Source organism: Rhodoferax antarcticus ANT.BR, assembly GCF_001938565.1.
GTDB classification, from domain to species: Bacteria; Pseudomonadota; Gammaproteobacteria; order Burkholderiales; family Burkholderiaceae_C; genus Rhodoferax; species Rhodoferax antarcticus.
On sequence record NZ_MSYM01000008.1, the window covers coordinates 56,758 to 172,100 of the forward strand.

Genomic DNA, 115,343 nt, shown 5'->3' on the forward strand with positions numbered 1-115,343 from the left:
AGGGTGCCGCATGCACTTCTATACCGCGCCGACCCAATGAACGGACGCACGCTAGAAAGCTGCGGGTATCGTCCCCCATGACAAGGACTTTGGGTGGTGACGCCATGCGCAGAGTCTAGCGGACAACTATCCGCGCTTGAACGATTTGAGCCAGGCCCAGCCACAGTATGCAGCCCACTTGAACGAGAACCTGGCACCTAGCGCCTGGCGTGCGAAACCCAGGCATGCAGCAGGCTGGTTGTGACTTGCGCAATGCAGTGCCAGCCGCCGCAAGAGGTCGCCCTCATGCGCCAGACACAACTGCGTTATGGCCGGCGACTTGACAGTCACTGCAATGTGCTGACTGACCATTGCGGCCACCAGCCAGCGCTCCTGCTGTGAAAAGCTAGTTGAAACATTGACGCGCCGGGACGGGTCAGGAACATGGTGCTGGCACACCACACGCGGGCTAAACGCAATAGATTGGGCTGCATCGGTCGCGCGCCAGAAAAAATCCCGGTCCTCCTCGTAGCTGACACGGCTCCAGAAGCCATCGCCCATGCGGTCGAGCAGCGTCTTGCGAAGTGTCAGCATATTCATGTGGCCGAAACCGCCGCTACGACAAAGCTGCTCGGTTGTGATTGTGTAGATCTCAGCTACCAACTCAGGCAACCCAGAACAGATAGAAGTCAGACCGGGCAGCCAATCGTCGCTAATCCGCCCGTCAACATGAACTGCACGCTGATTGCCAATGAACAGTTCCAGCTCAGGACGTGCAGTGAACAACTGAATCAACCGCTCCGCATGCTTAGAGTCAGTCCACAGATCGTCGTCGTCACAAAATGCCAACAAAGCGCCACTAGCCTGACTCAGGCCGTGGTTACGCACCGCTGAAGGCCCTGAAGACGTGACTGCATCCGTGGGGGCAACTTCGATCAGCCGAAAACGGGTATCCAGTTGACACCAGGCAGCGCGCAGCGCCTGCCGGTTGGCCGCGTCAGACCCATCGTCGAGGACCAGCACCTCCATGGTCCGGCAGCTTTGCTGCTGCAAATGCTTCAGGCACCGCAGCAGCAGATCGGCACGGTTACGGGTTGGAACAATGACCGACAGCAACACGCGCAACACCCCCTTAAATCCGGTTCCAGAGTCGACCCAAAGGCTGTAAGACTCGTAGCCAAAGGGGCACTCTACGAGTCAGTTTGGGCGCCCCACCATGGCCAGCCAACCCGTCAGCCAAACCCAGCAAGCAGGCGTTGGCCTTGTCCTTCTGCCCTTGCTTTGTCAATTTGTTGGCCATGACCAAAGTACGGTCAATATACCGAGCGCGCAAAAAGCGCCTGTGGGGCTTGGGTACATGCGTCAATGCGAAGAAGACGGCGTTTCGAGTTGTCAAATAAAAAAAATAGGGAGGACGCCGATACATGTCCCCTTCAAAACAGGCGTGCTCAACACGGGCTTCCAGCGCAATATGGGTACACCAACCAGCCGTCATGAGCCGCGCACCATAATCGTCATCGTCGTAGTACGCAAACAGGCGGTCGTCGAGCAGGCCAACCTGCCGAACGGCTGACACACGCAGCAGCAAGGCAGTGCCGACAGCCCAAACCCGACCCTTGTGCTTTTCAAGAAAAGCTGGGGCATCCGCCAAAGTTGCAGGACGCAGGGTGTCAATGGCGATCCAATCATGCGCAGCGCCACAGAAGTCCACGGTATCAGGGTTGCCCATGCGAACAATCACCGGCGAAACCGCACCACACGCGGGGTTGACTTGCATACAGGCGACCAAGCATGCGATAGTGCCGGCAGGAACAACAGTGTCGTTGTTAAGCAGCCAGACATAATCAAAATCGTGGTCAAGGGCGTATTGAATGTTGGCATTCTGACCGCCGGTAAAGCCGGTATTCACTGGATTAAATAGAACGTCAACCAGAGGGTGTTCCAGGTTTTTAAGAACATTGGTTTCCACGGAGTTAGAACCGTTATCAATGACGCGAATGGCAACCTGAATGCCCGCGGGCACGTGATCTGCCAACAATGTGTTGACGCATTGAATAGTGCTATCGGATCCATTCCAATTCAATATGCTAACGAGTACTTTTATCATGATAAATATAACACGAATCGCATCAGCGCATCGCTAAAAAAGTAATGTTTAGCTTCTTTATTAAATGGCCCGCTTTGATTTATCCACCCGTGCCAGATACCAAGCTTCAATGCATGCGCGGTGGCGGTATCATTACCGATGACAAGCAATTGCTTTTTGGCAAGTCTCAGATTCCAGTAGATAAGTTTCAATGTGTTCAGCCGACTAGCATGCTTTTTTGCGATAGCAATGGAGTTTCTGTGGGTATAGTAGTAATAATGAGGCTTTCTGGGGTGGGTTGGGCTCGCATGCCAAACATACGCCTCGAAAACCACAGCGTTACTAAATCCACAAGAAATGGCCCGCAGAGCATAGTCGGTATCTTCGGCGTATGCAAACAGTCTCTCATCTAGATAGCCAAGAGTCTTAATGCATGACAGACGAACAAGTAGCGCTGTGCCCCAAATAATAACCTTATTAGGATAATCCTGTTGCATTTTGCGCGCTACGTCAACATCAGTGTATTCGTGGGAACCCGTTCGAGTGTCATTTAGAATACTGATGACATGTTGAGGGCCGTGCGGTAGCGTATTGTTCAACAGTATCGGACTCACAAGCGCACTTTCACGGTGGCCATCTGCATAATCAACCAGACGTTCAAGACAGTTTGGTTGATTTATAGCATCATTGTTAAGCAGCCAAACATAGTCGAAACCTTGATCCAATGCCCATTTAACAACTCGGTTATGCCCACCGGCAAATCCAAGATTTACCAAGCTAGAAATGACTTTAATATGGCGTACCGTCTGAAGTGTAGCAAGCGATTCTGGCGTTGACTCGTTGTCTAACACCACAATTTGATGACTGACAGATGTAATTAGTTGCAGCGAGTGAACACACGCAATGGTATCTGAAGTATTTTTCCAGTTGAGAATACTAATACATACCCGAGGTTTGTGATTGATGATTACCATATTTTCCTCAACAGCCGCTGCCACTTGGTCGCCAAGAAGAATGTCAGTTGCTCTTTTGTAAGGGCATCGTTCTTCTTCAGCCAGTTTAGGTTCGCCATTGTGTATGCGGCGTTGTCACGAATCTTGTATAGATTTGAGTTCTTCGGAAGACCAGCTGTAATAGTACCGTTAAACCTATGGAGATGCTTCGCCGGGACAATATAATCGTCCAACCTCGAGGATCTAACATGTCCCCAATTATTTGAGCTTTTGTTATTCTCAATTCTATTGCGTAATCTTTTTTCTAGTTGCTGTGCGGATCGGTATTGAAAATGATAAATCAGAAGTTTTCTTGGTGAAATTTTGAGTAACGGCGAGCGACCCTTGACCTGAGTCGTGTTCAGTCGTAGGCCTTCAGAGAATTTAAAAATCCTTGGCTCACCGTAATTCAGCAAATAGTAAGGCCGCTGTTCCGCAGCAGGCTTAGAGCGATCAAAGTCAAGGCTGATGTCTTTTTCAGTGAAGTAGAACTGGGCGGTATTGTGTTCAATGCAGTTAAAGTTGTGAGTCGTCGCAAACTCAATCACTTGCGTTTGTGATTCTGTGTAGATCTCGTCTCCGTCGAGTATGGCAAACCAATCGCTATGGCTGAAAATCTCGGAATGCCTATATACCATCTCATATTTAAGATCGTCTGAGTATGTTTCATCGAGTTTACTGACCGATAATCTGTCTGAAGCAAACCGCTGCGCGACCTCAAAGGTGTCGTCCTTTGAGTTGTTGTCAAATATAAATATTTTGCTGAAGCCACCGTATCGAAGGAGCGATTCAATCGTTTGACCTAGAATGTCAGCCTCATCCTTGACTATCATGAATCCCCAGATATTCATTTAATATACTTTATTTTGTTAAGGAGTTTTTTTCAATATTTCTGGATAAGGCCAAGTCTAATAATCAGGTTTAGTTCAATTTCTTCTTCAAAAAATCAATTATGGTCGACTCAAGTCCATCAGGCCTTTTGGAGAAGTGCCATGTTAGCAACAACCAGGTTGTGTAGATAACAGCACCCAACATCACATTGGCCACCAAAATGGCAATGTTCGAGGAAAATGGGTTGCCCCAAGTGACCAATATGAGGTACATAGTGATTGCGCCAGCGAACGGCCTCAAGAGTGAGCCTAACGTCGATCGTAATAGGATCCCAGTGTATGTCCGCGCGGCAATCATCATCAAAACGGACTGCACCAAACCACTGGCTATGCGAGCGATCATCAGACCTTCCAGATGATAAATCGGCGTCAGTATAAAAGCTAACGCGACAAATGCCAGAAATTCGATCCAGACAATACGACTTTGCACCCGGACATGACCCGCAACGTTAAGCAGCGTACTGAGTGGTGATGTGAGATATTGCCCTACTCCTATGATGGCAAAACCTGCCACAAAAGGTGTGGCGCCAAGCCATTGCTGACCCAACAATAATGGCGTAAATTGTTCGCTAACCGCAGCCATTCCAAAACCAAGTGGCATGGTAATGCTGTTGACACTACTGAGTGTTTTCAATGTAGCTGCTTTGGCTCTTTCCCAGTCATGTCGCATAGCGGTCAAGATGGGATACAGTGGCCGCGTCAGCGCTGGACCTAATTCACCAGCAGGCAACTGACCAATATCTGCACCGACGGAGTACAAGCCATACTCCTGGGTACTGCCAATTCGACCAGCCATAAGTTGGTCTGATTTACGCAAGAAGAATCCTCCGATACCCGTAACCATAAGCCATTTGGAAATAGCCCATATATCGCCTATTTTGGAAACACACCATTTAGGCCGATAAGGATGCAAGTAATAGGAGAGCACCCACTCGACCACAAAACCGGCAACAATACCGGCAACTAGACCTCGGTAGTCGCGGAAATACAATGCGGTCAATAGAGTGACCGATACCGAGATTAGTTTTGTGTAGATCGACAGTTTGAATTCAACCGCAAACTGTAGGTCACGATACGCCAAAGACATTCCTATATTGGAAAAGCCCATAAACACTTGACAAACACAGACTATAAGTAGCACTTGTGTGACACGTGGCTCGTTAAAATACTCAGCAGCGAATGGAGAAACCGCAGCCAAAGCCAGTGCCATGACGATACCTTGCAAACCGCGCAAGGTCCATGCTGAATTAATTTGATCAGTCGTTGCCTCTTTTCCTAGTCGCACCAATGCAGCACCGGCACCAGTATTTAGAAAGGTTTCTACCAGTCCAACAACGAGGAAAGCCATTGAAACCACGCCATAGTCTTGTGGCTGGAGAACTCGGGCCAGAATTACTGTACTTAGCAATCCGATAGTTTTGCCTGTCCAGCGCATGCCGACAGCCCAGACGGCACCTCTCATCAGGCTGACCTTAAGGTCGTCTGTATTTTCCAAATGGCTGTTTGACATTACTATTTACTGCGCATTGGCAGGAGACGGCTTGATAGTTGACGCACTAATGGCGTTTTACTAAAATTTGATCTGTGATAATCGCCATACTATCTGTCGCAAAGGGTTAGGTAACTGAATAATGCGGCATTTCCATACAAACCTTTGGTCGTTTAGCGTCAAGTGGGGCTGTTTCAAAGCTTCCGCAGCAAGTTGAAATTCGCCCTCTGCGAATGCCGCATTAAAGGCCTGTGCGCTGTGACGCTGTATGGCCTGAACAATCTCCGGTTCAAATCTTCTTGCTCCTTCATGCGTCGCCAAAGCGTGCCGTAAAACTTTTGCGGCACCCAGGTGGGTTCTCACAGTGCTGTCTGACTGGCTGCCAGAGTGATATCGCACTCTGGCAAGCACCCTGCGGCAAAGTGCCGTCTGTCCTTTGGACAACGCGCGGAGATTAAATTCCCAGTCCTCAGTTATTACCCTTCTAAATTCTGGGTTAAAACCGCCAATAGATTCATAAAACGATTTGCGGATGGTCATACCCGTCACCCACATGCACGGATACCGAATAGATTTGATATAAAGGTCTGGGTCGCCCACATAGAAACCATCGTCGAGATGAGAGCCATCAAAATACCCTTCAGGGGCGGCAAAAAATTTATCGGGGTACCAGGGTCGAGCGTCAAAGGTTGAAAAATTAACATAACAAAGATCGATCTTCGGATGGGAAGTCAACCAATTGCCAACCAGCTCGCAATAGTCTGGTTCTAACAGATCATCGGAATCGCAAAAGGCAACAAATTCTGAGCTTGTAGCGGCTATACCAGTGTTGCGGGCTCTTTGAACGCCCTGATTGGTGGTCCGGATGTAGCGCACGCTGCCCGCAAACCGCTGCACCACTTGCGCGGTGTCGTCGGTAGAGCCGTCGTCAACTACTATGATTTCGTCGAACGGAACAGATTGATTACTAGCACTGCGTAGCGCCTGTTCTATTAAAGGTGCACGGTTGTATGCAGGGATGATCAGGCTAAGCATTGATATTCGGTTGTTAAGTGATCGTGGCGACGGTTTTCAGCCAGTCGTTTCGGATGATCAGCAACTTGCCATTCTGGGTGAGTTCTGGCGGGGCCCAGATGATGTTCCAGGTGACTTCATCGCCAATCTTGTCGCGCAGGTATTGCAACACGCGTGCATCGTCCCAACTAAAGCCGGGGCCGCGCGCCAGCCGCACCGTGATGGCGTCAGCGGCGGTTTGGATGAATTGGTAGCTGTCGAGCCCGTCAATCCAGCGCATCACTAAGGTCAGGCCTGGCATGGGTACTTTGCGACCTCCGGGAAAGTGCAGCACGTCACCCGCACGGCCATCCACCGGGCCGATGCGCGGCCAGCAGACGCCCGTGGCTGATGGCTCACGGCTATGCCAATGCACGCGGTCACCCGTCTCATACCGGATGAAGGGCATGGCCAAGTTGGAAAACAGGGTAGCCACAGCGCGACCAGTTTGACCCAGCGCCTGTATTTGCTGATTTTGATCGTCCAGCACCTCCAAAATGCCACGGTGAAAGGACAGGTGCAGGCCGTCTTGTTCCGGGCCTTCGCAGGCATGCAGGCCGCCGTCGTTCAAGCCGTATTGGTCAAGCACCTTGACGCCCAGCACGTGCTGGATGCGTTCCCGCACTTCTGGGCGCATAACCTCGGCGGTGCAGACCACGCCCTTCAGGGCGGCAGGCTTGGCATTGAGTTGGGCCAGGTACTCGCACAACTCGCGAATGGAGTTGGGGTAGCCGTAAATCAGTCGAATTTTGTTGAAGTGTGGTGAGGCCACCAGGGCTTTGGCGCGCTCCAGGGTCATGTTGGAACCGCTGTTGACCCAGCGGTTGATGACCTTGTCACGCAAGGTGCGCTTGTCACTCAGCCCCACACCAACGGATTCGCCACCCACTACCAAAAACGGATCGCCTATGTTGTAACCCGCCCACGACCAACCCACATACATGTGCGCCCAGGCTAGCTGTTCATCAATGTCAGTCATCCGAAAGATGATCGGCCGCCCGGTGCTGCCACCGGTGCGGGCCGGGGTGCTTTTAACGCTGGGGTCAGTGGTGGTGAGCGCGTCTAGGTTGTCACGCACATGGTCTTTGGTTAGCAGCGGCAACTGCTGTAGGTCGGCAATGGTTTTGATCGCACGTGGGTCGTCAATCACACCTTGCCAATGGCTGCGGTAGAAAGGAACGTGCTGCCAACTGTAAGCGATGATTTTTTGCAGTTGCTCTTCTTGAAACTGCTGAATCTGGGCGGGAGTCCAGTTGGTTCGCCCTTTGATTTGTGTAAACAGCCCAATGCGCTTTGGCACTGCGGCAACGATCATGGCCTTATGGAACAGGGAGTTCATTTAATTCGCTATATTTTTCGACTGAAGCACGGAACGTGATGCAGTCTAGTTTAAGTCTATGCTAGTCAATTTGACTTGGACAACCATCTCCACGACCACCACTGCAATGCCGCCAAACCGCTGCTGACTGCCAAAAAAGCGATGCCAAATCTCAACATCAAATCAACCCCTTGAGCGTAATGTGTCCGGCCAGTGCTCAACAAGAACTGGAACGCTGAGAAAACGCTTCCGTCTTTGACAATCGTGTGCTCAGTGCCGACCCAATACAACGTAGCGGCCCCGATGGCCGCCAGCGCTGCCAGAATGACGAGCGTTTTGACTCGTTGTGCGCCTGCCAAAACAGCAGCCGTGGCGCTAGCAACGAAACAGCTTAGAAATAGCGCTGCAGCAAGCGCGCTAGCGGCCCAGAAACTTGCGTTGCTTGCAATCAGCTCAGTGAGGTTGTCCGTTACAGCCCATTGCAGCACAACCAAATACAGTGGCCATGACATCACGCCACTGATAACGACCCAATAGAGCACATCAGCTAGCGAGCGCGGGCGCAGAATGGCGCGCACGCACAATGCAGCACCTACCAGTTGCAGCATGATCGCCACGTGCAGCGCGACGTACCTGCCCAGCATTTCCCACTCCCAGGGCCAATCCAATACGGGAGAGCCAACGATGTCAAACAGGCTTTCCATGGGCACACTCACCCGCAGCAGCCACCAACTCAAGACGCCGTGAACGGCCAAAACGGCTGGAAGCATCATTAGCCACTTTCGTCGCCCTGGCAGGACAAGCAGGAAAACAGCGTTGCTAGCACCATAGGCGACTAACGCCAGCCCCAACGCAGACAAGCCCCCCCAAAAACTCGAGTGAAGTAGCTCACGCAGGTTGTAGGGGCCGCCCGGCAAATGGCATACAACAAAGATCAAGACACTGAGTGCCAGAACGGCCATCACGTGGATGCGGTAATTGGGTGCAGTCACGTGCGGTCGACTACGCAGGGCCACCTTGGCTTGATGCGCTGGCAAGCTTTCAGTTTGAATTTGTGGATGGCTACGGTCACTGAGCGAGCTACCGAATGAGGCAAGCACCAACGCCAAAACCAGCGGGGTGGTGTCACCGTGATAACCAACAACATAAACACGAAAGAATTCAAGTACCAAAAGCGCTGCAAAAACCCCACCGACCCAACCGGCTGGTGAGACACGAATAACACCATTCAGGTGTTTACCTACCCAAAACAAGGCGCCAATAGCCAGGGCTTCAAAAGCACTTGGAGAAATGTCTTTGGTGATACCCCACCAGAATATGTATGAGAAGGGTGCCAGTGTGAAAGTGGCGCCTGCCGGTTGACCTCTGTAGGGGGTCAATACCGTCACCAGAAGTGCCACCACGGCAACCCCGAAAACAATCAGCGGTGTTCTTTTGGTGGCATTGGCAGCTAACCAATACCCGACGAAAAGTCCGCCAACGATCCCCAACAGCGTTTCGCGGCGCAGGCTGCCATAGGCCACGAATATTTCAAGGATGACTGCCAAACTGCCTGGAATCAATACATTGAGCCAGCGTGGTTGTAGCCAATTTGCGCGCAACATGGCCATGCCAGCAAGCACGGCGGCCAAAGCATGCTGAAACAAGCGCATCAGTTCAAAAGTTGGGGCAACGACAACAGACTTGATGTGATTACGGAGTTCACCGACATCCAACGTGGGCACAAATGGAAACGACTCATAACAAAACCAGACGGCGACAAGCAGCATGGCGTAGCGGTCTTGTTGCCCACTGCTGGAACGCTGGAGATGATCGAACATCAAGCGAACGCGTTTGAATGCCAGAACACCAAAAACCATGCCAACCGCATTCCACAACACATCTGACAAAGCAGCAGTGCGACTGGGCAAGTACAGTTGCATCAATTGGATGCCCACTCCCAGTACAAGCCACGCGACTAGACACGCCAACAAAAGTCTGCCACGCCCCCGGAAGCAGGCATCCAATCCGACGCCAAGCGGTATAAAAAGCAAGAAGTTGTCATTCGCATCAGCGAGATGACGAAACATACGCCACTCATCAAAAAACTGTGCGATGGGCTTGGCTTCAGACTGGAAGTCAAATGGAAACAGCGACCCATAAACAATGAATGCAACTGACGCCCACAACAAGACCCACCAGTTGAATCCGCCATGCGCTTGCTGGCTGTCAGGTTGATGATTGAGGATTGATTTTTTCAACATTGGCGTTCTGAAAAAATGTCGGCAAGGGCACCAACGGTACAAAAAAGATCTGAAGGCAAACTGTCACGGTTATGCCAGTTGCTGCCTATAGTAGCGACCCACATGAGTTTTCTAAAACGTGCTCGCAGACGGTCGTCGTGAAAATCAATAGCCTGCCCGGCCTGATCAGCATCATTGTTTCAGTAGTTTTTTGGGTCTGTACAAGCAATGACCATGCCTTCGCGCAGCCTTTGCAAATACAGAGTGGTACCAAAACCTTCCAGGTTGGGCCTCAAAGAAATATAAAAACAATAGCAGAAGCTGCAAGATTGGTAAAGCCTGGAACGACTATTGAGGTTGACTCTGGCGTTTATGCAGGTGATGTCGCAGTGTGGCAAAGGGACAACATAACACTACGCGCCGTGGGCGGCAGAGTGCGCTTGCAGGCCAACGGCGCCGCTGCCGAGGGCAAAGGTATCTGGGTCGTTCGTGCCAAAGGCATGCGCGTGGAAGGTTTTGACTTTGAAGGCGCGATAGTGCCAAGCCGCAACGGCGCGGGTATTCGGCTGGATTCAGGCTCCCTGATTGTGAAAGACTGCGGTTTTTTCCTTAACGAGATCGGCCTGCTGACCAACAACGACCCCGATACGGTGTTGGAGGTGGAAGACAGCGAATTTGCCTACAACATGCGCCCAGACGGGCACAACCACAACCTGTACGTCGGGGCAATTGCTCGGCTCTCTGTCACGGGCAGCTACTTCCACCACGCAACCGTTGGCCATTTGCTCAAAAGCCGCGCTGCGGTAAACCACATTTTTTACAACCGATTGACCGACGAGGATGGCGGGCGGGCCAGCTACGAGTTGGAGTTCCCGAACGGCGGGGTGGCTTATGTGGTGGGTAACCAGATCCAGCAAGGCCCAGGAACTGAGAACCGGACCTTAATCTCGTTTGGAGCAGAGGGCTACATACGGGCCAACAACGCGCTTTACTTGGTGGGGAACACACTGGTGGACGATTTTGGTAGCTGGGGTCAGTGGCTTGCCATCAGGCCGCCCACGCAACGTGGCCCGAACGGCACCGCAGCCCGGGTAACGGTCAAAGCCATGAACAATTTGTTGGTGGGTGGTGGGCAATTGAAGTTGGACCTGCCTGCTGACCTTCGCAACAATGTCAATGTGTCCAAAAGTGTCTTTGTAGATCCAACCCGGCATGATTACCGCTTGCGCAATCCAGCCCACCCGCCCATGCAACCCGTGGACCCTGACACAGCCAACGGCGTTGACCTGCGGCCCAAGCGGGAATACGTACCCCTGCGACAGACGCGCGACCTGTGAGTCCGAAGAAAAATCGCATTGACCTACCATGCCCCCTCCCGCGAACGCGACCCGACAAAGTCTGATCTTTGTTCGCATGTGCAGCGGCTTGCTTCACAGTGCGCTTTATTGCAGTTCACGAAAATTAGAGTGCTTTTGAAGGGGTGAATATGGCAACGCTAACCATACGCAATTTTGATGATGATCTGAAATCGACCCTGCGGGTGCAAGCGGCGCACCATAGGAAATCTATGGAAGAAGAAGTGCGTAGCATCTTGCGCCAGGCGTTGACGCAGGTTACGCCAACCACAACGGGTTTGTGCACGCGTTTGGCAGCTCGCTTTCAGGCGGTAGCTACAGATTTTTCTATTCCGCCCAGGGCCTTGCCACGCCCCCCCATTAAATTGGGATGAGCCAGCATGATGTTGCCCGATACCAATGTCTTGTCTGAATTCATGCGGCCAGCACCTTCTCAAGAAGTCGGGGCTTGGCTTGATTCGCAGGACTCTACGCGGGTGTGGGTAGGTGCCGTGACCCGCGCCGACATTGAGTTGGGAGGCCTTGCTGCCCGATGGGCTCCGCGAACGCAGACTGCATGTTCAACACCTCGGCCAACATTTTTTTGAGAAAGTCCATGCGCTTGCCGAAGCTTGTTAATCGGCATCTCAGCGAGCATTGCTTGTGCCTTTGCTATGGCTCGCGCATGAACTTGTGACGACATACCCGTGCACAATTCAGAACAGTAAAAAGCATTTTATTAACATATAATTTACTGAATTGACGTATATCGGTAAACTATATGTTATGTCAAAAGCATCTTCCGCCCTTAGCCAAATGCCACCATCAACGGTTGCGGCGCTTGCGCAGCTTGGGGCCGACCTGGCAGTTGCCAGGCTTCGCCGCAAAGAATCGCTCAAAACTTGGGCAAAACGCATGGGCATCAGCGTGCCTACCCTTTTGCGCCTAGAGGCAGGTGAGCCCAGCGTGAGCTTGGGTGTACTGGCGACCGCGCTCTGGCTCATTGGCCGCGACCAGGCGCTGGCAACGCTAGCCACACCAAAGGAAGACCGGGGCGCACTTGAGCTAGACGTGCGTCAGGCTGAAGATCTTGGCAGGGCGCGGGTGCGCGCAACGACCCGGGCAAAAATGAAAAAGGCCGCCATGCGACAAACCCAGCCGGAGGGTGAGGCCGGCCCATGAGACACGACAACCTGTACCTGTGGGTCCTGATAGACCCGGCGGCGCCGCGCTACGTTGGCAGGCTGAGATTGGTCGACGCTGGCAAGGGCGTCTCCCTTCAATATGGGACCGATTGGCTGGCCAGTGGATTCCCGCTCAGCGAAGACCTGTTGCTCGTTGACATCGAGCAGTTGCCTCGCTTCAAGGGCATGGCTGTCGGTGCCGTGGACGACGCCCGGCCCGACCGCTGGGGCGAGCGCGTGATTCAATACTTGGACAGGCCTGCACGTTTGTCCATCATGGAGTATCTGTTCTATGCTGGTGACGACCGCTTCGGTGCACTTGGCGTATCAACGTCGGCCGACACCTACTTGCCGCGCACCAGAAGCCCGCTGCCACGGCTTGCACAAGCTCAAGCGTTGAGTGAAATCGTCCACAAGGTGAGTGCCAAGGAGCCGGTCAACGACATGGAACGCAAGATGCTGTCCGCTGGTGGCAGCTTCGGTGGGGCCAAGCCCAAGGCGCTCATCGACATTGCGGGTGAGCAATGGGTCATCAAGTTTTTCAACAATGAGCCGATCGACGTGCCGCTCATCGAGCATGCGTCGATGACTCTTGCCAAGTTGGCGGGCATCACGGTGGCAGAAACGCAAGTGGTGCCGCTCGTCGGTGAGCATGCGTTGGCGGTGCGCCGTTTTGACAGGAATGGCACCCAGCGCATCCATTGCATCTCGGCGGGCACCGCTTTGCGCGCCGAGACCGTTGCGGGCCAAGAGCCACAGATGGGCTACCCGGGACTGGCGCAGCTGCTGCGGCGCGCGGGCGTAGCGCAGGAGGGTCTCAACCTGCTCGACATGCAGGAGCTCTTTCGCCGCATGGTGTTCAACATCCTGATCGACAACACCGATGACCACGAGAAAAACCACACGCTGATGGTGGTTGAGCCGACGCGCCAGGGTAGGTATCGGCTGGCCCCTGCCTACGACGTGCTAACCACAAACTCAGGGCAGGGGTACCAGGAGTTCACTGTTGGGGATGACCAGCGGGACTCGACGCTGAGCAACGCCATGTCGCAGTGCGAACTTTTTGGTTTCATTGCGGCTCAGGCCGCAGCCGAGGTGGTCCGTGTCATTCAAGTGGTGGATGGGTGGCGCAAGCACTTTGCGCAATGTGGCGTCTCTGACACCGACCTAGAGAGCCTGGCAGAACGCATCGACGGTGATCAGTTGCTGAGCCAAAGGCAGGCTTTCAATCCCGCAGATTATGCAGCGCCCGTGCGCCAGAGGCGTAGGAGCCCGTTTGCAAAGTAGCAGGCGTTTTGAGGCAGGTTGCTATGAGATGTTTGGACAGATCGATGGATATTTTTGATAGCTGCTTGCGCTTATTGCATAAGGGCTAGAAGCCTTTTTTGTATATAAATCTACGCCAGAGCTGCCTGACGCTGACTGAGCAGAAAAGTGCGGTCAATCTGGCCAGCCAGCGCATCAATGTCGGCCCGGCTGACACCCACCTGCACAAAATGCAGCTGCCACCGGCCGACGGTGTCACAGACCTTTTTGATCTCCTGCCTGGCCTCGTCCTATTTTTGTGCCTCACAAGCCTGGCGTTATGGCGGGTGAGTTGGGGCGCCGTCCGTGACCACCCGCTGGCGCCTGCCATTGCGGGGGCTATTGCAGGTTTTTGGATGGTTGGGTTGTTTGATAGCCTTCTGGACGTGCCCCGCGTGGCGTTTTGGTATTACTTTTTGGTGCTGATTGCAGTGCTACACCAGCCGGATCACTCCCACCCACTATTAGCGCCGCGAATGCCACCCGGTAAAGTCTGAACTTTGTTTACAACGGCGGCATTTAGTTTCACACTGCGCGGTTTTCCACCTCACGAAAGCCAACCATGTTGATCGGACTCCCCAAAGAAATCAAAAACCATGAATATCGCGTCGGTCTGACGCCTGCCAGTGTGCGCGAGCTCACCAGCCGCGGCCACCAGGTGCAGGTGCAGACCGGCGCGGGTGCCGCCATTGGACTGACTGACGCGCAATACCTGGTTGCCGGTGCCACACTGGCCGCCACTGCGGCAGAGATATTTGCCGGCGCCGACATGATCGTGAAAGTGAAAGAGCCACAGCCGCATGAGTGCGCCATGCTGCGCCCTGGGCAAATTCTGTACACCTATCTGCACCTGGCCCCCGACCCGGATCAAACTGCGGCGCTAATTAAATCTGGCGCGGTGTGCATTGCGTACGAAACCATCACCGGCCCCGGCGGCGGCCTGCCGCTGCTGGCCCCCATGAGCGAGGTCGCCGGGCGTATGGCGGTGCAGGCGGGTGCCGCACACCTGGAAAAGTCAAAAGGCGGCATGGGCATTTTGCTGGGCGGCGTGCCGGGTGTGCCGGCTGGCCATGTGGTGATTTTGGGTGCGGGGGTGGTGGGTACCCATGCGCTGCAGATGGCCGTAGGCATGGGCGCCCGCGTGACTGTGCTGGACAAGAGCGTGGACCGCCTGCGCGCGCTGGACCTGGTGTTTGGCAACCGCATTCACACCGTGTATTCCAACGCGCAGAGCGTGGAAGACGCGGTGTTGGACGCTGACCTGTTGGTAGGCGGCGTGCTGATCCCTGGTGCGGCGGCCCCCAAACTGGTCACCCGCGGCATGATTGGCCGCATGAAAAAGGGGGCGGTGGTGGTGGATGTGGCCATTGACCAGGGTGGCTGCTTTGAGACATCACACGCCACCACCCATGCTGAGCCCACCTACATGGTGGACGGCGTAGTGCATTACTGCGTGGCCAACATGCCCGGCGCCGTGGCGCGCACCAGCACCTTCGCCCTGAACAACGCCACCATTGGTCACGCAGTCGCCCTGGCCGACAAGGGCTGGAAGCAGGCCCTGAAAGACAACGCGCACATGAAAGCGGGCTTGAACGTGTGCAATGGCCAGGTCACCTACGAGGCGGTGGCCAAAGATTTGGGCTATGCGCATGTGAGCGCGGACAGCTTGCTGGGCTAAATTAAACCTGAGGGCAGTCGGCGCGCTTCAGAATGGCTTTTGTGAACGCAGGAAACTCGTCAAGCTTCTGGGTGCTTGCAAAGAAGTCAGGGATCAATACGCATAATGGTTGGATGAAACGTGAACCTATCCTGATGACTCTGGCGCTGTTCGCGGCGCTGTCAGCCGCAACGGCCCACGCCGATCTGGCCAGCACCATTGCCCAAGTTAAACCCGCCATCGCCATCGTGGGCACTTACAAAGCCACCAACAGCCCGCGCTTTGCCTTGCACGGCACCGGGTTTGTGGTGGCAGACGCGGGCCAGACGCAGGGCAACAAGCTGGTGACCAACGCCCATGTGCTGCAGCGGCCTGCCGAGGCTGACGCCGAAGCCACCTTGGTGGTGCAATTGCGCACCAGCGACAACAACTGGCAAACGCGCGCGGCCAAAGTGCTGGAGGTGGATGGCGCCCATGACCTAGCCTTGCTGCGCTTTGAGGGGCCGGCACACCCCGCTTTCCCAGTGGGTAACTCAGACGCTGTGCGAGAGGGGCAGTCGGTGGCGTTCATGGGTTTCCCGATTGGTGGGGCGCTGGGCTTTTCGCCGGTGACACACCGCGCCACGATTTCGTCCATTGCCGCTGCAGCGCTGCCCACAGCCACGGCCAGCCAGCTCAATCCCCGGGCCATTCGCAGCTTGCGCGGCAACAAGCCATTTGACATTTTTCAGCTTGACGGCACGGCTTACCCGGGCAACAGCGGCGGCCCCTTGTTTGACCCGGACAGTGGCGAAGTGTTGGGCGTGGTGAACATGGTTTTGCTCAAGAGCACGCGCGAATCAGCGCTAAGCCAGCCCTCGGGCATCAGCTACGCGATTCCGTCAAGGTTTGTGCTGGCGTTGCTGCAGCGCCATGCGGGCGATTAGGCTGAATCAGGCAGGAAGCGACTGGCGTTGTCCAAATCCTCATGCGTGGTGCCGGCCTGCATTGCGCTTACGAACTTGCGCCAAGCCAGGTCGGGCTCGGCCAACTGAAAACCGTAAAAGCCGGGTGAGCCGTTGGCCCGCTCGAGCACTGCCTTGGCTTGGCTGAAAGATTTTTCTGATTTGCCCAGCTGAATCGAGGCTTCACCCCAGCAGCCCAGAGGCAGCGGCACCTGGGAGTACACCTGAAAACCATGCAGCGACAGATCGACCACCAGCAGTTGATAAGTGCACTCTCGGGCCGACTCCATGACCTTAAAAACCCCCGGGCATTGGACCGAGTAGCGCTGGTGACTGCGCTCGGACGCCTGCGCTACCCTTTTACGCAAGGTCGGTAGCACCGGCTGAAAAGCCGACAGGTTGTAAATGGCGTGCAAAAGCTGTTTTTTATGGTCGTCAAGTTTGGCAAAGACCTGGGTGTGCTGGTTAAAAAAGTAGTCCAGCAGCGCAGGTGTCATCACCGGATCGTTGGTGGTGAAGTAGCGCCGGGTGGGCAGGACAATGTTGGGCATGACCGCTTCAACAAAGTAGTGATGCATGTTGCGGCGCAGCGTTTTGCTGGCATACACCTGCTTGAACAGGGCAGGAGCCGTTTTGAGGTCAAGTGCGGCCCCAACTGCTGGCGCCCCGTTGGCGAAGTCGTAGTTGTCCACCGATTTCTCGCTCAGGCGCTGAAAAAACAGCAGCGACTCATACATCTCGATGCGGTTCGGGTTGACCGCAATCACCAAGTGCCGGGTGTCAAAGAAGGTCGTGCAGTAGTTGTACATGAACTTCATCAACGGAAAAAGAATTGTGCCGCCGGTTTTGCGGAACTTGGGGTGCACCGCCAGAGCAGACACCTCGGCAATCTGCCCCTTGAGCGCGCGTACCTGGCTGAGGTCAAAAATGGCTTGCAGCGGAAAACCAAACAGGCTTTCGCGGATGAGAGACAAGGTGCCGACCACTTCGCCGTCATATTTGGCGCACAAGGTCGTGGTGGTGGGCAGCGCGTGGTAGATGGTGACACGCATGCCCGAAGGGTCGGGCTTCATAAAGCCGCTGCTCACATAAGCATCGTGCAGGAGCCTAAAGCAGGCTTGCAGCTCTTCCTGCGTTTCGGCAATTTTCAGGACCAGGCGGCGATCAGGCTGCGCGTTGCACTCCACAAACGACCGGTAAATAGCAAACCGAGCCGGGCGCGGCAAAAAGGCAACCAATTTGCGTAAACTTTGATTGAGTGCTCGACCAAAGCTCATGGATGCTTGCTTTCGTTAATGTAATTGCGCCGCACGGTGTTGAATGATAGTCCGATGTGCCGTCTGATAGTGTCGGATTCATTTACCCACTTGGCTGGCAAATCCAAAAACTGGGCAGACAAAGAGGCTTAACGCCTTGTTTTAAAAAGGAATAATGCGTGCTCATTTTCATGGGCATAGTTCCTGCTTCAAGCGAACTTACCCACAGACCCGAATCAGCACTCACACAGATGAACAGGACGCCTGCCAACGGCCCTTCTACCACTCGTCTTTCAGGCCGAGGCGCTGACCGGTTGTGTTCTGAGTTGCCCATTGAAATCAATGGCACATCGGGCTTAACGCGCAATGTCAGCGCAACCGGTGTGTACTTCGAAACCACCGTGGCCAAGGCGCCGGGCTCCAAAGTGCAATTTGTGGTGCAAGTCATGGTGAAGGGTGAGTTGCTAAAGATGGTGTGTTCTGGAGAAGTGGTGCGGGTGGAGCACAAGGTCGGCACCGTGGGCATCGCCGTCAAACTATGCAGTTCTTTCTTTACCGATACCAACAGTTGCGAAGAACTCTCAGCGTCGGCGGACGATTAAACTGGCGCCATGAAACTCTTGGTGACCGGCGCAGCCGGGTTTATTGGGGCGGCCGTGGCCGAGCGGCTTCTGGTACGTGGCGATGAGGTGCTGGGGCTGGACAACCTCAATGACTACTACGCGGTGTCGCTGAAAGAAAGTCGGTTGGCACGGCTGACAACCCACACCAATTTCAGGTTTTTGCGTGTGGATGTGGCCGACCGCGATGGTGTGCCCAAATTGTTCCAAGCAGAGAAGTTTGACCGGGTCATCCATCTGGCGGCACAGGCCGGTGTGCGCTATTCACTGCAAAATCCGTTGGCCTACATGGATAGCAACCTGCTGGGTTTTGCCAACATTCTGGAAGGCTGCCGCCACAACCAAGTGCAGCACCTGGTGTACGCCTCAAGCTCTAGCGTTTATGGCGGCAATACCAAAATGCCGTTTGCCGAACACGACAATGTGGACCACCCGGTGAGTTTGTACGCAGCCACCAAGAAAGCCAATGAGTTGATGGCGCACACGTATAGCCATCTCTACCAACTGCCCACCACGGGGCTGCGCTTTTTTACGGTGTACGGCCCCTGGGGCCGACCCGACATGGCTCCCATGCTGTTTACGCAAGCCATTTTGCAGGGCCACGCCATTGATGTTTACAACCACGGACAGATGCAGCGCGACTTCACCTACATCGACGATATCGTGGAAGGCGTGCTGCGCACACTCGATCGACCTGCCACGCCAGAGCACACTACCAGCCAGGCACCCTACCGCGTCTTCAACATTGGCAACAATGACCCGGTGCCTTTGATGGACTTTATCGGGTGCATTGAAACCGCTCTGGGTCAAACCGCCGAAAAGCGCCTGTTGCCGATGCAACCAGGCGACGTGCCCGCCACCTATGCCAGCACCGACGCCCTGAACCAATGGATTGGCTTTGCCCCCAACACACCTCTGCAAACCGGCATCGACCGGTTTGTGGCCTGGTACCGCAACTACTACCAGGTCTAAAGCTGGGCCAACAGGCCGCGCGCGCCTGATTCACATAGCGCCAGCACCCGCTCGAACCCTGCCGCATCACCGTAATACGGATCTGGAATCTCGGTAAACCCTAAATCCGGCGCAGCAGACAGTAGCAGGCGCAGCTTGCCGTGCATGGCGCCGGGGCACTGGCGCTGCAGGACCGCCAGGTTGGCGTTGTCCATGGCCAGAATCAGGTCAAAGCGCTCAAAGTCTTGCAAACACACTTGTCTGGAGCGGGTTTTGACCGGCTGGTAATCACGCATGAGCAAGGCCTGGCGGGCGCGCGGGTCCATGTGCTTGGCCGAGGTCGGGGCGTGTGTGCCAGCTGCGTCAAACTCGAACTGTCGGTGACGGCCCTGTTGTCGTGCCAGATGCTGCGCCACCGAGCATGCCATCGGCGAGCGGCAAATATTGGCCATGCACACCATGAGAATGCGGTTCATGCGCTGCTTTTCAGCAATAGGGGTAACTTGCGCAATCTGGCTACTTCTTCAGTGCCAGTGAAGGTTGCACCACGTTGCCGTCAAAAGCATGGGTGTGGGCGCCAAAAGCGTTCAACACACGTTTGACGTAATTGCGCGTTTCCGGATAGGGCGGCACGCCTTTGTAGCGCTCCACGGTGCGTTCGCCTGAGTTGTAGGCGGCTGCCACCAGTGCCACATCGCCTTCAAAATATGCCAGCAGCCAACGCAGGTAGCTCAAGCCACCACGAATGTTCTGCGCCGGATCGAACGCGTTTTTGACATTGAAGCGTTCACTGGTCTCGGGGATCAGTTGCATCAAGCCCTGCGCGTTTTTAGCCGAGACCGCCTGCGCGTTGAAATTGGACTCAGCCGCAATGATGGACAGTACCAGTTGCGGCTCCACTTGAAAGCGCGGCGCCAGTTTGTTGACCAGTGTCAGGATCGGGCGCGGCGCGCTCAACGCGTAATTAACCGGCGTCCAAGTGACTAGCGGGGGTGCTGCTGGCGGTTCGCGCGCGCTCATGCAGTCGGGCATCTCAGGGGGCACACCGTCAAACCGGCTGAGGAGGCGCTGTGCGGTGTCCACCCCCTGCTCGGCGGAGGCTTTGAAAAGAAACGCAGCATGACCGTCGTGGCGCGCCACACCCCGGCCATTCGCATACATCCAGCCCAGGTTGTACTGCGCGTCCCGGTTACCCAGACGCGCTGCCTTGCAGTAGAGATTGGCTGCCAGCAGGGAGTCACGCTGAATTCCCTCCCCGTTTTCGTAAGCCTGCGCCTGCTCAAACAGGCTCGGCGAGGCCGCCACTGGCGACACGCTAATCTGCGCCAGCGAAGCAGTGGCAACCCCGGCAAATGCCAGCAGCGTAAGGCACCGGGGTAAGGTCAACAGGGTCATGTTCATCGCGGCATGGTAACTTTTTCCACGCCCCGGCCTAGCTTGCGCAATTTCCCCAACCAGTGGCGGCTAGCCGCCCAAAACCCTGTCGGGGTGCGCCAGTCAAACGCCACCAAGCCCCAGCGCTCGCGGCGGTGCGACATCCAGTCGCGCTTGTAACCGTCGTCACCGGTCAGGTAGTCCACTTCGTGCACCTGATCAATGTCGATTGCGTGCTGCATCAGCGCTGCGGTCAGTACTGAGCCAGCGGAAAAGCGCTCAAAACCGCTGACATAGGCCAATTTGAAGATGTTGGCCTTGCCATCTTTGGCCAGCCACAACTGCGCAGCAATTGGTTGACCGTCAAGTTGGAGAACGCCCAGGCGCAGCCAGCCACGCTGCGCTGCCATGCGCGCCAGCGCCGGAATAAACGCCGCGTTGGGCTCCTGCCCTTTCCAACTGGCGCGGTACACCGTCTCAAAGTGTTGAATCGCGGCATCTAGCGCAGCCCCCAGAGTCTGGTGAATCTCGATTCCCCAGACGCCTTGTCTTGTCAAACGGCGACGCCCGCGCTCAATGCTGTGGCGTAAGGGAGAGGGCAGCGCAGAAAAATAGTCGGCAAACGATCGGCCGTTGACCTGCAAATACCAATTGCCAAAGCAAAAATAGGCATCCACCGCGTACCCTGCCGATCGCAAGCCGTCGCGCATGCCGGTAAAAAAAGCCGATTGCGGGTCCAACGGATCAAGCATCAGCACTGGCCAGCGCGCCGGATGCTGCCGAATCGCCCGGGCCACTGCTTGCCAGACCGATGCAGCAACCGGCAAGTCACCCACTGCCGTCTCCCCTGCGCCAAACACCAGGGGCTTATACAGGCTGCTGTAGTAGTTACTCAGGGTATTTAAACGCCCGCCTGCCAACAGGGGCAGGCAGACCAGTTGGCCGCTGGCGTCATCCTGCGCCACCCACCATTGGCAACGGACATCGGCAAGGGTTGTTGCGTCGAGCCCGCAAGCCGCCAGATTTTCAAACCAGGCCAAGCTGCCAAAAATGTCTGCGTGCGCCGGAGCGTCAGAGCGCATCTTGCGGCGGGTCAGCAGGGCGCGCAACTCAGCAACGTCTTCCAGAAGGGTGATATCAGGTGAACTCACACAGATCCTTGAGCGTTGGCAAATTGTTCTCTGGTTATCATAACCAGCCCATTGGCTGCCATTCAGCGCGTGGGTAGCAGACAAAAAACATGAAGGATTTGAGATGGCCGTTGAGACCGAGGTGAGAAAAGTGCTGGACAGTGTGATGAACCTGCAGGGTCGCAGTGCCAGTTATGGACGCCAGACCGCTTTGCTGGGCGCTGTACCGGAACTGGACTCGATGGCGGTGCTAGGCGTCATCACCACGCTGGAGGAGCGTTTTGCCTTCACCATCCACGACGACGAGATCGACAGCAGCGTTTTTGCCACGCTGGGGTCACTCACAGACTTTGTCACTGCCAAGCTGGCGGGCTGATCCCGTTCACGTTATGGCGCCATCCCCGTCTGCGACCAGCGCTTTTTTCATTGACTCATCAGACGGTCAGCGATTTTGCTTGCTGCACCAGCCGCCAGCCGGACAGGCCATCCTGGGACAAGTGATTTATGTCCACCCCTTTGCCGAAGAAATGAACGCCGCGCGGCGCATGGCAGCGATGCAGGCGCGTGCTTTGGCCAAGGCAGGTTTTGTGGTCCTGCAAATCGACTTGCTAGGCTGCGGCGATAGCTCGGGTGACTTTGCAGATGCCACCTGGAACACCTGGCTGCAAGACTTGGCGCTGGCGCAGCGCTGGATGCGCAAGCGTTGGCCAGAAGACCCTCTGTGGTGGTGGGGCTTGCGCGCTGGCAGTCTGCTGGCAGCGCAGGCATGCCGCGCCAGCGCCGTGCCTGCCCATCTGCTGCTATGGCAGCCCGTGCTGTCAGGCAAGCAGCATCTGAATCAGTTCCTGCGGCTGCAAATGGCCGGTGACATTACCCGTGGCGAGCCAAGCCGCGGCACCGCGCCGCTGGCGCAATTGCTGGCACAGGGTGCGTCAGTGGAGGTGGCGGGCTACCGTGTGTCGGCGGCTCTTGCACAAGGCCTAGACCAGGCAGATCTGGAAGGTTTACCAGTTGGCAGCCAGATCATCTGCCTTGAGCTGGGCAGCCCGTCTGCTGGTGATAGCTTGTCACCGGCTCTCAGCAGCCAACTGCACCGCTGGCAACAGGCAGGTTGCACGGCAACAGCCCACCTCGCCGAAGGGGCTGCGTTCTGGCAGATGCAGGAGTGCCCCGACAGCGAGGCTTGGGTTCACACCAGCCTGAAGGCGCTGCAGGCAGCCAGTGTGAGAGGTTTGCCTTGAATTTCTCTGAACTACCTGTGTTGATGCCCTGTGCAGGCGAAACCTTGCTGGGCATCGTTGCACAACCGGCAGAGCCAGCGCCCCTGGGCTTGGTTATGGTGGTGGGTGGTCCGCAATACCGGGTGGGAAGCCACCGCCAATTTGTGCTGCTGGCCAGACGCCTGGCTGCTGCGGGTTTTGCGGTGATGCGCTTTGATTACCGTGGCATGGGCGACAGCAGTGGCCGGCGCCTGTGTTTTGACGAGGTGCACGACGATATTGCAGTGGCAATTGACGCGCTGCAGCGCACCTGCCCAAGCGTTCAGCGCGTGGTGCTGTGGGGCCTGTGTGACGGGGCTTCTGCGGCACTGTTGTTCAGTGGCCAGCATCCGGATGCGCGGCTGGCAGGTTTGTGCCTGCTCAACCCCTGGGTGCGCTCGGATGCCACACTGGCACGCACCCATATCAAGCATTACTACACCAACCGCCTGTTTGAGCGTGATTTTTGGCATCGCTGGTGGACGGGTCAGTACCAATGGCGGCCTTCGCTGGCCGGACTGCTGCAAACCCTGCGCAACATGCGGGCAGGCTCTGGGCCCTTGCAGACCGAGCCACATTTTCAGCAGCGTATGGCGCAAGCCATGCGTCAGTTTCCCGGGCCTGTACTGCTGCTGCTGAGCGCCCGCGACTTCACCGCCAAGGAATTTCTGGAGTGCGCCCAAACCGATCCGGCGTGGCGTGGCGTGCTGCAACGCCCGCAGGTGCAGCGCGTGGAGGTGCCAGACGCTGACCACACCTTTTCGCACGCCAGTTGGCGTGCAGAGGCGCAAGACGCGGTGCTGGGCTGGCTGCAAAGCCTGCAACTGACTGCCTGAAACACAGCTTGATATCGCGGCCAAGGTCACAGCCAGCCTGTAAGATGACTGGGCTATGTTGCAGGCCACTTTATTACCCGATCTCATCACCCTGGCGGCGCAGCAGCGCCCGCTGGCTGTGGCCTTGAGTCAGGGCCATGCGCACTGGAACTACGCCGCACTGCACGAAGCGGTGACGCGCGTGGCGGCAGGCTTGATGCAGCTTGGCGTTGAGCGCGCAGACCGAGTTGGCATCTACCTGGAAAAGCGCTTTGAGGCGGTGGCTGCCAGTTTTGCAGCGCCGTTGGCAGGCGCGGCATTCGTCCCAATCAACCCAGTGCTTAAAGCGCAGCAGGTGGCGCACATCCTGCGTGACTGCAACGTCCGGGTACTGGTGACCTCACCGGAGCGGTTGGCGTTGCTGGCGCCTGTGTTGTCATCCTGCCCTGACCTGCGGCATGTGGTGTTGTGTGCACCCGGCGCCGATGTGCACGCAGCGCCAGCAACCGCGCATGTTTCAACCACGTTTTGGCAAGACTTACTCTGCGCGCCACCGCAATCGGGGCACCGCGTGATTGATACCGATCTAGCGGCCATTTTGTACACCTCTGGAAGTACCGGGCAGCCCAAAGGCGTGATGCTGTCACACCGCAACCTGATGACCGGGGCCGCCAGCGTGGCGTCTTATCTAGAAAATCAGCCTGACGACGTGCTGCTGGCAGCGTTGCCGCTGTCGTTTGACGCCGGCTTCAGCCAACTCACCACGGCTTTTCTTGTGGGCGCGCGGGTGGTGCTGCTCAATTACCTGTTGCCGCGCGATGTGCTCAAAACGCTCGACCGTGAGAAAGTGACCGGCATGACCGCCGTACCACCGCTGTATCTGCAGCTTATCAACGCCGAGTGGCCCGAAGGAGCTGGGCGATCTTTGCGTTACTGGGCCAACACTGGTGGCCACATGCCGCAAGCCGCGCTCGCCAAGTTGCGCCAAAGGCTGCCTCAGGCCAAACCGTTTTTGATGTATGGGCTGACCGAGGCTTTTCGATCCACTTATCTGCCACCACAGGAGGTGGACCGCAAGCCCAACTCGATCGGCAAGGCGATTCCCAACGCTGAAGTTCTGGTACTGCGACCCGACGGCACGCCCTGCGCTGCGGATGAACCCGGTGAACTGGTGCACCGTGGGCCGCTGGTGGCCCTGGGTTACTGGAACGACGCTGCCAAAACTGCTGAGCGCTTCAAGGTGCTTCTCACCGGCACCCCCGGGCGCCCGGCGGGTTTGCAACTGCCGGAAGTGGCGGTGTATTCCGGTGATACGGTGCGCCAGGATGTTGAAGGTTTTTTGTATTTTGTCGGTCGGCGCGACGAGATGATCAAAACCTCGGGCTACCGGGTCAGCCCCACCGAGGTGGAGGACATCATCTATGCCACTGGCCTGGTGAACGAATGTGTGGCTTTTGGTGTGCCCCACGCAGGGCTTGGGCAAGCTATACAAATAATAGCAACTAACGCATGTAATACAAGGGCTACAGGGCAAAATGACCTTATAAACGAATGCCGCACCCGGATGCCAACCTACATGGTTCCTGCGAACGTGGCATGGGTCAGCGGCCCGCTGCCACGCAACGCCAACGGCAAAATTGACCGCGCTGGCCTGGCAAGCGACTGGCTGGCCCGCCCTACTTCAGCCCCCCTATGAACGCTCCGACCATGCAAGACGCCGACATCCCCCTGCCACAGCACCCGCCGATGACGCAATTCCCAAGCAGCCACGGCGAGCTGATGCTGGGTGGCGTGCGCTTGTCCATACTGGCTGCGCGCGCCGGGCAGACACCGTTTTACGCCTATAGCCGCTCTGCTTTGCGCCAGCGCATCATCGAATTGCGACAGACTCTGCCAACCAAGATCAAGCTGCACTACGCCATGAAGGCGAACCCGATGCCCGCGCTGGTGGGCCTGATGGCCCATCTGGTGGACGGCATGGATGTGGCGTCGGCAGGAGAGATGAAAGTCGCGCTGGACGCGGGTATGGCCCCGCATGACATCAGTTTTGCCGGGCCCGGCAAGCGCGACACCGAGTTGCGTCAGGCCGTGGCAGCCGGGGTGCTGGTCAACATCGAGTCTTTTCGCGAGGTGGACGTGCTGGCCCAGGCCTCGCAGGCGCTGGGGCTGCCCGCGCGCGCGGCCGTTCGCGTCAACCCCGACTTCGAGCTCAAAAGCTCGGGCATGAAAATGGGCGGTGGCGGCAAACCGTTTGGGGTGGATGTGGAGCAGGTGCCCACCTTGTTGGCCAATATGGGCCGGGCCGGGTTGCAGTTTGAAGGTTTTCATATCTACCCGGGCTCGCAAAGCTTGAGCGCACCGGCCATTGGCGAGGCGTTGGAACACGCCTATGCGCTGGCGGTACGCCTGGCAGCCCATGCGCCCGGCACGGTGCGCTTGCTCAACTTGGGGGGTGGCCTGGGAGTGCCCTATTTTCCGGGTGACAAACCGCTGGATCTGACGCGGGTGGCCGACACGCTGGAACGGTTGGTGCAGCGCGCTCACGCCGATCTGCCGCAAGCTTCGCTAGCGCTTGAATTGGGTCGTTACCTGGTGGCTGAAGCCGGCATTTACGTCGCCCGGGTGATTGACCGCAAGCAGTCACGCGGCCAGGTGTATCTGGTGGTGGATGGCGGCTTGCATCACAACCTGGCGGCCACCGGCAACTTCGGGCAGGTGCTGCGCAAAAATTACCCGGTGGCCATCGGCACCCGAATGGACGCTACGCCCAGCCAGGTGACATCGGTGGTGGGGCCGTCATGCACACCGCTGGACGTGCTGGCTGACCGCATGTTGCTGCCCGAGGCGCAGGTGGGCGATCTGGTGGTGGTGTTTCAATCAGGTGCCTACGGCGCCAGCGCCAGCCCCCACCTGTTCCTGGCGCACCCGGCCTGTCTTGAACTGCTGGTCTAAACCGGCCGCATGCGCACTTTTTTGCCATGGTGGGTGAGCGCTGTCTGTCTGGTTGGGGGCCTTTTTCTGGCGGCACATCACCCATTGGCTGCGCTGCTCAGCTTGGCGCTTTTCTGTATGGTTTGTTGCCTGGTGGGCTGGCAACCCCGCCTGTGGCTGTGGCTGGTGCCCGCGTGCCTACCTTGGCTGAACTTCTCGCCGTGGACGGGCTGGATCGTTTTTGAAGAGTTCGACTTGCTGCTGCTGGCTGCTTTGGCGGGCGCCTACGCGCGGATGGCGTGGGAAAGTCAAAAGGATGCGTACAGGCCAGCCACCACGGCGCCCAAACTGCTGATCGGCATGCTGGCCGTGTCTGGCCTGTGGGCCTTGCAGCGCGGCTTGCTGGACGCTGGGGGTTTTCAGTTTGACTGGTTCGCCAGTTACAGCGACGCGCTCAACAGCTGGCGTGTGTTCAAGAGCCTAGGATTTGCGTTGCTTTTCATCCCGCTGCTGCAACGCGAGGTGTCGCGCAATACAACAGGTGCCGCAGGCGATATGGCGGCGGGTATCGTCTCCGGGCTGGCCTGCCTGGTGCTGGCCACTTTTTGGGAGCGCATGGCCTTCCCAGGCCTGCTTGATTTTTCTGCGCCCTACCGCACCGTGGCCTTGTTCTGGGAAATGCATGTGGGAGGCGCCGCCATTGACGCCTATCTGGCACTGACCGTGCCGTTTGTCGTTTGGGCGTTGTCAGCCACACTTCGGCCACTTCCGTGGGCAGCCCTGGCGTTGCTGGCGTTGGGTGTGGGTTACACCTGTCTGACGACGTTTTCACGCGGGGTCTATCTGGCGGTGCTGGGGCCGCTGATCCTGCTGCCATTCTTGCTATGGCTGCAAAAACATGCGCGCCACGGCACTGACCCATGGAGAAGTCTGCGCCATCAGGCAACTTTACCAAGCTGGTGGACGAAGGCCAGCGTGGCGCTGGGTGTAGTGCTGATGCTGGAGGTTGTGGTGGTGCTGCAGAGTGGCAGCTTCATGTCCAAGCGCTTGGCCAGCACCGAGCAAGACCTCTCCAGCCGGGTGGAGCACTGGAAAAACGGTGTAGGCATGCTCAAAGGCTCGTCCGACTGGCTGCTGGGCATAGGCCTGGGGCGATTGCCTGCCAACTATGCGGCGCAAGTTCCCAACGAAGAGTTTCCTGGCGACGCACTTTGGCACCCTGAACCCCTGCCTAAGCCGCAGGGGCAAGGCTTCGTCACCTTGCTGGGGCCGAAGACTCGCCAGTCACTGGGTGGCGTTCTGGAACTCACCCAGCGTGTCAGCCTGAGCAAGCCCAGTGGCTACCGCGCACGGCTGGACGTACGTGTGAAGCACAACACGCGCATCGAGTTGTATTTGTGCGAACGGCACTTGCTTTACGACCGCGCTTGTCAGGCAGCCTTTTTGCGCGTCAAGCCGGTCACCTCCGCTGGACATCCTGTCTGGCAAAGCTTGACGGTGACCATGGAAGGCGATGAACTGGGGCCAGACTCCCGCTGGGTGCCACGGCTGAAAATGTTCTCCATGTCAGTCATCGATGCTGGCGGCTCGGCCGACATTGACAACGTGGCCTTGATGGGAGACCAGCCGCAAAACTTGCTGAGCAACGGAGATTTTTCTGCGGGGCTGGCGCACTGGTTGCCTGCGGCACAGTCGTATTTTCTGCCCTGGCACCTCGATAACCTGTTTCTGGAACTGCTGGTGGAGCGCGGTGTACTGGGTCTGCTGGCGTGCCTGTTGTTGGTCATGACAGCACTGTGGCATCTGGCCTTGGGCCGCGCCAGATTGCAGCCAACGGCCCCTTATCTAGCGGCGTCGATTATCGGCGTGCTGCTGGTAGGCTTGGTCAGCAGCGTCATGGATGTGCCGCGGGTGGCCTTTCTGTTTTTCCTTTTGAATTTCATGGCCCTGGCGGTCAGACCCAACGACACAGATCACGTTGCAAAAGGACATGAGCGTGTTGTTTTGTTGTGATAATGTTTCAAAGCAGAATGCTCGGGGATAACTTATGAAAATTACTGTAATTGGCACCGGCTACGTTGGCTTGGTGTCAGGGACTTGTCTGGCTGAGGTGGGTAACGAGGTTTTGTGCCTGGATGTCGACCCCGCCAAGATCAAGATTCTGAAAGATGGCGGCATTCCCATTTACGAGCCAGGCCTGCAGGACATGGTCAAGCGCAATGTGGCGGCAGGGCGGCTGCATTTCACGACTGACATCAAGCGTGCGGCGCACTTTGGTAGCGTACAGTTCATCGCGGTCGGTACGCCACCTGACGAGGATGGATCAGCGGACATGCAATACGTCACTGCCGCTGCCCGCAATATCGGCAGATACATGACCGGCTACAAGGTGGTTGTCGACAAAAGCACCGTCCCCGTGGGTACAGCCGATGCGGTCCGCGCGGCTATTGCTGAGGAATTGCAAAAACGCGGTGTTAACACCCCTTTTAGCGTGGTGTCGAATCCGGAGTTTTTGAAAGAAGGCGCTGCCATTGATGACTTCATGAAGCCCGACCGCATTGTGGTGGGCTGCGATGATGAGCAGGCCGCGCTCAATATGCGTGCGCTGTATGCGCCGTTTCAGCGTAACCACGACCGCCTGATCCTGATGGATGTGCGCAGCGCAGAACTGACCAAATACGCTGCCAACGCGATGCTGGCCACGCGCATCAGTTTCATGAATGAGTTGGCCAACCTGGCCGAAAAGCTCGGGGCCGACATTGAAAGTGTGCGCCGTGGTATCGGCAGTGACCCGCGCATTGGCTACGACTTTTTGTATGCGGGCGCCGGTTACGGCGGCTCTTGTTTTCCAAAAGATGTGAAAGCCTTGATCAAGACTGCGGCCGTCGATGCGGGCATCGACCTCAAAGTGCTCAACGCCGTGGAGCTTGCCAATGACCAGCAAAAACATGTGCTGGGCAACAAAATCAAGGCGCGCTTTGGCTCGGACCTGTCGGGCAAGCATTTTGCGCTGTGGGGCCTGGCGTTCAAGGCCAACACTGACGACATGCGCGAGGCTACCAGCCGCCAGGTGATCAAGGACTTGCTTTCAGCGGGTGCCAGCGTCACCGCCTACGACCCGGTTGCCATGGCAGAAGCCATGCTTTGCTTTCCCAATGAGCCTGGCCTGAGTTACGCCGATACCCAGGGCGAAGCGCTGAACAATGCCGATGCGCTGGTCATCGTGACCGAATGGAAGGAGTTCCGCAGTCCAGACTTTGAAATCATCAAAGCCAAACTCAAATCACCGGTGATCTTTGACGGCAGAAATTTGTACGACCCCAAACTGGTACGCGGCATGGGTTTCGAGTATCTGGCCATTGGACGCTAGGCTAGGCCGCATCACGCGGACGTGAACCCATGATCAAGATCTTCAACCACTACTTCCACAAAAGAACGCTGTTTCAGATCGGCCTTGATCTGCTGCTGCTGCTGCTGATTGCGCTCATCACTTCCTCGGCACACCAGAATCAGCCAGCGCTTTTCGGGCTTGCCACGGTGGGTACTTTCGCGGTTTTGGGCGCAAGCATGATGACGCTGAGCGCTGGCCTGGGTTTTTACCAGCGGGTGCATAACCGCTCGCTCGGCCAGTCCATCGCCCGCGCGGTGCTGGCACTGCTGTGCATGGCGCCCGTGATCCTGGCCCTGGCAACCCGCTACCTTGATGCCAGATCGTTCGCACTGACCGTGCTGGCGGCCATCGCCCTGATGCTGTTGCTACGCGTGTACGTGATGCATTTCACCCCGCGCAACCTGATGCGCCAGCGTGTGCTGGTTTTTGGCACGGGTGCACGCGCCCGATCGGTGGGCACCGAGTTGCTCAGATCTGACCCCAGCGTGGACCTGGTCGGCTACTACGCCGGCCCGAATGAGTTGGAGGCCGAGGTTTCTGCCTGGGGGCTGCTGTCAATGAGCAACTCCCTGACCGACATCGTCAACAATCAGCAGGTGGATGAGATTGTGGTGGCGCTGTCGGAGCGGCGTGGCGGCAGCATGCCCTTACGTGAGTTGCTGGACTGCAAGCTGCAGGGGGTCAAGGTGGTGGACATTGCCACCCACTTCGAGCGCACTTTGGGCCAAATCCGGCTGGAATCTCTCTCTGCCGGCTGGATGATCTTTGGTGACGGCTTCAGCACTGGCTGGTTACGCGCTTTTGTGAAGCGGATTTTTGACGTCATCTGCGCCTTCATCCTGATCTTGCTAGCCCTGCCGGTGATGTTGATGACTGCGGTTTTGATTGTGCTGGAAGACGGTTTCCCCATCCTCTATTTCCAGGAGCGTGTGGGGCAAAACGGGCGCCTGTTCAATGTGGTGAAGTTCCGCAGCATGCGCACCGATGCAGAAAAAGACGGCAAGCCGCGCTGGGCTACGGCCAAAGATGATCGGGTGACGCGGTTAGGCCGGATCATCCGCAAACTGCGCATTGATGAGCTGCCCCAACTCTTCAGTGTTTTGACGGGCTCCATGAGTATGGTCGGGCCGCGCCCGGAACGCCCCTATTTTGTGGATCAGCTGACCCAGGAAATCCCGTACTACGCCATCCGGCATAGCGTCAAGCCGGGTGTCACCGGCTGGGCACAGGTGCGTTATCAGTATGGGTCGTCAGTAGAAGACGCGGCTGAAAAGCTGCAGTACGACCTGTATTACGTCAAAAACCACTCGCTGCTGCTGGACATTGTGGTGATGTTCGAAACCATTGGTGTGGTGGTGATGCGCAAGGGCGCCCAATAGTTTTCCGACCATTATGGACAGCGGCCACCTCGACTTGACCGTCTGGAGCGGTGGACTGGCAGTGGTGTGCTACCTGGTGTTTGCGCTGCGTTTGCTGCAAGCCGGGTACCTTAGAAAACCGCGCGAGGCCTCCAAAATAGCCGTTTTGGCCGCGGTGTCTCTGAGCGCCCTGTGGGGAGGGGCAGCGCTGATGCTGGTCCTGAAGCCTTCTGCAGTGTTACTGCTGGTGACCACGCTGGCAGATCAATTGCGCTACGCAGCCTGGTTCGCTTTTTTACTGATCCTGCTGCGCACTAACCGACCGACCAAGGGCCTCAGTAGCACCCGCAGTCTGGCGCTCTGGGCGGTGTTGCTGGCGGCCTCTGGCCCGCTGTCCTTGGGTCTGGCGGTGCTTAATGTGGGCGCTCTGGGTGATCCGATGCGCTGGGTGCTGTTCAGCGCCATGGCTATGCCGGTGTTTGCACTGGTGCTGCTGGAGCAGGTATTTCGCAACGCCACCGAAGACTCGCGCTGGAACATCAAGCCTTTATCGCTGGGTCTGGCGGGTGCCTTCTTGTTTGATCTGTACCTGTTTTCGCAAGCCGTGTTGTTTAACCGCCCCGATGAAGATGCGCTGAGCATTCGCGCCGGGGTACATGCTTTGATGATGCCACTGCTGCTGCTGTCCAGTACCCGGCGCAACGACTGGATTGCCAAGATCCAACTCTCACCCAAGGCGGCTTTCCACTCGGCCACACTGCTGATGGCAGGCATTTACCTGATCTTCATTTCGGGCGTGGGCTACTACGTGCGCTATTTTGGTGGTGAGTGGGGGCGCGCATTACAGTTGGGCTTGGTGGTATTTGCCCTGATCATTCTGGTGATTCTGGCGCTGTCGGGCACCATGCGCGCCAAACTGCGTATTTTTCTGGGCAAGCATTTCTTTCGCTACCGCTATGACTACCGTGAAGAGTGGCTGAAATTCACTCGCGCTTTGTCGGCGCAAAATTCTCCGCAGGCTTTGGGCCAGCAGGTGGTGCGCGGTCTGGCTGAAATGGTGGAGAGCCCTGGCGGCGGACTATGGCTGCGGGTCAAGGGTGAGCCCACCTTTAGCCAGACGGCGCGCTGGAATTTGGGCCAAACCGATGACAAGGAGGCCATGGACTCGCCCATGTGCCAGTATCTGGCCGATGGCGGCAAGCTGATCAACCTGGAGGACTACCGCTCGTTTTCCCGGCGTTACGGCAGTCTCAAAATCCCGGTCTGGCTGCAGGATCTGCCCCAAGCCTGGCTGGTGGTGCCACTGATGGTGGGTGACGAACAGATCGGTTTCGTGGTGCTGGCCAGCGCGCGCACCCTGTTTGAGGTGAACTGGGAGGTCAACGACCTGCTCAAAACCGCCAGCCAGCAGGCTGCCAGTTACCTGGCGCAGATGCAGGCCACCGAGGCGTTGCTGGAGGTGCGCAAATTTGATGCTTTCAACAAGATGTCAGCCTTTGTGGTGCATGACCTGAAAAACATCGTCACCCAACTCTCGCTCATGATGAAAAATGCCAAGCGGCACGGTGGCAACCCCGAGTTTCAACAAGACATGCTGATGACCGTGGACAACTCGTTGGAGCGCATGCGGCAGTTGATGTTGCAACTGCGTGAGGGCGCCACCCCACCGGGCAAAGCGTTTGGTGTAAACCTCAGCGCCATTGTCACGCGGGTGCAAGCGGTGGCTGCTGCACGCGGGCGATTGCTGGAGGTCAAGGCTCTCGAATCGTTGGACACCCGTGGGCACGAGGAGCGGTTGGAGCGCATCATTGGCCACGTGGTGCAAAATGCTTTTGATGCGACAGACCCGAGCGGCCATGTCTGGCTCACTCTGGAGCGCGCTGGTGGACAAGCCCGCATTGTGGTGCAGGACACCGGGCTGGGTATGACGCAGGACTTCATGCGCGAGCGACTCTTTAAGCCTTTCCAGACCACCAAACAGGCCGGTATGGGAATTGGCGCGTACGAGAGTTACCAATATGTGCAGGAATTAGGTGGCAAGATCGAAGTTCAAAGCGAAGTCAACCAAGGAACCACCGTGACACTGCTTTTACCGTTGTTTGAAAACCAGAAGACATCGGATCTTCATTCCGTAGAAAGCACATGACCTCAGAAAAATCCCGTCCCTTGATGATCGTTGAAGACGATCTGGCGCTGCAAAAGCAGATCAAGTGGTCGCTGGACCGCTTTGACACTGTGACCGCCAGCGACCGCGAAAGTGCGCTGCTGCAACTTCGCAGGAGCCTGCCCGCAGTGGTGACCATGGACCTGGGGCTGCCACCCGATGCTGATTCGGTATCAGAGGGCTTCAAGCTACTGGAACAGATCATGGCTTTCGATGCCGACATTAAGGTAATCGTGCTTACCGGCCAGAACGACCAGGCCAACGCCTTGCGGGCAGTGGCCATGGGGGCTTACGATTTTTTCGCCAAGCCTTTTGAGCCAGAACTGCTGAATCTGACAATTGAGCGTGCCTTCAGGCTTTTCGAGCTACAGGCAGAAAACAAACGCCTGCGTGCGCTGCAACAACCCGACGCGCTGGCAGGCCTGACCACTCGCGACCCGATGATGCTACGCATCTGCCGCACCATCGAGAAAGTGGCCAGCAGCAATGCCACGGTCATGCTGTTGGGCGAAAGTGGCACCGGCAAAGAGGTGCTGGCTCGCGGCCTGCATCAGGCGTCACCTCGGAGGGGCGAGAAATTTGTGGCCATCAACTGCGCCGCCATCCCCGAAAACCTACTGGAAAGCGAGCTCTTTGGCTATGAAAAAGGCGCTTTTACCGGCGCTGGAAAAACCACGCTGGGCAAGATCGAGACGGCTAACGGCGGCACCCTGATGTTGGATGAAATTGGCGATTTGCCCTTTCAATTACAGGCCAAGTTGCTACGATTTCTGCAAGAAAGAGTTATCGAGCGGGTCGGCGGGCGTCAGGAAATTGCGGTGGATGTGCGCATCATTTGCGCCACCCACCAGGACTTGATGGCGCTCAGCAAGGAAAACCGGTTTCGCGAGGATTTGTATTACCGACTGGCCGAAATTGTGGTCAACATTCCGCCACTGCGAGAACGGGTGGGCGACTCGGCCTTGCTGGCCCACGCCTTTGCCCGCAAGTTTGCCCTGGAGCAAAACCGGGGCTCCTTGACACTGAGTGACGACGCGGTCAAGGCCATTGAACAACACCCGTGGCCGGGCAACATCCGCGAACTGGAAAATTGCATCAAACGCGCCGTCATCATGACCGACGGCAACCAGATTACCCGCGAAGATGTTGGCCTGAAGGCCGCGACAGACGCGCTGGACACCTCCCTGGACTTACGCGTCATCCGCGACAACGCAGAGAAAACCGCCATTCTGGCGGCCCTTGGCCGGGTGAACGGCAATGTGCTCAAGGCCGCCGAGTTACTTGGCGTTAGCCGCCCGACCCTGTACGATTTAATGCACCGCTTAGGGTTGAAATAGGTCCACACTTTCATCCACCGTTCTCATAAGTTTTATTCAGGGGTTGATCATGTCATTGAAAAAAAATCAAACGTGCGCGGCACTGTCTGCACTGTTGGTGTCTTTGCTGCTGGTGGCCTGTAGCGAAAAGCCTGAGGCGATGCTGAGTTCTGCCAAAGACTATCTGGCTAAAAATGACAACAAGGCGGCGGTCATCCAGATCAAAAATGCGCTGCAAAAGAACCCGGACATGCCCGAAGCGCGCTTTATGCTGGGCAAGACTCTGCTGGACAGCGGCGACGCAGCGGGTGCCGAAACCGAGTTGCGCAAGGCACTGGCGCTCAATTACCCGCAAGACCCGATCGTCCCGCTGTTGGCCAACGCGATGCTGGCGCAAGGCCAGGCCAAAAAGCTCACCGACGAATTTGGCAAGACGACTTTGACCGACAAGCCTGCCCAGGGCGCTTTTTTAACCAGCCTGGCAACCGCCTACGCCGCACAGGGCCAGGCCAAACCGGCGCAAGCGTCCCTCGACGCTGCTTTGGCAGCTACGCCCGACTATGCGCCGGCCAAACTGATCCAGGCGCGCCAAAAAGGCGGCCAGCGCGACTTCGACGCAGCGCTGGCGCTGACCGAAGAAGTCATTGCCTCGGCACCGCAGAACTTTGAAGCCTGGAAACTCAAGGGTGATTTGCTGCGTTACGCCAAAGATCAACCCACCGAGGCACTGGCCGCTTACCGCAAGTCGGTGGAGATCAAACCAGAATTTCTGGCGGGTCAGGCAGCGCTGATCACCTTGCTTTTTCTGCAAAACAATTTCGCCGACGCTACCACCCAGTTGGAGCAACTCAAAAAGTTCAACCCCAACCACCCGCAAACCAAGTTTTTGCAAGCGCATCTGGCGTATCAGCAAAAAGACCTGAAAGGCGCGCGGGACCTGGTGCAACAGGTTCTGAAAGCGGTGCCCGGGAATGTGCAAGCGCTGCAACTTGCAGGCGCGGTGGAGCTGCAACTCAACTCACCTATCCAGGCTGAAGCCTACCTGAGCAAAGCCCTGCAAGCGGCACCCGGCTTGCCACTGGCTCGGCGCTTGCTGGTCACGGTGTACCTTCGCACCGGCCAGGCAGCCAAGGCTCTTGCAACTCTCACACCGGGCCTGAGCGCAGACAACGTTGATCCGGCTTTGTACGCATTGGCCGGTGAGGTCTATCTGCAAAACAACGATTTGAAAAAAGCCGAGGAGTACTTCACCAAGGCGACCCAACAAGACCCGCAGAATGCGCGCAGCCGCACCTCTCTGGCCCTGACCCGCCTAGTCGGCGGACAAGTGGACTCGGCCTTTGGCGAGCTTGAAAACATTGCTGCCTCTGACGCTGGCACCACCGCCGACATGGCCTTGATCAGTGCCCATCTGCGTCGCCAGGAGTTGGACAAGGCCCTCCAGGCCATCGATGGCCTGGAGAAAAAACAGCCCGACAAACCGCTGGCAGCCAATCTACGCGGCCGGGTTTTGCTGGCTAAAAAAGATGTCGCAGGCGCACGAAAAAGCTTTGAGCGCGCCTTGCAAGTCGACGCCTTGTACTTTCCTGCTGTCGCCAGCCTGGCAGGGCTGGACCTAGCTGACAACAAACCCGCGGACGCCAAGGCACGATTTGACGCGGTTTTGGCCAAAGACCCGAAAAACTCGCAGGCGCTGTTGGCGCTGGCTGAACTGAGCCTTAGAACGGGGGGCAGCAAAGAAGACGTCATCAAGCTCTTGGACCATGCGGTCACGGCCAACCCCACCGAAGTGGCGCCCCGCATCCTGTTGATTGACTATTACCTGCGCAACAAAGATTTCAAACAAGCCACCTCGGCCGCCCAGAACGCTACCGCCACCCTGCCAGAAAACCCAGATATTTTGGGCGCCCTGGGGCGAGCGCAACAAGCGTCTGGCGAATTCAATCAAGCACTGGCCAGCTACAACAAACTCTCCGCCCTGCAACCCATGTCACCCATGCCCTATCTGTTCATGGCCGATGTGCACATGGCCATGAAAGACAAGACAGCCGCAGCCAACAGCTTGCGCAAGGCACTGGAGCTCAAACCAGACCTGCAGCAAGCGCAACGCGGCAGCATCTTGCTGGACATGGATGGCAAGAACATCCAGGGCGCGCTGGCCACCGCCAAAACCATGCAAAAGCAAGACCCCAAAGGCGCGGTGGGTTATGTGCTGGAAGGTGACATCAACGCCTCGCAGAAAAACTGGGACAGCGCTGCCAACGCTTACCGTGATGGCCTCAAGCAGGTCAGCTCACCTGAATTGGCCATCAAACTGCACTCGGTACTGCTGGCCGCCAACAAGCCAGGCGACGCTGACCGGCTTGCCACCACTTGGCAACGCGACAACCCGAAAGATGCCGCCTTTGTGCTGTATCTGGGCGACGGTGCCATCAACCGCAAAGACTACGCCAGCGCCGAAAAGCTTTACAGCACCGTCATCAAGGTACAGCCTAACAATGCGGTTGCCTACAACAACCTCGCCTGGGTCAGCGCCCGCCTGAACCGGGACAGTGCCATTGCGCTGGCCGAAAAAGCCAACACCCTGGCCCCGAATCAGCCCGCATTCATGGACACGCTGGCGGTGCTCTTGTCAGACAAGGGCGATTACGCCAAAGCCGCAGAACTGCAAACCAAAGCCGTCGCGCTGCAACCACAGAACCCGGTGTTCAAGCTGAACCTGGCCAAAATTCATATCAAGGGTGGCAAAAAAGAACTGGCCAAGGTGCAACTCGACGAGTTAGCGGCCTTGGGTGACAAGTTTGGCGGACAGAAAGAAGTGGCAGAGTTGCTGAAAACGCCGTGACGCGACCTGGCGGATTTTTTTGAGACGCCAAGCCGGTCCAGGCTGGGTCCCTCAGAAGAAGGACCAGCGGCCCGCCAGCGGATAATCCCGCCCCTATGGCACTCATCACACTTCTTGACGCCCAGCTGGCTTTTGGGCATGTTGCCCTGCTCGACCATGCTGATTTTTCTCTCGAAACACAGGAGCGCGTGGGGCTGATCGGTCGCAACGGCGCGGGCAAGTCCAGTATGCTCAAAATCCTGGGTGGTTTGGACAAACCCGATGACGGCACCACGCAGGTGCAAAACGGCATCCGCATTGCGTTTGTAGCGCAGGAGCCGCAACTTGACGCGGATGCTACGGTTTTCGAAGCTGTCAGCGTAGGCTTGGCGAGGGCTAGGGCCTTAATTGATGAATATTCTCAGGGTCATGGCGATCTGGATGCGATGCAAACCGAGATTGAGTCGCTGGACGGCTGGAACTGGGAGCAGCGCGTGTCGGAGACGCTACACCGCCTGCACCTGGCGCCCGACGCGCTGGTGCGCACGCTCTCGGGCGGCAACAAAAAGCGGGTGGCGCTGGCGCAGGCGCTGGTATCTGCCCCCGACGTGCTGCTGCTCGACGAACCCACTAACCACCTGGACCTGGACAGCATCGAATGGCTGGAAGGCCTGCTGTGTGAGTTTCGCGGCAGCATGATTTGCATCACCCACGACCGCTCATTTCTGGACAATGTGGCGACCCGCATTGTTGAACTTGATCGCGGCAAATTGCTCTCCTACCCGGGCAATTTCGCCGCCTACCTGGTGCAAAAAGAAGAGCAGTTGGCACAAGAGGCGGTGATCAACGCGCGTGCTGACAAGTTGCTAGCACAGGAGGAAATCTGGATTCGCAAAGGTGTGGAAGCACGGCGCACCCGCGCGCAGGCCCGTATCGTGCGTCTGGGTGAGTTGCGCGCCAAACACCAGGCGCGCCGCGACGTGGTGGGCAGCGTGAACATGGACGTGGTGACCGGCGCTACCAGCGGCAAGCTGGTGGCTGAACTGACGCACGTGACGAAGAGTTTTGGTGAGCGCAAAATCGTCGATGGCTTTTCTGCCACCATCCTGCGCGGCGACAAAATCGGCCTGCTGGGCCCCAACGGCGCCGGTAAAACCACGCTGCTCAAGCTCATTCTGGGTGAACTCATGGCCGACCCGGCACCCGCTAACTCCCCTGCCCCCGAGCCCGGCCACAGCCCGTGGGGCACGGTGCGCCAGGGGGCCAACATCTCGGTGGCGTATTTTGACCAGATGCGCAACGCGCTGGACCTGGACGCCACGCTGGAAGACTTCATCAGCCCCGGCAGTGAGTGGATCGAGATCGGCAACCAGAAAAAGCATGTGAAAAGCTATTTGGGCGACTTTTTGTTTTCGCCAGCCCGCGCTAATTCCCCGGTGCGATCCTTGAGCGGCGGCGAGCGCAACCGGCTGCTGCTGGCGCGCCTGTTTGCCCGGCCTGCCAATGTGCTGGTGCTCGATGAGCCGACCAATGACCTGGACATTGACACGCTGGAGTTGCTGGAAGACCTGCTGCAAAACTACGACGGCACGGTGTTTCTGGTCAGCCATGACCGTACCTTTCTGGACAATGTGGTCACCAGCACCATCGCCTTTGAGGGTGATGCGAAGTGGCGCGAATACGAGGGTGGCGTGACTGACTGGCTGGTGCAAAGTAGGCGCGCGTCAGAGCTGGCCAAGTCTAGAGGTCAAAAAGGCCCCAAGCCCTTTCATTATGAGCGCGAGCAGCTACTAAAGAAAGAGCAGTCAAGCGTCGGCGAAATAGCAACGCCTACGCCGTTGCCCACCGCTGCGCCAGTTGCCAAAGCGCGCAAACTCAGTTTCAAGGAGCAGCGCGAGCTCGACACCCTGCCCGACCTGATTGCCAAGCTGGAGGCCGAACAGGCCCAGGCGGCGACCCTGCTGGCCGACGGCAGCCTGTACGCCGTGGACAACACCCGCGCCATGAAGCTGGCTGCCCGCAGCGCCCAGATTGACGATGAGTTGCTGGCCGCGATGGAGCGCTGGGAGCTGCTGGGAAGCAGCGCCGGTTAAGAACCGCCTGGCGCTCTGGCGCCAGCCCCTTCAGCGCAAGCCAGCGCCATCCTTCTACAACTGCGCCAGCGGAATGCTGCCGCTGGCCTCATCGGCCTTAAGCAGAGCAATGAGCTCTGCCAAATCGTGGTCAAGCCGCTGTAGTGTTTCGGCTGGCAATTGTTCCAGCGCCTCTGGCAAGACACCTTCAAACGGGCCCGGCACCTGCTTTAGTAGCTCCAGTGCGCCGGGCAGCGGCATCAGCTGCAACTGGCGCTTGTCCACCTGCCCTTTGTCGGCACGGATTAGTCCCTTTTTTAGCAAGCCTTTGACCAAATTGCTGGCGGTGGACTGGTGCACATCCATGCTGCGTGCGAGTGCGCCCAGGCCAATGCTAGGTTGGTCGCGAATGATGCTCAGCGCCCACACCTGCGCGCCGCCCAGCCCCACCTGTTTTTCCACCTGCTTGAAATGCGTGCGGACCGCGTTAAACACCACGCGAAAACGGCGCAGCACCACGGCGGCTTGCTCGGCGGGATCGCTCGCAGGATCGGGTAGTGAGACGGGAACAGGGGTGGATTGAACGCGTCTGGTCATACCGTGGCAACGGGGTCTGCGGGCAGCTGGTCGTCCGCCAGCAGCTCCTGGCGCACCAAGCGCATCATCAAGTCGTCAAAGGTATAGAAACCCGGTGCGCAGGGGGCCAACTGCGTGATGGCAAACGCCGCGCCAGTGCCAAAGGCGCGCCGCTCGATCGAGTTGTGCACGAGCCGCACCGTCTGGTAAGGAAAGCCAAAAATCACCTCATGTTGGCCGACGATGCCACCCAGGCGCAGCGAGGTGATGCGCTCATCCTGCACCTGCAGGGTCTGGGCAATCTTGCGGGCGGTGCCTGACACTTCTGGCTTGTCGCGAAAGTGTTGCTCCAGAATCTCCACATCGGCATGCGGGGCAATCTTGCGCAACAGCCGCGCCGCCATGATCAGGAAGTTGATGCCCACGGTGATGTTGGGCGAGCACATCACCTGGGTGTCTTTGCCCAGCGTGCGGGCGTAGTCCAGGTCTTGCGGGCTATAGGCCGAGATGGCACTCACCAGCATCACCCGGTGCTGGCGCAGCGCCTCGCCATAGGCGTGCAGGCTGTGGGCCTGCGAAAAGTCCACCAGCGCATCCACCGGATGCGCGTCCATCCAGGCGCTCCAATCCTGTGCCTCCAGGCTGACGATGGGGATGCTCGTCTCTGGCACGGTCGCACCCGGCTGTGCAGAGTGGCGAACCACCCAGCACAACGCCAAACGCGGGTCAGACTGCAGCTCCTGCGCCACCGCCTGCCCGGCCTTGCCGTAGCCCACCAAACCGACCTTGAACATGTGGCTCTCCTCTTGTGGCCTAAAAATAGAGCCATCCTGCGTTAAAGTGCGGGCAATATAACAAATTGCATTCGTTGCAATGCATTCACCTCTACAGCCCTCCATGGATTGCAATCGCTTTGCTCAATTTGGCTCGTGGAGGTTTGCGGCGTGAAGATAGACGACGGCAGTGCCAACCTGCTCAACGCCCTGCGCAAAGATCTGGCTGATTGGCGATTGTGGTTGTCACGCGCGGTGGTCATCGGCTTTGCGGCATTGGCTGGCCTGACCGTGGTGGCCTTCACTTGGATGACCGAACACGCCTTCGCCTTCTTTGAACGCATGCAGGGCGCGGTGGCCTGGGCACCACTGTTGTGGACACCGCTGTGTGCGGCGGGCATTGTCTGGGTGATGCGCCGTTACGCCATAGGGGCCGCAGGCTCAGGCATTCCGCAGGTGATGGCGGCCATGGACAGTGTGCCTGCGCAGCAACGCCATCTGTTTGTGTCTTTGAAACTCTCCGCTGCCAAGATGCTGCTGACTGCAGGCGGCATGCTGGGTGGCTTGTCTTTGGGGCGTGAGGGGCCGTCAGTACAAATTGCGGCTGGCGTCATGCACCACGCGCGCCACTATTTGCCCGACAAAACGCAGGTTTCTGACCACGGGCTGCTGATGGCCGGTGGCGCTGCCGGGATTGCAGCGGCCTTCAATACCCCGCTGGGCGGGATCATGTTTGCCATTGAGGAGCTGTCGCGCCGCCCCGAGCAGCGCAGCAACGGCCTGCTGCTGGCCGCCATTGTGCTCAGCGGCCTGATGGCGGTGTCGATCTATGGCAATTCCACCTACTTTGGCGTGATCCGGGTGGACGAACTGAGCATGGCCCTGTTGGGGCCGGGCCTGCTGGTGGCGGTGTCGTGCGGATTGATTGGCGGGCTGTTTGCGCGCATGCTGCTGCTGTCAGTTCGTGGCGACAGTGCTGACCGGTTCAGCCGCTGGCGCAAACGCTCACCGGTGGCGTTTGCTGCGGCCTGCGGGCTGGTGCTGGCCGTGATCGGGCTGGTCAGCCACAACAGCACCTTTGGCACCGGCTACGCCGCCAGCCGTGGCATGCTCGATGGTCAAGGCCATACCGAGCCGCTCTACACCCTGCTGAAATTTCTGGCCACCTGGATCACCGCCTGGTCAGGCGTGCCGGGCGGCATCTTTGCGCCGGCGTTGTCCATCGGCGGGTCTTTGGGCAACGACATCGCGCAGTTGACCCACTACGCCAACGCGCCCACGCTGATCGCGCTGGGCATGGCCGGCTTTTTGGCAGCGGTAACGCAGGCACCACTCACGGCGTTCATCATCGTCATGGAGATGGTCGATGGCCACGCGCTGGTACTGAGTCTGATGGCTACCGCCATGGTGGCCAGCGGTGTCTCGCGCCTGCTGTGTGTGCCGCTGTACCAGGCCATGGCGCAGTTGCAATCGCTGCGCTTGCCACCGGCAGCGCCGCCTGCAGCCTGAAAAAAAAGGAGCCCCTAAGGGCTCCAAACTCGCTTGCAATTCCGATTGCTAAAAAGAAACTACGTCGTAAGTATATTTGGTCAAATGCAATTGGCGACTGCGGGTTTACCCTTGTATCGATGGTCAAAGCCAGCACCAGGTCATCACTATCGGGCTACCCCAGCGATCCTGGGGGGCGCTAGGCGCCACGACAAAGCGGTTGCGCAACCTTCGAGATTTTTGTATAAAAATCGGCGCAAGCCCTTGGTCAGAAGGGGGCAGTAACTATATTTTTGATACTGTTTAACACAGCGCGTTGGTGACTGATGCGCATGGCGCAATTTTTAAGAGGCAATTTCGCCAGGCGGGTTTGGCCCACGCGGTGTGCAACTTGCCTAATTTCGGGTAGATTCAGCCCGATGTTTTCAACCGTAACCCGCTCTCTGGCGCAGGCGCCCGACTTTTCCAGCACCCAATTTCGCACCGCCTTAGGCATGTTTGCAACAGGCGTGACGATTGTCACAGCGCGCACGCCCGCAGGGGAGTTGGTGGGGCTGACCGCCAATTCATTTAACTCGGTGTCGCTCACGCCGCCGCTGGTGCTGTGGAGCCTGTCGCAGGCGGCGAGCTCGATGGCCGCCTTTCGCCAAGGCTCTCACTATGCAATCAATATTCTGGCCGCCGACCAGCAGGCGCTGGCACTACGGTTTGCATCACGCAGCGGCGACCGCTTTGCCGACCTGGCTTTCACCAACGGACGCGGCGGCGCACCGCTGATCAGCGGCAGCGTGGCCAGCTTCGAGTGCTTTAACCGCAGCCGCTACGAAGAAGGTGACCACGTGATTTTTGTCGGTGAGGTGGAATACTGCAGCTACCGCACCGGCGCCTCACCGCTGCTGTACCACAGTGGTCAGTTTTACACTGAACACCCGCTTTAATTATCAAATATAGAGCTGCTATCCTTTATAGAACAAGGGCCAGAGGCCAATTTCTTATATATTCTGAGAGGCCTTAGGCGACGGCAATAGGGTGGCCTTTAGCGTGCTCCAAAAATCCTGACTGAGCATCACCGAAGGCAAATGCATGCGCGGCTGTTGGATCGTCATGCACATTGACATTCAAGACACGTCGACTACGGCCATCGGCACGGCGTGCTTTGGCTGCTCGCAACCCGCATCCGCCAGAACCTGGCGCTTTTTCCGGGCTGAACGCGCTCAAAATGACGTTTGACCGCGACTCAAGACATCTGTCAAAGCGCGCTGCTCGAGCGTAAACTGTTCGCTCACAACATCATCGAAAGAGACCGTTATGAGCGACAAAACATCGACAAACATCCGTGCTGTGACATTGGTCGGACATGGCTCAGTTGGCAAAACCACCTTGATCGAGAGCCTGTTGGCCGCTACCGGCACCATCACCGGCCGTGGCTCGGTGGAAAAAGGCAACACGGTGTGCGACTTTGACCCGATTGAAAAACAACTCGGTCACTCGTTGCATTCTTCGCTGGTCAGCCTCACCCAGGATGACACGCGCATTCACCTGCTCGACACGCCCGGTTACCCCGACTTCGCGGGTCAGGCCATCGGTGCGCTGGCGGCCGCCGACACCGCTTTGATTGTGATCAGCGCCCAAACCGGCGTCGAGCTGACCACCGAACGCATGTTCACCCTGGCGGGCGAGCGCGGCCTGTGTCGGATGATTCTGATCAACAAAATTGATGCCGACAACCTCGACTTGGGCGCTTTGGTGGACGACATCCGCGAGCGCTTTGGCAAGCAATGCCTGCTGCTGGACTTGCCCACCCACCATGCACAAGAGGTGGTGGAACTGCTTGGCCATGACGACGGCGAGAGCGACTTTGCCTCGGTGGCCGCAGCCCACCGCGCGCTGGTTGACCAACTCATCGAGGAAGACGACGACCTGATGGCGCGCTATCTGGAAGATGGTGCCGACCCCAGTCCGCAAGAATTGCATGCGCCGTTTGAGAAAGCGCTGCGCGCCGGGCACCTGACCCCGATTTTGTTTGTGTCGGCGAAAACCGGCGCGGGCGTGCCGCAGTTGCTCGACGTGCTGGTCAGGCTGGCCCCGAACCCGGCCGAGGGCAACCCGCCACCGTTTTACAAGAACCAGCCCGATGCCGAGCCAGTGGCATTTGCCGCCCAGCCGCTGCCCGATCTGCATGTGCTGGCGCATGTGTTCAAGGTGGTAGTGGACCCGTTTATTGGCAAGGTCTGCGTGTTTCGGGTGCATCAGGGCACAGTGCGCAAGGACGCGCAACTGTTTGCCGGTTCGGGCAAACAGCCATTTAAGGTCAACCACCTGTACTGCTTGCAGGGCAAGGAGTACGTTGAGGTGGATGCGCTGGTGCCGGGTGACATCGGTGCCGTGGCCAAGGTCGACGAGATTGCGTTTGACAGCGTGCTGCACGACTCGCATGACGAAGACCACATCCACCTGAAACCACTGGCGTTCCCGCAACCCATGCACGGTCTGGCGGTACAGACCCAGCGCAAGGGCGACGAGCAGCGGCTGTTTGAGATCTTGCACAAACTGGAGATGGAAGACCCGTGTTTCACCGTGGAGCGGCATCCCGGCACCAATGAGACGGTGATCCGCGGCCTGGGCGACATGCACCTGCGCGCCAAAATGCTGCGCATGCAGCAGCAGTTCAAGCTGGAACTCACCACCAGCACGCCACAAATCGCCTACCGCGAGACCATTCTGGGCGAGGCGCAAGGCCATTGCCGCCACAAAAAACAAAGCGGTGGCGCAGGGCAGTTTGGCGAGGTGATGCTGCGCGTAGCACCGCTGGAGCGCGGCGCGGGGTTTGAGTTTGAGGATGTGGTCAAGGGCGGCGCCATTCCCGGCGTGTTCATGCAGGCGGTTGAAAAAGGCGTGCAGCAGGCGTTGGCGCAAGGCGCAGTGGCGGGTTTTCCGCTGCACGACCTGCGCGTGACGGTTTTTGATGGCAAGACCCACGCGGTGGACGGCAAAGAGGTGGCATTTGTGGCCGCCGCGCGCAAAGCCACGCTGGAAGCGGTGCGGGCTGCCAAGCCGGTGGTGCTGGAACCGGTCGTGACGATTGAAGTGGTGGCACCGGAGTCTGCCATTGGGGATTTGACTGGCGACCTGGCCAGCAAACGTGGCCATATCACTGGCACCCAGCCACGGCCCATGGGCACGGTGGCGATCAGCGGGCAAATGCCGCTGGCCGAATTGGGCGACTACCAGAGCCGCCTGAAGTCACTCACTGGCGGCCAGGGCTCTTACACCCTGGCGTTTTCGCACTACGCGCAGGTCAATGAGGACACGCAAGCGAAGCTGACCAGCTCCTTCAAACCCGGCAACCTTGCTGACGATTAATGACTTTTGTCACACGACCCATGGGCGCAACGCGGTAGCATCGCGCCCACTTCACCTTTGACGCAGCCACCGTGCCACACCATACCCTTCTCATCTATTCCACCGTTGACGGCCACACGCGCCACATTTGCGAGCGCATGAAGTTCGTCATGACCGCGCAAGGCCAGCACGTGACCCTGGCACCGCTGGACCAGGCCGACGCCCTGAATCTGGACAAGTTTCAGCGCATCGTGATTGGCGCCAGCATCCGTTATGGCAAACACCGCCCGCAGTTGGCGGCATTCATCAAGAAGCACCAACCGCTGCTGGAGCGCAAGGCAAACGCGCTGTTTTCCGTGAACGTGGTGGCACGCAAGCCTGAGAAAAACCAGCCACACACCAACCCCTACATGATCAAGCTGATGCAGCAGCTCAGCTGGAAGCCGAATCTGACAGGCGTGTTTGCCGGGCGGCTGAACTACCCGGCGCTGGGCCTGGTGGACCAACAAATGATCCGCTTCATCATGTACATCACCAAGGGGCCGACCGACACCACCCAGACGTTCGAGTTCACCGACTGGGCACAGGTAGAAGCGTTTGCGCATCAGGTGTGCGCGCTGCCGGTTCCCGCCCAGCCTGCGCCCTGAGGCGGTCAGCCGGCGCGGCATCGCGTACTCCATAATATTTGCAGGCTAAGAGCGTCGCGAACACGCATCCCCATCAAGGAGTACACCGATGTCGATCACTGCCCGCCAGAAGCTGGCGCTATACGAAGCCGTCTTTGAGGAAATCCCTGACGTTATCGTGCTCAAGGATGCCAAGGGCGATTTTTTGCTTTGCAACCGCACTATGGCAGACCTGTACCACACCACGCCCGACGCGATGGTGGGAAAACACGATAGTGACTTTGGCGTACCCGCCGATCTGGCAGCGTCATTTAGGCACAACGTGCTCGGGATCATGGCGCGCGGCGAAGGCGAGGTGGTTTTTGAAGATAGTCGCGACGCACTTACCGGAGAAATCAGGCACTTCAAATCGATTAAGCGTCCGTTCAAAGACGCTCACGGCAACAACCAGATTTTGGTCATAGCCCACGACATCACCGATGTGGTGCGGGCCCAGCAACAGGTCGCACAGAGCGAACAACGCCTGCGCGATGTCATGACCGCCACCCGGGAGGGCATTTGGGACTGGCACCTGCCCACTGGCCGCTTGGTGCACAACCAGCAGTGGTTCAGCATCCTGGGCTTCTCAGAAGGTGATGTCGACAGTCATATAGATGCGTTCGCAGGGTTCCTCCACCCTGATGACAAACCGCAGGTATGGGGTCAATTGCAGCGACTGCTCGACGGACACAACGAGTTCTACAGCTCGGAGCACCGGATGATCTGCAAGGACGGCGGCAGCATCTGGGTGCTCGACCGGGGGCGTATCGCTGAGCGTGATGCCCAGGGCAAGCCCGTGCGAATGGTTGGCGCTTACACAGACATCAGCGAGCGCAAGCAGCATGAGGTGGAACTGGAGCGTTTGCTCGAACTGGCTCAGGCCGGCACCCGCGCCAAAAGCGAGTTTCTGGCCACCATGAGCCATGAATTACGTACACCTCTCAACGGCATTCTGGGCATGGCGCAGCTGCTGCTGCTGCCGCAACTCTCACCGCAGGAGTTGCAGGACTACGCGCGTACCATTTTGACGTCCGGGCAAAGCCTTCTGGGTCTGCTCGACAACATTTTGGACCTGTCCAAGGTCGAGGCCGGCAAGCTGCAGCTAGCGCCTACTGCCTTCAACCCGGCACAGTTGCTGATGCAAACCGTGGCCGTCTTTAAGCCACTGGCGCAAAGCAAGCATCTGACGCTTCGGGTAGACACTGGCACCCTTGAGCAAAGCTACTGTTGCGGCGACGCCACCCGGCTGCGGCAGATGCTGACCAACTATGTGGGCAACGCCATCAAGTTCACTTCGCAGGGCGAGGTGCTGGTGCAGGTGGCGCAGATCAACGACGACAGCGGCCAGCGCTGGCTGGAGTATTCGGTGCAGGACAGTGGCATCGGCATTGCCGCTGACAAACAGGCGCTGTTGTTCAAGCCGTTCTCGCAGGCTGACAGCTCTACCACCCGCGAGTTTGGTGGCACCGGTCTGGGCTTGTCCATCGTTGCCAAGCTGGCCGAATTTATGGGTGGCAGCAGGGGTTTGCAGAGCCAACTGGGCAAGGGCTCGCGCTTCTGGTTCCGGGTGCCCATGCAGCCGGCGCCCGCACCACTGCACCCCGAGCAAGTCACCCCGCCCATCGGTAGTGCAGCGCCAGCAGATTTGCTCAGTGGGCGCGTGCTGGTGGCCGAGGACAACCCCATCAATCGCATGGTGATCAAAGCGCTACTGATCAAGCTGGGGTTGCAGGTCGAGTTTGCCGACAACGGCCATATTGCTTTTGAAAGGGTGCGCCAAGCGACGCCTTTCGATGTGATCCTGATGGATGTGCAAATGCCGATCATGGACGGCCAGCAGGCCACGCGCAGCATCCGGCAGTGGGAACGCGACAGTGGCGCCAAGCGCACCCCGATCATCGCGCTGACCGCCAGCGCCTTTGACGACGACCGACGGCGTTGTGTCGAGGCCGGTATGGATGACTTCCTGACCAAGCCAATCACCCTGGCGCGCCTGAGTTCTGCACTGTCGCGGTGGCTCAAGGGCGGCAGGTGACGCAACAGCTGGCGCGGCTGAAGGTTCTTGGCGCAGGCATTTTCAGCTTAATTCTGACGCTGGGCGTGGCGCGCTTTGCGTACACGCCGCTGCTGCCGCTGATGCAGCAGCAGGCCGGTTTGGGCGTGGCCGCTGCCGGCTGGCTCGCCGCGATCAATTACGCCGGCTACTTGAGTGGCGCGCTGATTGCATCGCAGATCAGCGACTTGGTGCTTAAAGACAAGCTGTACCGCATCGGTATGGTGCTTGCGGTGTTGAGCACAGCCGTCATGGGGCTCACCACCGATGTGGTGGTCTGGGCTATATCACGCTATGTGGCCGGGCTGTGCAGCGCGGTCGGCATGTTGCTGGGCACCGGGCTGATTTTGAACTGGCTGATCCGCCATAACCAGCGCAGCGAGTTGGGCATTCACTTCAGCGGCCTGGGGCTGGGCATTGCCGGTTGCGCAGCCGCGGTGATGCTGATGAGCCCGGCACTGGACTGGCGCGAACAATGGTGGGCGTTCGCCGCTCTTGGCTGCCTGCTACTGGTACCGGCCCTGGCCTGGCTGCCCCGCCCGGATACCAGTGGCCTGACCACCAGCGGGCAAAAGATGGTCGACAAGCCGCCCAGTAAGCTGTACTTGCGCGTCTTCATGGCGGCGTATTTCTGCGCCGGGTTTGGTTATGTGGTGAGTGCCACGTTTATCGTGGCGATTGTCAACAAGCTGCCCGGCATGGCGGGCCAGGGCAATCTGGTCTTTCTGGCGATTGGCCTGGGTGCCGCCCCGGCCTGCATCAACTGGGACTTCATCGCCCGGCGCACCGGCGACCTGAATGCGTTGATCCTGGCGGCGGTACTGCAGATCGTGGGCATTTTGCTTCCGGTGATGGTGGGTGGGCTGCTCCCGACGCTGTTTGGCGCGCTGCTGTTTGGCGGCACGTTTATCGGCATGGTCAGCCTGGTGTTGAGCATGGCCGGGCGCTACTACCCGACCAAACCCGCCAAGATGATGGGCAAGATGACACTGTCCTACGGCGCTGCCCAGATCATCGGCCCAGCCTTCACTGGCCAATTGGCCGTCCACCTGGGCAGCTACAACGCCGGGCTGTACTTTGCTGCGGGGGTGATGGCGGTGGGGACGGTCTTATTGGTGGGGTTGAAGGCGGTGGAGCGGCGCGATGCAGCCCACGCCTTATGAGCATCTTTTTGCGAAGGGCTTCAACCCACGGCGACTGTTTGACGAGGTAACGCAGCGGAGCGAGTTGCCTCTTTGATGGCCAGAGCCATCAACTTGGTCTGCGATGCAGGCGGCGGGCTCTCCGAACCACTGGCGTCAAAAAGAAGACTTGCATCAGCGCGTAGGCATTCGCGGCCAGCACGATGGCCAGCACGGGCAAGCCGATCAGCAAGGGCCAGCCGAGCGCGGTCATCCATTCGCCCAAACCGATGGCCCAAGCGCCAAAGCCGTCATCCGGTGCCACAAATGCTGGCATCACATGCTGGCCGGGTAACAGAAAGGCACCCATCTTGAATGCCAGCCAATACAAGGGCACGATGGTCAGTGGGTTGGTATAGGCGGTGACGAGCACCGCCAGAATGGCATTTCCGCGCAGCCAGGCACACATTCCCAGAGACCCCAACACCTGTAACGGCCCAGGTATCAAGCCGCACAGCACGCCAATGGCCACGCCACGGGATAGGGGCTCCCGATAAAAACTGAACACATCATGCCGGTCTAACCACGGTCGCAGGCGACCGAGCGTGGGGCTACTCAAGGTGGCCAACACGCGAGGCTCCAGATGGCGCAGCCACGCGCGAAAGCGTCGAGCTTGGTTCATGCCGTCAAGATCATGCGCTGGCCAATGACCCATCTCCGGCGCCAGGGCGCGGGCCACCAGGTGTGCGCACGACAAGTACCACGCCAAGCGCTGCACGAATCACCTGCTGCGCGACGCAGCCCAGCAGCAGGCTCTCAGCCGTACTCAGGCCGCGCGCACCGATGACGATGCCCCGGCTGCCCAGAAACTCGGCCAGCAAGACGATGCTGGTTGCAGGCTCGCCCATACGCACATGAAGTCGCCACCCCAAGCCCTTGGCATCTAGGATGGCGCAAGCAGCGGCGGTGGCGGCCCAGCCACGCTGGGACAAATGGCTTTCAGCGGCCTCCTTGCTTAACCAAGGTTGAACATTTATCAGATCGAGCGTTTCCACACCGCTTTCGAGGGCAAGGCGCATGGCCTGGCGCAACGCCTGCAGTGCGTACCCGGAGCCGTCGAGTGCGACGAGCCAGCAAGCGCTGCAGGGCACGTCAGACGAGATCCCCCCGGACTCGAAAGTCACAGCAAGAAGTCGCCCCTCGCTGTCACGCTGTTCACGGCACGCTGGCGGCATATCGGGCGATTGGGGTGCAATGGATGTCATGTTTGAACCCCACTAAGTGCCGGGCATGGTGGGGATAGCCTTGCCTTTTGATAGTTTCAGACTAAGAACAACCGACAGCGCAATGATGCTCCCGACGATGGCCAGTGACCATTGCACCGGCATGTGGAACCATGGCATAGCCAGCATCTTGCCACCAATAAACACCAGCACGATGGCCAGACCGTATTTGAGCAGATGGAAACGGTCGGCCATGTCGGCCAGCAGGAAGTACATGGCCCGCAGCCCCATGATGGCGAAGATGTTGGAGGTGAAGACGATGAACGGGTCGGTGGTCACCGCGAAAATCGCCGGAATACTATCAACCGCAAACACCAGGTCGCTGACCTCAATCAGCACCAGCACCAGGAACATTGGCGTGGCGTAAAGCAGGCCCTGCTGGCGCACGAAGAATGCCTGGCCGTGAAAGCCGGGGGTGATGCGCATGTGGCCGCGCATCCAGCGCAGCAGCGGGTTGTTGTCCAGGTCGGGCTGCTGGTCGGCAAATACCAACATCTTGATGCCGGTGATCAGCAGGAAAGCACCAAAGACATAAAGGATCCAGGCGAACTCTTGCACCAGCCAGACGCCGGCCAGAATCATGCCGGCCCGCATCACGATCGCTCCCAGCACGCCGTATAACAGCACGCGGCGCTGCAATTCAGGCGGCACGGCAAAGTAGCCAAAGATCATCACGAAGACAAACATGTTGTCCACCGACAGCGATTGCTCGATCAGATAGCCGGTGATAAATTCCAGCGCCTTGCGATTAGCCACTTCGCGCCCGAGGGTGCCGTCCAGATACCACCACAGCAAAGCGCCAAAGGACAGCGCCAGCGTGACCCAGACAAAAACCCAGGCACCGGCCTCTTTGACAGACACCCGATGGGCCTTTTTTCCGCCAAGTACGAACAAATCCAGCGCCAGCATGGCCAGCACGAAAGTGATGAAACCGGCCCACATCGGGCCGGTGGCAAAATTGTCAATGGTTTGCAAGTTGTAGTTCCACGGGTTGGCGCTAAAGCTTTAGTCGCTATTGCTTCCGATACCAAAGAGGCTCAGCAGACTGGTGAAAAGGTTAAACAATGATACAAACAAGCCGACCGTGGCCAGCACATAGTTGCTTTCACCACCGTTCACAATGCGGCTGGTCTCGAACAGGATCAAACCTGCCGACAACAAGGCCACCATGGCTGATACCGCCATGCCCAGCGCGGGCACCTCAAACACCATGGCGCCGATGCCGGCCAGCAAGGCAATCACCATACCGGCAAACAAAAAGCCACCCATGAAGCTGAAGTCTTTGCGGGTGGTCAGCACATAGGCCGACAGCGCAAGAAACGTCACGCCGGTCGCGCCCAGCGCCATGCCAATGACCTCGCCACCATTGGGCAGGCCGCTGTAGCGGGTGAGGATGGGGCCCAGCGTGTAGCCCATGAAGCCGGTTAACGCAAACACCGCAGGCAGCGCCCAGGCGCTGTTTTGCAACTTGTGTACCGCGTACAACAAACCAAAATAGCCCACCAGCGTGATGATGATGCCCGGACTGGGCGCCTGCAAGGCCATGGCCGCCGTAGCGACACCGGCGCTAAACAGCAGCGTCATCGCCAGCAGTGCGTAGGTGTTGCGCACCACCCGGTTTTGCAAGGCAGATGTGAGGGGGTTGCCGTTATCAACGCCGTTGCTGTTTGCACCGTAGCGGCTATCGGGCCCGGGCCAGGGAATGGCGCGGGCTGGCTTGTTTTGGTTCGAGTCGGTCATGGTTCTTGCTCCTTTAAGGCAGTTAATCTGAATGGGGTGAGGGTTTAGCTGGCAACTGACTTCTGCGTCAGTGCTTTCATCGACTGGCGCCGGGGCCTTTTGGCTTGCGACAGCGTTTTGACCAGCTTGGCAACCATGCGGCGCAGGGCGTCTTCCAGGGCCGCGTGCCAGTTGCTGGATGTGGCGCCAACGATGACGGTGCCGTGGGCTTCCAGGTGCAACCGAATCTTGGCGCGCTTGTCAACACCACCGCGCGGCCCATTCACATCCGTGAAACTGATCCGCGCGGTGTTGACCTGTTGTGCCATGCGGCGCAGGGCAAAGCGCAGACGCTCCACGGTCATATCCTTCAGCGGCTTGGCAGCGGCGGGTTGAGCGTCAAAAACAATCTGCATGGTTGGCTCCTCAAAGAAAGTAAAAGGGTCAGCGGAGTTGCAACTGTAGAGGTTAAATAGCTATAACAAAAGTAACTAACACCTATCGTTGACAAAGACAAAACCTTTCTTTCAGCCTCAAAATACGCGCTATGAGCCAAAGCTTCAACTACCGTCACCTGTACTATTTCTGGATCGTTGCCAAAGAGGGCGGCATGGCCCGCGCCGCCGAACGGCTGGACATGGCGCTGCCCACCATCAGCACCCAGGTGCGGGAGCTGGAGAAGTCGCTTGGGGTCAGTCTGCTCAAGGCGCAAGGGCGCAACCTGGTGCTGACAGAAGCGGGGGTCGCCACCATGCGCGAGGCGGATCAGATCTTTGCCCTGGGTGAAGGGCTGCCCCAGCGGGTGCGCGAGGCCGTCAGTGGCGCCCGGATTCGCTTTAATGTCGGCATCTCGGACGGCATTGCCAAGCTGGCGGTGCACCGCCTGCTGGCACCGGTTCTGGGTGAGCCCAAGCTGCGCCTGCTCTGCCATGAGGGCGAGTTTGAACAACTGCTGGCCGAGCTGGCCTTGCACAAACTCGATGCCATGCTGTCCGACCGGCCCGCACCCGCGAAGAGCGAACTGCACATCACCAGCCAATTGCTCTCCAGCAGCCAGATCGCTTGGTACGCGCCAAAAAATTGGGCAGACGCGGCCCGCAACAACTACCCGCACAGCTTGGCCGCGGTGCCCTTGTTATTGCCCACGCGGCATTCGGCGGTGCGCTTGCGCATTGACCATTGGTTTGAACGCGAGCGCATCCAACCCATGGTCGTCGGTGAGTTTGAAGACAGCGCGCTGTTGATGACCTTCGGTGCCGCTGGCATGGGAGTTTTTCCGGCCACCGAATCGATCAACGACGAGTTGCTGGAAACACACAAGCTGGACAACATAGCCGTCTGCAGCGAGGTGCAAGAGGAGTTTCACCTGATCTTCACAGCGCGCAAAGTGCTGCATCCGCTGTTGTTGCGACTGCTTGGTTGACACACCAAAAAGGCAGTAGCGCGGCGCAGCGTCCGGGGCATTGCGCCAGTTCACCCGCCGTCAAAAGTTGTTGCACCGCAACATGTCATCAGGGTAAACCCTTAATCAAGCTAGGATGGTGTGCAACAGATTCACCTCGGCGGGTGCCCCTTCAAGCCACGGCTGCCTAAGCCTCGGTGCCCGCCCACTCTCACGACGCTTTGCCCCATGCTGGATTCAACCGCTGGGCTTTTATGGAGAACGCAGATGCATCCAACCCTGAACCAACTGTCCGCACAGAAGCGGATCGCGCTCATCGCTCACGACAACAAGAAAAAAGACTTGCTCGAATGGGCCGCCTACAACCGCCCGGTGCTGCTGCAGCACACCCTGTGTGCCACAGGCACCACCGGCAGTCTGCTGGAAAAGGTGCTGGGCACGCAGATTGAAAAGCTGCGCAGCGGCCCGCTTGGCGGCGACCAGCAGATCGGCGCGAAGATTGCCGAAGGCGTGGTCGACTTCATCATTTTCTTTTGGGACCCGTTGGAGCCGCAACCGCACGACCCCGACGTCAAGGCGCTCCTGCGCCTAGCCGTGGTGTGGAACGTCCCGGTGGCGTGCAACCGGGCTTCGGCTGACTTCATGATCTCGTCGCCGCTGATGTGCTCGCCCTACGAGCGCATTCTTCCCGACTTCGAGCAACACATGAACCGGTTTGCCCAGAACTTGATCGTCCTGGAGCCGGGCACCGACGCTGCCACGGAGTTGCCCCTGATGGAGCACGTCACCGCCGCCGAATCTGCCGCTTAAACACCAGGTCCTTGCGGGGCAAGCGTCTGAGGCGCGGGCGGGCGCGGTGCGCTCATACCACGCGCTGCGCGCGCAAAACCGACACCTCAGCGGCAGACAGGCCTAGCTCGCCCAACACCTCGTCGGTATGCTCGCCCAGCCGGGGTGGCGGGCGGCGCAGAACGGGTGGCGTCGCGCTCAGGCGCAGCGGGCTGGCGACGGTGTTCACCGGGATGAGCGCGGGGCTCTTAGCAGCCGGATCAGCACCCTCTAATGCTATACTATTAATAGCTACTGGCGCTTTATATGATTGGGCTAGAGCCTGTTTTATCACTAAACCACGGGCTTGTACCTGGGGGTCGGCAAAGGCTTGCGCCAGATCGTTGATGGCGCCGCAGGGCACGGCTTTGTCTTCCAGCAGGCCAATCCAGTCGGCGGTGCTGCGCTGGCGGGTCTCGGGTTGCATCAGCGCAGCGAGTGCCTCGCGGTGTTGCACGCGCAGGGTGTTGCTGGCAAAACGCGCATCTTTGGACCATTCGGGGTGGCCAGCGGTGCTGCAAAAGCGGGCAAACTGGCCCTCGTTACCAATGGCCAGCAGCATGCTGCCATCCAGTGTTTCAAAGGTCTGGTAGGGTGCCAGACTGGGGTGGGTGTTGCCCTGGCGCTGCGGCACCTTGCCGCAATTCAGGTAGCCCGCAGCCTGATTCGCCAGCACCGCCATGCCCACATCCAGCAACGCCATGTCGATATGCTGGCCTTCACCGGTGGTGTGCCGCGCCTCAACAGCGGCCAGGATGGCGGTGGTGGCGTAGATGCCGGTCAGGATGTCGATGAGCGCCACCCCCATGCGCATCGGGCCACCGCCGGGCTGGTCGTCCGCGTGGCCAGTGATGCTCATCATGCCGCTCATGGCCTGGATCATCAGGTCATAACCGGCGCGTTCGGCATACGGTCCGGTCTGGCCAAAGCCGGTGACCGAGCAGTAGATCAGACGTGGGTTCAGCGTTTTGAGGCTCTCGTAGTCCAGCCCGTAGTGCTTGAGGCCGCCGACCTTGAAGTTCTCGACGAGGATGTCGCTGCCAGCGGCCAACTGGCGGATCAACGCCTGGCCTTCAGGCTGGGCGATGTCCAGGGTGATGGCACGTTTGTTGCGGTTGCAGGCGGTGAAATAGGTGGCCTCCTTGGTGTCGTTGCCGTCTGCGTCTTGGAGGAACGGCGGGCCCCAGCTGCGGGTGTCGTCTCCGGCGCCGGGGCGCTCGACCTTGATCACGTCGGCGCCCAGGTCGGCCAGCATTTGTGTGGCCCAGGGGCCGGCCAGCACGCGGGAGAGGTCGAGGACTTTGAGGTGGGCGAGGGCAGCGGCTTGGGTCGTCATGGTGTTCTTTAGGTTATGAAGTCAGGGTTTCATTTGTTGCCAGACTGAGGTTGGCGGCTGGCCACGCGGGCTTAGGCAGGGGGCCCCGCCCGCGGCCACCACCGATGCCAGCATCTTCGTGCCCAGATATTCCGGAGATTTACACGAACCCGTCTACTCAGCAAAACGCCTGAATCCCGGTCTGCGCCCGCCCCAGAATCAACGCATGGATGTCGTGCGTGCCTTCGTAGGTGTTGACTACCTCCAGATTCACCAGATGCCGCGCCACGCCAAACTCGTCGCTGATGCCGTTGCCACCCATCATGTCGCGCGCCAGGCGGGCAATGTCCAGCGCCTTGCCACAACTGTTGCGCTTCAAAATTGAGGTGATCTCCACCGCTGCTGTGCCTTCGTCCTTCATCCGCCCCAGCCGCAGGCAGCCCTGCAACCCCAGCGCGATTTCGGTCTGCATGTCGGCCAGCTTCTTTTGAATCAACTGATTCGCCGCCAGCGGGCGACCAAATTGCTGGCGGTCCAGCACGTATTGGCGGGCGCGCAGCCAGCAGTCTTGCGCGGCACCCAGCGCGCCCCAGGCAATGCCGTAGCGTGCTGAGTTCAGGCAGGTGAACGGGCCTTTCAAACCTTGCACCTCGGGAAAAGCGTTCTCTTCGGGGCAAAACACGCCGTCCATGACGATCTCGCCGGTGATGCTGGCGCGCAAGCCCACCTTGCCGTGGATGGCTGGTGCGCTCAAACCTGCGGCACCCTTTTCCAGCACAAAACCGCGAATCGGGCCGACCTTGGCGGACTCACTCACCTCTTTGGCCCAGACCACAAACACGTCGGCAATCGGGCTGTTGCTGATCCACATCTTGTTGCCGCTGAGCTTGTAGCCGCCGGGCACCTTGTGTGCGCGGCTCAACATGCCCGCCGGGTCGGAGCCGTGGTTCGGCTCGGTCAGGCCAAAACAACCAATCCACTCACCGGTGGCCAGTTTGGGCAGGTATTTCTGTTTGCTGGCCTCGTTGCCAAATTCAAAAATCGGCACCATCACCAGCGAACTTTGCACACTCATCATGCTGCGGTAGCCGCTGTCGACCCGCTCCACCTCGCGGGCAATCAAGCCGTAGGCCACATAGTTCAGGCCAGGGCCGCCATAGGCCTCGGGAAGGGTGGGGCCGAGCAGGCCGAGCGCACCCATTTCACGAAAGATGGCCGGGTCGGTCTGCTCGTTGCGAAACGCCTGGACCACGCGCGGCTGCAGTTTGTCCTGGCAGTAGGCCGCGGCGGCGTCCTTGACCATGCGCTCGTCGTCGCTGAGTTGCTGCTCCAGCAGAAAAGGGTCTTGCCAGTTGAAAGAAGCGTGGGCCATAAGGTGTCTCCAGAAATAAGTGGGCAGGCGGCATGCAGTGCCAGCATGCTAACGCGCCAACTGGCTGGGGTAAACCGATTTGTTGTCACGCAGACATCACTAGCGTGCATATCTGAAGAAACAGGTCTTTGCTGAAAGTAAGTGTCTAAATAGGCTATAGCCCCCGTTTAAATTGCGCTAGTTGCTATGTTTATTGCTAGTTTAGAAGAGGCTTTAAAAGTATTGATGTGTATATTACGCACACCATGCGCAGAAAAATACCTTCCCTGCAGGCTCTGGCCTGTTTTGATGCCGCCGCCCGCCACGAGAGTTACACCCGCGCCGCGCAAGAGTTGGCGCTCACCCAAGGCGCGGTGTCGCGGCAGATCACCGCGCTGGAGGTGTTCGTTGGCGTGGCCCTGTTTCGGCGCACCCGCCACGGCGTGCTGCTCACCGCCAGCGGGCGCGACTACGCCAACCAGGTGGCCAGCCGACTGGCAGCACTGGAGCAAGACACGCTGGACGTGATGCGCCAGCAGGGCCGCGGCCAGGTGCTGCAACTGGCCGCTGTGCCCACCTTTGCCACCCGCTGGCTGATTCCGCGCCTGCCAGAGCTCAAGCGCCAGCAGCCCGAGCTGACCGTGCATATTGAGACACGCACCCGAGCCTTCATGTTTGCCGACACACCGTTTGATGCCGCGCTGTTTGCCAGCACCCCCGAGCAGGTGGCCAACTGGGCCGGCACGCAGGCGGTCAAACTGCTCGACGAAGTGGTGCTGCCGGTGTGTGCCCCCGGCCTGCTGCAAGGCGCAGCCAGCCTGCCAGCTGAGGCCATCACCTACCTGCCGCTGCTGCAGCAAAGCACCCGCCCGCTGGCCTGGCGGCAATGGTTTGAGGCACAGGGCGTGGCCGCGCCGCAAGCGTTGTCAGGCGCGCGCTTCGAGCTGTTTTCCATGACAGCTGCCGCCGCTGTGCACGGCATGGGTGTGGCACTGGTGCCCGCGCTGCTGGTGGAGGATGAGCTGGCACGTGGTGACTTGGTGGTGGCCTGCAACCAGCCGCTGGCCAGCCAGCGCGCCTACTACCTGGTGCGCCCCGAGCATGACGACAACCCGCTGGCGCTGCAGGTATTAACCGACTGGCTGATGCGGGCAGTGACCCAGCCCCCATGCTAAGCTGACACCACTTGCCTAAACAACTCGGAGCGCTACCCATGCCTGCACTGCTTTCCACCATCGACCCCGACGGCCTGCTTGAATACTCGGTGGTCTACACCGACCGCGCCTTGAACCACATGTCCAAGCGCTTTCAAGGCGCCATGCGCGACATCTCCAGCATCCTGAAAGAGGTGTACCACGCCAAATCGGCCGTCATCGTGCCTGGCAGCGGCACCTTTGGCATGGAAGCCGTGGCGCGCCAGTTTGCTACTGACAAAAAGGTGCTGGTCATCCGCAACGGCTGGTTCAGCTACCGCTGGTCGCAGATTTTTGACATGGGCAAGATTCCTTCTGAAACCCTGGTGCTCAAAGCCCGGCGCACCAGCGACAGCAGCCAGTCACCGTGGATTCCCTGCCCGATTGACGAAGCCGTGGCGACCATCCGCGCCGAGAAACCCGCCATGGTGTTTGCCCCGCACGTGGAAACCTCCAGCGGCATGATGCTGCCCGACAGCTATATCCGCGCCCTGGCCGACGCGGTGCACGAGGCAGGCGGCATGCTGGTGCTGGACTGCGTGGCCTCGGGCACCATCTGGGTCGACATGCAGGCCACCGGTGTCGATCTGCTGGTCACCGCACCGCAAAAAGGCTGGAGCGGCACGCCCTGCTGCGCCATGGTCATGCTCAGCGAGCGGGCTCGCTCTGCCATTGATAGCACCACCAGCAGCAGTTACGCGGCTGACCTGAAGAAATGGCTGCAAATCATGGAAACCTACGAGAGCGGCGCCCACAGCTACCACGCCACCATGCCCACCGACGCGCTGGTGAGCCTGCGCGCCGTCATGCAGGAAACGCGTGACTACGGGTTCGAGAAAGTGCGCGTCGAGCAGGCCGAGCTGGGCGCAAAAGTGCGCACACTGCTGGAAAGCCGTGGCCTGCCCAGCGTGGCGGCTGAGGGCTTCAAGGCACCCGGTGTGGTGGTGAGCTACACCACCGACCCCGAGATTCAAAATAGCAAGAAGTTTCTGGCGCTGGGCCTGCAGACCGCCACGGGCGTGCCGCTGCAATGTGACGAGCCCGCCGACTTCATGACCTTCCGCGTCGGCCTGTTTGGCCTGGACAAGTTGCACAACGTCGACCGCACTGTGGCCACGCTGGCGGGCGCGCTGGACCAGATGGGTATCCGCTAAGCCCTGCCTCAATATCAGGCATAACAACGATTGCCACAACAATGGTTGCTTAAGCAAGTATATTCGGGGTGTGAACACCAATACCCTCATTCCCCCTTCAAACAGCCCCAGGCCCGGCCCGGCGGCAGACTTTTATACCGCGAAGAACTACCTGCCGAGCGAGAGCGTGGGCTTCATGATGCGGCGCATCGTCACCCATATCTCGCGCGAGGTAGACCGCGAACTCGAACCCCTGGGCTTGACCAACGCGCAATGGGTGCCGCTGCTCAAGCTGCATCTGGGTTGCGGCTCCACCGTGGCTGAGCTGGCGCGCGAGTCTGATCTGGACGCGGGCTCCATGACGCGCCTGCTCGACCGCCTGGAGGCCAAACAGTTGTGCCGCCGGGTGCGCTCGCTGGACGACCGGCGGGTGGTCCACATTGAGCTCACCCCCGCTGGCGCTGCCGCAGCCGAGCAGATTCCCGCGGTGCTGAGCCGAGTGCAAAACACCCACCTGACGGGCTTCACCGCCGAAGAATGGCAAACCCTCAAAGGCCTGTTGCGCCGCGTGCTCACCACCGCCCAAACCCTGCGCGAGGCCCAAGGACAAGCATGACGATTCAACAGAACACTTTTGCTGCGGTGCCACGGGCACCCGTTGCGGTGCATCGACTTCGCATCATCGCAATGGCTAGCGCCATGGCGCTGGGCGCACTGGCAGGCTGCGCCGACTTTTCCGGCATCACGCCCCAATCGCAGTTGCGTGATGCGGACTCGTTTGGGCTGACCACGCCTTCCGGTATTACCTCAGTTAATACCTCCGCCAACGCCGCCGAGAACGCCGCCATCAACGTGCCCGCGCCGCTGGACAACCAGTGGTGGCGCGCCTTTGGTGACGACACGCTGAACCAACTGCAGGCGCAAGCGCTGCAAGCCAACCCCAGCCTGAAATTGGCACAGGCCAGAATCACGGCCGCGCAAGCGGCAGCCCAGCTCACCCAGTCGGCCACCGGGCCACAGCTCAACGCGCAGCTGAGCGCCACCCGCCAGCGCTACACCGCCAACGGCGCCATTGCGCCGCCGCTGGCTGGTGCGATAGAAAGCAGTGGTACGGCCCAACTCGCAGGCAGCTGGGAGCTGGACTTTTTCGGCAAAAATAGCGCCGCCCTGCAAGCCGCGCTGGGCAACGCGCGCGCCGCGCAAGCCGATGCCCAAGCCGCCCGCGTGTTGCTGGCCAGCCAGGTCGGGCAAACCTACTTCAGCTGGGTGGGCCTGAACGAACAACGTGCGCTGGCCAACCGCGCACTGGCCCAGCATGAGGAAACCCTACAACTGGTGCAAGACCGCTTTAATGCCGGGCTGGACACGCCCCTTGACCTGCGCCAGGCACAGGGCGCACTGCCTGAAGCACGGCTGCAACGCGAGTTGTTGGACGAACAAATCGCCCTGACACGCAACGCGCTGGCAGCGCTGGTTGGTGCACCAAATATGCCTCTAGCCCTTACCTATAAAGCGCAAGCAGCTATCATGTTAGTACCGTTGGACAAGCTTATCTCTGCCAACCTGCTGAGCCAGCGCGCCGATGTGACGGCCGCCCTCTGGCGTGCGCAAGCGGCAGACCAGGGCATCAGCGCGGCGCGCGCCCAGTTCTACCCCAACATCAACCTGAATGCATTTGCCGGTTTTTCCAGCATCGGCCTGGGGCAGTTGCTGCAATCGGGCAGCCAGCAGTGGGGCGTGGGCCCAGCCATCAGCCTGCCGCTGTTTGACAGTGGCCGCCTGCGCGCCAACCTGGGGGTGAAAACTGCCGAGCGCGATGCGGCGGTCGAAAGCTACAACGCCACGGTGATCAACGCCATCCACGACGTGGCCGACCAACTGGCCTCGCGCCAGGCGATAGCGCGCCAGCAAGCTGAGCAGGCGCAGGCCGCTCAAGCTGCGCAGGAAACCTATGACGCGACGCAGCAGCGCTACCGCAGTGGCCTGCTCAACGCCTTGCAAGTGCTTAACGCCGAAACCGCCGTGCTGGCGCAGCGCCGCCAGGCGGCAGACCTGAGCACCCGCGCGCTGCAAAACCAGGTGGCCCTGGCGCGTGCACTGGGCGGTGGGTTTACCGCAACCACGCCGCCAGCAGATCGCGAAACGCTATCTCTTAAATAGCTACTTGCGCTTATCGTATAAGGGCTAGAGGCCAATTTCTTATAAGACACGTCACCTACTGACAGGACACCATCCATGACCGACAGCCCTTCCGATTCCCCAAGCACGCCCAGTGAACCTGAAGCCTCTAGCGCCAACCCCAAACGCAAAAAGGGGCTGACCATTCTGGCTGGGGTGGTCGCCGTCGCCGGCCTGGGCTGGGCCGCCTACGCGTATTTCGTGGCCCGCCACTTTGAGGACACCGACAACGCCTATGTGCAAGGCGACGTGATCCAGATCACCCCGCAGATCGGCGGCACGGTGCTCGGCATCCTGGCCAACGACACCGACTTCGTCAAAGCCGGGCAAGTGCTGGTGCAGCTCGACCCGGCTGACTCAGCGGTGGCACTGGACCAGGCCCAGGCGGCGCTGGCGCAAGCGGTGCGCCTGGCGCGCACGCTGTATGCCAACAACACCACCCTGACGGCACAAATCGCCCTGCGCGAAGCGGACGTGACCAAGGCCCGTGTCGACGTGGAGCGCACCAGCGACGACCTGAAACGCCGCCAGTCGCTGAGCGGCAACGGCGCTGTGTCACAAGAAGAACTGAAACACGCGCAGCAACAATTTGATAGCGCCAAAAGCACACTGGTCGCCGCCCAGGCCGGTGTTTTGGCCGCAGGTGAACAGCTCGCCAGCAACCAGACGCTGACCGAAGGCACGCGGGTAGAGCAGCAACCCAGCGTGCAACTGGCCGCCGCCCGTCTGCGCGAAGCCTTTTTGGCCACGCAGCGTGCGACGCTGCTGGCGCCGGTGGACGGTTATGTGGCCAAACGTACCGTGCAGCTCGGGCAGCGCGTGGCGGCGGGCACACCGCTGATGTCGGTGATTGCGTTGAGCCGGGTGTGGGTTGAGGCGAACTTCAAGGAAGTGCAGCTGCGCAACATTCGCATCGGCCAGCCGGTGACGCTGGTGGCCGATCAATACGGCTCCAAGGTGAGCTACAGCGGCACGGTGAGTGGTCTGGGTGCAGGCACTGGTGCGGCGTTTTCGCTGCTGCCCGCGCAAAACGCCACGGGTAACTGGATCAAGGTGGTGCAGCGGGTGCCGGTGCGCATTGCGCTGGATGCCACCCAACTGACCGAGCACCCACTGCGCGTGGGTTTATCGATGACGGCCGAGGTGGATGTGAGCAAAACCGATGGTCTGGCCCTGGCAGATGTGCCGCAGGTGGCGCTGGCTCAGCCTGCAGTTTTACCCACCGATGGCGCGGCAGAGCAGCTGGTGCAGCGGGTGATTGCGGCCAATCTGGGGCAGGCAGCACCGGGTAAGCCGCGCGGCAAGCTGTAAAGCCACTCGCCAAGCTTTAGCGCCACACGCATCCCATCACCCCCTGTGTTACCGCCAGAGCCGTCTGTGAATCCAGCCGCAATGTCAAGCAGCCGCCAAGGCTTCGTGGTGATGCCCGGCTGGTGGCGTTGGCAAACCGGATTGCAGTGGCGGGTCAATGACTTTGGCTAAATCCGAAGTCCCCGAAGTCCGGGCCCCAGAAGCCTCGCCGCACCAACGATACCGGCGTAGCAGCCGAATGGGGTGCGCCCCGATTTCTGGTACCCCAGTATGAGGGGGGAGCCCCATTCGGCTGTTGCGCCGCGCCAGCACGAAACAGCGGCCTGACTCGGGGCGCGACAAGCCACACAAGCCACACAAGCCGCAAGAAAACCCAGCAGCAACGGCCAGACAGGCTTTAGAAGCCCAAACCATCTGACCACCCAAACCCCGATCCACACAACCCCATGTCCCAATCCATACCCGCTGCCGGTTACATCCACCCGCCGCCTTTGAGCGGCTCCGCCCGTCTGTGGGGCACGCTGGCGCTCTCTGCGGCCACGTTCATGAACGTGCTCGACACCTCGATTGCCAACGTGTCATTGCCGGCCATCGCCGGTGACCTGGGCGTCAGCCCGAACCAAGGCACCTGGGTCATCACCAGTTTTGCCGTGGCCAACGCCATTGCCGTGCCGCTCACCGGCTGGCTATCGCAACGTTTTGGCCAGGTGCGCCTGTTTGTCACCAGCGTCATCCTGTTCGTGCTGACGTCGTGGTTGTGCGGGCTGGCGCCCAACATGACAACGCTGATCGTCTTTCGGGTGCTTCAAGGGCTGGTGGCCGGGCCGATGATTCCGCTTTCGCAAGCCTTGCTGCTGTCAAGCTACCCGGCGGCCATGGCCGGAACCGCGATGGCGCTGTGGTCCATGACAACGCTGATCGCGCCGGTGCTGGGGCCGCTGCTGGGCGGCTGGATCACCGACAACGTATCGTGGCCGTGGATTTTTTACATTAACATCCCGGTGGGCGTGGGCGCGGCCTTTGTCACCTGGCGCATTTTTCACAAGCGCGAGAGCCAGATCAAAAAGCTGCCGATTGACTCGATAGGCCTGGCCCTGCTGGTGCTGTGGGTCGGCTCGCTGCAAATCATGCTCGACAAGGGGCAGGAGCTGGACTGGTTCCACTCGCAAGAAGTGGTGGCGCTGGCCGTGGTGGCGGTGGTGGGTTTTCTGGCGTTTCTGATTTGGGAACTGACCGAAGAACACCCGGTGGTGGACCTGACCTTGTTCAAACGGCGCAACTTCTGGGCCGGGGTGCTGGCGCTGTCCATAGGCTACGGGCTGTTTTTTGGCAACGTGGTGCTGCTGCCGCTGTGGTTGCAGCAGTACATGGGTTACACCTCCACGCAGGCGGGCATGGTTCTGGCGCCGGTGGGGCTGATGGCGCTGATTTTGTCGCCGCTGGTGGGCAAAAACATCAACAAGTTTGACCCGCGCAACTTTGCCGCCTTTGCCTTCATGGTGTTTGGGCTGGTGCTGTGGATGCGCTCCAACTTCAACACCCAGGCCGACTTTGGCACCATCATGATCCCGACGCTGATCCAGGGCGTCGCGATGGCGTTTTTCTTTATCCCGCTGATGACCATCACGCTCTCGGGTCTGTCACCAGACCGCATTGCGGCGGCATCTGGTCTGTCAAACTTTGTGCGTATCACGGCAGGCTCGTTTGGCACCTCGATTGCCACCACGCTGTGGCAGGACCGCGCCGCGCTGCACCACGCGCAGCTCAGCGAATACGTCAACAGCGGCAGCAGCGCCGCGCAAAGCGCGCTCACCGGGCTGGTCGCTGGCGGCTACACCCCGCAGCAAGCATTGGCCGTGGTAGACCGGCTGACCAACCAGCAAGCCTACATGCTGGCCGCCAATGACATTTTTTTTGCCTCGGCGGTGACCTTTCTGGCGATGATTCCGCTGGTGTACCTGACGCGCTATAAGCGCGCTGGGGCGGCTGCGTCCGACGCAGCGGCGGGGGCGCATTGACCCACCCGTTTGACATGGCCGCCACAAGGTTATCGCTACCGCACCAGAATGACAAAACTATGTCCTGCCAAAACACCCCTCCCAAGCCGCCCCTAGACGCTCGCCGCTTTGCCCAAAAGACCAGTTGGCTGCGCCCTTACACACGCTGGGCCACACGCTTTGCCCTGAACTCGCCGCGCTGGCTGCCTGCGGGGTTGCGCAACACGCCGCTGAAAGTGTCCTCATTGATTTTGCGCGGCTACCACCGCAGCATGCGCTAGGCGTCTGTCGGGTGAACAGCGCAAGGCTCCCAGGTAAGCGGCTGTTGCTGGCCAACAAAGAGGCGCTGGTAGTCGGTGGGCAGCTGTTCTTGGACACCGTGACCGCTGGTGCCGCTACCTTATTGCCCATTGACAGTGAGCACTCCGCCATTTTTCAGTTAGCCAGCGGCTGTATAACTTTGTCCGTGTGAGCCCGGATAGCTAGCCCGCCCCACCGATCACCGCAGCATTTACACCCGCACCCGCGTGGGCACCAACATGCCCCGCAATGCCCTCAGCCTTCGCAAGCTGCTGCAGTCACTCAACCCAACAAGCCCACCAAAGCCTACAACCCCCGCCACCCCGAGCGCACCCTGCTGTACCGCACGATTGCCGAGCACTTTGAGACTTGGCTTGAGCTCTCCAGCGCCGGACAGTTCGACGGCCAAGGCGACCACCACACTCCGGCTCCTTACGTAGAGAAAGCTTTGCGCAAATACCTGGAGTGCGGCATCTTTGCTCACGGCTTTGCGCGGGTGCGTTGCGACGATTGTGGTGACGACTGCCTTGTCGCCTTCTCCTGCAAAGGCCGTGGCGTCTGCCCCACGTGCAACACGCGGCACATGGCCGAGGCCGCAGCGCACCTGACCGATCATGTATTCCCCCGCTTGGCCGGTACGCCAATGGGTGCTGTCGGTCCCAAAGCGTCTGCGCTACTACCTGCAGCGCGACAAAGGTGCACTCAATGCGGCACTGCGTATCTTCCTGCGTGTGGTGCAGCAAAGCCTGCAGGCCCATTGCCCCGGTGCAGATAAGGCAGACCCGGCCAGCCTGCACCTGGGTGCGGTCGCATTCATCCACCGATTTGGTTCCAGCCTGAACACGCATGTGCACTTCCATGTCTGTGTGGTTGATGGGGTGTTTGAGGCGCTGCCAGATGTACAGTCAGATTCAGATTCAGATTCAGATTCAGATTCAGATTTGGCAGAGTCAGCCAACGCTGCGTCGATCACGTTTCACCCGGCACAGATCGACGATGCTGCCATCGCCGCAGTACATGCCAACGTGCGCAAGCGCCTGCTGCGCGCCTTCGTGGCGCGTGGCCACCTGGAGTCGCATGATGCTAAAGACATGGCTGGCTACGCCCACGGAGGTGGATTTTCTGTCGACGCCGGGGTGCGCATCGAGGCAGCAGACCGCGCAGGGCTGGAGCGCCTGCTGCGCTACTGCGCGCGGCCCCCGTTTGCCCTGGATCGGCTCAAGCAGCGCGGCGCTGATCTGGTTTACCGCTGCGGCAAAGGCCACGCAGAGCCGCTGCCCTCAAGCAAATACGCGGGTGAATTGGTGCTCACCCCCACTGGAGCTAATCAACCGCATCGCCCAGCCAGAGCCGCCAGCCAAACCCAAGCCACGCCCACCATCGCACTACCTGTGGGCCGCGCTGATCGCGCGTATCGTTGATGCGTTCCCGCTGCTGTGCCCGATGTGCGGGGGCCAGATGCGCATCATCGCCTTCATCACGTTCAGTGCCGACATCCACAAGATTCTGGAGCACATCGGGGTCGACCCCGAAGCTCCGCGCATCGCTCCCGCACGCGGGCCACCTCTGTGGGACGACAGTGGTGCGCAGGAGGCGGGGGAAGGTGTTGAGGCTTTGCCGGACTGGGAGATGACCAGTCAATCGGCACCCGATTACCCCGACGACCAGCGCACTACTTGGTGAGATTGCTGAACTGGCGAATGGTGGCAAACGGCACCGTCGGGGGAGGCCTGTGTTCCTCGGCAGCCCGGTACGTGGTTTGCGATGATGGGGCGCAGAGTCTTGGGGATTCAGACTGTCATCGCAGGGGAAACCCGTTTTATCAGGACGGTTTGGGGTGCGATACTTGGGCTCATGCGGTTGGAAATTCTATCCGTTGCGTGCCAGTTATTTGTCGCCCGTTCAATCTTGGAAGGTCAATCATGAAGCTCGCTCGCCAGTTTGCCGCCCTCTTGGTCATTTTGATGGCCGGATTTGCGATTTATGGCTATGGCTCATTCAGTACCCTCAACCAGCTCAAAGTCAACGGGCCGGTGTACCAGCGCATCATCCAAGGCAAGGATCTGATCGCCGACATTCTGCCGCCACCCGAGTACATCATTGAGTCGTATCTGGTGGTGTTGCAGACCATGAGCGCCGCGCCCGACGAGCGTCAAACTTTGTTCGACAAGCTCAAGACTCTCAAAGCTGATTACGACACGCGCCGAGCGTACTGGCTCAATGAAAGTCTGGAAGATGCCCTGAAAAACCCCATGAACGATGCTGATAAGTCGGCGCAGGCCTTTTATGAGCTGGCTTTCACGCAGTGGATTCCAGCTTTGGACCGGCAAGACAGCGCCGAAGTAGGGGCCGCATTTACTGCCATGCAGGCGCACTATGCTTTGCACCGCAGCGCCATTGACCAAGTGGTCGAACTGGCAACCAAGCGCAACGCGGCCGACGAGGCCAGTGCCAAGACGCAGGCCGAAACCGCTTTTAGCATCATGCTGGCGACCTTGCTGATCGTGACCGCCGTGGCAGCGGCCATGCTTTGGTTGCTGGCCCGAAATTTATTGCGCCAGCTTGGCGGCGAACCCAGTGAGGCTGTGAGCGTGGCGCAGCATGTGGGGGCCGGGAATTTGAACTCTTCCTTCAGCCTGCGACAAGGCGATAGCAGTAGCTTGATGGCACAGCTTAAATTGATGCAGGAAGGCCTGCGCAGTGTGGTGACCCAAGTGCGCCAAGGCTCGGAAAGGGTGGCCAGCGCAAGTGTTCAAATTGCCCAAAGCAACAACGATCTCTCAGTGCGCACCGAACAACAAGCCAGCGCCCTAGAGCAAACCACCGCCTCTATGGAAGAGCTCAGTGCCACCGTCAATCAGAACGTGGACAGTGCCCGCCAGGCCAACCAACTGGCGCTCACTGCCAGCGCCGTGGCCATTAAAGGCGGGAAAGTGGTGGCTCAGGTGGTGGACACCATGCAGGGGATCAACGATGCTTCGCGCAAAATTTCGGAAATCATCAGCGTCATTGACGGCATCGCTTTTCAGACCAATATCCTGGCCCTCAACGCTGCCGTGGAAGCCGCCCGTGCCGGTGAGCAAGGACGTGGCTTTGCCGTGGTGGCGAGCGAGGTGCGCAGCCTGGCCGGGCGCAGTGCCGAAGCTGCCAAGGAGATCAAGTCCCTGATCGGCGCCAGTGTGCAGCGCGTGGATCAAGGCAGCGCCCTGGTCGGTCAGGCTGGTGTCACCATGACGGAAGTCGTCAGCAGCATCAAGCGTGTGACCGACATCATGGGCGAAATCAGCGCCGCCAGCAGCGAGCAGTCATTGGGCGTTGCACAGGTGGGTGCGGCGGTGAGTCAAATGGACCAGGCGACTCAGCAAAATGCCGCACTGGTGCATGAAATGACAGCTGCAGCTAGCAGCCTGCAGGGACAGGCGCAGGACTTGGTGCAGACGGTGGCGGTGTTCAACCTGGCCGGCCAAGCGGACATCGCTTGAATCGCAGGCTAAAGATGAATGGCCCACTGCCAGTGTTCCGAAAAATGGCCAGCTGCGGACAGGGCTATGATCCCGCGGTATGCGACACCTAACCCACCAGCGCCACGGCCTTGATCTGGGCCCAGACCGCCATGCCCGGCACCAAGCCGAGTCGTGCGCGCCAGCAAAGGCGATGAACCGACATCAAGCCGCAGCAGGGTCAGGGCCGGGTGGCCATCTTCGGCCATCTCGCCCACGCTGGCGGGCAGGCAGTCAGGCTGGAGCACCGCGCCAACGCCAGGCACACCAGCCACACCGGGTACGCCGCCCGCACTGCCAGCAGCAGTGCATGCAGCGTCAGCCACTGGACAACTCACGACCACTGGCAGCGCATCCTGCGCCATGGCTGTCACCGCAGCACGCAGTGGCGAATTCGGCGCCAGCACACCGTAATAGCGATGCCGGTGGGTGCGCGGCGGCGGCACCAACTGGGCGATGCGGTTGATCAGCTGCAGCGGGGTCAACACCAGTTCACCCGAGTACTTGTCGGACTGCAGGGGCTCTGTGTGGCCTTTGCCGCAGCGGTAGAGCAGATCAGCACCGCGGTAGCGCTCAAACCAGCCGGAGAACGCGGCTTGCCGCTGACCTTGCTAGTGGTCTGATTTGAGTACTCAAAGCCAGCACCGCCCTGACCGACGGCGCCACGTCATTTGATCCGAATAGCCCAACAGTGCATCAGTAACTGACCACAACGCTATAAATACAATAGCTGGCTGCGCAAGTTCCACGAGGGCTACACGGCTTTTTACTCCCAATCTCTCGTCGCAAGCTCGCAATCAGGCCGCTCAGGCTTGAGAAGCCAAACTCAGCATGCAGCCTCATAAACAGGTGCTTTCGGCGCAGTACTGTACGCAAACACAGTTATAGTGGCTGTGCCAGTCCTATCCAAACTGGCGCTGCCCCATGCAAGGCCCGCCCCACCGATCACCGCAGCATTTACACCCGCACCCGCGCGGGCACCAACATGCCCCGCAATGCCCTCAGCCTTCGCAAGCTGCTGCAGTCACTCAACCCAACAAGCCCACCAAAGCCTACAACCCCCGCCACCCCGAGCGCACCCTGCTGTACCGCACGATTGCCGAGCACTTCGAGACTTGGCTTGAGCTCTCCAGCGCCGGACAGTTTGACGGCCAAGGCGACCACCACACTCCGGCTCCTTACGTAGAGAAAGCTTTGCGCAAATACCTGGAGTGCGGCATCTTTGCTCACGGCTTTGCGCGGGTGCGTTGCGACGATTGTGGTGACGACTACCTTGTCGCCTTCTCCTGCAAAGGCCGCGCAATCTGCCCCTCGTGCAACACGCGCCGAATGGCCGAGGCCGCAGCGCACCTGAGCGATCATGTATTCCCCCGCTTGGCCGGTACGCCAATGGGTGCTGTCGGTCCCAAAGCGTCTGCGCTACTACCTGCAGCGCGACAAAGGTGCACTCAATGCGGCACTGCGTATCTTCCTGCGTGTGGTGCAGCAAAGCCTGCAGGCCCATTGCCCCGGTGCCAGATAAGGCAGACCCGGCCAGCCTGCACCTGGGTGCGGTCGCATTCATCCACCGATTTGGTTCCAGCCTGAACACGCATGTGCACTTCCATGTCTGTGTGGTTGATGGGGTGTTTGAGGCGCTGCCAGATGTACAGTCAGATTCAGATTCAGATTTGGCAGAGTCAGCCAACGCTGCGTCGATCACGTTTCACCCGGCACAGATCGACGATGCTGCCATCGCCGCAGTACATGCCAACGTGCGCAAGCGCCTACTGCGCGCCTTCGTGGCGCGTGGCCACCTGGAGTCGCATGATGCTAAAGACATGGCTGGCTACGCCCACGGAGGTGGATTTTCTGTCGACGCCGGGGTGCGCATCGAGGCAGCAGACCGCGCAGGGCTGGAGCGTTTGCTGCGTTACTGCGCCCGCCCACCCTTCGCCCTGGATCGGCTCAAGCAGCGCGGCGCTGATCTGGTGTACCGCTGCGGCAAAGGCCACGCAGAGCCGCTGCCCTCAAGCAAATACGCGGGTGAATTGGTGCTCACCCCACTGGAGCTAATCAACCGCATCGCCCAACTGGTGCCGCCACCGCGCACCCACCGGCATCGCTATTACGGTGTGCTGGCACCCAACTCGCCACTGCGTGCGGCGGTGACGGCTATGGCGCAGGCCGAGCAGGTGGTGGCGCCTATCGTGCGCAGTTCCGTGGCTGACGCTGTGTGCACGGATGCTGGCAGTGCGGGCGGCGTGCCCGGTGTATCTGGCGTTGACGCAGCGGCCCAGCCAGAGCCGCCAGCCAAACCCAAGCCACGCCCACCATCGCACTACCTGTGGGCCGCGCTGATCGCGCGTATCGTTGATGCGTTCCCGCTGCTGTGCCCGATGTGCGGGGGCCAGATGCGCATCATTGCCTTCATCACGTTCAGTGCCGACATCCACAAGATTCTGGAGCACATCGGAGTCGACCCCGAAGCGCCGCGCATCACCCCGGCACGCGGACCACCGCTGTGGGAAGGTGAAGGTGCGCAGGAGACGGGGGAGGGTGTGGAGGCTGAGCCGGATTGGGATCTGGCAAACCAATCACCGCCCGACTACCCCGACGATCAGCGCACTACTTGGTGAAATTGCTGAACTGGCGAATGGTGGCAAACGGCACCGTCGGGGGAGGCCTGTGTTCTTCGGCAGCCCGGTACGTGGTTTGCGATGATGGGGCGCAGAGTCTTGGGGATTCAGAATGTCATCGCAGGGGAAACCCGTTTTATCAGGACGGTTTGGGGTGCGATACTTGGGCTCATGCGGTTGGAAATTCTATCCGTTGCAGGTGGCTGAGGTCACGCGGCAATACCATCATCCCAGCAAAAATGTACATGATGGTAATATACAAATATGATTGATCTGGGCAAAATATCAGGGTTCAACTGGGACGATGGCAACGCCCGAAAGAACGACAAACATGGTGTCTCCATGGCTGAGGCAGAGCAGGTTTTTTTCAACGCGCCGTTGTTGCTATTGGAAGATGCAAGCCACAGTCAGACAGAACCCCGGCTTCACGCGCTCGGCAAAACCGATGACAACCGTGCGTTACACATCACCTTCACCTTGCGCCAGTCAAACCAATTGATTCGCGTCATTTCAGCCAGAGACATGCACAGAAAGGAGCGCACTATTTATGAACAAGCAAGCTAAAGTCATTCCTGAATTCGCCAACGAGTCACTAGAGCGCGCTTATTGGGAGTCCCACGATTCCACAGCGCACCTGGATTGGACCAAGGCAAAAAAGGTGACTTTTCCCAATTTAAAACCGACCACCAAGACCATTTCCCTGCGCTTGCCACAGCACTTGCTGGACGCCATCAAAACTGCAGCCAATGCCCGAGACGTGCCTTATCAATCGTTAATCAAAGTGTGGCTACAGGAAAAAGTTCACAGCCATTGACCCCGGTTATTGCAAACACCCCAATGACATCCCTTCGCATAGCCGCCGCACAATCGACTTCTGTGGCGGGCGATATCGCCACCAATGTGTTGATTCACACCCGCTTTATCACAGCAGCGCATCAGGCTGGGGTAGACCTGCTGGTGTTCCCTGAGTTGTCCCTTAGCGGCTACGAACTGCCACGCCTAAGCGATTGCCTGGTGCAGCCTGACGACCTCTGCCTAGCCCCGATCCGGGAACTGGTGCGCCAAACCCGCATAACGGTGGTGGTCGGTGCCCCGCTTCTGCATGGCAACAAACCCGCACCCTCCATCGCCGCCGTCACGTTCTTCCCGGACGGCACCAGCTCGGTGTATTGCAAACAACATTTGCACCCTGGCGAAGCGCAGTACGTCGCCCCAGGCGACACGGGCTGCCAACGCCACGAGGTGCGCGACACCTCCTATGCCCTGGCGATCTGCGCTGACACCTCGCACCCATCACACGCCCATGCCGCCGCCGCCACCGGCGCCGCGCTCTACCTGGCGGGGGTTCTGGTGTCAGAAGCTGGTTACGCGGCGGATTCGGCCCAACTGGCGCAGTACGCCCAACAATTCAACATCGGCGTGCTGATGGTCAACCATGGCGGTCCTTCTGGGGGCTACCTGGCCGCTGGCCAAAGTGCGTTTTGGGCGCCCGGCGGACAACCGGTGGTGGCGGTGCCCGGCACTGGCAATGCCTTGCTGATTGCCGAAAATGACGCTGGCCATTGGCGTGGCGAAGTGCACACAGTAACAACATAGCCGGTTGTGGATTGACTTCTGCCACAGTCGCCATGTCATTTTGTACCGTTATGAAACCGACGCGGTCACCCTTTTGGCGTTGTTGATACAGACTAACCCATGCTTGAGCTACTGAAAACCTTCGCCTGGCAAGAGCTGCGCCAGCACCCGTGGCGCAACGCAGCGGTTGTGGTGGCGGTGATGCTGGGGGTGGCGCTGGCCTTTTCGGTGCACTTGATCAACGCTAGCGCGCTGGATGAATTTGCCCAGGCTACACGTGCGGTGTCGGGCCAGAGCGACCTTGAATTGCGCGCTGTACAACGGATAGGCATTTCAACCGCATGAGGCCAAGTATCGCATCGTAAACCGTCCTGAAAAAGCGAGTTTTCCCTGAGATGACAGTCTGAATCCCCCAGAATTTGCGCCCCATCATCGCAAACCACGCTCCGGGCTGCCGCCGAACACAGCCCTACCCCGGTGCAGCCGTAGCGCCCCCTTTTTCAGGTTCACCAGTCTGTGCGCTGATCGTCGGGGTAGTCGGGCGGTGATTAGTCTGCCAGATCCCAGTCCGGCTCAGCCTCCACACCCTCCCCCGTCTCCTGCGCACCTTCACCTTCCCACAGCGGTGGCCCGCGTGCGGGGGTGATGCGCGGCGCTTCGGGGTCGACTCCGATGTGCTCCAGAATCTTGTGGATGTCGGCACTGAACGTAATGAAGGCAATGATGCGCATCTGGCCGCCGCACATTGGGCACAGCAGCGGAAACACCTCGTAAATGCGCGCAATCAGTGCGCCCCACAGGTAATGCAATGGTGGGCGTGGTGTGGGTTTCCCGTCATTGCGAGGCCAAAGGACGTGGCAATCCATGAACCCGCAAGTTCTGGTTTGCCGCGTCGCTACCCGCCACGTCGCTACGCTCCTCGCGGCTAAAGGCTTTTGCCTCGCAATGACGGCAGCTTTTGGCGCAGCCACCACTGCCACCGGCACCATCGCTGTCACCGCCGCCCGAAAGGGTGAGTTCGGTGCCAGCACGCCGTAATAGCGATGCCGGTGGGTGCGCGGTGGCGGCACCAGTTGGGCGATGCGGTCGATCAGCTCCAGTGGGGTGAACACCACTTCACCCGAGTACTTATCGGACTGCAGTGGCTCTGTGTGCCCTTTGCCGCAGCGGTAGACCGGATCAGCGCTGAACACGCATGTGCACTTCCATGTCTGTGTGGTTGATGGGGTGTTTGAGGCGCTGCCAGATGTACAGTCAGATTCAGATTCAGATTCAGATTTGGCAGAGTCAGCCAACGCTGCGTCGATCACGTTTCACCCGGCACAGATCGACGATGCTGCCATCGCCGCAGTACATGCCAACGTGCGCAAGCGCCTACTGCGCGCCTTCGTGGCGCGTGGCCACCTGGAGTCGCATGATGCTAAAGACATGGCTGGCTACGCCCACGGAGGTGGATTTTCTGTCGACGCCGGGGTGCGCATCGAGGCAGCAGACCGCGCAGGGCTGGAGCGCCTGCTGCGCTACTGCGCCCGGCCCCCGTTTGCCCTGGATCGGCTCAAGCAGCGCGGCGCTGATCTGGTTTACCGCTGCGGCAAAGGCCACGCAGAGCCGCTGCCCTCAAGCAAATACGCGGGTGAATTGGTGCTCACCCCCACTGGAGCTAATCAACCGCATCGCCCAACTGGTGCCGCCAGCCAAATAACCAACTGAGTTCGCGCGGCGGACGTTAAAAAACCCCGGGAATAAAGCGTTTGCACCGCAAGCAGTATTCGGCGTACTGTGGGTGATGATCGCACAGCCACCGCTCTTCAAGTATGGCCTTGGTCAGCAGCGTGGCAAGCAGAGCCAGCCATACAAACCAAGCCATCCAGTGCGCAGACACGCAGGCCATGGCGGCGGCGCTGAGCAACACCGTGCTGTACATCGGGTGGCGCATCAGCCGATACGGCCCGCTGGTCACCAGCACGCCGCTGGCCTTGGGCTGGGGGTGCACATTGAAGTTACCCAGGCGGTTATGCAGCAGCGTCCAGCCGCCCAAAATGCCCGATAGCGCCAGCAGCATCCAGCAGATGGCGCTGATTTGCCCCTGCCGAACAAACGGAGCCGCCATGAAAACCAGCGAGGTCAGCAGAGCAAACTGCAACAACACCAGAATGCTGCCGACCAGCTGACGCCGTTGGGGATCAAGAAGAATCATGGTTTCGAGGATACACGCACTCCGGTGAGGTCAATTTGCACGCGGCGACTGGCGCCGCGTGACAAAACCGGCGTTACTATTTTTAGAAGAGCTGGTGTAGCTAGTGGGCATTGGGCTACGAGCACATTAGCCTTTGCCATCAGGTCTTCAGCAGGTTGAACACATGGCTTGGCATGGCGCCCATCGACATATGCAGCACACTTCCTCGCCTCAAAGCTGGTAATCAGCCTCTCATGGTTAACCCGAGCACGGTCTGTTTTCTGGCATGAAACTCGCTTTGAACCCTAGAATAAGTTGACCAACTGGTTAGTTTCTTGCTGCCCAAGCTGCTTTTTGGTGCAACGCATCCCTTTTCCAGTGCCCATGAACCACCCCAAAGATTCACCCCTCTTGTCCAAGTTGCAACCGCCTGCCGGGGGCAGGCTGGCTGTTGAAATTCGCAACGCCAGCGTGATCTACCAGACCGCTGACACGCCAGTGCACGCGCTGGCCAACATCGATTTCAACATCCATGAAGGCGAATTTGTCTCGCTGATTGGCCCCTCAGGCTGTGGCAAAACCACCCTGATGCGCGTCATTGCCGACCTGGAGCCGATCAGCGGCGGGCAGGTGCTGGTCAACGGCGTTTCCCCGCATGAGGCTCGGCTGGCCCGCGCCTATGGCTATGTGTTTCAGGCGCCAGCGCTGTTTCCGTGGCGCAATGTGCTGGCCAATGTGACCTTGCCGCTGCAGATTCAGGGCCGCACCAAGGCAGACGCCAGAGTCATCGCCCAGGAACACCTGGAGCGCGTGGGTTTGAAAGGCTTTGAGAACAAATACCCGTGGCAGCTCTCAGGTGGCATGCAGCAGCGCGTGTCGATTGCCCGTGCCTTGTCGTTTGAGCCCAAAATTTTGATGATGGACGAGCCGTTTGGCGCGCTTGACGAGATCACCCGCGACCGGCTCAACGAGCAGTTGCAGCAACTCTGGCAGCGCGAGCGCCGCACGGTGGTGTTTGTCACGCACTCGATTGCCGAGGCGGTGTATTTGTCGACCAAGATCGTGGTGATGTCGCCGCGCCCGGGGCGCATTGTGAAAATCATCGACTCGCCACTGCCCAACGACCGGCACCTGGGCCTGCGTGACACGCCTGAATTCAATGCCCTGGCGCATGAAGTGCGCGAAGCCTTAGCCGATGGTCACCATGACTAAACCCGCCAGCCTTATGCAGCAAATGCAGCACAGGGCCTTGCCGGTATTGGTGATAGCGCTATTTATTTTGATAGCCTGGTATCTGGGTGCCATCTGGATGAACGCAGCGGGGGCCATTGAGCGGGTGCTGCCGTCGGACGCGCCGTGGACCTGGCAGCAGTTGGTGGCCGCCACGATGGAGATGCAGCGCCCGGTGCTGCCCGCGCCGCATCAGGTAGCACTTGATTTCTGGAGCAGCCTGGTGGACTGGCCTATTGATTCACCGCGCAACCTGTTGTTTCATGTGGCGGTAACGGCTGAATCGACGCTGTGGGGTTTTGTGCTGGGCACCTTGCTGGGGCTGGTGTTGGCGGTGCTGATCGTGCATTCACGCACGCTGGACCGCGCCTTGCTGCCGTGGATCGTGGCCTCGCAAACCGTGCCGGTGCTGGCAATAGCGCCGATCGTGCTGGTGATTTTGGGTAGCCTGGGTTTTTCTGGCGTGGCACCCAAGGCGGTGATCGCCATGTATTTGTGCTTTTTCCCGGTGACGGTGGCGATGGTGCAAGGCCTGCGTTCGCCGCAAAAGATCGAGACCGAAATGCTGCACACCTACGCCGCCAGCCGCTGGCAGGCGCTGTGGCTGCTGCGGCTGCCGGCTTCGCTGCCGTTTTTGTTCCCCGCGCTTCGGGTCGGTATCGCCGCCGGGCTGGTGGGCGCGATGGTGGCTGAATTGCCCACCGGCGCGGTGGCCGGGCTGGGCGCACGGCTGCTCACCGGCTCGTATTACGGCAACACGGTGCAGATCTGGTCGGCGCTGGTGATGTCGGCCCTGTTGGGCCTGGCGCTGACCATGGCAGTAGCGGGTGTGGAGAAACTGGTGCTGAGCCGCCGCGGGGGGCAGGCATGAAAGCGCCGCTGCTGAAAACGCCCTTGTTCGCGCTTTTGTTTGCGCTGGTGAGCCTGGGCGCTGCTTCTTTGTTGTTTATGCACCCGGCTGCGCAAGGCACTTTGCCTGAGGGCAGCACGCCCGGGGCGCTGTTCTGGGCAGGCACGCTGCTGATGGCGGTGCTGGCGGCGCAGTCGGTGCGGCTGTTGGCGGCGCTGGACGGCAGCCGCTGGCTTGGCGTGGCTACGGCAGCGCTGTTTGGCATCTGGATCGTTTACTTCTGGCAACTGCTGGTGGTGGCGTTTGAGGTGCCACGCGTGCTGCTGCCCTCGCCGGGTCTGATTCTGCAATCCATCGCGCAGCACAGCGACATTCTTTGGGGTGACTTTGTGCAGACGGTGCTGAAAGCGGTGCTGGTGGGCTGGGCGGTGGGCTCCGGGCTTGGTTTTGCGGTGGCCGTGGCCATCGACCGCCAGCCGTTTTTGCAGCGCGGTCTGCTGCCCTTGGCGTCTCTCACCAGCACCGTGCCGCTGGTGGCCGTGGCGCCGATTGCGGTGATGTGGTTTGGCTTTGAGTGGCAGTCCAAAGCCGCGGTGGTGGTGCTGATGACGTTTTTCCCGATGATGGTCTCTACCCTGGCCGGGCTGAAAGCGTCGGGCAAGCTGGAGCGGGAGTTGATGGTCAGCTACGCCGCCAGCTACACCCGCACGCTGCTGGCGCTGCGTCTGCCGTCGGCCATGCCGTTCATCTTTGGCGCGCTCAAAATCAATGCCACGCTGGCGCTGATTGGGGCCATCGTGGCCGAGTTTTTTGGCTCACCCACGTCAGGGCTGGGTTTCAGGATTTCGACCGAGGCATCGCGCATGAACATGCCGCTGGTCTGGAGCGCCATTGTGGTGGCGGCCGTTACCGGCTCGCTGGCGTATGCGGCGCTTGTACAGTTTGAACGGCGTGTGGCGTTTTGGCACCCGTCAGTGCGCGGTGTTTGAGCAGTTTGATGTGTTTTTCCCCCAACCCCCAAGGAGCTATTCCCATGATCCGTTCTTCTCTTTTATCTAGCGGCCTGATGGCTGCGGTGCTGGCCGTCTGCGGTGTCACTGCCAGCATGAGCGCCGTTGCTGCCGACAAGGTTACCGTGCAGCTGAAATGGCTGCCGCAAGCGCAGTTTGCCGGCTACTACGTGGCGCAAAGCAAAGGCTACTACAAGGCCGAGGGGCTGGACGTGACCATCAAACCCGGTGGCCCCGACATCTCCCCGGTGCAGGTGATTGCCGGTAACGGCGCTGACGTGGTGGTGAACTGGATGCCCGACGCCCTGGCCGCACGTGAAGCCGGTGTGCCGCTGGTGAACATCGCCCAGGTGTTCAACCAGTCCGGCCTGATGCTGACCTGCAAGAAATCCAGCGGTGTGAAGAGCCCGAAAGACTTCAAGGGCAAAACGCTGGGCGTGTGGTACGGCGGCAATGAGTACCCGTTCCTGAACTGGATGGCCAAGCTCGGTTACAAGCCCGGCACCGACATCAAGATCCTGAAGCAGGGCTTCAACGTGGATCCACTGCTACAAAACCAGGCGGCCTGTATTTCAACCATGAACCACAACGAGTATTTGCAGTTGCTCGATGCTGGCCTTAAAGATAGCGACCTGGTCACCTTCTTCTACGAAAAAGAAGGCGTGGCCTCGCTGGAAGACGGTTTGTATGTGATGCAAGACAAGCTCAAAGACCCGGCTTTTGTCGCGCGCATGGCCAAATTCGTCAAGGCCTCGCTCAAGGGCTGGAACGATGCGGTGAAGAACCCGGCTGAAGCCGCCAAGATTGTCGTGGCCAACGACATGTCGGGCAGTGCCAGCGTCAAAATGCAAACGCGCCAGATGGAAGCCGTGGCCACGCTGATCACCAACGCCAACACCGCCAAGATGGGTCACCTGGATCCGGCGGCGTATGAACGCACCGTCAAGGTCTTGCTGGCTGCTGGCAGCTCGCCGGTGATCAAAAAAGACCCGGGCAAGGCTGCCTACAGCCATGCCGTGTGGGAAGCCGCCCAGAAATAAGCTTTGCCAGGCAGCGCCTCGGGGGTCTTGTCCGTGCGGGTAAGACCCCTTTTTTTAGCATGACACCACTCATCCGCAGCCACATCGGCCCAGCTGACGACGAGGCCAGCAAAGGCCAAATCCGCCAAGTCAACGAGGCGCGCATTCTGGCGGCTGCCGAGCGCGTTTTTGCCGGCGCGGGTTTTAGCGGTGCCACCATGGCGGCGATTGCGCAAGAAGCCGACCTGCCCAAGGCCAACCTGCACTATTACTTTGGCGCCAAACAGGATTTGTACCGTGCCGTGCTGGCCCAGACGCTGCAAGACTGGCTGGCGCCCACTGATGTCATCACACCAGAGGCCGACCCCAAAACCGCCATTGAGGCCTACATCCGCGCCAAGATGGCGCTGTCGGCTCAGCGGCCACACGCTTCGCGCGTGTTTGCCAACGAACTGCTACACGGCGCACCGGTGGTGCAGACGCTGCTTGTGACTGACCTGCGCAACCTGGTGCTGGCCAAGTCCGAGGTGATTGCACAGTGGGTGGCGCAAGCTCGCATGGCCCCGGTGGACCCGGTGCACCTGTTCTTTACCATCTGGGCCGCCACCCAAACCTATGCCGACTTTGAGGTGCAGGTCTGCGCGGTGCTGGGCCAGACCGAGCTCACCGCGCAAGACCAGTCCCGCGGCACCGAACATGTGGTGAGCCTGTTGCTGCGTGGCTGCGGTTTGTGAGCCTTCTGCGCACTAATTAATCACAACATGGCGTAAAGTGCCGGTCTGTGCCACTGAGGCTTGGCTGGCACTTTTTTCATGGAGGAGACACAACATGCACTTACCTAAAACCATACAAATCGGCGGCAAACCTATTGCTGGCGGCAAATTCCCGCTGATCTGCGCCCCGCTGGTGGGGCGAACCTTTGACAAGCTCATTGCTGAACTTGATGAGGTGCTGCCGAAGAAACCTGATGTGCTCGAATGGCGCGTCGATTTCTTTGAAGACATTGGCGACACAACCGCCGTCATTGCTGCGGCGACAGCTATCAAAAACAAAGCGGGCAAGATTCCGCTGCTGTTCACCCGCCGCTGCGTCATCGAGGGCGGCGAAAAAATCGCTCTCTCGGAGGCGCAAGTCATCAGCTTGTACAGGGCCGTGTGCGCCAGCAATTGCATCGACCTGATCGACTACGAAATGGCCAACGGCCCAGCCAACATCGCCCAAGTGCGCGCCAGCGCGTGCGACAACGGCGTCCTGCTGGTGCTGTCGTTCCACAACTTCTCTTTCACGCCGGGGCTGCAAACGCTGACTGAGAAGTTTTTGCTGGCAGAGCAACTGGGCGCCGACGTGGCCAAGGTGGCGGTCATGCCGCGCGACTTGGACGACGTGCTGACGCTGCTTAACGCCACCCGCCAGGCCAGCAAAAAACTGCGCATTCCGCTCATCAGCATGTCCATGGGGCCGCTGGGCGCGATCACCCGCATGGCAGGCAGCGTGTTTGGCTCAGCCATGAGCTTTGCAGTGGGCGCCGGCTGTTCAGCGCCGGGTCAGTTACCAATTGAAAACCTGAACACTGTCCTGGAGATTTTGGACACGTCAATGGGTGGTTTTTAGGTTTTTTGGTGTTTTAGGGCTCTAGCCGTTGATAAACAAGCGCCGATAGCTACTTTAATCATAGCAAATAAGGCTTGGCAAATCTTGTGCCCCGGCTTCCTCCAGCAACCAGGCCCTGAACGCCAGCACAGCGGGCCGGTTGGCAAACGCCTCGGGAATCACCAGGTAATAAGCAAAGCGTTGCGTCAAAGCCAGGTCAAAAGGTGCCACCAGCCGACCTTGTGCCATGGCAGTGGCCACCAGCGGCTTGGAGGCCAGGGCCAGGCCCAGGCCGTCCAGCACTGCGACATAGACCAGACCGGCATCGCTGAAATGCGGTCCTGCCGAGACATCAACAGGCTTCACCCCAGCCAGCCTGAACCACTCTTCCCAGCCTGGAACGGCATGGTCGCTGTCACTTTCATCATTGTGCAGGCGCACATGCAGCAGCGTGTCTTGTGGTGTGCGCAGAGGCGGGCCCGCCTCCAGCAGTTTGGGGCTGCAGACGGCAATGTAGTCCGAGCCAAACATGCGGTCGACCTGAAAACCGGGGTAGACGCCGGTGCCAAACCGAATGGTCACCCTAGAGTCATCCTGACGCGTATCCACAGGCTCCAGGCCGATCAGCCCTTGCCACTGGTCACCGTCAATGGCACCCGCCGAGCGAATTACCTGCAGTTTCAGCGTGGGCTCGGCTTGGGCAAACCGCTTGAGTCTGGGCACCAGCCAGCGGGTGGCAAAAGAGGGTGGCAAGACAACGATCAGCTTGCCCTCAACCGCTTGGTCATGCACGCTCTCAACCGCAGCGGCAAAACACGCCAGGCCTTCGCGCACCTTGGGCAGCATGGCCAGCCCCTGGGTTGTGAGGGTGAGCGCGCGAGTTAACCGGTGAAACAGTGGCACACCCAGAAATTCTTCCAACAGCTTGATCTGGTGACTGACCGCAGTGGGTGTGACCGACAACTCAGCAGCGGCCAGCTTGAAACTCAGGTGGCGCGCTGCGGCTTCAAAAGCGCGCAGTGCGGCCAAGGGTGGCAGGCGGTAGGCCATGGATGAGGTTTTGTGCTCTGTTGGGTGAGAATTGATCGTTTGTTGCAACGCAATAGCGCAGTTATCGTAGCACCATGCTCTCAAAAAGAGCGCCTGTTGTTAAAGGATCACTCATCATGCAATACAGCGATATCGAGATCGAAGCCCTCATCCGCCAAGCTCGCCAAGACCGGTCTGACGCGATAGCGAAATTACTTTCGCTCGGCTGGACACACCTCACCCAAGGGGTGGCACACCTGCTGCATCATCAGCCGCATCACCAGCCACATCACCACGGGCATCTGACCCACTCTTAAGACACCTTGGCGCGCTTTTTGCGCGCGCAGCACCGCCTGTTGGCGCCAACATCGCGGCTTCGGGCTAACCCCTAGAGACAGCGTGGCACGTGGCTTGCTAGCATAAATCCTGAACCTGACCAAACGGTCAGATTTACCAAAAGGAACTGCTAGCGTGTCTTTGTCCCTTGCCCCTGATATTCGCCCCGCCCGCCTGGAAGCGGCTGACTACGCCCAGCGCTTTGCCGACGCCACGCCGCGCCTGACCCGCGCCCAGGCCGTGCTGGAAGCCGAGCGCTGCCTGTACTGCTTTGACGCGCCGTGCGCCACTGCCTGCCCAACGCACATTGATGTGCCGTCGTTCATCAAACGCATTGGCGACAGCAACCTGCGCGGCGCAGCCCGTGCCATTCTGGAGGCCAACCCGCTGGGCGGCATGTGTGCCCGCGTCTGCCCCACCGAAAACCTGTGTGAAGCAGTGTGCGTGCGCAACACCCAAGAAGGCAAGCCGGTGGCCATTGGCAGGCTGCAGCGCCACGCGGTCGATGCGCTGATGGACAGCGCGCAACCGCAAATCTTCGGCCGTGCACCAAGCACCGGCAAGAAGATTGCCGTGGTCGGCGCCGGCCCAGCCGGGCTGTCCTGCGCCCACACGCTGGCCAAACTGGGCCACAACGTGGTCATTTTTGATGCCAAACCGAAAGCCGGTGGCCTCAACGAATACGGCCTGGCCAGCTACAAAACGCCCGACAACTTTGCCCAGGCCGAGGTGCAATGGCTGCTGGGCATTGGCGGCATCGAGTTTCACCATGGCTGGAAGCTGCAAACGGTGGTGCAACTGAACGCACTACGGCAGGACTTTGACGCCCTGTTCCTGGGCATGGGCCTGCCCAACACGCACCAGCTTGGCGTGCCGGGTGAGGGGCTGTACGGTGTGCAGGACGCGGTGGACTTCATTGCGACGCTGCGCCAGGCGGAAGATTTGTCTACCCTGCCGGTGGGCCGCCAGGTGGTGGTGATTGGCGGCGGCATGACTGCGGTGGACGCTGCGGTGCAGGCCAAGCTGCTGGGCGCGCAAGAGGTGCACATGGTTTACCGGCGCGGGCCGCAGGCGATGAGTGCCTCCAAGGCCGAGCAGGAGTGGGCGCAGATCAATGGCGTGGTCATCCACCACTGGCTTTCCCCGGTGGAGGTCATGCCCAATACTTTCGACCCCAAATACGCCGGTGGCGTGCGCTTTGCCCGGCAAAAAATGGCGGGCGGCAAGCTGGTAGCCACTGGCGAAGTGCTGGTGATCGAAGCCGATATGGTGCTCAAAGCCATCGGCCAGACGCTGGGCAACGCGCTGCTGGCGAAGGCCGACTTTGACTTGCAGGACGGACGCATCGCCACCGATGCCAACGGCCAGACCAGCCAGCGCGGCGTGTGGGCCGGTGGCGACTGCCGCGCCGGCGGGTTGGACCTGACGGTGCAAGCGGTGCAGCACGGAAAGCTGTCCGCGCAGGCGATTCACGCCCAGCTCAGTGCGTGAGCCCGGCTGGTGCCGCCTAAACTGACCACCAGTTATAAATAAAAACAGGCTCTAGCCCTTATGTAACAAGCGCAAGACGCTATGCATAGTGCAGCAATCAGATTTGAAAGCAGACCATGGCCAATTTAACAACCCACTTCATCGGCATCTCCAGCCCCAACCCGTTTTGGTTGGCCAGCGCCCCGCCCACCGACAAGGCCACCAACGTCAACCGCGCATTTGAAGCCGGTTGGGGTGGCGTGGTCTGGAAGACGCTGGGCGAGGAAGGCCCACCCATCGTCAATGTGAACGGCCCGCGTTATGGCGCGCTGCTCACACCAGACCGCCGGTTGACCGGCTTTAACAACATCGAGCTCATCACCGACCGCGATCTGGCGCTGAATCTGAAAGAGATCACCGAAGTCAAGCGCCTGTGGCCCGACCGCGCGATGGTGGTCTCGCTGATGGTGCCCTGCAATGAAGACGCCTGGCGTGCCATCCTGCCACGTGTGGAAGACACCGGCTGTGACGGCATTGAGCTCAACTTTGGCTGCCCGCACGGCATGAGTGAGCGCGGCATGGGTGCTGCCGTGGGCCAGGTGCCCGAATACATCCAGATGGTGACGCACTGGTGCAAGCAGTACAGCCGCCTGCCCGTCATCGTCAAACTCACGCCCAACATCACCGACATCCGTCTGCCTGCGCGCGCCGCCAAACACGGTGGGGCCGATGCAGTGAGCCTGATCAACACCATCAACTCCATCATGGGCGTAGACCCTTACAGCCTGACCATGGCGCCATCTACCGGCGGCAAAGGCTCGCACGGCGGTTACTGCGGCCCGGCGGTGAAACCAATTGCGCTGAACATGGTGGCTGAGATCGCGCGTGACCCGCAGACCGCCGGTTTGCCCATCTCAGGCATCGGCGGCGTCACCACCTGGCGCGATGCGTTTGATTACATCGCACTGGGCGCGGGCAATGTGCAGGTCTGCACCGCCGCCATGGTGTATGGCTTCAAAATTGTGCAGGAGATGACCGACGGCTTGTCCAACTACATGGACGAGATGGGGTTCACCTCTATCGAAGACTTCCGTGGCAAAGCCATCCCGAGCGTGTCGGACTGGAAGTACCTCAACCTCAACCACATCAGCAAGGCCGTCATCAACCAAGACACTTGCATTGAGTGCGGGCGCTGCCACATTGCCTGCGAAGACACCAGCCACCAGGCCATCACCTTTGAGAAAGACGGCAAGCGTCACTTTGAGGTGAAAGAGGACGAATGCGTGGGCTGCAACCTGTGCACGCTGGTGTGCCCGGTGCCTGACTGCATCACCCTGCGCACCTTGGCACCCGGTGAAACAGATATGCGCACCGGCAAAACCGTGCTGGCCAGCCATGCCGACTGGACCACCCACGCCAACAACCCGGGGCGTGTGGCGGCGTAATATGGCACGCCTGTGACCGAGCTACAACGCGGTTTGATGCGTTTCCTGGCTTGCCAAACATTTATGTCAAATCAGCCTCTAGCCCTTGTCAGTTATGCGCTAGTAGCTATTTATTAAGGAGCATTCAATGAGCAGTATCCTGATCCGAGGCGGCACCGTGGTCAACGCCGACCAGGCTTTCAAAGCCGATGTATTGACGCAAGACGGCAGAATAGTCGCGGTTGGCCCCGACCTGCAGGCACCCGCGGGCGCGCAGGTGGTGGACGCTGGTGGCCAGTACGTCATGCCCGGCGGCATCGACCCGCACACCCATATGCAGCTGCCGTTCATGGGCACCACCACCATGGACGACTTCTTCACCGGCACCGCTGCGGGACTAGCCGGTGGCACCACCAGCATCATCGATTTCGTTATACCCAACCCGCAGCAATCCTTGATGGAGGCGTATCAGACCTGGCGCGGCTGGGCTGAAAAATCAGCGTCTGACTACGGCTTTCACGTCGCCGTAACCTGGTGGGACGAATCGGTCAAACGCGACATGGGCACGCTGGTGCAGCAGGAAGGCGTGAACAGCTTCAAACACTTCATGGCCTATAAAAACGCCATCATGTGTGACGACGAAACGCTGGTGAACAGCTTCAGCCGCGCCCTGGAGCTGGGTGCCATGCCCACCGTGCACGCCGAAAACGGCGAACTCGTGTTCCTGCTGCAGCAGCAGGTGCTGGACCGTGGCATCACCGGGCCTGAGGGCCACCCGCTGTCGCGTCCGCCGGTGGTCGAGGGCGAAGCCGCCAACCGCGCCATTGCCATTGCCGAGGTGCTCAATGTGCCAATCTACATCGTGCATGTGTCGTGCATCGAATCTGCCGAAGCCATTGCCCGCGCCCGCGCCCGGGGTCAACGCGTCTATGGTGAGGTGCTCGCTGGGCACCTGACGATTGACGACAGCGTCTACCGCCACCCCGACTTTGCGACCGCCGCCGCCCATGTGATGAGCCCGCCGTTTCGACCGAAGGCGCATCAGGAAGCGCTGTGGCGCGGCCTGCAGAGTGGCAACCTGCACACCACCGCCACCGACCACTGCACCTTTTGCGCCAGCCAAAAAGGCGCGGGGCAAGACAATTTCGCCAAAATCCCCAACGGCTGCGGCGGTGTCGAAGAACGCATGGCCGTGGTCTGGGATGAAGGCGTCAACACCGGGCGCCTGACACCCAGCGAGTTCGTCGCCGTGACCTCGGCCAACGCCGCCAAGCTGTTTAACCTGTACCCGCAAAAAGGCAGCGTGAGCGTGGGCGCCGACGCTGACTTGGTGGTTTGGGACCCAACCGGCAGCAAAACCCTGTCCGCCAAGACGCAGTTCAGCAAGGGCGACTTCAACGTCTTTGAAGGCCGCACCGTCACCGGCATCCCCAGCCACACCCTAAGCCAAGGCAAGCTGGTGTTTGTGCAAGGCGATTTGCGGGCGCAACGCGGCGTGGGGCGCTATGTCAAACGGCCTGCGTTCAACGCCAACTTCACGGCGAGCAAGTTGCGCGCAGATGTGACGGCACAGACGGCGGTGAAGCGCTAAGTTTTTAGCTGTTTGCACTGCGGGCACTCGGGCATGAAACCTTTTGAAGCTGCACTCGCTGGTGTGCCCGGCAGCGCCTGTTGGCCGGGTTGCGCCCTGGTGAGCGAGGCATCTTGCGAATCGTCTGCGCCTGCTGGCCGGGAATGGCAAGCACGCGCCAGCAAAGCCCACCCTGCCTAAGCGGGCAAAAACACTCACAAGCCTCACATCACAGCAACAGAGGAAATTGACATGACAACCACAACTCTAGACCTCAGTGCCCTGCGCATCAACGGCCAACGCCTCTGGGACAGCCTGATGGCGCTCGCCAAAATCGGCGAAACCCCAAAAGGTGGTGTCTGCCGCTTAACCCTGACCGACCTAGACAAACAAGGCCGCGACCTGGTCACCAAATGGGCCCGTGAAGCTGGCCTGACTGTGACGATCGACAAAATCGGCAACGGCTTCATGCGCCGCCCGGGACGCAGCAACGCTTTACCCCCGATCGTCACCGGCAGCCACATCGACACCCAGCCTACTGGCGGCAAGTTTGATGGCAACTACGGCGTGCTGGCCGGGCTGGAAGTCATGCGCACCTTGAACGACCACAATATCGAAACCGAAGCGCCTGTTGAGGTGAGCTTCTGGACCAACGAGGAAGGCTCGCGCTTTGTGCCGGTGATGATGGGCTCGGGCGTGTTCGCCAAGGCCTTCACGCTGGAACATGCCTACGCAGCCAAAGACATTGACGGCAAATCGGTCGGTGACGAACTGGCGCGCATTGGCTACATCGGCGAGCAGGAACCCGGCGATCACCCGATTGGCGCTTTTTTTGAGACCCACATCGAACAAGGCCCGGTGCTTGAAGACAACAACGTGACCATCGGCGTGGTGCAAGGCGTGCTGGGCATCCGCTGGTTTGACTGCACCGTGACCGGCATGGAGGCCCATGCGGGCCCAACGCCGATGGCGCTGCGTAAAGATGCGCTGCAGATCGCCACGCACATCATGCAAGAGGTGGTGGCTACGGCCATGCGCCATCAACCACACGGACGTGGCACGGTGGGCATGGTGCAGGTGTTTCCGAACAGCCGCAACGTGATTCCCGGCACCGTCAAATTCAGCATCGACCTGCGCAACGCCACCGACGCGCTGGTGGACCGGATGGCCGACGAGGTAAAAGCCTTTGCTGCCAGTCTGAGCGCTAAAACTGGGCTGGACGTGAAGATCGAGATAGTTTCCAGCTACCCGGCACAGGCTTTTCACGACGACTGCAAAAACGCCGTGGCCAAGGCCGCCGCCAAGCTGGGTTACAGCAACATGCCGGTGGTCAGCGGCGCCGGGCACGACGCGGTCTACATGGCGAAGCTGGCACCCACCGGCATGATCTTCATCCCCTGCCTGAACGGCATCAGCCACAACGAGATCGAGAGCGCCACGCCGGAGCACATCACCGCAGGCTGCAATGTGCTGCTGCATGCGATGCTGCAGCGCGCTGGGGTGGTTTAAGGTACGACCCGCTCAATGTCTGTGAAGTTGCCAAACTGCGCGTCTGTTTGGTTCTCTAACTTGACCCCCGCAGGGACCCATGCGCTTGATGGACGAGTGAATCGTTACTTTTTTGGGGTATTCGTAAAACCGTGCTGTAAACCACTTAAAGCTTCCCGGCTTCTATCAAGCGAGTCAGTGTTGAAATGTTTGCACCGTAGTTCTTTGCTGGGCCAACGTGCCGGTGTTGGTCAGCGACTTTCGGCGACTTGATCGTTGGCAGGCCATAGCCCATCGCCTCATCCGGTACACCCATTCCAACGCCCACCAGCGCAGGTTCGCGCTTCCTTTCAAACTTCGGCCTTGCCTGTTTGTTGGCGTGAACGCCTTCGGTGTAAAGAATTTTGGCTCTCAGAGCTTCAAAGCTGTAACCCCGACCCATCCTGTCCATTACCCGAATCAAGCTGTTCAGTGATTCGGTATATGCGTTCGTGACTTGGTGGTCGAAGTAATTCAGAATCCATGGCTGCCAATTGGTGAACGCCCGAATTAGGTCAGCGAAGTAGGGTTGGATTTCCGGCGAAACATCCCGGTGCCAAGCCGCATAGCGCGTTAGCACCTCTTCCTTGCTGCCCAGCCCTTCATAGATGCCGTAGAAAGCCTCCTTGAGCCTGTACGCTTCGCCCAGCACCGGATAGTTCTTTGTCCAACCATCCAGATTCAAGCGCTCTTTGTCGTTCAGATCACGCTCACGCTTGAGCAACACAAAGCGGTCGTGCATCAAGCCGCGTCTCTGTGCTAATGTCAGTTGCGCCCGCAAGCCTTTGCGGGCTTTCTCCATAGCGTCGTTCGCCATTCTGACAACGTGGAACTTGTCGATCACTATCTTGGCTTGCGGCATGACCGCAGATACCGCATCACGGTATGGTGTCCACATGTCCATCGCCACGAACTGCACCTTGTCATGCTGGGCCATCCGGGTCAGGTACTTGGCCACCGTGTCCTTGTTCCGGTTCACCAGCATGTCCACGATAGTGTTGTTCTGGATATTGGTAATGACACAGCGCGGTTTGATGAGATCAATCTCATCAATGCCCATCCATTTTGGAGTCTCGAAACGAACCGTTTTTCCCAGCTCTTTGACGCAATCTCGGAAGATATTGCGGATCGTGCCTTCGACTACGCCGGTTTCCTCAGCCAGTGAAGTGAAGGTGCGCTTTAGGGACTGCTTGCCGATCCACTGCATCAGCCGCTCGGTCATCATCCGGTTCTCGGCCAGCAGCGGGAGCACCTGCGAGAAGGTCTTGCTGCATGACTGGCAACGCAAACGCTTGGTGTCGATATAGAGGCCAACACGCTTGCCGTGCATCGGCATGTCTTTGAACACCTGCTCACGGGTGCCCCACGAGGTCAGACGATCTGACTGGCAGTGTGGACACGCCTTGGTGGCTGCTACTGGCTCGGTGGTGATGTGGTAGTCGTGTTCCGATTCTTCGACCCGCAGTACCCGGTATTGGGGGAGGTTCAGGATGTTCGCGGGCATCGTCAGTCCCGGCGCATGTATTCAAAGTGATGGTCGCCGTATGCGGCACTGCCATTGCCGCCAAATGGCTCGGCAAACTCATGCAGAACGATCAGGGAGGCGGCGTGCTCATCCATCGGGAAGGACGCGCCATGTGGCTCGCTGTACATCTCTAAGGTAGCTCATGGCTCCATCCCGTAATCGTCGGAACGGTCAGCTTCCAAATCGCACACTCGATCAAAAATTACCGTGGCAACGTGCGAGCAAGCTGCTTTGACCGCGCCCCAGTCATGCCAGCGCGGATCAAGGCTCTTGTACTCGCTCAGTTCAGTTTCCTCCAAGTCGTATGGAACGGCGTTGGCGAGTTGAACTTGCAATTGCTGCAAAGGAGATTCACCGCTGGATTGACAGTACAACCGATCAAACGATTGCAACGCAAGTGCAACGCCGTTGTCACCTATGTGATCTGCCAATGCAACGAAGTCAAGGTAATCCCGTGTTGCGTTGCGCTTGAGAATCAAAATTCCTTTTATGCGGAGAATCTCTCCCTCGGTGGGCACGGTTAATATTTGACCGTGGTAGTCGAGCACCGTTGTTTCTAAAGGTTCGTCTCGGTACAACTGTCGTATCCCAGTCTCAATTCCATCAAGACTTCCGAGGATCAGCACCGGACGATTGACACGGGCAGTCTTCCACCCGGCAACTGATTCCAGTTCGGCGAAAACATCATCAAATCGAAAGCGAAGATCAGTCAGGATGTGGTCCGCGTCCCGCGAGAACCTGTGTTCTGCATGGATGGCGGATGCTGTTCCGCCCACTAGCACCGCATCAGGGATGATGCGTTGGAGTCGTGCGGCAGACGAAAGGACAAGCTCCCAATCAGGAAGTTGTTTGGTGTTCTTCAACATAGTGCATCCAGAAGTGGTAGCGCTGTGCGTAAGGGTCAGCAACGTATGGGCGACAAATGCGCTGAACTTTGTCGAGTAACGATAGGTCGTTCAGAGCTGCCCGACGCAGATCAGCCCAGTCCCGCCAACGCCCACGCGAAATCACGTCGTCGATGGCGGCGAGGGTGAATCGCTGGTGGTTAAGGTGCCGATGCAACATGATGCGCCAATAAGTATTTACGATTTTCTAATGGTTGAATCATAGCGAATTACGCCACGAAATGCAACACTGTTTTACGATTTATTCCAGCTATTACTAGCGTCTTATGAAACCTCGTTCCAACACGGTTTTACGAATACCCCTTTTTCAACATGGTCAATGGCCGCGGGTGGATTTGCGTGGCGCTGGTGGTGTTTGCCTCCTGGTGGCCCGCAAGGCCAGCTAGCCGCAGGCGCTGATGAAACCCTACCGCAAAGGCGAGCGCTAGCCCCGTTGGGATAGAGCCGGGGGTCAGGGCATGAAAATGCTGAAAGCGATGCCGAATAGCAACTAACTATTATTTGATACGCCAATAATTATTAAACTAGCGCCATCCAACAGCTGAAAGCCCCATGATGCACACCCTGAACTTTGCGCAACTCAAGGCCGCAACACTCTGCGGTGGCGTGACCGACGTGACCCTGCGCGGCGACGGTGCGGCGTTTGTGGTCAGTATTCAAACCCGCAGCGGCGAGGCGATCATGGTCACCACCCGCAAGCAGCCGCGCCGCTTTGCCGATCCGCGCAAAGCCCTGCAACTGCTGCGCGGCATCGGCCTGCACGAGTGCCGCATCGACACCACCGACTGGCACCCCGAAGCCCACGCGCTGGAAAAAGTTCCCCGCCCGGACCGCAGCGCAGCGCTCAAAGCCGCCCACGAAGCCGCGCAGGCCGACGCCGACTACGACCGCTGGTTTCATGCCAAGGTGCAGGCCGCCCTAGACGACCCCCGGCCCGCCATTGAGCCCGAAGATTGGCCACAGATTCGCACCCAGCGGTTGGCCGGGCTCAAACAACGGTTGGGGCTGTGAGCAAGCTGCTGCGCGTGCGGCGCTTGCCCCGCTATGTGGACGACCTAGATAGCATTGCCGAGTTCATCGCACCCTCAGACCCGCAGGCCGCGTTTGAGCTGTGGCAACTGGTCGACGAACAAGTTGAAAAACTGGCCGATCCCAACTTTCCCCGCCGCCGGGGCCGCAAAGCAGGCACGTGGGAATTGGTTGCGCATCCGAACTACATCGTTTTGCTGCAGCAAAATGAAACAACGGTCACCGCGCTGGCCGTGCTCCACGTTGCCCGCCAGTACCCGTGAAATAACACATAAATCAGCCTCTAGCCCACGTTCAATAAGCGCCACAAGCTATTTAAAGAGGAGCGTTCAGTACCGCTACGCCCAACCGTCACACCGATTGGTGTTTAATTCATCCTTTCGGCGATCCCGCCCTCGCCTATCACTCGACGTTCCGAGACTATTCATCATGCCAATGCCCCACGGGCTGTGCACAGCCCTGTTCAAACATCTGCCCGATGCGGTGTTTTTGATTGATCCTGACTCCGCCCACATCCTCGATTGCAACGACGCGGCACTGACGCATCTCGGCCGGCAACGCAGCGAGGTGCTGGGCCAATCGGTGCTCAGCCTGCAAACCGGTGTGGCAGGCCCTGACCAGTGGCGCAGCATGAGCCAGGCCATTCGCGCCAGCGACAACTTTGTCCATATTGGTGAGCACCGCCACCCGTCTGGTAGCAGCGTGCCGGTACAACTCCACATCAGCCACTTCGTGCACGACGGGCGCGAGTATTTCCTGTCGACGACCCGCAATATCAGCCAGCGCCAGGCGCTGGAGCGCGACCTGCATAGCCGCGACGCCCAACTGCGCTACGCCCTGAACGAAGCCTCTGACGGTTTGTGGGACTGGAACCTGCTGACCAACGAGGTGTATTTCAGCCCGCAACTGGCGCGTATGCTGGGTTATGGCCCGCATGAGATAAAAGCCACACTGGAGACTTGGCTCAGCAAGGTGCACCCGGAAGATAGCCTGTGGGTGAACCGCGCGAAACAAGAGCATATTGACGGTCAGCGCAGCCGCTTTAACGCCGAATACCGGCTGCGCAACCGCAGCGGTCATTACCTGTGGGTGCATGACCGAGGGCGTATTTGCGAGCGCGATGCCAACGGCCAACCCGCCCGCATGATCGGCATGGTGCACAACATTACCGACAAGAAAACCATCGAACTCACCCTGCAGGCCATGGCCTCGCACGACACACTCACCGGCCTGCATAACCGGCGCGAATGCGACTTGCTGCTGGGCCGCCAGGTGGACTTGTGCCACCGGCTGGAAATTCCCCTGGGCTTGTGCTTTTTGGACATTGACAACTTCAAGAGCGTCAACGACGACTTTGGCCATGCTGTCGGCGACAAAGTGTTGCGGCGTGTGGCGCAGACGATTGCTGGCGAGGTCCGCAGCACCGACGACCTGTCTCGGTGCGGCGGCGAAGAGTTTCTGTTGCTGTGCACCGACACCCCCGAGCCAGACTTGCTTCACCTGGCTGAAAAGCTGCGCAGCAAGATTGCCGCCATCAACTGGGACGATATCGCTGGCCTGCCCGCGCTGACCTGCAGCTTCGGCGTGGCGGTGTTTCCAGACCACGCTGACACCGCCGAGAGCCTGTTCATTGCCGCCGAATCGGCGCTAACCCGTGCCAAAGGCCTGGGCCGCAACCGCGTCGAATCTGCCTCAGCGCTGATGTCGACTCCCATCGGTTTTCAGAGATTTAAGGCCAGTAGCCCTGCAGACCTTGACTAACAAAGGTCTATTGCTCTTTTAAAGATAGTATTTCATTTTGCGTCATGTTGGACTTATTGATTCACAACGCCACCCTGCCCGACGCTCGCAGCGGCATGTCAGTGGCGGTGCAAGCCGGCCAGATCGTCGCCGTGGCCGCTGGCCTGCAAGCGCCCGCGCAGCAAACGCTGGACGCGCAGGGCTACCTGCTGAGCACGCCGTTTGTCGATGCGCACTTTCACATGGACGCCACGCTCTCTTACGGGCTGCCGCGCATCAACCAGTCAGGCACGCTGTTAGAGGGCATTGCAGTTTGGGGCGAACTCAAACCGCTGCTCACCCAAGAAGCCCTGATCGAACGCGCGCTGGCCTACTGCGATTGGGCGGTGGCCAAGGGCCTGCTGGCCATTCGCACGCATGTAGATGTATGTGACGACCGTTTGCTGGCGGTGGACGCACTGCTGGAGGTCAAGCGGCAGGTGGCACCCTACATCGACCTGCAACTGGTGGCATTTCCGCAAGACGGCGTGCTGCGCTCCCCCAGCGCGCTGGCCAACCTGAAACGCGCACTCGACAAGGGTGTGGACGTGGTCGGTGGCATCCCCCACTTTGAGCGCACCATGCAGGACGGCGCTGCCAGCGTCAAACTGCTGTGTGAACTGGCCGCCGAACGCGGCCTGCGGGTGGACATGCACTGCGACGAGTCGGATGACCCGCTCTCGCGCCACGTCGAAACCCTGGCGTTCGAGACGCAGCGCCTGGGTCTGCACGGCCGCGTCACCGGATCGCATTTGACCAGCATGCACAGCATGGACAACTATTACGTGTCAAAACTCATCGCGCTGATGGCTGAAGCGCAGTTGCACGCTGTGGCCAACCCGCTGATCAACATCACCTTGCAAGGCCGCCATGACAGCTACCCCAAGCGCCGTGGCATGACGCGTGTGCCCGAGCTGCTGGGCGCCGGCATCAACGTCGCCTTTGGCCACGACTGCGTGATGGACCCGTGGTACAGCTTGGGCTCAGGTGACATGCTCGAAGTCGCTCATATGGGCCTGCATGTGGCGCAAATGACCAGCCAGGCCGCCATGCACCAATGTTTTGATGCGGTCACGCGCAACGCCGCGCGCGTCATGGGACTCGAAAAATATGGCCTGGAGGTCGGCTGCCATGCCGACTTTTGCCTGCTACAAGCGCGCAGCCCGGTAGAAGCCCTGCGCCTGCGCGCCACCCGGCTGAAGGTCTTCAAGCGCGGCCAGCTGCTGGCCGAGTCAGCACCCTCAGAAGCGCAGCTCCACCTGCCTGGTAGACCCGGGCACACCCATTGGGCGACGGCGTAACCCGAAACGTTCGCCATAACATGCACGTTTGTCTTGTCAGCTTTGGGCGCATTGCGTCGTTCCAAATCGTTTGTTTAGCAGAACTAAACGGCACGCTTTGCGCCGAGCACTGCATCCCAAAGCCGACACCCAAATGCACAGCTTATGACCTCACGAGCCCTAACACTTGAGGTGTCCAATGCGCTTTGCGCGCTAGTCGGCAAGGACCAAATTTTTTCCTGAAAGCCCTTCATGAATATCCTGCACTTTTTGCCCCCGGTATTGCTCAGCATCGGCCTGATGGGCTGCGGCCAGTCGTCTGGGCCTAGCGTGAATTCGCCGCCACAGGCTGCTGCGCCAGCATCTGCGCCGCTGGTCAAAAAAGAGGTGGGGCTGGTCATGAAAACGCTGACCAACCCGTTCTTTGTCGAGATGGAAAAAGGCGCCCGGCGCGCCGAGAACGAACTTGGCATTAGCCTCACCGTCAAAACCGCTGCCCAGGAAACCTCGATTGAGCAGCAAATCCAGCTCGTCGAAGACCTGATTGCGGCCAAAGTGAATGCCATCGTCATCGCCCCAGGCGATTCGCAACGGCTGATTCCGGCGCTGAAAAAGGCGCGTGATGCGGGCATCAGTATCGTCAACATCGACAACCGGCTGGACCCCGAGGCCGTCAAACAAGCGGGCATGGCCCCCGTGCCGTTTGTCAGCGTAGACAACGAAGCCGGTGCCTACAAGGTCGGCAAGTTCCTGGCTGAGGGCATCACCAGCCCCACTCAGGCCGCCATTCTGGAAGGCATCCGCAGTGCTGACAATGCCCAGCAGCGCGCCGCCGGTGCCCGGCGCGCCTTCACTGAGAACCCGAAGATCACGCTGGTGGCCTCCGAAACTGCCAACTGGAAGATTGACGAGGCCTACACCGTCACCCAGCAGATGTTTGCCCAGCATCCGCAAATCAAGCTGCTGTTTGCCGCCAACGATGTCATGGCCATCGGTGCCCTCAAATACCTGCAGGAAAGTCAGCGTCCGGGGGTCAAGGTCGCCGGTTTTGACGCCCTGGACGAGGCTATTGCCGAGATTCGCAATCAGCGCCTGGCCGCCACCGTGGACCAACAGGCCAGCGAGCAGGGTTACCAGGGCGTGGCGCTGGCGCTGCGACTCACCCAGGGCAGCAGCGTGCCCAACATCACCACCATTGACACCCAGCTCGTCACCGCGGGCAACCTCCCATAACGGGTGGTCTTTGGCGTGAAAAGGCGCTCTGGCTCCACCGTCAAGCTGATCGGCTTCCTGCTGGCTGCAGGGGTGTTGCCGCTGATTTTGCTGGGTGCCATCGCCTTTGAAATGTCCAAGCGCATCGTCACCGAACAGGCCGAGGTGGAAAACACCCGCCTGCTGTCAAGTTTTGCCTCTTATTTCAACCTGTACCAGGACCAAGTCGCGGATCTGGCGGCCAGCGTGGCCGGTAATGCCGAGGTCGGTCAGGCGCTCAGGCGCGCCGACGAGCAGTCTGCCGATGCCTTCAATGCGTTGGAGTTGCGCGCGCGCATTGGCTACATCCTTAACAGCTATGTGCGCGTCAAAGGGCTGGTGTCGATCAACGTGTTTTCCCGCCATGGGGCCCGTTTTCAGGTGGGTGAAACGCTCGACGTCAGCCCGGTAAACACCGCCCAGGTGAGCCAACTGCTGCAAGAAGCCAGCGCTGCCAGCACACCGACCCTGTGGCGCGGCGTGTTTGACAATATCAACACGCGCTCGGAGGCGAAAAAAGCCATCAGCGTCACCCGGGTGATCCAGCACTTTTCGCCCGTCACCGGCAAATCGGATGCGGTGGGCGTGCTGGTAATCAGCCTCAATAACGACCTCATGAACAGCTTTTTGCAAGGCGCACCGCTGGCGCCCGCAAGCCAGCTCATGGGGGTCGATGCACAAGGCCGCATCACCCTGCATTCCGACCCGCGCCAGTTTGGCCAGCCAGTGCTACCAGCGCTACTGGCGCTGATGCGCTCGCCAGTAGCGGTGCCCCGGCTGGTGCTGGACGGCCAGAATGTGCTGATGCAGGTGATACCCGCGCACAACCAGCAAGACATGCTGGCGGTGATCAAGCCCAGCTATTTGCTGACGCAGAAGGTCAACCAGTTGGCCGTCTTCACCCTGGGGCTGGTACTGCTGGCCGTGCTGGCGGTGCTGGCACTGGCCTGGGCCTTCACGCGCAGCGTGGTGTCCCCGATACGGGCGGTGTCGCTGGGCTTTGGGCAAATTGCCAACCACTCTGCACAGCAGGTGCCGCTGCCCATAGGCAAAGCCACCGAGGAAATTGCCCAGCTGATTCAGGGCTACAACAACCACCTGCTGGCCCTGCAAAGTCAGGCCGCGGCCGCCGCAGAACTGCGACATGCGAAAAACGAGGCAGAAACCGCCAACCTGGCCAAGAGCCGCTTTCTGGCCATGATGAGCCACGAGATCCGCACGCCGATGAACGGTATCCTGGGCATGGCGCAACTGCTGCTGACCCCGCGCTTAAGCGAGCGCGACCGGCTGGACTACGCGCGCACCGTACTGAGCTCGGGCCAGTCGCTGCTGGGGCTGCTCAACGACATCCTTGATCTGTCCAAGATCGAGGCCGGTAAATTCCAGCTGGACCTGACCGAGGTCGACCCGGCCGAGTTGCTGGCGCAAACCCAGGCGCTGTTTTCCGGGGCGGCCAAAAACAAGTCACTCACACTCACCTGCACCTGGCAAGGCCCCACCATGCGACGCTACCGCACCGACGGGCACCGGCTGCGCCAGATGCTGGCCAACCTGGCGGGCAACGCCATCAAGTTCACCGCTGCCGGGCAGGTCCAGGTGCAGGCCAGCGAGGTCGCGCAGACAGGCGGCAGCGCCCTGCTGGAGTTTGCCGTGACCGACACCGGGCCAGGCATTGCAGCGGACAAGCTCGACTTGCTGTTCAAACCGTTTTCGCAGACTGACAGCAGCACCACCCGGGAGTTTGGTGGCAGCGGGCTGGGGCTATCGATTGTCAGCAGTCTGGCAAAGTTGCTGGGCGGCGAGGTCGGGGTGGACAGCCAGCTGGGCCAAGGCACGCGCTTCTGGTTTCGGGTGCGCTGCGAAGTTCTGGCTGACGGCCCGCCATCGCAGCCACCGGTGGCAATTGGCCCACTTGCGGCCCGCCAAGCCGATTCTGCAGCGCCAAGCAACCAGGTGACACCGGCTCTGCAGGGTCGGGTTCTGGTGGTGGAAGACAACGCGGTGAACCGCATGGTGATCAAGGGGCTGCTGGCGCAAACGGGCGTGACGGTGGCTGTCTCGCATGACGGGCAGGAGGCCCTGCTGCGCATACAGAACGGCGGGCGTTTTGATGTCATCCTGATGGATTTGCAGATGCCAGTGATGGACGGCTACACAGCCACCATCGCCATCCGGCAGTGGCAAGCGCAAGCCGGCCAACCGCACACACCCATCATTGCCCTCACGGCCGATGCCTTTGAAGAAGACCGCCAACGCTGCCTGGCCGTGGGCATGAATGACTTTTTGACCAAGCCCATTGCCCTGCGCGCCTTGATGGCAACCTTACAGCCCCACCTACCCCAACGCGCATAATCGTCAGCATTACAAAAAGATGCCCTGATGACACAAGCCAAGCCGACTATTCTGGCCATGGATGACACGCCGGTCAACCTGTTGACGTTGGGCGCGGCACTGAAGGATGAGTTTGATCTGCAGTTGGCGACGTCGGGCGAAATGGGCCTGCGTCTGGCCCGGCAAAATCCACCTGACCTGATCCTGCTGGACATCATGATGCCCGGTATGGACGGCTTTGAGACCTGCCGCCAACTCCAGGCTGACCCCTTGCTGGCCCTTATTCCGGTCATTTTTGTCACCGCCTTGCAAGGGCATGAAGCCGAAACCCAGGGGCTGCAACTGGGTGCGCGCGACTACATCGCCAAACCAATCCAGGTGGACACCGCGCGCCAGCGCATCCGCAACCTGCTGGAGCATGAGCGCCTGCGTAAGCAGGTGGCGAGCCAGCGTGACCTGCTGGCCCTGAACCTGGCCGAACGCCAGGCCAGCGACGACAAGCTCAAGCTCGCTGCCAGCGTCTTCACCACTGCCCGCGAAGGCATCACCATCACCGATACCAACGGCAGTATTTTGGATGTCAATGAGGCCTTTTCCCGCATCACCGGCTACAGCCGCGAAGAGGTGCTGGGTCAAAACCCGCGGTTTCTGAACTCGGGCCAGCAAAGCAGGGATTTTTACGACGCCATGTGGCGCGAAATCCTGAACAAGGGTCACTGGTACGGCGAAATCTGGAACCGCCGAAAAGACGGGCAGATTTACGCGCAGATGCTCACCATCACCACCGTGCGCCACGACAACGGCGAGCCGAGCAACTTTGTGGCGATGTTTTCCGACATCACCGCCCTCAAGGAACATCAGGCCAAGCTTGACCACATGGCCCATTACGACGTGCTCACCGGCCTACCCAACCGCGTGCTGCTGGCCGACCGACTGAGCCAGGGCATGATTCAGGCGCAGCGCCGCCAGCAACTGCTGGCGGTGGTGTTTGTGGACCTGGACGGCTTCAAAAGCATCAACGACGCCTATGGCCATGAGGTCGGTGACCAGTTGCTGATGGCCACTGCACGCAACATGAAAAGCGTCTTGCGCGAAAGCGACACCCTGGCGCGCATCGGCGGTGACGAATTTGTCGCTGTGCTGGTGGATCTTGACAGTACGCTGAGTGGCGGCACGTTGCTGAACCGTTTGTTGGAAACGGCGTCGCGGGCAGTTTCGCTGGGCGGGCGCGAGCTGCGGATCTCTGCCAGCATGGGCGTGACCTACTACCCACAAGATATTGACATCGACGCCGATCAACTCTTGCGCCAGGCTGACCACGCCATGTACCAGGCCAAGCTGGCCGGCAAGAACCGCCACCAAGTGTTTGATACCCAGCAAGACCTGGGCCTGCGCAGCCACCATGAGAGCCTGGCGCGTGTGCGCCAGGCCATGCTGGCCAACGAACTGGTGCTGTTTTACCAGCCCCAGGTGAATATGCGCAGTGGCCGGGTGATCGGGGCAGAGGCACTGATCCGCTGGCAGCACCCTGACCAAGGCCTGCTGCAGCCTGCTGCTTTTCTGCCGCTGATTGAAGACACGCCCCTGGCCATCGAAGTGGGTGAGTGGGTAATCAAGACCGCGCTGCAGCAACTTGACCAATGGCACAGCAGCGGTCTGCAGTTGCCAGTCAGCGTGAATGTGGGTGCCCGCCAGTTGCAACAGAACAACTTTGTGGCGCGCCTGGAAGAAACACTGGCGCGCCATCCAGATATCGCACCCGGCGATTTGTCGATAGAAGTGCTGGAAACCAGCGCCCTGGAAGACTTGGCAGGTATCTCCTCGGTGATCGCCCAGTGCAAGCGCCTGGGTGTGGACTTTGCGCTGGACGACTTTGGCACCGGTTATTCGTCGCTGACCTACCTGAAACGCCTGCCCGTGTCGCTACTGAAGATGGACCAGAGCTTTGTGCGTGACATGCTGGTGGACCCGGATGACCTGGCCATTTTGGAAGCGGTGATCGGGCTGGCCCGCGCCTTTCGCCGCGCGGTTATCGCCGAAGGCGTGGAAACCATCGCCCACGGCACGCGTCTGCTGGAGATGGGCTGTGATCTGGCCCAGGGTTACGGCATTACCCGGCCCATGCCTGCGGCAGATGTACCCGCCTGGGTGGCGCAATGGCAACCCGATGTGGCCTGGAGCGCATGACGCAACTTGGCCGCCCCATCCCTTTGGACGACACCGCGCACACCCGGCGCATCCTGCTGGTGGAAGACTCTGACGACGACGCGCGGCTGATCGAGCTGCAGCTGTCCGAAGGCCATACCGAGGTGTTTGCGTTGCGCCGCGTCAAAACCATGGCGCAGGTGCAGGCCTTGGCGCAGGCCAACAGTTTTCATCCCGATGTGGTGCTGCTCGACCTGAACCTGCCTGATGCCAGCGGCATTGCCGGTGTGCAGCGCTGCCGCGCCGTGGTGGATGCACCCATCGTGGTGCTCACCGCGCTGGACGACCAGGCCGCCAACCACGCGGTCATCGAATCCGGCGCCGAGGATTACCTGCCCAAGGGTGGCGATGGTGCCGCGCTGCGTCGGGCGGTGCGTTACGCCATGTTGCGTTATCAGCGCGACCGCGACGCGCGCTTGGCCACAGCGGTGTTTAGCCACGCCCATGAGGGCATCATGATCCTCAACCCCAGCGGCATCATCATCGACGTGAACCCGGCGCTGAGCCGCATCAGCGGCTACAGCGCCGGGGAGTTGATCGGACAACACCCGCGCATGCTGCTGTCAAAGGCCCACAAGGCCGAGTCTTACGCCACCTTGTGGCAAAAAATGCTGACACAAGGCGCCTGGCAGGGCGAGCGCACCAACCGCCACAAAGACGGCCGCGACTACACCGCCTGGGAGTCTATGACCCCGTGCCGCAATGCGCAGGGGCGCATCTTGCAGTTCATCGGTGTGATGAGCGACATCACCGAGCGTAAAGAAGCCGAGGCCCTGGTGCTGCAAAGTACCGAGCTGCTGCGCACCGCTATTGATGCGATTGACGAGGCTTTTGTGCTGTATGACACCAGCGACCGGATGGTGTTTTGCAACGACAAATACCGCCTCCTGTACGCCACCAGAGCCGACCTCATCACGCCCGGGGTCAGTTTTGAAGAGGTCATCCGTGAAGGCGTGCGGCACGGCCAGTATCCAGCGGCACTGGGCCGCGAAGAGGCCTGGGTGATGGAACGTATGGCACAGCACCGCTGTGCCAACAGCGTTTTGTCGCAGCGCCTAGACGACGGGCGGGTGCTGCGCATCATCGAGCGCCGACTGCCTGACGGCGGCACCGTAGGTTTTCGCATTGACATCACCGACCTGATGCAAGCCACCGAAGAAGCGCTGGCCGCCAATCTGGCCAAAAGCCGCTTTCTGGCCATCATGAGCCATGAGATCCGCACGCCGATGAACGGCATCCTGGGCATGGCGCAACTGCTGCTGGCGCCAAGCTTGAGCGAGACCGATCGCCTGGACTATGCGCAAACCGTGCTGAGTTCGGGCCAGTCGCTGCTGGGGCTGCTCAACGACATTCTGGATTTATCCAAGATCGAAGCGGGCAAGTTCCAGCTCGACCTGGCCGACCTGAACCCTGCGCAGTTGTTGCAAGACACCCAGGCGCTATTTGCCGGGGCTGCCAGAAACAAAGGTCTGACGCTGAGTGTGGCCTGGTTGGGGCCAGCCGGGCAGCTTTACAGAAGCGACGGTCACCGCCTGCGCCAGATGCTCACCAATCTGGTGGGCAACGCCATCAAGTTCACCGTTGCGGGGCAGATTCATATTGAAGCCACTGAAATCGAGAGAGAAGACCAAGACGACCAAGACGTCACGCTGGAATTTGCGGTGACCGACACCGGCTTAGGCATCGCAGCGGACAAAATCGACTTGCTGTTCAAACCGTTTTCGCAGGCTGACAGCAGCATCACGCGGCAGTTTGGCGGCACCGGACTCGGGCTGTCGATTGTCAGCAGTCTGGCCCGTCTGCTCGGTGGCGAGACGGGGGTGGAAAGTGAGCTGGGCCAGGGCTCGCGGTTCTGGTTTCGGGTGGGTGCCGAACGCGCGCTGACCGTGTCCACAAGACTGCCCACACCCGGCAACCCAGCGGAAAATGACTCAAATATGGTAGCTACTAGCGCAGACTACAAAAGGTCTAGAGGCACTTTAAGCGGTCATATTCTGGTGGTGGAAGACAACTCGGTAAACGCCCTGGTGATTGAGGGTCTGCTGGAACACCTTGGCATGCAGGTCCATCTGGCCCACGATGGCCAGCAGGCCCTCAGCCTGTTGCAAACGCATACCTGCACCCCCGACCTGATCCTGATGGACCTGCAAATGCCGGTAATGGATGGCTACGCTTCGACCCAGGCCATCCGCCAGTGGGAGCAAACGCGGCCAGGCTCAGCCACACCGATCATCGCGCTGACGGCAGACGCGTTTGAGGAAGACCGACAGCGCTGCCTGGCGGTGGGGATGGATGATTTTTTGACCAAGCCGATCGCCCTAGCGGCGCTGGTCAGCGCACTGGAAAAATGGCTGCCCGAGGCCAACCAGCAAGCCACCACGCCCGCCTCAACCGCGCCGCCACAGACGCTGGACTGGCCGCGCTTTGAGGTTGCGCTGGCCAAGCTTATGCCGCTGCTGGCGCTGAACAAGTTTGATGCCATCGCCCAGGTTGAAGCGCTGCAGGCCATGGCCGCCAACACCGCGCTGAGCCCGGCGCTGATGGATGCTGCCAATGCGGTGAAAAACTTGCGTTTCAGCCAGGCCGCTGCGGACCTGGAACGACTTGTGGCTCAGCACCGGCCAGCAGCGCCGGGCTAACGGTTCGACAAAGTTCAAACTCGGCTCAAACGTAAGACGGGTAGCGCGGGTCGAAAACGTGCGCGCGCACCAGCTCCAGCAGGTTTTCCGGTCGCGATTTGGTGGCCAGTCCGCGCTCAAAAATCACCTCAGCCACCGCCACCGCAATGTGCACCGACACCTCACGCACGCTGGTCAGCGGCGGCAACAGGCTGCCCTGCTCCAAATCGGCGGGGGTCACGTAAGCCGCCAGTGTTTGCGCTGCAGCCAAGAACATCTCGTCGGTGATTCGCATGGCACCGGTGGCGATGGCGCCCAGACCCAGGCCGGGGAAGATGTAGGCGTTGTTGCCCTGGCGCGGCACCCTGGTTTTTCCGCAGCACTGCACCGGCGCAAACGGGCTGCCACAAGCAAACAGCGCGCGTCCTTTGGTAGCGTAGTAAGCCTCTTCGGCGGTGCATTCAGCCTTGGAGGTGGGGTTGGACAGGGCAAAAATGATCGGCGCAGCGTTGATCTCGGCCATGGTCTCCAGCACCTCGGTGCTGAACGCCCCGCTGACCGCCGCCACGCCAATGATAGCGGTGGGTTGCAGCGCCTTGAGCGCCGACAAAAAGTCAGCCTGCTCGGCAAAGTCATGGGCGTAAGGCAGCTTCTGCGCGGCCAAGCCGCTGCGTGACTGCACCACCAGGCCTTTGGAGTCGACCAGCCAGCAGCGCTGGCGAGCGCTTTGGAGGTCGGTGCCCTGCGCCACCATGGCAGCCACCAGCAGGTCAGCAATGCCGGTGGCGGCTTCGCCCGCACCGAGGAACAGAAATTTTTCATCCATCAACGCGGTGTCTTTGACCCGCAACGCCGACAACACGCCCGCCAGCGCCACCGCTGCCGTGCCCTGAATGTCGTCATTGAAGGTGCAGATCTTGTCCTGGTACTTTTCCAGCAGGCGAAACGCGTTGTGATTGGCAAAGTCTTCAAACTGGATGATGACGCTGGGGAACACCTCGCGCGCCGCGGTGATGAATTCATCCACCAGTTCGTCATAGGCCGCACCGGTGACCCGGTGGCGGCGCAAGCCGACGTAATACGGGTCGGCCAGCAGGTCTTCGTTGTTGGTGCCCATGTCCAGGGTAATGGGCAGGCAGATGGCGGGGTCAATGCCGGCGCAGGCGGTGTAGAGCGAGAGCTTGCCCACGGGAATACCCATGCCGTTGGCGCCCTGGTCGCCCAGACCCAGAATGCGCTCGCCGTCGGTGACGACGATGATGCCAGCCTTGTATGGCCAGTTTTTCAGAATATCGGCAATGCGGCCGCGGTCGTTGATGCTGATGAACATGCCCCGATGGCGCTGAAAAATATGCCCGAAGCGCTGGCAGGCCAGACCCACCGTGGGCGTGTAGATCAGCGGCATGATCTCGTCGAGGTTGTCACACACCACCCGGAAATACAGCGCCACGTTGCGGTCGTGCAGTGAGCTCAGGGCAATGAATTTTTCCAGCGGGTCGGGCAGGCGGCGCATGTTTTCCAGAAAACGCGCAACCTGCTCATCTTGCGTTTGCACATGCGGAGGCAGCAAGCCACGCAGGTCCAGGCTGTCGCGCTCCACCTCGGTGAACGCTGTCCCTTTGTTGAGCAGAGGGTTTTGCAGCAGGGCAATACCATGCGGGATGGTGTTGGGGTTCACTTTCATGGGTGTCTTCCTCGGGGTGTTGCAGGTGCATCAGCGGGGACCGATAGATGGCTGATAGGCCTGCGATCAATGCTGCCAGTTGCGCTATGGCAGTCTTTTAAAATGCTATATTAATAGTAGCTATTAACCCTTTAAATATGAGGGCTAAAGGCGCTTTTTTCTTATAAATCAGCTGGCGATCCGCTGCTTGCGGGCGGCGAGTTCCTGCGCAAACTGCCCTTTAGCCTCAGGGTAAATCAAAGTTTCTTCGAGCAGGATGTGGTCGTGCAGCAGCGCCAAAAACACTTCGACGCTGTGCTGCAGCTCGGCCATGTCGACCCAGTCTTCGCCGTTGGCAATGGCGCGCAGCATGGGCGCGAGCTCCAGCCAGTTCTGCTCGATCCAACCGTGGTCTTGTTGCAGCGTCTTGACGGCCTGCACCAGTTCGGCGTTGTCGCTGGCGAGCAGCTTGGGGAAAATGTTTTTTTCCTCATCGGCATGGTGCTGGTGCGCCGTGCCGGAGAAAAAGGCTTCAATCTCCCGCATCTGCTGGCGGTACTGCGACTCATCGGCGCCCACCTGCAACTTCTCCAGCACATCGGTCAGTTCGGCCAGATGCTCATGAATTTGCTGGTGGCAGGCATCCAGCGCTTGAAAACGATCAGGTAGGGGCACAGGCTTCATTACTTACTCCTTTTGGGTCGGTCAACATTGACACTCTCAATGCGACTGTAGCTGCAACGGCGACCTAGTTTCGCTGATTTGGCGACGGGTTGTCATTTGTTCCAAATCGGGCTCGCGACAAGATCAGCCAAACTGGCTGCGAATCCGGCCCAGCAGGCCAATGATGCTGACGTCCGTCAGCACTGGCGCGGATGCGTCAGGCATATAGGCGCGCACCAGCCGCTCCAGGGTTTGCGGCTGCGGGGTAATGACACCAAAGAAATGCGGCGTGTAGCCTGTGGCTATCAAGATGGTGGGGAAGTTCTCCACATCCAGCGGCTCCAGCAGATCAGCCTCGTCTTCAATGTCTAGCCAGGCGAACCGGGTGTCGGGGTAGTCCGCCAGAATGTTGGCCTGCACCTGTGCAAAGCTGCTGCGATACGCCTCGCAAACATGGCACCACTGGGCACACAGGCAAACCACCAGCAGCGTGTCAACCGAGGTATCCGACACGGCTAGGCCCCCGTATCGGGTGCTGCCAGCAGCGCGGTGATGCGGCTTGCCGCCGCGTCAAATTCTTCGGCCGGGACCGGGCGCGAGAAATAGTAGCCCTGGGCATAGTGGCAGCCCATGCGCTGCAGCGCCACCAGATGGCTTTTCAGCTCGACCCCTTCTGCCACGGTGTCCAGCCCCAGGCTGCGACCCATGGCGATGATCGCGCCCACCAGGGTGTTTTCGTTGTTGTCGTCACACATGTCCTGGACAAACGATTTATCTACCTTCAGGGTGTCCACCGGGAACAGCTTCAGGTACGACAGCGAAGAATACCCGGTGCCAAAGTCGTCCAAGTAAACGCGAAACCCCAAGTCATGCACCGCTTTGAGCCATTGCAGCGACTTGTCCACATCGCGCAGCATCACGCCCTCGGTGATTTCCAGCGCCAGCCTGGTCGGTGAAATGCCGTAATGTTGAACCACTTCCTGAAGTTTTGCGGGGGTCAGCCCGTCGGGTATCTGCCGGCCAGAGACGTTCAGCGACAGAACGTAGTCCAGCCCCCGGTTTTTCCAGTCCAGCAGCTGCCTGCAAGCCACGTCGAGCATGAGCAGGCTCATCTCAATCACCAGACCCGTTTTCTCGGCCAGGGGAATGAAGCTGTCGGGCATGACCAGCCCCCGCGTCGGATGGCGCCAGCGGATGAGTGCCTCGGCACCCGCTAGGCGCTGGTTTACCAGGTCCACCACCGGCTGGTAAAACAGCACAAACTCGTGATTGCGAATGGCGCTGCGCAAATCGCTTTCCATGTGCCTGCGCTGCTCTGCAGCCTCGGTCAGCACCGGGTTGAAAAACACATGCTGATCGCCGCCTGAAGACTTGGCGCTCTCCATGGCCAGTTCGGCCTGGCGTAACAGTGACGGCACATCAAAGCCGTCGCCCGGAAACAGGGCCACGCCAATGCTGGCATGCAGATTAATAGGCGAGCCGTCCGCAAAATAGGGCTGGCGAATGGCTTGCAGGATGCGCCCGGCAATACGCTCAACCGCTTCACCCTGGGTGACGTTGTTCAGGATGATGCCAAAGTTGTCTGCCGCCAAGCGTGCCAGGGTGTCCTGGCTGCTGACACAGGCTGACAGGCGCCGGGTGGTGGTCTGCAAGATGGTGTCGCCAGCTGGCAGGCCAATGCCTTCATTGACCCGGCGGAACTCGTCCAGATTGATCAGCAGCAGCGCAAAGCCACCGGTTGTGGCGCCGGCGTACGCCTGCACCAGCATGTGCAGACGCTGCTCCAGCCCAAGGCGGTTGGCCAGGCCCGTCAGCGGGTCGGTGATAGCCTGTTGTCGTGCCGTGGCCTCTGACTCCTTGAGGTGACTGACATCGTGCACCACGCCTTGCAACAGGTTGTTGCCCACCGACCGCAAGACCATGTGGGCCCAGCTGCGCTCTGCACCCGGCATCAAAATCTGCAATTCCTGGGTGACTGCAGTGTTCTGCGTCAGGGCGCTGTGCAATAACCGATCCATCAGGGTGGGGTTTTGCCACGGCAACTGGTTGATGTTGAGCGGTGCCAGCGCTTTGCCGGGCGGCTGGCGGTGAATGTCAAACAGCTGCGCAAAGGCCGGGTTCCAGGACATCAGCGACCCCTGGCGATCGATCAGAAACAACCCGGACTCGGCGTTGTCGAAAATGGTGTGATAGCGCTTTTCGTCAATTTCACCTTGCTGGCGCAAATGCCGCTCCACTTCCAGCGCACTGGTCAGGCGGTCTGACAGCGCGTTGATGTCGGCCACCAGTTGGCCAATTTCGGTGCGGCCATGTTGGCTGGGGGTGGCCAGACGCTCCCCACGGGTCGGGTCCATGCGGTGCAGCCGGTCAGACATAGCCTTGATCGGGCGCACGATGAACAACAACATCATCACCACCACGGCAGCTGCGACCATGCCTAACTGCCAACTCAGTTGAAGCGCCGCAAACCAGACCTCTTCCCGGATGCGTGCGTCAATCACCTGCGGGTCAGGTGTCAACAAAATATGGCCCACTTCCTTTTGCCGGTCAAACGGCGAATAAATCAGCCGTTTGAGCATCCCGGTGGCTTGCGTGTTGGGGGCGGCACCCCGCTGCTTGTCAGCCAGTACCGCCTGCGCTGTAGCGATGCGTACCGCCAACACATCGGAATTGCTCAGCACGCCCTGCGCGACTTCCACCGCCAGCGTCTGGTCGTTGGCAAAACAAGCCACGGACAGGGTGCTTTGAATGGTGTCAAGAAGCTCATTGAGGCGGGTTTGCGAAGCCTGGTGGGCGCGCACGCTGGTGGCGTAGGCGGTGTACCCCACCGCCACCGCAGCAGCCAGCAACGAGGCCAGAACCACCGCCAGGGTCGAGCGCAACAGCAGCCCGCTGGACCACCAGGAGACAGGGGGCAAATCAGGCCGAGCCGTCACCGCGGGAATTCCATGATGATCCGCAGGCGCTTGTCAACCTGTGCTCGCTCCACATACGCAATGGCGCCTGGGCGCGCCAGCAGTTGCACAGTGACCTCTGCCACGCTGGCCGCCTGTAGGGGCGGGGAGGTGCGCCCGGAAAAAATCAGACGCGACCAGTAGGCGTTGATTTCATTCACATCCTTGTTGACCAGCTTGCGGTAAAACTCGGCGCGCAAGGCGCTGGATTCGGGCTGGTCAATGGGTTGTGCGGCATCCCCGGTGGGCAGCCTGCGGTAGCGCCCCAGAAAGATGTTGATGATCTCGTCCTGACTGAGCGGGCCAATAGAACTGGCCGCGTTGACCACCACCACCGGCTCAGCACGCACCGGGCTGGCCAGACCAAAGAACGCAACGAACAGGCTTAGCAACAGCGTTTTCATGGCGGACTAAAACACAAAGTCCAGCGTCAGGCTCACCGCAGTCAGGTTGCCATCCCATAGGCCAGGTTGGGCACCTTTCAGCAAGAAGACGGAAGACGGTGTGCCGCGCACCCAGTCCACTTGGGCTTTCAAAGCCATATCCTTTTGCAAGTCCCAGCGTGCGCCAAGCGTGTAGGTGTGCTGGTCGGTGACGCTTTGAGAAATCAGAGAGGCTGTCACAGGGTAGTACGCTGGGTTGCCGGTCAGCACCGCCGCATCAGAGACGCTGCGCGACACCCCAACGTAAGGGGTGACGGCGCCCAGACGGTACGCCGCCATCACATAACCCGCTTTGGAGCTGGTGTAAGCCACGCCGTCTTGGTGGATCCGGTTGAGCATGAACTGGACAATGAGCGGGCCCTGGTCGTAGACCAGTCCGAGCGAACTGAATTGGACCTGCTGACCCGCCATCGACATCTGTGGCACCGCAGACAGATAGGGCATGCCAGCCACCTGGTCAACGGGCATCTCCTGATTAAACTTTGCGCGCACATGGCTCACCCGAACCTGCCAGGGGCCACGGCTGTAGTCCAAGTAACCACCCAACAGTTGCGAGCCTTTCAGGTCCCACAGGAAGCCCGGCGCATATGGCGTGCTCTCAGGCGATTGACCGACAAACAACTTGCCCTTGAGCAAACCCGTACCCACCGGCCGGGTCATACTGACGTCCAGGCCATCAATGTACGAGAACACCAGCGAGCCGTAAAAATCTGGCGGCGGTCGCACACTCAGATTGGAATAACCCACCAGCCGGGAGTCCCCCAGCATGTAAAACTCGGTGCCCAGGCGGCCCACGCGCACGGAGAAATCAGGTGAAAAATCATGCCGCACAAAGGCCCAAGTGACCTCCGGGCGGTAGCTGGAATCAGCGTGGTAGCGGCTGACCAGTTGCACCACGCCTTCGGTGGCGGTACTGAAATGGAGGTTGGCCTGCACACCCAGCAGGCTGTCCACCTTGGTGGCCCAGTGGGTGCCAGCGCCGTTGGGTTGCGACAAATCACGAACCAGCTCGGCGTTGTCATCGTCGCCCCGGGCGAAGCCCAGCGTGCCAAACCCGTGCAGACTGACCCCCGGCCAACTGGTGGCCGTGCTGTCTTGCGCCTGAGCGAACGAGGCGCTCAGGCTCAGACAAAGCAAGGCGCCAGCGGTGGCCTGTCTGCACAGCCCAATCAACGACGTTGGACGATTTTTGCGCATGATAAACATACTGTTTGACCCACTCCCGTTGCCAAAGCTGCTACAAAATGCGCAACAGCGGACAAATAAGTGTAGCTAAATTAAGCGCCCAGCAGGCCAAGTTATGACCTGATGGTCAGCCGCTCATCTGACTTGACAAGCAGATGCCAAACTCAATCAGTCACCAAATGAGATGCCCAGATCGCGCCCGGTCTGCAGGGCGTCGCAGTCCATGGGCACATCGCGGATGTGGCCGGCCACTTCTTCCAGCGCCACATAGTCCACGCCATTCACGCCCAGCGACACCATCACACCGGTTTGGCCAGCGTCCAGCCCGCGCACGGCAGCGGCACCAAAGCGCAATGCGGCCAGGCGGTCAAATGAGGTCGGGCTGCCGCCACGCAGCAAATGGCCCAGCACCACCACGCGGGTGTCTTTGCCGGTTAACTTACCCAGGTCGTGCGCAATGGTCTCGCCAATGCCACCCAGACGCTCGGCATGGCCGACTTCTGCCGGCGCGAGGAGCTCGCGGTGACCGTCTTTGGGCCGCGCACCCTCAGCCACGACGACGATGGAGTACAGGTGACCCCCCGCATCGCGCTCGCGGATTTTGGCGGCCACCTTCTCGATATCAAAACCAATTTCCGGTATCAAAATCGCGTGGGCATTGCCTGCAATACCCGCGTGCAGCGCAATCCAGCCAGCGTAACGGCCCATCACCTCGACCACCATCACCCGCTGGTGACTCTCGGCGGTGCTATGCAAGCGGTCCAGGCACTCGGTGGCAAAACCCACGGCGGTGTCAAAACCAAAGGTGGTGAGGGTTTTATCGAGGTCGTTGTCAATGGTTTTGGGCACCCCCACCACACGCAGGCCCTTGCGGTGCAGCGCATCCGCAATGGTCAATGAGCCGTCGCCGCCGATCGACACCAGCGCGTCGATCTCATGGGTGCCAAAGTAGGTGAGGATTTCGTCAGAGCGGTCGATCTCGCGCACCGTGCCGTCGGGCATTTTGACCGGGAAATGCAGTGGATTGCCCTTGTTGGTGGTGCCCAGAATGGTGCCACCGAGGTGGCCAATACCACGCACCGAATCACGAGTGAGGCGGTAGACACCGCCTTCTGGGTAGCGCTCCGGGAACATGATGCCGTTGAAGCCGTCGCGGATGCCGTAGCACTGCCAGCCCAGATTGTTGGCGGCAATCACCACCGACTGGATCACCGCGTTCAGGCCAGGTGCGTCACCGCCACCGGTGCAGACCGCAATGCGTTTGATGGGTTTTGTCATGCGTTAACTTTCACTTAAAACTTGATTTTTCAAAATAGACGTTAATTGTGCCGCAAGGATCCTGGGGGCCAACACGCACCGAGTGACGGAGGTGTAACAAGTTTGATATGGAAATAATAGCTACTACCGCTTTATTCATAAGGGCTAGAGCCCGATTTCATGTATTTATGGCGCACCCATTGGCATCAAGCGGCCCAGTTTATGCGCCAGTTCAATGGCCGAACTCACACCCATCTTCTCAAATATGTTGGCACGGTGAAACTCCACAGTGCGCGGGGTGATTCCCAGATGCTCAGCAATGGTCTTGTTGTAATGGCCGCAAATCAGCTCGTCAAGCACTTCGCGCTCACGCGGGCTCAACGACGCCAGCGATTGGCGCAAACGGCGGGCTTCGGTGTCGCCTTCGGTGGTGACGCTGGCAGCAGCCAGCGCCTGCGCCACGCGGTCAACCAGTTCATTGTCCTGAAACGGTTTTTCCAAAAAGTCCCAGGCGCCGTTTTTGACCGCAGACACCGCCATGCTGACATCGCCATGGCCGGTCAGAAACAGCACCGGCCAGGGGCAGCCCAGCGCCTTCAGTTGCTCAAACGTGGCCAGACCCGAAAGCGGCGTCATGCGCAGGTCCATCAACACCACCGATGCGCCCCAATCACCCGCCAGCGCGCGCGCGGCTGCCAAAAAGGGCTCGCCCCCGTCCCAGGTGGCGGGCTGGTAGCCGCGCGAGTCAAACAGCCAGGCCAGGCCGTCGCGGATGTCGGGGTCATCGTCGACGATGTGTAACTCGGTACGTTTCATGGGGCTCCTTCGTGCGGGGTCGCAGGCGTTTGGGCCAGCGGCAGTTCAACGCTGAAACGGGCACCGCCCAGCATCGGGTCATGGCTGACCGCCAGGCTGCCGTGGTGCGCCTCGACGATGGAGCGGCAAATCGCCAGCCCCATGCCCATGCCGCCTTCTTTTCGGCTGACAAAGGCGTTGAAGATGGTGTCACGCGCCTCGTCGCTGACGCCCGGGCCGGTATCAGCCACCGACAGCGTGGCCATCTGGCGCGCGCTGTCCTGGCGCAAATCGATCCAGACCTGTGGCGCGGCAGCACCGTGCGGCGCCCAGTCCTGCGCATTGCCCACCAGGTTATTCACCAGATGCTCCAGCAACAGCTCATCCGCGTCCACCCAGATCGGCTGCTGCGGTGGCGACCACTGCGCCGGCGTGCCCTCCCCATCGCCGTTGGCGGTCAACACGCGGGTCAACAACGCCACCAAGTCCAGCCGCTGGCGCGACAACTCGCGGCGCCGGGCAAAGTCATTCACCCGGCGAATAATGCCGCCTGCGCGTTCTGCCAGGCGCGCCATGCGCTGCACCACTGGCAGCAGCTCAGGCAGGCTGATGTTGGCATCGTTCAGGCGGTTCAGCAGGCCGTTGGCAAAGCTGCTTAAAGCGCCCAGCGGCTGATTGAGCTCATGTGCGAGCGTGGACGCCACCTCGCCCACCGCAATCAGACGGCCCGAGGCTTCGAGCTTTTCCTGCTGCTGCGCCGCCATGCGCTGGGCGCGCTTGCGCTCGCTGATGTCGATCACCGAGCTCATCCAGCCGATCTGCACACCACTGGCGGTGTTCAGCGGTGCCTCGTGGATCAGCACGTCGATCAAATGCCCGTTGCGGTGGGCAAACTGGACTTCCACGCCGTCGCCCGAGGTGCCGCACTGGATGATGCCCTCATGCACCTGCACCAGCTGATCATGCTGGTCTGGCGGCCAATAGGGAAAAGGCATGCTCAAGCCAATGAGCTCCGCCGGGCTGTAGCCCACCATGCGCGCAAAGGCATCGTTGATGTAGAGGATGCGGCCCTGCAAATTCCAAGCGCGCAAGCCAATCGTGACCGAGTTTTCCATCGCGGTGCGCAGCGCCACCTGCGCCTGCAGCAAGGCCTGCACCTGCTGGCGCTTGACAAAGTCGCGCCGCAGCGCATACAGCGCGACCAGCATGCCCAGCAAAAAAAGCACCGCCACCAGGAAAAAGATGCGCGGCACGGTGGCCGGCTGGGCCTGGGTGAGCGCCACCTGCAAGAACAGGTCCACCCCAGGCAGATTCAGCGCCACACGGTCAACCTGCGGGTCGGCCAGCTCCGTCGCGCCAGCAGGGGGTTTGTCCAGTGCGGCTTGACTTTCCAGCTGCACGCTGTGCGTCTGGCTGAACCAGGTGGGAACCAGCGCGGCCAGTGCGCGCTGCAGCGAAACCGCTGCCAGGTAGTTGCCAGCGAATTCGCCACGGTCAAAAAAAGGCGTTGCCAGCCAGATCACGTCTGTGGGTGTGCCATCCGGGCGCAGCATCAACCCGGCATAGGCCGAGCGCCGCAGCCCCTGGGTGGTGGTCTGCATCAGGGTCAGGGCCAAGGCGTTGTCCGGGTGCGCATCGCGGTCCAGTTGCCAGCGCTGCGGGCCCACCTGAAGGTTGCCCAGCTGGCCTGCCGGAATCCAGCCGCTGGACAGCAGCACTCCAGGCTCGCGCCACAGCAGGCCGCCCTGCACCATTGGCGCAGATGGCGGTGAAACACCACGCTGCAGCGTTGGGCTGCCCGCCTGCAACACCGCCTGACGCGCCAGCACCAGCAGATCGTCTTCCAGGCGGCGAAAGTGAAACTGCACGCTTTGCTCCAGCCACTGGGCGTCTGCGGCGCGACGCCGGGCGACTTCTTCGTCTTCAAAATTGTTCAGGTACAGCAGCAGCGCCACCACCGATCCAACCAGCAGCGCCAGCAAGCCCAACAACCACAGCAGCGGCACCCGGTTGCGCCCAGACGGACCCGCCACCGACTTTTGCAAAAGGGCAAAGTCAAGCGAGGAGTCACGCGTCGGGGTAACGATCATGTCTGGGTTAACTCAAAGACGCCGAGGCGTAGCACAGTCCTCAAAGCAGGCAATTTCAGTATACGTTGGGTCAATTTGCGCGCCGTGCGATACCGCTGACCAAAAAGGCCGCTGTCACTGGCATGGCGTACAGTCGTTAAATGCAGCTCTACTACGATTTCGTCAGTGACAACTTTGGCATGACCTCCTGGGTGGCCACCGTTTTGGCCATGGCGTTGGCCACCCTTGTGATTCACTACCTGCTTCGCATTGTGCTCAAACGCGCCAGTCATATCACCGTCCGGACCCAAACTGTTTGGGATGATGCCCTGGTCAACAGTGCCGCAAAACCCGTGCTGCTGGCGTTTTGGCTGATCAGCGCAGGCCTCATGGCGCGCGTGCTGCAGCGCGAATCCGAGGTGGAATTTCTGACACAGGGCCTTGTGTTGCGTGACGTCGCGCTGATCGTCGCCGTTGCCTGGTTTTTGCTGCGCTTCAGCGGGAAAGTTGGCCGCAATATTCTGG

The 115,343-nt window shown here is 59.6% G+C and carries 95 protein-coding genes and 9 pseudogenes (2 of these 104 only partly in view); 66 read left to right on the forward strand and 38 right to left on the reverse strand.

All coding sequences use genetic code 11. The features are described from left to right. The 9 genes from BLL52_RS05220 to BLL52_RS05260 form a co-directional block, all read right to left on the reverse strand. A protein-coding gene (locus tag BLL52_RS05220; protein ID WP_158025678.1) for an arsenate reductase/protein-tyrosine-phosphatase family protein crosses the window boundary here: on the reverse strand, positions 1-79 show its 5' end (the start). Its footprint begins 1,598 nt before the window's first position; 79 of the gene's 1,677 nt are visible here — the first part of the coding sequence; it begins with the start codon at positions 77-79; its stop codon lies off the left edge, out of view. A gap of 47 nt (positions 80-126) precedes the next feature. Continuing rightward, positions 127-1,107, reverse strand: coding sequence for a glycosyltransferase family 2 protein (locus BLL52_RS05225; RefSeq protein WP_075585664.1), 981 nt, complete (start codon positions 1,105-1,107; stop codon positions 127-129). A 4-nt stretch (positions 1,108-1,111) separates the two neighbouring features. Continuing rightward, positions 1,112-2,086 carry a glycosyltransferase family 2 protein gene (locus BLL52_RS05230; protein WP_075585665.1) on the reverse strand — a complete coding sequence of 325 codons (975 nt, stop codon included), beginning with the start codon at positions 2,084-2,086 and terminating at the stop codon, positions 1,112-1,114. Beyond that, the gene (locus BLL52_RS05235; RefSeq protein ID WP_139313307.1) at positions 2,083-3,063 is read right to left on the reverse strand and encodes a glycosyltransferase family 2 protein; all 981 of its coding nucleotides are present in this window, start codon (positions 3,061-3,063) and stop codon (positions 2,083-2,085) included. The genes BLL52_RS05230 and BLL52_RS05235 overlap by 4 nt, the downstream gene beginning before the upstream one ends. Further along, the gene (locus tag BLL52_RS05240) at positions 3,033-3,908 is read right to left on the reverse strand and encodes a glycosyltransferase family 2 protein (RefSeq protein ID WP_075585667.1); all 876 of its coding nucleotides are present in this window, start codon (positions 3,906-3,908) and stop codon (positions 3,033-3,035) included. The genes BLL52_RS05235 and BLL52_RS05240 overlap by 31 nt, the downstream gene beginning before the upstream one ends. A gap of 70 nt (positions 3,909-3,978) precedes the next feature. Next, on the reverse strand, positions 3,979-5,457 hold the full coding sequence (locus BLL52_RS05245) for a lipopolysaccharide biosynthesis protein (RefSeq protein WP_075585668.1): 1,479 nt from the start codon (positions 5,455-5,457) through the stop codon (positions 3,979-3,981). Between the two features lie 60 nt (positions 5,458-5,517). Further along, positions 5,518-6,471, reverse strand: a complete 954-nt coding sequence (locus tag BLL52_RS05250; protein ID WP_075585669.1) for a glycosyltransferase family 2 protein — start codon at positions 6,469-6,471, stop codon at positions 5,518-5,520. Positions 6,472-6,484: 13 nt separating this feature from the next. Then, positions 6,485-7,828 (reverse strand): phenylacetate--CoA ligase family protein, encoded by a 1,344-nt coding sequence (locus tag BLL52_RS05255; protein ID WP_075585670.1) that lies wholly within the window; start codon positions 7,826-7,828, stop codon positions 6,485-6,487. A gap of 65 nt (positions 7,829-7,893) precedes the next feature. Then, positions 7,894-10,050: a VanZ family protein gene (locus BLL52_RS05260; protein WP_075585671.1), complete on the reverse strand. Its 2,157-nt coding sequence runs from the start codon at positions 10,048-10,050 to the stop codon at positions 7,894-7,896. 401 nt (positions 10,051-10,451) lie between these two features. Between BLL52_RS05260 and BLL52_RS05265 the strand changes: the two genes are divergently transcribed. From BLL52_RS05265 to BLL52_RS05295, 7 genes and pseudogenes are all read left to right on the forward strand, one after another. Then, positions 10,452-11,366, forward strand: coding sequence for a hypothetical protein (locus tag BLL52_RS05265; RefSeq protein ID WP_083639659.1), 915 nt, complete (start codon positions 10,452-10,454; stop codon positions 11,364-11,366). A gap of 149 nt (positions 11,367-11,515) precedes the next feature. Continuing rightward, positions 11,516-11,623 (forward strand): annotated as a pseudogene (locus BLL52_RS21960) (FitA-like ribbon-helix-helix domain-containing protein); the annotation flags it as partial. A gap of 556 nt (positions 11,624-12,179) precedes the next feature. Beyond that, positions 12,180-12,545 carry an XRE family transcriptional regulator gene (locus tag BLL52_RS05275; RefSeq protein ID WP_241839011.1) on the forward strand — a complete coding sequence of 122 codons (366 nt, stop codon included), beginning with the start codon at positions 12,180-12,182 and terminating at the stop codon, positions 12,543-12,545. Next, the gene (locus BLL52_RS05280; RefSeq protein WP_075585674.1) at positions 12,542-13,834 is read left to right on the forward strand and encodes a type II toxin-antitoxin system HipA family toxin; all 1,293 of its coding nucleotides are present in this window, start codon (positions 12,542-12,544) and stop codon (positions 13,832-13,834) included. Before BLL52_RS05275 ends, BLL52_RS05280 begins: the two co-directional genes overlap by 4 nt. Positions 13,835-13,932: 98 nt before the next feature. Then, positions 13,933-14,349, forward strand: a complete 417-nt coding sequence (locus BLL52_RS05285) for a hypothetical protein (protein ID WP_075585675.1) — start codon at positions 13,933-13,935, stop codon at positions 14,347-14,349. Positions 14,350-14,414: 65 nt separating this feature from the next. Beyond that, positions 14,415-15,530 (forward strand): alanine dehydrogenase, encoded by a 1,116-nt coding sequence (gene ald / locus BLL52_RS05290; RefSeq protein ID WP_075585676.1) that lies wholly within the window; start codon positions 14,415-14,417, stop codon positions 15,528-15,530. A gap of 113 nt (positions 15,531-15,643) precedes the next feature. Further along, positions 15,644-16,435, forward strand: a complete 792-nt coding sequence (locus tag BLL52_RS05295; RefSeq protein ID WP_075585677.1) for a S1 family peptidase — start codon at positions 15,644-15,646, stop codon at positions 16,433-16,435. On the opposite strand, the gene BLL52_RS05300 is transcribed toward BLL52_RS05295, so the two are convergent. Then, positions 16,432-17,730, reverse strand: coding sequence for a GNAT family N-acetyltransferase (locus BLL52_RS05300; RefSeq protein WP_075585678.1), 1,299 nt, complete (start codon positions 17,728-17,730; stop codon positions 16,432-16,434). The two genes, BLL52_RS05295 and BLL52_RS05300, sit on opposite strands and share 4 nt — an antisense overlap. A 230-nt stretch (positions 17,731-17,960) precedes the next feature. Here BLL52_RS05300 and BLL52_RS05305 point away from each other — a divergent pair, with 230 nt between their 5' ends. Next, entirely contained in the window at positions 17,961-18,311 is a 351-nt protein-coding gene (locus tag BLL52_RS05305; RefSeq protein WP_139313308.1) for a PilZ domain-containing protein, read from the forward strand. Positions 18,312-18,320: 9 nt separating this feature from the next. Continuing rightward, entirely contained in the window at positions 18,321-19,301 is a 981-nt protein-coding gene (locus BLL52_RS05310; protein WP_075585680.1) for an NAD-dependent epimerase, read from the forward strand. On the opposite strand, the gene BLL52_RS05315 is transcribed toward BLL52_RS05310, so the two are convergent. From BLL52_RS05315 to BLL52_RS05325, 3 genes are read right to left on the reverse strand one after another with little or no spacing between them, the layout of a single operon-like run. Next, a complete protein-coding gene (locus tag BLL52_RS05315; RefSeq protein ID WP_075585681.1) occupies positions 19,298-19,756 on the reverse strand; it encodes a low molecular weight protein-tyrosine-phosphatase in 459 nt (152 codons plus the stop codon). The two genes, BLL52_RS05310 and BLL52_RS05315, sit on opposite strands and share 4 nt — an antisense overlap. 40 nt (positions 19,757-19,796) lie before the next feature. Then, the gene (locus tag BLL52_RS21730; RefSeq protein WP_083633795.1) at positions 19,797-20,681 is read right to left on the reverse strand and encodes a lytic transglycosylase domain-containing protein; all 885 of its coding nucleotides are present in this window, start codon (positions 20,679-20,681) and stop codon (positions 19,797-19,799) included. After that, positions 20,678-21,805, reverse strand: a complete 1,128-nt coding sequence (locus BLL52_RS05325) for a GNAT family N-acetyltransferase (RefSeq protein ID WP_241839012.1) — start codon at positions 21,803-21,805, stop codon at positions 20,678-20,680. The genes BLL52_RS21730 and BLL52_RS05325 overlap by 4 nt, the downstream gene beginning before the upstream one ends. Positions 21,806-21,908: 103 nt before the next feature. On the opposite strand from BLL52_RS05325, the gene BLL52_RS05330 reads away from it, so the two are divergent. The 12 genes from BLL52_RS05330 (at position 21,909) to BLL52_RS05385 (ending at position 39,935) form a co-directional block, all read left to right on the forward strand. Continuing rightward, positions 21,909-22,160 (forward strand): acyl carrier protein, encoded by a 252-nt coding sequence (locus BLL52_RS05330; protein WP_075585682.1) that lies wholly within the window; start codon positions 21,909-21,911, stop codon positions 22,158-22,160. A 13-nt stretch (positions 22,161-22,173) separates the two neighbouring features. Then, a complete protein-coding gene (locus tag BLL52_RS05335) occupies positions 22,174-23,025 on the forward strand; it encodes a hydrolase 2, exosortase A system-associated (protein WP_075585683.1) in 852 nt (283 codons plus the stop codon). After that, a complete protein-coding gene (locus BLL52_RS05340) occupies positions 23,022-23,879 on the forward strand; it encodes a hydrolase 1, exosortase A system-associated (RefSeq protein ID WP_075585684.1) in 858 nt (285 codons plus the stop codon). Before BLL52_RS05335 ends, BLL52_RS05340 begins: the two co-directional genes overlap by 4 nt. A gap of 55 nt (positions 23,880-23,934) precedes the next feature. Then, positions 23,935-25,554 carry an acyl-CoA ligase (AMP-forming), exosortase A system-associated gene (locus BLL52_RS05345; RefSeq protein ID WP_075585685.1) on the forward strand — a complete coding sequence of 540 codons (1,620 nt, stop codon included), beginning with the start codon at positions 23,935-23,937 and terminating at the stop codon, positions 25,552-25,554. Beyond that, entirely contained in the window at positions 25,551-26,810 is a 1,260-nt protein-coding gene (locus BLL52_RS05350; RefSeq protein WP_420852618.1) for a pyridoxal-dependent decarboxylase, exosortase A system-associated, read from the forward strand. The genes BLL52_RS05345 and BLL52_RS05350 overlap by 4 nt, the downstream gene beginning before the upstream one ends. A 132-nt stretch (positions 26,811-26,942) precedes the next feature. Then, positions 26,943-28,802, forward strand: a complete 1,860-nt coding sequence (locus BLL52_RS05355; protein ID WP_158025679.1) for an O-antigen ligase family protein — start codon at positions 26,943-26,945, stop codon at positions 28,800-28,802. Positions 28,803-28,836: 34 nt separating this feature from the next. Then, positions 28,837-30,159 (forward strand): UDP-glucose dehydrogenase family protein, encoded by a 1,323-nt coding sequence (locus tag BLL52_RS05360; RefSeq protein ID WP_075585687.1) that lies wholly within the window; start codon positions 28,837-28,839, stop codon positions 30,157-30,159. Positions 30,160-30,188: 29 nt separating this feature from the next. Beyond that, complete coding sequence (locus BLL52_RS05365) at positions 30,189-31,559, forward strand: TIGR03013 family XrtA/PEP-CTERM system glycosyltransferase (protein ID WP_075585688.1); 1,371 nt, start codon at positions 30,189-30,191, stop codon at positions 31,557-31,559. 13 nt (positions 31,560-31,572) lie between these two features. Continuing rightward, a complete protein-coding gene (gene prsK, locus BLL52_RS05370; RefSeq protein ID WP_075585689.1) occupies positions 31,573-33,684 on the forward strand; it encodes an XrtA/PEP-CTERM system histidine kinase PrsK in 2,112 nt (703 codons plus the stop codon). Next, positions 33,681-35,039: a PEP-CTERM-box response regulator transcription factor gene (prsR, locus tag BLL52_RS05375; protein WP_083633797.1), complete on the forward strand. Its 1,359-nt coding sequence runs from the start codon at positions 33,681-33,683 to the stop codon at positions 35,037-35,039. Before prsK ends, prsR begins: the two co-directional genes overlap by 4 nt. A 49-nt stretch (positions 35,040-35,088) precedes the next feature. Then, entirely contained in the window at positions 35,089-37,863 is a 2,775-nt protein-coding gene (gene prsT, locus BLL52_RS05380) for an XrtA/PEP-CTERM system TPR-repeat protein PrsT (protein ID WP_075585882.1), read from the forward strand. Positions 37,864-37,958: 95 nt separating this feature from the next. Then, positions 37,959-39,935 carry an ATP-binding cassette domain-containing protein gene (locus BLL52_RS05385; protein ID WP_075585690.1) on the forward strand — a complete coding sequence of 659 codons (1,977 nt, stop codon included), beginning with the start codon at positions 37,959-37,961 and terminating at the stop codon, positions 39,933-39,935. 54 nt (positions 39,936-39,989) lie between these two features. Here BLL52_RS05385 and BLL52_RS05390 read toward each other — a convergent pair whose 3' ends face one another. Continuing rightward, a complete protein-coding gene (locus BLL52_RS05390; protein ID WP_083633798.1) occupies positions 39,990-40,511 on the reverse strand; it encodes a MarR family winged helix-turn-helix transcriptional regulator in 522 nt (173 codons plus the stop codon). Beyond that, positions 40,508-41,284, reverse strand: coding sequence for a dihydrodipicolinate reductase C-terminal domain-containing protein (locus BLL52_RS05395; protein ID WP_083633799.1), 777 nt, complete (start codon positions 41,282-41,284; stop codon positions 40,508-40,510). Before BLL52_RS05395 ends, BLL52_RS05390 begins: the two co-directional genes overlap by 4 nt. A gap of 150 nt (positions 41,285-41,434) precedes the next feature. Between BLL52_RS05395 and BLL52_RS05400 the strand changes: the two genes are divergently transcribed. The 6 genes from BLL52_RS05400 (at position 41,435) to BLL52_RS05425 (ending at position 49,974) form a co-directional block, all read left to right on the forward strand. Continuing rightward, positions 41,435-42,772 (forward strand): chloride channel protein, encoded by a 1,338-nt coding sequence (locus BLL52_RS05400; protein ID WP_241839014.1) that lies wholly within the window; start codon positions 41,435-41,437, stop codon positions 42,770-42,772. A 398-nt stretch (positions 42,773-43,170) separates the two neighbouring features. Continuing rightward, positions 43,171-43,689: a flavin reductase family protein gene (locus BLL52_RS05405; protein WP_075585691.1), complete on the forward strand. Its 519-nt coding sequence runs from the start codon at positions 43,171-43,173 to the stop codon at positions 43,687-43,689. Positions 43,690-44,059: 370 nt separating this feature from the next. After that, positions 44,060-46,114, forward strand: a complete 2,055-nt coding sequence (gene fusA, locus BLL52_RS05410; protein ID WP_075585692.1) for an elongation factor G — start codon at positions 44,060-44,062, stop codon at positions 46,112-46,114. Between the two features lie 71 nt (positions 46,115-46,185). Next, positions 46,186-46,740: a menaquinone-dependent protoporphyrinogen IX dehydrogenase gene (gene hemG / locus BLL52_RS05415; RefSeq protein WP_075585693.1), complete on the forward strand. Its 555-nt coding sequence runs from the start codon at positions 46,186-46,188 to the stop codon at positions 46,738-46,740. A gap of 88 nt (positions 46,741-46,828) precedes the next feature. Further along, a complete protein-coding gene (locus BLL52_RS05420) occupies positions 46,829-48,793 on the forward strand; it encodes an ATP-binding protein (protein WP_075585694.1) in 1,965 nt (654 codons plus the stop codon). Beyond that, positions 48,790-49,974: a YbfB/YjiJ family MFS transporter gene (locus BLL52_RS05425; RefSeq protein ID WP_075585695.1), complete on the forward strand. Its 1,185-nt coding sequence runs from the start codon at positions 48,790-48,792 to the stop codon at positions 49,972-49,974. Before BLL52_RS05420 ends, BLL52_RS05425 begins: the two co-directional genes overlap by 4 nt. A gap of 88 nt (positions 49,975-50,062) precedes the next feature. Here the strand turns inward: BLL52_RS05425 and BLL52_RS05430 are convergent, their stop codons facing one another. The 5 genes from BLL52_RS05430 to BLL52_RS05450 all read right to left on the reverse strand — a co-directional run bounded on the left by BLL52_RS05430 (position 50,063) and on the right by BLL52_RS05450 (position 53,350). Beyond that, complete coding sequence (locus tag BLL52_RS05430; protein WP_075585886.1) at positions 50,063-50,614, reverse strand: DUF2062 domain-containing protein; 552 nt, start codon at positions 50,612-50,614, stop codon at positions 50,063-50,065. A gap of 10 nt (positions 50,615-50,624) precedes the next feature. Then, positions 50,625-51,197: a universal stress protein gene (locus BLL52_RS05435; RefSeq protein WP_075585696.1), complete on the reverse strand. Its 573-nt coding sequence runs from the start codon at positions 51,195-51,197 to the stop codon at positions 50,625-50,627. A 12-nt stretch (positions 51,198-51,209) separates the two neighbouring features. Then, the gene (locus BLL52_RS05440; RefSeq protein ID WP_075585887.1) at positions 51,210-52,157 is read right to left on the reverse strand and encodes a TerC family protein; all 948 of its coding nucleotides are present in this window, start codon (positions 52,155-52,157) and stop codon (positions 51,210-51,212) included. Positions 52,158-52,220: 63 nt separating this feature from the next. Then, positions 52,221-52,955: a Bax inhibitor-1/YccA family protein gene (locus tag BLL52_RS05445; protein ID WP_083633800.1), complete on the reverse strand. Its 735-nt coding sequence runs from the start codon at positions 52,953-52,955 to the stop codon at positions 52,221-52,223. A 44-nt stretch (positions 52,956-52,999) separates the two neighbouring features. Then, positions 53,000-53,350 carry a hypothetical protein gene (locus tag BLL52_RS05450; RefSeq protein ID WP_075585697.1) on the reverse strand — a complete coding sequence of 117 codons (351 nt, stop codon included), beginning with the start codon at positions 53,348-53,350 and terminating at the stop codon, positions 53,000-53,002. Positions 53,351-53,481: 131 nt separating this feature from the next. Between BLL52_RS05450 and BLL52_RS05455 the strand changes: the two genes are divergently transcribed. Together BLL52_RS05455 and BLL52_RS05460 are read left to right on the forward strand one after the other, a co-directional pair. Further along, entirely contained in the window at positions 53,482-54,357 is an 876-nt protein-coding gene (locus BLL52_RS05455) for a LysR family transcriptional regulator (RefSeq protein WP_075585698.1), read from the forward strand. A gap of 246 nt (positions 54,358-54,603) precedes the next feature. Further along, on the forward strand, positions 54,604-55,146 hold the full coding sequence (locus BLL52_RS05460; protein ID WP_083633801.1) for a methylglyoxal synthase: 543 nt from the start codon (positions 54,604-54,606) through the stop codon (positions 55,144-55,146). Between the two features lie 52 nt (positions 55,147-55,198). On the opposite strand, the gene BLL52_RS05465 is transcribed toward BLL52_RS05460, so the two are convergent. Both BLL52_RS05465 and BLL52_RS05470 read right to left on the reverse strand, forming a co-directional pair. Then, complete coding sequence (locus BLL52_RS05465) at positions 55,199-56,500, reverse strand: CaiB/BaiF CoA transferase family protein (RefSeq protein WP_075585699.1); 1,302 nt, start codon at positions 56,498-56,500, stop codon at positions 55,199-55,201. A 157-nt stretch (positions 56,501-56,657) separates the two neighbouring features. Then, positions 56,658-57,851, reverse strand: coding sequence for an acyl-CoA dehydrogenase (locus BLL52_RS05470; RefSeq protein WP_075585700.1), 1,194 nt, complete (start codon positions 57,849-57,851; stop codon positions 56,658-56,660). A 245-nt stretch (positions 57,852-58,096) separates the two neighbouring features. On the opposite strand from BLL52_RS05470, the gene BLL52_RS05475 reads away from it, so the two are divergent. From BLL52_RS05475 to BLL52_RS21735, 10 genes and pseudogenes are all read left to right on the forward strand, one after another. Then, on the forward strand, positions 58,097-59,005 hold the full coding sequence (locus tag BLL52_RS05475; protein WP_075585701.1) for a LysR family transcriptional regulator: 909 nt from the start codon (positions 58,097-58,099) through the stop codon (positions 59,003-59,005). A 38-nt stretch (positions 59,006-59,043) separates the two neighbouring features. Continuing rightward, positions 59,044-60,177, forward strand: coding sequence for an aminotransferase class V-fold PLP-dependent enzyme (locus BLL52_RS05480; RefSeq protein WP_075585702.1), 1,134 nt, complete (start codon positions 59,044-59,046; stop codon positions 60,175-60,177). A gap of 70 nt (positions 60,178-60,247) precedes the next feature. Then, positions 60,248-60,772 (forward strand): MarR family winged helix-turn-helix transcriptional regulator, encoded by a 525-nt coding sequence (locus tag BLL52_RS05485; RefSeq protein WP_075585703.1) that lies wholly within the window; start codon positions 60,248-60,250, stop codon positions 60,770-60,772. Further along, positions 60,769-62,316 carry an efflux transporter outer membrane subunit gene (locus BLL52_RS05490; RefSeq protein WP_075585704.1) on the forward strand — a complete coding sequence of 516 codons (1,548 nt, stop codon included), beginning with the start codon at positions 60,769-60,771 and terminating at the stop codon, positions 62,314-62,316. The genes BLL52_RS05485 and BLL52_RS05490 overlap by 4 nt, the downstream gene beginning before the upstream one ends. A 75-nt stretch (positions 62,317-62,391) precedes the next feature. Beyond that, positions 62,392-63,645: an HlyD/EmrA/EmrK family protein gene (locus BLL52_RS05495; RefSeq protein WP_075585705.1), complete on the forward strand. Its 1,254-nt coding sequence runs from the start codon at positions 62,392-62,394 to the stop codon at positions 63,643-63,645. A gap of 446 nt (positions 63,646-64,091) precedes the next feature. Continuing rightward, positions 64,092-65,663, forward strand: a complete 1,572-nt coding sequence (locus BLL52_RS05500) for a DHA2 family efflux MFS transporter permease subunit (protein ID WP_075585706.1) — start codon at positions 64,092-64,094, stop codon at positions 65,661-65,663. A 59-nt stretch (positions 65,664-65,722) separates the two neighbouring features. Further along, positions 65,723-65,923, forward strand: a complete 201-nt coding sequence (locus BLL52_RS20270; RefSeq protein ID WP_139313310.1) for a hypothetical protein — start codon at positions 65,723-65,725, stop codon at positions 65,921-65,923. A 26-nt stretch (positions 65,924-65,949) separates the two neighbouring features. Beyond that, a pseudogene (locus BLL52_RS21290) lies at positions 65,950-66,081 on the forward strand (1-deoxy-D-xylulose-5-phosphate reductoisomerase); the annotation flags it as partial. A gap of 195 nt (positions 66,082-66,276) precedes the next feature. Continuing rightward, a pseudogene (locus BLL52_RS05515) lies at positions 66,277-67,625 on the forward strand (transposase). 239 nt (positions 67,626-67,864) lie between these two features. Continuing rightward, complete coding sequence (locus tag BLL52_RS21735) at positions 67,865-69,424, forward strand: methyl-accepting chemotaxis protein (RefSeq protein ID WP_075585708.1); 1,560 nt, start codon at positions 67,865-67,867, stop codon at positions 69,422-69,424. A gap of 251 nt (positions 69,425-69,675) precedes the next feature. Here the strand turns inward: BLL52_RS21735 and BLL52_RS21965 are convergent. Beyond that, positions 69,676-70,014 (reverse strand): annotated as a pseudogene (locus BLL52_RS21965) (transposase); the annotation flags it as partial. Positions 70,015-70,522: 508 nt separating this feature from the next. Between BLL52_RS21965 and BLL52_RS05530 the strand changes: the two are divergent. The 5 genes and pseudogenes from BLL52_RS05530 to BLL52_RS05550 all read left to right on the forward strand — a co-directional run. Continuing rightward, positions 70,523-72,060 (forward strand): annotated as a pseudogene (locus tag BLL52_RS05530) (transposase). A gap of 264 nt (positions 72,061-72,324) precedes the next feature. Then, a complete protein-coding gene (locus tag BLL52_RS05535) occupies positions 72,325-72,624 on the forward strand; it encodes a BrnT family toxin (RefSeq protein WP_075585710.1) in 300 nt (99 codons plus the stop codon). Beyond that, positions 72,608-72,874 (forward strand): BrnA antitoxin family protein, encoded by a 267-nt coding sequence (locus tag BLL52_RS05540; RefSeq protein WP_075585711.1) that lies wholly within the window; start codon positions 72,608-72,610, stop codon positions 72,872-72,874. Before BLL52_RS05535 ends, BLL52_RS05540 begins: the two co-directional genes overlap by 17 nt. 23 nt (positions 72,875-72,897) lie before the next feature. Continuing rightward, positions 72,898-73,656, forward strand: coding sequence for a carbon-nitrogen hydrolase family protein (locus tag BLL52_RS05545; protein WP_075585712.1), 759 nt, complete (start codon positions 72,898-72,900; stop codon positions 73,654-73,656). A 99-nt stretch (positions 73,657-73,755) separates the two neighbouring features. Continuing rightward, a pseudogene (locus BLL52_RS05550) lies at positions 73,756-73,956 on the forward strand (hypothetical protein); the annotation flags it as partial. Positions 73,957-74,183: 227 nt separating this feature from the next. Here the strand turns inward: BLL52_RS05550 and BLL52_RS05555 are convergent. Further along, positions 74,184-74,810: pseudogene (locus BLL52_RS05555) on the reverse strand (transposase); the annotation flags it as partial. Position 74,811: 1 nt separating this feature from the next. Between BLL52_RS05555 and BLL52_RS05560 the strand changes: the two are divergent. Further along, positions 74,812-75,334: pseudogene (locus tag BLL52_RS05560) on the forward strand (transposase); the annotation flags it as partial. Between the two features lie 27 nt (positions 75,335-75,361). On the opposite strand, the gene BLL52_RS05565 reads toward BLL52_RS05560, so the two are convergent. Next, the gene (locus tag BLL52_RS05565; RefSeq protein WP_075585715.1) at positions 75,362-75,832 is read right to left on the reverse strand and encodes a methyltransferase family protein; all 471 of its coding nucleotides are present in this window, start codon (positions 75,830-75,832) and stop codon (positions 75,362-75,364) included. A 390-nt stretch (positions 75,833-76,222) separates the two neighbouring features. Here BLL52_RS05565 and BLL52_RS05570 point away from each other — a divergent pair, with 390 nt between their 5' ends. From BLL52_RS05570 to aroD, 6 genes are all read left to right on the forward strand, one after another. Continuing rightward, entirely contained in the window at positions 76,223-77,023 is an 801-nt protein-coding gene (locus BLL52_RS05570) for an ABC transporter ATP-binding protein (protein WP_241839016.1), read from the forward strand. After that, positions 77,016-77,912, forward strand: a complete 897-nt coding sequence (locus tag BLL52_RS05575; protein ID WP_241839017.1) for an ABC transporter permease — start codon at positions 77,016-77,018, stop codon at positions 77,910-77,912. Before BLL52_RS05570 ends, BLL52_RS05575 begins: the two co-directional genes overlap by 8 nt. After that, the gene (locus BLL52_RS05580) at positions 77,909-78,880 is read left to right on the forward strand and encodes an ABC transporter permease (protein ID WP_083633802.1); all 972 of its coding nucleotides are present in this window, start codon (positions 77,909-77,911) and stop codon (positions 78,878-78,880) included. The genes BLL52_RS05575 and BLL52_RS05580 overlap by 4 nt, the downstream gene beginning before the upstream one ends. Before the next feature lie 44 nt (positions 78,881-78,924). Next, on the forward strand, positions 78,925-79,941 hold the full coding sequence (locus BLL52_RS05585; protein ID WP_075585717.1) for an ABC transporter substrate-binding protein: 1,017 nt from the start codon (positions 78,925-78,927) through the stop codon (positions 79,939-79,941). Positions 79,942-80,000: 59 nt separating this feature from the next. Continuing rightward, a complete protein-coding gene (locus tag BLL52_RS05590; protein ID WP_075585718.1) occupies positions 80,001-80,654 on the forward strand; it encodes a TetR/AcrR family transcriptional regulator in 654 nt (217 codons plus the stop codon). A 94-nt stretch (positions 80,655-80,748) separates the two neighbouring features. Beyond that, complete coding sequence (aroD, locus tag BLL52_RS05595) at positions 80,749-81,531, forward strand: type I 3-dehydroquinate dehydratase (protein WP_075585719.1); 783 nt, start codon at positions 80,749-80,751, stop codon at positions 81,529-81,531. Between the two features lie 54 nt (positions 81,532-81,585). On the opposite strand, the gene BLL52_RS21740 is transcribed toward aroD, so the two are convergent. Next, positions 81,586-82,560 carry a LysR substrate-binding domain-containing protein gene (locus BLL52_RS21740; RefSeq protein WP_075585720.1) on the reverse strand — a complete coding sequence of 325 codons (975 nt, stop codon included), beginning with the start codon at positions 82,558-82,560 and terminating at the stop codon, positions 81,586-81,588. Between the two features lie 116 nt (positions 82,561-82,676). Here BLL52_RS21740 and BLL52_RS20275 point away from each other — a divergent pair, with 116 nt between their 5' ends. The 5 genes from BLL52_RS20275 to BLL52_RS05620 all read left to right on the forward strand — a co-directional run bounded on the left by BLL52_RS20275 (position 82,677) and on the right by BLL52_RS05620 (position 88,848). Beyond that, positions 82,677-82,856: a hypothetical protein gene (locus tag BLL52_RS20275; RefSeq protein ID WP_139313311.1), complete on the forward strand. Its 180-nt coding sequence runs from the start codon at positions 82,677-82,679 to the stop codon at positions 82,854-82,856. Positions 82,857-83,010: 154 nt separating this feature from the next. After that, positions 83,011-84,366, forward strand: coding sequence for an NAD(P)-dependent oxidoreductase (locus BLL52_RS05605; RefSeq protein ID WP_075585721.1), 1,356 nt, complete (start codon positions 83,011-83,013; stop codon positions 84,364-84,366). A gap of 116 nt (positions 84,367-84,482) precedes the next feature. Next, a complete protein-coding gene (preA, locus tag BLL52_RS05610; protein WP_075585722.1) occupies positions 84,483-85,790 on the forward strand; it encodes an NAD-dependent dihydropyrimidine dehydrogenase subunit PreA in 1,308 nt (435 codons plus the stop codon). Positions 85,791-85,917: 127 nt separating this feature from the next. After that, positions 85,918-87,360: a dihydropyrimidinase gene (gene hydA / locus BLL52_RS05615; RefSeq protein ID WP_075585723.1), complete on the forward strand. Its 1,443-nt coding sequence runs from the start codon at positions 85,918-85,920 to the stop codon at positions 87,358-87,360. A 231-nt stretch (positions 87,361-87,591) separates the two neighbouring features. Continuing rightward, a complete protein-coding gene (locus BLL52_RS05620) occupies positions 87,592-88,848 on the forward strand; it encodes a Zn-dependent hydrolase (RefSeq protein ID WP_075585724.1) in 1,257 nt (418 codons plus the stop codon). Between the two features lie 145 nt (positions 88,849-88,993). On the opposite strand, the gene BLL52_RS05625 is transcribed toward BLL52_RS05620, so the two are convergent. From BLL52_RS05625 to BLL52_RS05635, 3 genes are read right to left on the reverse strand one after another with little or no spacing between them, the layout of a single operon-like run. Further along, positions 88,994-90,370: an ISL3 family transposase gene (locus BLL52_RS05625; RefSeq protein ID WP_075585725.1), complete on the reverse strand. Its 1,377-nt coding sequence runs from the start codon at positions 90,368-90,370 to the stop codon at positions 88,994-88,996. Positions 90,371-90,372: 2 nt separating this feature from the next. Further along, a complete protein-coding gene (locus tag BLL52_RS05630) occupies positions 90,373-90,519 on the reverse strand; it encodes a hypothetical protein (RefSeq protein ID WP_198930597.1) in 147 nt (48 codons plus the stop codon). A gap of 12 nt (positions 90,520-90,531) precedes the next feature. Then, entirely contained in the window at positions 90,532-91,257 is a 726-nt protein-coding gene (locus BLL52_RS05635; RefSeq protein WP_075585726.1) for a hypothetical protein, read from the reverse strand. 342 nt (positions 91,258-91,599) lie between these two features. On the opposite strand from BLL52_RS05635, the pseudogene BLL52_RS20280 reads away from it, so the two are divergent. From BLL52_RS20280 to BLL52_RS05680, 9 genes and pseudogenes are all read left to right on the forward strand, one after another. Then, positions 91,600-91,674, forward strand: a pseudogene (locus BLL52_RS20280) (ABC transporter permease); the annotation flags it as partial. 174 nt (positions 91,675-91,848) lie between these two features. Next, positions 91,849-92,307 (forward strand): antitoxin PaaA2 family protein, encoded by a 459-nt coding sequence (locus BLL52_RS05645; protein ID WP_083633803.1) that lies wholly within the window; start codon positions 91,849-91,851, stop codon positions 92,305-92,307. Further along, entirely contained in the window at positions 92,304-92,588 is a 285-nt protein-coding gene (locus BLL52_RS05650; protein ID WP_083633804.1) for a type II toxin-antitoxin system RelE/ParE family toxin, read from the forward strand. The genes BLL52_RS05645 and BLL52_RS05650 overlap by 4 nt, the downstream gene beginning before the upstream one ends. Before the next feature lie 166 nt (positions 92,589-92,754). Continuing rightward, positions 92,755-94,086 (forward strand): sensor domain-containing diguanylate cyclase, encoded by a 1,332-nt coding sequence (locus tag BLL52_RS05655; protein ID WP_075585728.1) that lies wholly within the window; start codon positions 92,755-92,757, stop codon positions 94,084-94,086. Positions 94,087-94,130: 44 nt separating this feature from the next. Further along, on the forward strand, positions 94,131-95,405 hold the full coding sequence (locus BLL52_RS05660) for an amidohydrolase family protein (protein ID WP_075585729.1): 1,275 nt from the start codon (positions 94,131-94,133) through the stop codon (positions 95,403-95,405). A gap of 231 nt (positions 95,406-95,636) precedes the next feature. Beyond that, entirely contained in the window at positions 95,637-96,617 is a 981-nt protein-coding gene (locus BLL52_RS05665) for a sugar ABC transporter substrate-binding protein (RefSeq protein WP_075585730.1), read from the forward strand. Positions 96,618-96,632: 15 nt separating this feature from the next. Then, entirely contained in the window at positions 96,633-98,987 is a 2,355-nt protein-coding gene (locus tag BLL52_RS05670) for a hybrid sensor histidine kinase/response regulator (RefSeq protein WP_075585731.1), read from the forward strand. A 27-nt stretch (positions 98,988-99,014) separates the two neighbouring features. Continuing rightward, on the forward strand, positions 99,015-101,153 hold the full coding sequence (locus BLL52_RS05675; protein WP_075585732.1) for a GGDEF/EAL domain-containing response regulator: 2,139 nt from the start codon (positions 99,015-99,017) through the stop codon (positions 101,151-101,153). Next, positions 101,123-103,810, forward strand: a complete 2,688-nt coding sequence (locus tag BLL52_RS05680; RefSeq protein WP_083633806.1) for a response regulator — start codon at positions 101,123-101,125, stop codon at positions 103,808-103,810. Before BLL52_RS05675 ends, BLL52_RS05680 begins: the two co-directional genes overlap by 31 nt. Positions 103,811-103,835: 25 nt before the next feature. Here BLL52_RS05680 and BLL52_RS05685 read toward each other — a convergent pair whose 3' ends face one another. The 9 genes from BLL52_RS05685 to BLL52_RS05725 form a co-directional block, all read right to left on the reverse strand. After that, the gene (locus BLL52_RS05685; protein WP_075585734.1) at positions 103,836-105,473 is read right to left on the reverse strand and encodes an NAD-dependent malic enzyme; all 1,638 of its coding nucleotides are present in this window, start codon (positions 105,471-105,473) and stop codon (positions 103,836-103,838) included. A 168-nt stretch (positions 105,474-105,641) separates the two neighbouring features. Further along, on the reverse strand, positions 105,642-106,136 hold the full coding sequence (locus tag BLL52_RS05690) for a hemerythrin domain-containing protein (protein WP_075585735.1): 495 nt from the start codon (positions 106,134-106,136) through the stop codon (positions 105,642-105,644). Positions 106,137-106,259: 123 nt separating this feature from the next. Continuing rightward, positions 106,260-106,628, reverse strand: a complete 369-nt coding sequence (locus BLL52_RS05695; RefSeq protein ID WP_075585736.1) for a thioredoxin family protein — start codon at positions 106,626-106,628, stop codon at positions 106,260-106,262. 2 nt (positions 106,629-106,630) lie between these two features. Next, the gene (locus tag BLL52_RS05700) at positions 106,631-109,051 is read right to left on the reverse strand and encodes a putative bifunctional diguanylate cyclase/phosphodiesterase (protein ID WP_139313312.1); all 2,421 of its coding nucleotides are present in this window, start codon (positions 109,049-109,051) and stop codon (positions 106,631-106,633) included. Continuing rightward, positions 109,048-109,473: a type 2 periplasmic-binding domain-containing protein gene (locus BLL52_RS05705; RefSeq protein ID WP_075585738.1), complete on the reverse strand. Its 426-nt coding sequence runs from the start codon at positions 109,471-109,473 to the stop codon at positions 109,048-109,050. Before BLL52_RS05705 ends, BLL52_RS05700 begins: the two co-directional genes overlap by 4 nt. Positions 109,474-109,479: 6 nt before the next feature. Further along, complete coding sequence (locus BLL52_RS05710) at positions 109,480-110,709, reverse strand: porin (protein WP_139313313.1); 1,230 nt, start codon at positions 110,707-110,709, stop codon at positions 109,480-109,482. 156 nt (positions 110,710-110,865) lie between these two features. After that, entirely contained in the window at positions 110,866-111,975 is a 1,110-nt protein-coding gene (locus BLL52_RS05715) for a 6-phosphofructokinase (RefSeq protein WP_075585740.1), read from the reverse strand. Between the two features lie 165 nt (positions 111,976-112,140). Continuing rightward, entirely contained in the window at positions 112,141-112,770 is a 630-nt protein-coding gene (locus BLL52_RS05720) for a response regulator transcription factor (RefSeq protein WP_075585741.1), read from the reverse strand. Then, on the reverse strand, positions 112,767-114,839 hold the full coding sequence (locus BLL52_RS05725) for a two-component system sensor histidine kinase NtrB (protein WP_075585742.1): 2,073 nt from the start codon (positions 114,837-114,839) through the stop codon (positions 112,767-112,769). The genes BLL52_RS05720 and BLL52_RS05725 overlap by 4 nt, the downstream gene beginning before the upstream one ends. A gap of 140 nt (positions 114,840-114,979) precedes the next feature. On the opposite strand from BLL52_RS05725, the gene BLL52_RS05730 reads away from it, so the two are divergent. After that, positions 114,980-115,343, forward strand: partial view of a mechanosensitive ion channel family protein gene (locus tag BLL52_RS05730; protein WP_075585743.1) — the 5' end (the start) only. It continues 743 nt past the right edge of the window; only the first 364 of its 1,107 coding nucleotides appear in the window; the start codon lies at positions 114,980-114,982; the stop codon falls past the right edge of the window.

Excerpts from the sequence above, each read along its gene's own strand:
- BLL52_RS05230 (WP_075585665.1), bottom strand. The coding sequence starts at position 2,086 with ATGATAAAAGTACTCGTTAGCATATTGAATTGGAATGGATCCGATAGC.
- BLL52_RS05240 (WP_075585667.1), bottom strand. The coding sequence starts at position 3,908 with ATGAATATCTGGGGATTCATGATAGTCAAGGATGAGGCTGACATTCTA.
- BLL52_RS05245 (WP_075585668.1), bottom strand. The coding sequence starts at position 5,457 with ATGTCAAACAGCCATTTGGAAAATACAGACGACCTTAAGGTCAGCCTG.
- BLL52_RS05250 (WP_075585669.1), bottom strand. The coding sequence starts at position 6,471 with ATGCTTAGCCTGATCATCCCTGCATACAACCGTGCACCTTTAATAGAA.
- BLL52_RS05255 (WP_075585670.1), bottom strand. The coding sequence starts at position 7,828 with ATGAACTCCCTGTTCCATAAGGCCATGATCGTTGCCGCAGTGCCAAAG.
- BLL52_RS05260 (WP_075585671.1), bottom strand. The coding sequence starts at position 10,050 with ATGTTGAAAAAATCAATCCTCAATCATCAACCTGACAGCCAGCAAGCG.
- BLL52_RS05275 (WP_241839011.1), top strand. The coding sequence starts at position 12,180 with ATGCCACCATCAACGGTTGCGGCGCTTGCGCAGCTTGGGGCCGACCTG.
- BLL52_RS05280 (WP_075585674.1), top strand. The coding sequence starts at position 12,542 with ATGAGACACGACAACCTGTACCTGTGGGTCCTGATAGACCCGGCGGCG.
- ald (WP_075585676.1), top strand. The coding sequence starts at position 14,415 with ATGTTGATCGGACTCCCCAAAGAAATCAAAAACCATGAATATCGCGTC.
- BLL52_RS05295 (WP_075585677.1), top strand. The coding sequence starts at position 15,644 with ATGAAACGTGAACCTATCCTGATGACTCTGGCGCTGTTCGCGGCGCTG.
- BLL52_RS05300 (WP_075585678.1), bottom strand. The coding sequence starts at position 17,730 with ATGAGCTTTGGTCGAGCACTCAATCAAAGTTTACGCAAATTGGTTGCC.
- BLL52_RS05305 (WP_139313308.1), top strand. The coding sequence starts at position 17,961 with ATGAACAGGACGCCTGCCAACGGCCCTTCTACCACTCGTCTTTCAGGC.
- BLL52_RS05310 (WP_075585680.1), top strand. The coding sequence starts at position 18,321 with ATGAAACTCTTGGTGACCGGCGCAGCCGGGTTTATTGGGGCGGCCGTG.
- BLL52_RS05315 (WP_075585681.1), bottom strand. The coding sequence starts at position 19,756 with ATGAACCGCATTCTCATGGTGTGCATGGCCAATATTTGCCGCTCGCCG.
- BLL52_RS21730 (WP_083633795.1), bottom strand. The coding sequence starts at position 20,681 with ATGAACATGACCCTGTTGACCTTACCCCGGTGCCTTACGCTGCTGGCA.
- BLL52_RS05330 (WP_075585682.1), top strand. The coding sequence starts at position 21,909 with ATGGCCGTTGAGACCGAGGTGAGAAAAGTGCTGGACAGTGTGATGAAC.
- BLL52_RS05335 (WP_075585683.1), top strand. The coding sequence starts at position 22,174 with ATGGCGCCATCCCCGTCTGCGACCAGCGCTTTTTTCATTGACTCATCA.
- BLL52_RS05345 (WP_075585685.1), top strand. The coding sequence starts at position 23,935 with ATGTTGCAGGCCACTTTATTACCCGATCTCATCACCCTGGCGGCGCAG.
- BLL52_RS05350 (WP_420852618.1), top strand. The coding sequence starts at position 25,551 with ATGAACGCTCCGACCATGCAAGACGCCGACATCCCCCTGCCACAGCAC.
- BLL52_RS05360 (WP_075585687.1), top strand. The coding sequence starts at position 28,837 with ATGAAAATTACTGTAATTGGCACCGGCTACGTTGGCTTGGTGTCAGGG.
- BLL52_RS05365 (WP_075585688.1), top strand. The coding sequence starts at position 30,189 with ATGATCAAGATCTTCAACCACTACTTCCACAAAAGAACGCTGTTTCAG.
- prsK (WP_075585689.1), top strand. The coding sequence starts at position 31,573 with ATGGACAGCGGCCACCTCGACTTGACCGTCTGGAGCGGTGGACTGGCA.
- prsR (WP_083633797.1), top strand. The coding sequence starts at position 33,681 with ATGACCTCAGAAAAATCCCGTCCCTTGATGATCGTTGAAGACGATCTG.
- prsT (WP_075585882.1), top strand. The coding sequence starts at position 35,089 with ATGTCATTGAAAAAAAATCAAACGTGCGCGGCACTGTCTGCACTGTTG.
- BLL52_RS05385 (WP_075585690.1), top strand. The coding sequence starts at position 37,959 with ATGGCACTCATCACACTTCTTGACGCCCAGCTGGCTTTTGGGCATGTT.
- BLL52_RS05390 (WP_083633798.1), bottom strand. The coding sequence starts at position 40,511 with ATGACCAGACGCGTTCAATCCACCCCTGTTCCCGTCTCACTACCCGAT.
- BLL52_RS05395 (WP_083633799.1), bottom strand. The coding sequence starts at position 41,284 with ATGTTCAAGGTCGGTTTGGTGGGCTACGGCAAGGCCGGGCAGGCGGTG.
- BLL52_RS05405 (WP_075585691.1), top strand. The coding sequence starts at position 43,171 with ATGTTTTCAACCGTAACCCGCTCTCTGGCGCAGGCGCCCGACTTTTCC.
- fusA (WP_075585692.1), top strand. The coding sequence starts at position 44,060 with ATGAGCGACAAAACATCGACAAACATCCGTGCTGTGACATTGGTCGGA.
- BLL52_RS05420 (WP_075585694.1), top strand. The coding sequence starts at position 46,829 with ATGTCGATCACTGCCCGCCAGAAGCTGGCGCTATACGAAGCCGTCTTT.
- BLL52_RS05430 (WP_075585886.1), bottom strand. The coding sequence starts at position 50,614 with ATGAACCAAGCTCGACGCTTTCGCGCGTGGCTGCGCCATCTGGAGCCT.
- BLL52_RS05435 (WP_075585696.1), bottom strand. The coding sequence starts at position 51,197 with ATGACATCCATTGCACCCCAATCGCCCGATATGCCGCCAGCGTGCCGT.
- BLL52_RS05440 (WP_075585887.1), bottom strand. The coding sequence starts at position 52,157 with ATGTGGGCCGGTTTCATCACTTTCGTGCTGGCCATGCTGGCGCTGGAT.
- BLL52_RS05445 (WP_083633800.1), bottom strand. The coding sequence starts at position 52,955 with ATGACCGACTCGAACCAAAACAAGCCAGCCCGCGCCATTCCCTGGCCC.
- BLL52_RS05450 (WP_075585697.1), bottom strand. The coding sequence starts at position 53,350 with ATGCAGATTGTTTTTGACGCTCAACCCGCCGCTGCCAAGCCGCTGAAG.
- BLL52_RS05455 (WP_075585698.1), top strand. The coding sequence starts at position 53,482 with ATGAGCCAAAGCTTCAACTACCGTCACCTGTACTATTTCTGGATCGTT.
- BLL52_RS05460 (WP_083633801.1), top strand. The coding sequence starts at position 54,604 with ATGCATCCAACCCTGAACCAACTGTCCGCACAGAAGCGGATCGCGCTC.
- BLL52_RS05465 (WP_075585699.1), bottom strand. The coding sequence starts at position 56,500 with ATGACGACCCAAGCCGCTGCCCTCGCCCACCTCAAAGTCCTCGACCTC.
- BLL52_RS05470 (WP_075585700.1), bottom strand. The coding sequence starts at position 57,851 with ATGGCCCACGCTTCTTTCAACTGGCAAGACCCTTTTCTGCTGGAGCAG.
- BLL52_RS05475 (WP_075585701.1), top strand. The coding sequence starts at position 58,097 with ATGCGCAGAAAAATACCTTCCCTGCAGGCTCTGGCCTGTTTTGATGCC.
- BLL52_RS05480 (WP_075585702.1), top strand. The coding sequence starts at position 59,044 with ATGCCTGCACTGCTTTCCACCATCGACCCCGACGGCCTGCTTGAATAC.
- BLL52_RS05490 (WP_075585704.1), top strand. The coding sequence starts at position 60,769 with ATGACGATTCAACAGAACACTTTTGCTGCGGTGCCACGGGCACCCGTT.
- BLL52_RS05495 (WP_075585705.1), top strand. The coding sequence starts at position 62,392 with ATGACCGACAGCCCTTCCGATTCCCCAAGCACGCCCAGTGAACCTGAA.
- BLL52_RS05500 (WP_075585706.1), top strand. The coding sequence starts at position 64,092 with ATGTCCCAATCCATACCCGCTGCCGGTTACATCCACCCGCCGCCTTTG.
- BLL52_RS20270 (WP_139313310.1), top strand. The coding sequence starts at position 65,723 with ATGTCCTGCCAAAACACCCCTCCCAAGCCGCCCCTAGACGCTCGCCGC.
- BLL52_RS21735 (WP_075585708.1), top strand. The coding sequence starts at position 67,865 with ATGAAGCTCGCTCGCCAGTTTGCCGCCCTCTTGGTCATTTTGATGGCC.
- BLL52_RS05535 (WP_075585710.1), top strand. The coding sequence starts at position 72,325 with ATGATTGATCTGGGCAAAATATCAGGGTTCAACTGGGACGATGGCAAC.
- BLL52_RS05540 (WP_075585711.1), top strand. The coding sequence starts at position 72,608 with ATGAACAAGCAAGCTAAAGTCATTCCTGAATTCGCCAACGAGTCACTA.
- BLL52_RS05545 (WP_075585712.1), top strand. The coding sequence starts at position 72,898 with ATGACATCCCTTCGCATAGCCGCCGCACAATCGACTTCTGTGGCGGGC.
- BLL52_RS05565 (WP_075585715.1), bottom strand. The coding sequence starts at position 75,832 with ATGATTCTTCTTGATCCCCAACGGCGTCAGCTGGTCGGCAGCATTCTG.
- BLL52_RS05575 (WP_241839017.1), top strand. The coding sequence starts at position 77,016 with ATGACTAAACCCGCCAGCCTTATGCAGCAAATGCAGCACAGGGCCTTG.
- BLL52_RS05580 (WP_083633802.1), top strand. The coding sequence starts at position 77,909 with ATGAAAGCGCCGCTGCTGAAAACGCCCTTGTTCGCGCTTTTGTTTGCG.
- BLL52_RS05585 (WP_075585717.1), top strand. The coding sequence starts at position 78,925 with ATGATCCGTTCTTCTCTTTTATCTAGCGGCCTGATGGCTGCGGTGCTG.
- BLL52_RS05590 (WP_075585718.1), top strand. The coding sequence starts at position 80,001 with ATGACACCACTCATCCGCAGCCACATCGGCCCAGCTGACGACGAGGCC.
- aroD (WP_075585719.1), top strand. The coding sequence starts at position 80,749 with ATGCACTTACCTAAAACCATACAAATCGGCGGCAAACCTATTGCTGGC.
- BLL52_RS21740 (WP_075585720.1), bottom strand. The coding sequence starts at position 82,560 with ATGGCCTACCGCCTGCCACCCTTGGCCGCACTGCGCGCTTTTGAAGCC.
- BLL52_RS20275 (WP_139313311.1), top strand. The coding sequence starts at position 82,677 with ATGCAATACAGCGATATCGAGATCGAAGCCCTCATCCGCCAAGCTCGC.
- preA (WP_075585722.1), top strand. The coding sequence starts at position 84,483 with ATGGCCAATTTAACAACCCACTTCATCGGCATCTCCAGCCCCAACCCG.
- hydA (WP_075585723.1), top strand. The coding sequence starts at position 85,918 with ATGAGCAGTATCCTGATCCGAGGCGGCACCGTGGTCAACGCCGACCAG.
- BLL52_RS05620 (WP_075585724.1), top strand. The coding sequence starts at position 87,592 with ATGACAACCACAACTCTAGACCTCAGTGCCCTGCGCATCAACGGCCAA.
- BLL52_RS05625 (WP_075585725.1), bottom strand. The coding sequence starts at position 90,370 with ATGCCCGCGAACATCCTGAACCTCCCCCAATACCGGGTACTGCGGGTC.
- BLL52_RS05630 (WP_198930597.1), bottom strand. The coding sequence starts at position 90,519 with ATGTACAGCGAGCCACATGGCGCGTCCTTCCCGATGGATGAGCACGCC.
- BLL52_RS05635 (WP_075585726.1), bottom strand. The coding sequence starts at position 91,257 with ATGTTGAAGAACACCAAACAACTTCCTGATTGGGAGCTTGTCCTTTCG.
- BLL52_RS05645 (WP_083633803.1), top strand. The coding sequence starts at position 91,849 with ATGATGCACACCCTGAACTTTGCGCAACTCAAGGCCGCAACACTCTGC.
- BLL52_RS05655 (WP_075585728.1), top strand. The coding sequence starts at position 92,755 with ATGCCAATGCCCCACGGGCTGTGCACAGCCCTGTTCAAACATCTGCCC.
- BLL52_RS05660 (WP_075585729.1), top strand. The coding sequence starts at position 94,131 with ATGTTGGACTTATTGATTCACAACGCCACCCTGCCCGACGCTCGCAGC.
- BLL52_RS05665 (WP_075585730.1), top strand. The coding sequence starts at position 95,637 with ATGAATATCCTGCACTTTTTGCCCCCGGTATTGCTCAGCATCGGCCTG.
- BLL52_RS05675 (WP_075585732.1), top strand. The coding sequence starts at position 99,015 with ATGACACAAGCCAAGCCGACTATTCTGGCCATGGATGACACGCCGGTC.
- BLL52_RS05680 (WP_083633806.1), top strand. The coding sequence starts at position 101,123 with ATGGCAACCCGATGTGGCCTGGAGCGCATGACGCAACTTGGCCGCCCC.
- BLL52_RS05685 (WP_075585734.1), bottom strand. The coding sequence starts at position 105,473 with ATGAAAGTGAACCCCAACACCATCCCGCATGGTATTGCCCTGCTGCAA.
- BLL52_RS05690 (WP_075585735.1), bottom strand. The coding sequence starts at position 106,136 with ATGAAGCCTGTGCCCCTACCTGATCGTTTTCAAGCGCTGGATGCCTGC.
- BLL52_RS05705 (WP_075585738.1), bottom strand. The coding sequence starts at position 109,473 with ATGAAAACGCTGTTGCTAAGCCTGTTCGTTGCGTTCTTTGGTCTGGCC.
- BLL52_RS05710 (WP_139313313.1), bottom strand. The coding sequence starts at position 110,709 with ATGCGCAAAAATCGTCCAACGTCGTTGATTGGGCTGTGCAGACAGGCC.
- BLL52_RS05715 (WP_075585740.1), bottom strand. The coding sequence starts at position 111,975 with ATGACAAAACCCATCAAACGCATTGCGGTCTGCACCGGTGGCGGTGAC.
- BLL52_RS05720 (WP_075585741.1), bottom strand. The coding sequence starts at position 112,770 with ATGAAACGTACCGAGTTACACATCGTCGACGATGACCCCGACATCCGC.
- BLL52_RS05725 (WP_075585742.1), bottom strand. The coding sequence starts at position 114,839 with ATGATCGTTACCCCGACGCGTGACTCCTCGCTTGACTTTGCCCTTTTG.